We start from the raw sequence: 111,697 nt of genomic DNA, 5'->3' as shown, positions 1-111,697 counted from the left end.
CGCCGCAACCGCGCATGCGCAGGACGTTCCCGGCATCGAGATCTGCACCGTCGAGAAAACCATGGAGCGGCGCACGAGCTGTCTGCAGAGCAATATCGATTTCCTGCAGAAGACGATCAACAAGCTCACATCGGATCATCAGCAAAAGCTCGATGCCGCCAACCGGCAGATCGTGAGCTTGCAGAGTTCGGTCGCGAGCTTGCAGAAGCTCGTCACCGATCTGCAGGCCGCGCAGGTCAAGCTCACCGAGGACCTGAAGAAGAAAGCCGACGCGCCGCCGGCGAAGGATGCCGCGCCCGCCGCGAAGGACGGGACGAAGTAGAAAACCGTCATTGCGAGCGAAACGAAGCAATCCATCCCACCGCGCGTGCGGAACGATGGATTGCTTCGTCGCTTCGCTCCTCGCAATGACAGGAAGCGTGTCTCAGCTACGCCACCCGATACTTCTCCATCACGTCGCGATCCGGCTCGTAACCGAGTCCGGGGCCCTGCGGCACGGCGACATGGCCGTTGGCGTCGACGTCGATGCGGTCGCCCCACAGGCAGGCGGGACGCTTCATGAAGAACACCTCGATCAGCCCCGCGTCGCGGATCGCCATCAGATGCAGCGTGGCGAGAAAGCCCGGCCCGAAATAGGGCGAGTGCGGAATCACCTGGACGCCGAACTCGTCGGCGAGGACGGCCACCCTCAGGAATTCGGTGATGCCGCCGACTTTGATCACGGAGGGCTGCGCGTGACTGACCGCGCCCGCGGTCATCATCTGGCGGAATTGATGCACGGTGCAGGCGTTCTCGCCGGCCGCGATATCGAGCCGGCCTTCTCTGCGCACCTCGGCGAGCGTCGCAAAATCCTCCGGCGGCCAGACCGGCTCCTCCAGGAACAGCGGCGCGGCCTGCTTGCAGTCGCGCGCGAACTGGATCGCCGCGGGTCCGTCCAGCGGGCAGTTCATGTCGACCATCAGCGGCACGCCGGGGCCGATCGCCTCGCGCGCGGCGGCCACCGCAGGCACGGTGGTCTCGTGCAGCTTGATCGCGGAATAGCCCAGCTTGATCGCCTTCTTGCATTCGGCGGCGATATGCGCCGGATTGCCGATCCGCATCAGGCTCGCATAGGCCGGGATCGTGCTGCGCTTCGCGCCGCCGATCAGTTGATACAGCGGCACGCCCTTCACCTTGCCGGCGAGATCCCACAGCGCGATGTCGAGCGCCGAGATCGCAAACATCGTGATGCCGTAGCGGCCGAACAGATGCAGGTTGCGCTGGATCTGCTCCATCGCGGCGGGGATGCTGGCCGCGTCGGGCACCTCGAGGCCGCGCGCCTGCGGCGCGATCATCTCGGCCACCGCCGTGCAACTCGTCTTCGGGCAGACATAGGCGAAGGCGTCGCCCCAGCCGGTGAGGCCGGCATCGGTCGAAACCTCGACCAGCACCATGTCGAGCGCCGAGATCGCGGAAGCTCCCTGGCGGAAGCTCGCGGGCCCGGCGTCGTAGGGAATGCGGATATGGTGGGCGCGGACGTCGGTGATTTTCATTGTTGTTGTCCTTCCGATCGCAGGATGTGCCTGGAATTCGTGGTGGCCGGACATTTGAGCCTGAAGAACGGCGTCGCTTCGGCTGGTCTGGGTTCCGGCCATCGCAAATCTTGCTCGTAACGAGTCTTGCTTGCGACAAGTCTTGCTCGTGAATCATGTCGAAGACGTGGATGCCCGGCGCACGGCCGGGCATCACGAACCGCAAAGCTGTGGAGGAAAGCCCTCAACTGCTCTTCTCGCCGCTCATGATGGGGCCGAACCGCTCCCAGCTCTCGCCCTTGAAGCGCATCATCTGCAACTGCTCGATCGGCGCATAGTCGTCCGGCCCGGTCTTGATCTTGGTGCCGGGCAGATAGATGCCGATCTCGAAGTTGAGGCTGGCCGCCTGCTTCATCAGATTCTCGCGGGTAAGATTGTCGCCGCACTGCCGCAACACCTGCTCGAGCCCCTTGGCGACACCATAGCCGAATACGGTCGCGGCGTCGTCGAGGTCGCCTTCGGGATACCATTTGGTCATGAAGGCGCGCCACTCGGTCATCGCCGGATCGTTCTTCCACTCGGTATCCTTGGGGTCCTTGAGATACGCCGTGGACAGCACGCCCTGGCTCGCTTCATAGCCAGCCGGCTTCATCACGCCGCCGATCGAGCCGGAGACGTTGGTCAGGAACTGCACCGGATGCCAGTCGAGCTCGGCGGCTTTCTTGATCGCCTGCGCCGCGAATTTCGGCGTGGCGATGTTGACGAAGATGTCGGGGTTGGCGCCCTTGATCTGCACGATCTGCGAATCCACCGTCGGCGACGAGGTCTCGTAGGAGGATTCGACGATGATCAGCTTCTTGGCCTGTTCGCCGAGCCCGTCGTGCAGGCCGATCAGGTAGTCCTTGCCGAAATCGTCGTTCTGGTAGAGCACGCCGATGGTCTTGCCCGGATAGTTCTGCAAAATGTACTTGGCATAGATGCGCGCTTCGACCTGGTAGCTCGGCTGCCAGCCCATGGTCCACGGGAAGTTCTTCGGATCATTCCACTTGGCCGCGCCGGTGGAGACGAACAGCTGCGGCACCTTCTTGGCGTTCATGTATTTCTGGATCGCGGTGTTGCCCGGCGTGCCCAGCGGATTGAAGATCAGGAGCACCTCGTCGCTCTCGACCAGCTTGCGGGCCTGCTCGACCATTTTCGGCGGTGAGTAGGCGTCATCGTAGGAGATGAAGTTGACCTTGCGGCCGTTGATGCCGCCTTCGCTGTTGAGCTTGTTGAAATAGGCGGCTTCGGTCTTGCCGATCGTGGCGTAGGCGGACGCCGGACCGGAATAGGGCATGATGTTGCCGACCTTGATTTCGGTGTCGGTTGCGCCCGGATCGTATTTCTTCTGCGCGTTGGCTGCGCTTGCGAAGGCGATCGTCAAAAGCCCCGCAAGCGCCGCGGACTTGACGCAGTTGGCATAGCTCAAGCGTTGGTGGTGCATCATTGTCCTCCCTGACATGCTGGCCGCGGCTCTTGCAGTCTTGATTATCGGGCAGCTTGATGAGCCGTCGGATCGATGCGTCGGCGAGTATGCACGATTGCAACATTGTTGCCAGCGACGGCTTTGCGGGTAAATTTCCGTGGAGCGGAACCACGGTTTCACCGCCGGGCAGCAAGGACTGTCAAATGCCGCGCGCGGCAGCCGTGCATGATGCCCGAGCTTTGCAGGAAGGCCGTCGTCCATGAATCCAGCCCAGAAGGCGCTCTGGTACATCGAAAGCCATCTCGGCGCGCCGCTGACGCTCGACGAGATTGCCGCCGTTGCGGGCGTCTCGCGCTTCCATCTGGTACGGGCGTTCGCGGAAGCGACCGGGTTCTCGGTGATGCGTTATGTGCGGGCGCGCCGCCTCAGCGAAGCCGCGCGCCAACTCGCGGCCGGTGCACCCGATATTCTCAGCCTCGCGCTGGATGCGGATTACGGCTCCCACGAAGCATTCACCCGCGCGTTTCGCGACCATTTCGGCGTCACGCCCGAGACGGTGCGCGCGACAACGTGCCTGACGAAGCTCAATCTCCAGGAGCCGATCACCATGATCTCGACAGCTCTCGACCACATCGATCCGCCGCGCATTGCCACCGGAAAGGCGTTCCTCGTCGCCGGCATCGGCGAGCGTTACAATCACGACAATGGCAGCGATGCCGGCATTCCGAAGCAATGGCAGGGCTTCCACCAGCAATGCGCGCACATCCCCCGCCAGGTCGGCAACGTCGCTTATGGCGTCTGCTGCAACGGTGACGATGCCGGCAATTTCGACTACATCGCCGGCGTCGAGGTCGCTGATTTCTCCGACCTGCCGCGCGAGTTCGCGCGCGTCCGCATTCCCGAGCAGAAATACGTCGTGTTCACGCACACCGACCACATCTCGACGATCCGCCGCACCGTCAACACGATCTGGAACCGCTGGCTGCCGCAATCCGGCATGAAGGTCGCCGACGCGCCGAACTTCGAGCGCTACGACGAGAAGTTCGACGCGAGCACCGGCAATGGCGGGCTGGAGATCTGGGTGCCGGTGAAGGAGTAGCGGGCGCCGGTGCAGCAAACCCTGGTGTCGTCCCTGCGAAAGCAGGGACCTATAACCACCGATGCTTGTTATTTGCGTGACGCTGGAATGACGAGTCCCGCCTACAACTCTCGCCGCGGAGTATGGGTCCCTGCTTCGCAGGGACGACAGCGTCTTGTTGCTCGCGGGTGCCTAGATCAATGAGAGCGCGCCAGGCAGAATGCGACGACCTCTTCCAGCGCCGTCTTCATCGGTGAGGGCGGGAACAGCGCCAGCGCGTCGACGGCCATCGCGCCGTAGTGCTGGGCGCGGCTGATGGTGTCTTCGAGGGCGCGGTGCTTGGTCATCAGGCCGATGGCGTGGTCGAGGTCGGCCGATCCGATCTCGCCGCGCTCCAGCGCGCGGATCCAGAATTTGCGCTCGGTGTCGTTGCCACGGCGGAAGGCGAGCACCACCGGGAGCGTGATCTTGCCCTCGCGGAAATCGTCGCCGACATTCTTGCCGAGTTTTGCGGATTTGCCGCCATAGTCGAGCACGTCGTCGACGAGCTGGAAGGCGATGCCGAGATTCATGCCGACCGAGCGGCACGCGGTCTGCTCGGCCTTCGGGCGGTTGGCGATCACCGGGCCGACCTCGCAGGCCGCGGCGAACAGCTCCGCCGTCTTGCCGCGGATCACGGCGAGATATTCGTCCTCGGTGGTCGCGGTGTTCTTGGCGGCGGCAAGCTGCATCACCTCGCCCTCGGCGATGGTGGCGGCGGCGGCGGACAGGATGTCGAGCGCGCGGAGCGAGCCGACCTCGACCATCATCCGGAACGCCTGGCCGAGCAGGAAGTCGCCGACCAGCACGCTGGCCTCGTTGCCCCACAGCATCCGCGCGGACAATTTGCCGCGGCGCAGCTCGCTCTCGTCGACCACGTCGTCATGCAGCAGGGTCGCGGTGTGCATGAATTCGACCGCGGCGGCGAGCTTGATATGGCCGTCGCCGGAATAGTCGGCGAGCTGGGCCATCGCCAGCGTCAGCATCGGACGCAACCGCTTGCCCCCGGAGGAGATCAGGTGATTGGCGACCTCGGGGATCATGGTGACCTCGGAACCGGTCCGCGAAAGGATCGTCGCGTTGACGCGCTCCATGTCGGCGGCGACAAGTCCCACCAGCCCGTCGATCGAAGCATTGGACGGGCTTTCGAAGGGTACAATAACCGCCACGCTGGTCTCCAATTTTGCCGAATACGCACTATGCTCAGCTATAACAATAGAAACTGCGCGGTGCAGCGGCAAGGCCATCAAGTTATTGACATGTGGCGCAAGTGCCGCACAGCCGGGGCGACAGGAGAGCGTATTTTGCGGGAATTGGTACGGACCAATGACATGGTGCTGGTCTCCGCCATTGGCGCGCTGCTCGACAGCGCTAACATCCATCATCTGGTGCTGGACCAGAACATGAGCATCATCGAGGGCTCGCTCGGCGTGCTGCCGCGGCGGATCCTGGTGCATGAGGACGACAGCCACGAGGCCCGCCAGCTCCTGACCGAGGCCGGCCTCGGCCACGAATTGCGGGCCGATGATTAGAACGTTTTCAAGCGAAGTGGACCCCGGTTCGCGTGAAGAAAACGCGTCAAAAAAGGAGTCTCCGGCGGCCGGGATCACCGAAGACGGATTTCTCGGTGGCCAATTGCGCCTGCGGCAACCCCGCAGCGGCCACCGTGCCGGCCATGACGCGATCCTGCTCGCCGCGGCGACGCCGGCTCGATCAGGTGACCGCGTCGTCGATCTCGGCTCCGGTGTCGGCGCGGCCGGGCTGGCGGTGGCGCGGCGGGTGAGGGGGATCGATCTCGTTCTGGTCGAAATCGACCCGGCCCTGGCCGAGCTTGCGCGGAATAACGCCGGCACCAACGCGATCCTGGCAAAGGTGATCGTGCTTGATGTCGAAGCCGGCGCCGCGGCCTTCGATGATTCCGGCCTCGGGCCCAATAGCGCTGACGTCGTGCTGATGAACCCGCCGTTCAACGATCCGTCGCGGCATCGCGCCTCGCCGGACGGTGTACGCGAGCGCGCCCATGTCGCGACCGCGACCACGCTGGCCGGCTGGGTCCACGCGGCGCGGCGAATTCTCAAGTCGAACGGGCAGCTTGCGCTGATCTGGCGGGCCGACGGCATTGCCGAGGTGCTGGCCGCGCTGGATCGCGGTTTTGGCAGTGTCGAGATCCTGCCGGTTCACGGCGACGGGACGTCGCCGGCGATCCGAATCCTGGTGCGGGCGACCAAGGGCGGCCGGGCGCCGACGCGGCTCCATGCCGCACTGCTGCTCAATGAAGAGTCAGGCGTGCCCAATAAATGGGTGCAGGAGGTGTTGGCTGGGAAGGGGGAATTGCCGCTGGCGCGGCGCTAGCGGGCAGGGCGCTGCCCACGTTGTCAGAGGCACTAAATCACCGCGAAGCCGTTTCCGACTGGCGGTCCGGCGTGGACGTGAAGTGGATCGCCGCCAGGAGTGTACCGATCAGCAAAATCAGCAGATAGATTTTCATGAGTCCCTCTCCGCTCGCGCATTGCAGCCCCAATGACAAAATGCAAAACGCGTTCCACGGATTCCAATGACAGTGGCGTGATAAAAAGTGGTTAATTCGAGGTAACGGCATGAGTGAACAAAGAAGTGATCACGCTGGACGTTCGGGACTGCTCGAACGCGTGCAGGCAATGTTGCCGGCGCGCTTCAGGCGCGGTGCGGCCGTCGTGCCGGTGGTGCGTCTGGCAGGCGTGATCGGTGCGGTGACGCCGCTGCGGCCCGGCATGACACTCTCCGGCGTCGCCAAGATGCTGGAGCGCGCCTTTGGTACGCGGAATGCCAAGGCGGTGGCGCTGGTGATCAATTCGCCGGGCGGCTCGCCGGTGCAGTCGCGGCAGATCTATTTGCGCATCCGGCAACTCGCCGCCGAGAAGAAGCTCCCGGTACTGGTGTTCGTCGAGGACGTCGCGGCCTCCGGCGGCTACATGATCGCCTGCGCGGGCGATGAGATCTATTGCGATCCGTCCTCGATCCTCGGCTCGATCGGCGTGGTCGGCGGCAGCTTTGGCCTGGAGGGGCTGATCAAGAAGATCGGGGTCGAGCGCCGGCTCTATACCGCGGGCAGCCACAAGGCGATGCTCGACCCCTTCCTTCCCGAGAACCCCGATGACGTCGCCCGGCTGAAGGCGATCCAGCGCGAGATCCATGCGATCTTCATCGCGCTGGTCAGGCAGAGCCGCGGCGGCCGGCTCAAGGGCACCGACGACGTGCTGTTCACCGGTGAGTACTGGGCCGGCGATACCGCGATCGGTCTCGGGCTCGCCGATGGCATCGGCGACATCCGCTCCACGCTGCGGGCCCGCTATGGCGACAAGGTGCTGACCCCGGTGATTGCGCCGGCCAGCGGCTTGCTGTCCGGCCTGCTGGGCCGGCGGGCGCCAGGGGCAGGGTCGCTGGCGGCGCTGGATGGGCTGGCCGCGCTGCCGGACGAGGTGATCTCGGCGCTGGAAACCCGTGCGATTTGGGCCAGATTCGGGCTGTGAACACAGGGATGTGAGCGCGCCATTTAGTCCCAAAACCGCGATTGCGGCGCAGGCCACCTTGCGCGAGAATGCTCGGCATTGGGGGCCTGACAGACGTGAACGACAAGGATCGACCGATGCCGCCGCTGATTGCATTCGCAGGCGTCTTGGGAAGCTTGGCCGTGGTCCGCTGGGCGTACAAGACGGCCGTCCGGATCAACCAGGAACTCGAAGAGGCGCGATTGTCCCGCGTGGCCGAGGCCACCCGCGCGGGCGAAATCAAGACCCTTCGCCGCGACCCCGTGACCGGGGCCTATCGCCCGGGCTAACATCGTGGTCATTCCGGGGCGATGCGTCAGCATCGAACCCGGAATCTCGAGATTCCGGGTCTGGTCCTTCGGACCATCCCGGAATGACGCTAAACATCTCCCATCGCCTTGATTCCATTGGCTGCCGCCGATACGGTCCCGCGCGCCTCACACCCCCTCGCGAGATCGATTCCAACGATGGACGCCCTGCCTGACCACATGCGCCCGGAACGTTCGTTCCAGGGCTTCATCCTGGCCCTCCAGCGGTTCTGGGCCGAGCAGGGTTGCGTCATCCTGCAGCCCTACGACATGGAAATGGGCGCCGGCACCTTCCATCCCGCGACCACGCTGCGCGCGCTGGGGCCAAAGCCCTGGAACGCCGCCTATGTGCAGCCCTCGCGGCGGCCCAAGGACGGCCGCTACGGCGAAAACCCCAACCGCCTCCAGCACTACTACCAGTTCCAGGTGATCATGAAGCCGTCGCCGGCGAACCTTCAGGAACTGTACCTGAAGTCGCTGGCCGCGATCGGCATCGACGCCGCCGTCCATGACATCCGCTTCGTCGAGGACGACTGGGAGAGCCCGACGCTCGGCGCCTGGGGTCTCGGCTGGGAGTGCTGGTGCGACGGCATGGAGGTGTCGCAGTTCACCTACTTCCAGCAGGTCGCCGGCGTCGAATGCGCGCCGGTCGCGGGCGAGCTCACCTACGGGCTCGAGCGGCTCGCGATGTATGTGCAGGGCGTCGACCGCGTCTACGATCTCAACTTCAACGGCCGCGAGGGCGCCGAGAAGGTCACCTATGGCGACGTCTTCCTGCAGGCCGAGCAGGAATACTCACGGCACAATTTCGAAGTTGCCGACACCGCGATGCTGTTCGAGCAATTCAGGATGGCGGAAGAGGCCTGCCGCAAATATCTCGCCGCCGGCTGGCGCGAAGGTGGCAACAGTAAGGAACATCTGATGGCCTTGCCGGCCTACGACCAGTGCATCAAGGCGAGCCACGTGTTCAACCTGCTCGACGCCCGCGGCGTCATCTCGGTGACGGAGCGGCAGAGCTATATCGGGCGCGTGCGCGACCTGGCGAAGGCCTGCGGCGAGGCATGGATCCACACTGAAACGGGCAGGGCGGCCTGATGCCCGATCTTCTCCTCGAGCTGTTCTCCGAAGAAATTCCCGCGCGCATGCAGGCCAAGGCGGCCGACGATCTGCGCCGCATGGTGACCGACAAGCTGGTCGCCGAAGGCCTGGTCTATGAAGGCGCCAAGGCGTTCGCGACCCCGCGCCGTCTGGCGCTCACCGTGCACGGGATTCCGGCGCGCCAGCCTGATCTGAAGACTGAACGTCGCGGCCCGAAGATGGGCGCCCCGGATGCGGCGGTGCAGGGCTTTCTGAAAGCGACTGGTCTCAAATCGCTGGATGAAGCGAAGATCCAGAAAGATCCGAAGGGCGACTTCTACATCGCGCTGATCGAAAAGCCCGGCCGCGCCGCGATCGACGTGATCGCGGAAATGCTGCCGGTGATCATCCGCACCTTCCCCTGGCCGAAGTCGATGCGCTGGGGCGCGCGCTCGGCCAAATCAGGCTCGCTCACCTGGGTGCGCCCGCTGCACGCCATCACCGCGACCTTCGGTCTGGAGACCGAGGAGCCCGACATCGTCAAGTTCTCGGTCGACGGCATCGAGGCCGGGCAGACCACCTATGGCCATCGCTTCATGGCGCCGGGTGCGATCTCCGTGCGCCGCTTCGAGGATTACGAGGCCAAGCTGAAGGCCGCGAAGGTGATCCTCGATCCGCAGGCGCGCAAGGACATCATCCTCGAGGACGCCAAGGAGCTGGCGTTCGCGCAGGGCCTCGAACTGGTCGAGGATCAGGTGCTGCTCGACGAGGTCTCCGGCCTCGTCGAATGGCCGGTCGTGATGATGGGATCGTTCGAGAAGGAATTTCTGTCGATTCCGGATGAGGTGATCCGCGCCACCATCCGCAACAACCAGAAGTGCTTCGTGGTCAGGGATACCAAGACCGGCAAGCTGACCAACAAGTTCGTGCTGACCGCGAACATCGAGGCGCCCGACGGCGGCAAGACCATCGTCGCCGGCAATGAGCGCGTGATCCGTCCGCGGCTGTCGGACGCGAAGTTCTTCTACGAGACGGACCTCAAGACCAAGCTCGAGGACCGGCTGCCGAAGTTCGAGCAGATCGTGTTCCATGAGAAGCTCGGCACCCAGGCGGAGCGGATCAAGCGGATCGAGCGGCTCGCCGCCGAGATCGCGCCGCTGGTCGGCGCCGATGTCGCGAAAACCAGGCGCGCCGCTTGCCTCGCCAAGGCGGATTTGCTGACCGAAGTGGTCGGCGAATTCCCGGAGTTGCAGGGCTTGATGGGCAAGTACTACGCGCTGGCGCAGGGCGAGGATGCCTCCGTCGCCGCCGCCAGCGAGGAGCACTGGAAACCGCAGGGGCCGACCGATCGCGTGCCGACCGATCCGGTCAGCGTCGCGGTGGCACTGGCGGACAAGCTGGATACGCTCGCGGGGTTCTGGGCGATCGATGAGAAGCCGACCGGATCGAAGGACCCGTACGCGCTGCGCCGGGCGGCGCTCGGCGCGATCAGGCTGATCGTCGAGAATACGCTGCGCCTGCCGATCCTGAAGACGGCCAAATCCGCGTTGCTCGGATTGTCGCTCAAGGCCGATGCCGAAACGCTGCCGAACGATCTGCTCGCCTTCTTCGCCGACCGCCTGAAGGTTCAGCTCCGCGATCAGGGCGCGCGTCACGATCTCGTCGATGCCGTGTTCTCGCTTGGTGGCCAGGACGATCTGTTGCTCGTCGTCCGGCGCGTCGAGGCGCTCGGCAAATTCCTCGACAGCGACGACGGCAAAAACCTGCTCGCTGGCACGAAACGCGCCAGCAACATTCTCGCGATCGAGGAGAAGAAGGACAAGCGGACCTTCGACGGCGCGCCTGACGCCGCGCTCTACAAGCTCGATGAAGAGAAGACGCTGGCCAAGGCGATCGACCAGGTGAAGGCCGAGGCCTCCGCCGCCGTCGCCAAGGAAGACTTTGCCGGCGCGATGAGCGCGATGGCCAAGCTGCGTCCGGCGGTCGATGCGTTCTTCGACAAGGTCAAGGTCAACGACGACGATCCGAAGGTGCGCGAAAACCGCCTGAAGCTCCTCAACGAGATCCGCGCCGCGACGCGTGCGGTGGCGGATTTCTCCCGGATCGAGGGCTGATCGATGGACCGCGCGACGCTCGCCGCTTACGACAAGGATGCGGCGGCGTTTGCGCAGGACTGGCACGAACAGCCGGCGCCGGTCGATCTGCAGGAGATCGTCGGGCAATTCTTCATCGAGGGCGGCGCGACCGCCGATATCGGCTGCGGCAGCGGCCGCGAGGTGGCCTGGCTGAATGCCCACGGCTTTCCGGCCGAAGGCTATGACGCCTCCGAGGGCCTGCTCGCGGAGGCCCGCGCCCGCTATCCGACGTTGCGCTTCACCCGCGCCGAATTGCCTGACCTGTCCGGCATCGCCGCCAACAGCTTCGACAATGTGCTGTGCGAGACCGTGATCATGCATCTCGATCACGCGCTGATCGCGCCATCAGTCCGCCGCATGCTCGAACTCGTGAAGCCCGGCGGCGTGTTCTATCTGAGCTGGCGCGTCACCAGAGGTGACGATGCGCGCGATGCGCATGGCCGGCTCTATGCGGCGTTCGATACCGCACTGGTGCGGGCTGAGCTGGCCGCGGCCGAATTGCTGCTCGACGCGGAAGTCGTCAGTGCCTCGTCTGGCAAGGTCATTCACCGGCTGGTCGCCGGCAAGGGCGGGGGATGATGACGCGGGTCGCGACATGTGCCTGCGGACAGCTCCGCGTCACCTGTCAGGGCGAGCCCCTCAACGTATCGCTGTGTCATTGCCTGGAGTGCCAGAAGCGCACCGGCAGCACCTATGGCGTCGCGGCGTTCTTTGCGCGCGCCGATGTCGCGGCGCAGGGCGAGGCGTGCGAATACAGCCGGATCGGCGGCATCGGGTCTACCGTGGTGTTTCACTTCTGCCCGAATTGCGGATCGTCGGTCTATTGGGAGCCGGGCCGCGCGCCGGATCTGATCGGCGTTGCGGTCGGCGCCTTCGCGGATCCCGATTTTCCCGCGCCGTCGCAATCGGTCTTTACCCAGCGCCGCCACGCCTGGGTCGTGGACAAATGACCGGCCGCCGCTAACGGGTGTGTCCCGGCGGAATATTTCGACACAATTTGCAATTTGTTAACCATGCCCTGCGAAGGTCCTGACGAAGCAACGATTTCTTAAGACATCGCCCCTCGCGCCAATGCAGGGACCGCCCGTTGACCTCGATCGGCACCACGCCCAATCCCTACGCCCAATATGGTTCGGCCTATGCGCGGGCAGCAGCGACGCCGTCACTGGCAGCGACCTTGTCGGGCGATGGCACCGCCGGCGATCTGTCGGCGTCCTCGACATCCAACGCCGCAACCAACCTCACGCTGTCGGACGCCGCCCGCGCGCAGCTCGCCAAGGTGCCGCTGCCGGATTTTGCCACCGTCACCAGTGATGCGCGCATCACGCTCGACCGGCTCTACACGGTCGCCGGCGTCAAGGCGCCGATTGTCGACGGCAAGACCACCATCGATCTCTCGACGCTGGACCGTCGCTCGCTGTTTGCGATCTCGACCAACAATGGCGGCAAGTTCACGCCGGACGAGCAGGCGGTTGCGGCCACCGAGCTGAAGCAGCGCTTCGACAAGGCGTTGGAACCGTCGCTGGCGACCACGCGCCTGGCCGGCGACTACAGCGTCAGCTACAAGGCCGCGCTCGATTATCTCGATGGGGCGAGCGATGAGGAGAAGGCCACCGCGACCTGGGCCAGCCAGCGCGCCGCGGTGCTGAAGGGCTATCAGGCGACGCAGCAGGATCCCAACACGGCGCCATCTGGAATTTCCGGCGATCCGATCGCGGCCGCGCTGGCGGGGACGGCGCCTCCCACGAAGAGTACCGCGCGCGACTTCAGCAGCATCGCCGGCGACGTGCGCGCCTTCCTCGATCGGCAGAAGAGCGAGGCGGCGAAGACCGGCAAGGAGTTGGTCTACGATTCCCGCCGCAAGACCGGACAGCTCGCCGACCTTTCCTCGCTCGACAACCGCTCGCTCTCGGCGATCTCGCTGAACCAGGACAAGAAGTTCTCCACCGAGGAGATCTTCGCGGCCAAGCAGGAACTCAATACGCGGACGCGTCTCGCCGTGCTCGACGCGCTGAAGCAGAGCCAGACCGCCGGCGATCCGCGCCAGTTCAGCCTCGGCATCCTCAAGCAATATTCCTCGATGAGCGCGGAGGAGCGCCAAGCGACCAACTGGACGCAGGATTTCCAGGACGCTGCGATCAAGAGCTACAAGTCGACCTCGACGTTGCTCTCGATCCTCAAATCGTAACCCACTCGACACTCAAGCGAAGCGCGCAGCGGGTTGCGTGAAGAACGTGAAGAAAGCGCGTCAAGGACAGGCGCTGGAATTCATCACAACACGACGATCACAACACACGGAAGAGCCCCGCCCGGAGGGGAGGCCGGACGGGGCTTTCTGGTCCGGTCGATCCTCGCGCACATCCGCTTGCGCGGCGCCCGGACTGTCGTTCAGGCGATCGTGCTGACGTTGATCTAGTCGACCACCTGAACGATCCGTCGCGAACGCGGCTCGACCAGAACGGTCTCACCGTTCACGACGGTGTAACGATAGGGCGTCGCGCCGAACCGCTGCGGCACGTCGTAAGTGGTCACGCCGGCGTCCGGCAGCACGGTGCCGACCACGATGCGATCCGGAACCGTGTAGTTCGGCACGCGCTCGCGCACGATGTACTCGCGGAAGGCCGGACGCTGCTCGACAGTAATGCCCTCGTCATCATCGACTGCAACCGGCGGGCCACCGCGGACGACGCCAACGGTCTGGGCCTGTGCGGCAACAGCCGGCACCGTGATCGCAGCAGCGACCGCTGCAACGGCAAGTATTCTGTTTCGCATGGCTCGCTCCATTCTTTTATGGCGCGCGCCGGCCTTCGCCGATGCGCACGGCGAGCCAATGCATCGGCTGCGGTGATGTTCCGGAAAACCGCCGCCATATACGCGGCAATTTGGAGCAATTTTCGTGAGTTACCGGAACTCTCAGGCCGCGCGGGCGTCTTGATGTGGGAACCGCCGCAGCGGATAAACTGCCGCTCGATTCGCTCTTCCAAGAAACCCCCGGAGAAAACTTCAATGACCATCACCGCTGGGCATCTGCCTGCTATCGTGGCTCTGATCGCAGGCGTCCTGATCCTGATCATGCCGCGGCTCCTCAATTACATCGTCGCGATCTATCTGATCTTCGTCGGGTTCGTGGGGATGGGTCTGCTGCGCTGGCTGCACCTCTAGCGGGAAAGCGGGGTTTCGCGGCTTGCGCGGAACCCCTCAAAATGGTGTAAGGCGCGCATCTTCGACCCCTCTTTTCGGATTGTTGTCTGACATGGCCAAAGCCGTCGCGAAGTCCAAGAAAACTGCCGAGAAAACAGCAGCGAAATCAAAGCCCTCCGCCGCGGCCCGCAAGGCCGCACCAGTGCGCAAGGCGCTGAAGAAGAGCGCCCCGAAGGCGGCGCCGAAAGCCGCCCCCAAATCGGCTGCAAAGCCGGCCGGCAAGGCGCCGGCGAAGGCCGTTGCGAAGAAGGCGGCCCCGGCTGCGATCAAGGCCGGCAAGTGGGTCTATACGTTCGGCGACGGCAAGGCCGAGGGCCAGGCGACCTTGCGCAATCTGCTCGGCGGCAAGGGCGCCAACCTCGCGGAAATGGCCAATCTCGGTCTGCCGGTGCCTCCCGGCTTCACCATTCCGACCTCGGTCTGCACCTATTTCTACGAACACGACAAGACGTATCCGAAGGAACTGAAAGCACAGGTTGAGAAGGCGCTCGACTATGTCGGCAAGCTGACCGGCAAGACGTTCGGCGACGCCAAGAACCCGCTGCTGGTCTCGGTCCGCTCGGGCGCGCGCGCCTCGATGCCGGGCATGATGGATACCGTGCTCAACCTCGGCCTCAACGACCGCACCGTCGAGGCGCTCGCCGAACTCTCCGGCGACCGCCGCTTCGCCTATGACAGCTATCGCCGCTTCATCACGATGTATTCGGACGTCGTGCTCGGCTTCGAGCATCATCACTTCGAGGACATCCTCGACACCTTCAAGGACGGCCAGGGCTATTCGCTCGACACCGACCTCACCGGCGACGACTGGGTCGAGCTGGTCGGCAAGTACAAGGAGGCGGTCGCCAAGGAGACCGGTCACGACTTCCCGCAGGATCCGCACGATCAGCTGTGGGGCGCGATCGGCGCGGTGTTCTCATCCTGGATGAACGCCCGCGCGGTGACCTATCGCAAGCTGCACGACATTCCGGAATCCTGGGGCACCGCCGTCAATGTGCAGGCGATGGTGTTCGGCAACATGGGCGAGACCTCGGCGACCGGCGTCGCGTTCACCCGCAATCCCTCGACCGGCGAGAGCAAGCTTTACGGCGAGTTCCTCATCAACGCGCAGGGCGAGGACGTCGTCGCCGGCATCCGTACGCCGCAGGACATCACCGAGGAGGCGCGCCAGGAATCCGGCTCCGACAAGCTGTCGATGGAAGCCGCGATGCCGGTCGCGTTCAAGGAGCTGACGCGGATCTACACGCTGCTCGAGAAGCATTACCGCGACATGCAGGACATGGAGTTCACGGTCGAGCAGGGCAAGCTGTGGATGCTGCAGACCCGCGGCGGCAAGCGCACCGCGAAGGCGGCGCTGCGCATCGCGGTCGAGCTCGCCAATGAAGGCCTGATCTCGCGCAAGGACGCGGTGACGCGGATCGATCCGGCCTCGCTCGACCAGCTGCTGCACCCGACCATCGATCCGGCCGCCAAGCGCGACGTGATCGCGACCGGCCTGCCGGCGTCGCCAGGCGCCGCCTCCGGCGAGATCGTGTTCTCGTCGGACGAAGCGGCCAAGCTGCAGGCCGACGGACGCAAGGTCATCCTGGTCCGCATCGAGACCAGCCCGGAAGACATCCACGGCATGCACGCCGCGGAAGGCATCCTCACCACCCGCGGCGGCATGACCTCGCACGCGGCGGTGGTTGCGCGCGGCATGGGCAAGCCCTGCGTCTCCGGCTGCGGCACCATCCGCGTCGATTACGGCCGCGGCACCATGAGCGTGGGCTCGCGCACCTTCAAGACCGGCGACGTCATCACCATCGACGGCTCGGTCGGCCAGGTGCTGGCCGGCCGCATGCCGATGATCGAGCCGGAGCTGTCCGGCGAGTTCGGCACGCTGATGGGCTGGGCCGACGCGGTCCGCAAGCTCGGCGTCCGCGTCAACGGCGATACGCCCGATGACGCGCGCACCGCGGTGAAGTTCGGCGCCGAGGGCATCGGCCTCTGCCGCACCGAGCACATGTTCTTCGAGGAGACCCGCATCCGCACCGTGCGCGAGATGATCCTCTCCGAGGACGAGCAGTCGCGCCGCGCCGCGCTGTCGAAGCTGTTGCCGATGCAGCGCGCCGACTTCGTCGAGCTGTTCGAGATCATGCAGGGCATGCCTGTCACGATCCGCCTGCTTGACCCGCCGCTGCACGAGTTCCTGCCGCACACCCAGGCCGAGATCGAGGAAGTGGCGCGCGCCATGAACACCGATCCGCGCAAGCTCGCCGACCGTGCCCGCGAACTCTCCGAGTTCAACCCGATGCTCGGCTTCCGCGGCTGCCGTCTCGCGATCGCCTATCCGGAAATCGCCGAGATGCAGGCGCGCGCGATCTTCGAGGCCGCCGTCGAGGCCGGCAAGCGCACCGGCAAGCCGGTCGGTCTCGAGGTGATGGTGCCGCTGATCGCGACCAAGGCCGAGTTCGATCTGGTCAAGGCGCGGATCGATGCGACCGCCAACGCGGTGATGAAGGAAACCGGCGTCAAGCTGAGCTACCAGGTCGGCACCATGATCGAGCTGCCGCGCGCCTGCCTGATGGCGGGCGAGGTGGCCGAGACCGCGGAGTTCTTCTCCTTCGGCACCAACGACCTGACGCAGACCACCTACGGCATCAGCCGCGACGACGCCGCGAGCTTCCTCGGTACCTATGTCGCCAAGGGCATCCTCGAGATCGATCCGTTCATCTCGGTCGATCGCGACGGCGTCGGCGAACTCGTCAGGATCGGCGTCACCCGCGGCCGCAAGACGCGGCCGAGCCTCAAGGTCGGCATCTGCGGCGAGCACGGCGGCGATCCCGCGTCGGTCGCGTTCTGCCACGAGGTCGGGCTCGACTACGTCTCGTGCTCGCCCTATCGCGTGCCGATCGCGCGTCTCGCCGCAGCGCAGGCCGCGCTCGGCAAGGAGATTGCCAGCCAGGCGTGAGCGACTGCGTAGTTCAGAGAAGTGCAATGGCCGGGACCAAGTCCCGGCCATTTTTGCTTGTTGCGTGCGCTGTCGTCAGCACGCAGCGACGGTGCCGCGTAACACCTTGTTCACCATCTTCGTTGACCGGTTGTTTACGACCTTCGTGCGCCGCGCATTTACCAAGGCGCGCAATGCAACATGCGAAACATCTACGATCGCTTGAGTGTAGCGCGCGAGCAACGCCGATTAACTCCGCGGCAACCTAAACGGTTTAGCAACGAGAAAGGTCGAATTGCGCGGATGTACCGCGTTCGATTGCACTCAGTAAGCGTTGCGTGAGCGTACGATGTTTGTGTCGCGTAACCAGCCGAAGGGCGCACGTCTTGCGCTCTTCGGTCTCGGTCTTGGCATCTTCGCACTTATGCCGACCGAGATCGGATATCAGGATATTGCCTCGCTCCTGGCCCGGCAGCCCGGCGTCGCCGAGCGCTGGCAGAAGCGCGTCTTCGCCTCCGCCGTCGGCTCCATCCAGGTCGCGACCTACAGTTTCGGCCGTCCGATCGGCACGTCCGCGCCGCAAGCCCCGCAAATCCTGCTCGCAAGACTGGACAGTTCGAACCTCGACATCACCGGAACGGTGACGCGCAATCCGATCGCAGCCCCGCCGCCGCGCTACCAGGCATCTGATTTTCCCAAGGTCGATCGCACCCTGAAGGGCGATCGCCTCGTCGTCCGGCGGCCTGATCAGGTCGAACCTGCGGAGCCTGCAAATACGGCGCCGGCGAACGAAGATCCCGCGACATCGAATTCGTCGGTCAAAGGCATGAAGACCGCGACCGCGCCGGCCGATAGCGCGCCGCTCGATCCTGAATTGCAGGAGGCGCTGCGCGCGCCGCCCTTGCTGCAATATGCCAAGCCGTCGCCGCAGCAAAACGACGTGTCGCTCTCGCTCGAGGCCAACCCGCTCGACGATCTGAAGCCCGCGCCCGCGAAGCCCGCGGCTGCGCCTGCCGATGCGGCGCGGGAGCGCGACCCGTTCGCATTCCAGACCGCCAACCTGTTCTTCGGCGCGTCGCTCGGCACGCCGGAGAACCTCGAACGCTGGCAGCCCGGCGAGGCGCCGGTTGTCGTGACGCCGGCAGCAACGCCCGATCCCGACATGAAGGTGATGGCATCACTGCCGGTCGATGCCGATGGTCCGGTCAAGGCCGGCGAGATGGGCGAGAGCATCGCGCCGAAGGGCGAGGTCAATGCCGACGACCAGCACACCAAGACGCCGGCCGAGCGGCTCGGCCTGTTCGACGAGAAGTCACGCGCCAAGTCGGAGAAGTGCCTCGCCGAGGCGGTCTATTTCGAAGCCCGCGGCGAAGCGGTGCGTGGCCAGATCGCGGTCGCCCAGGTGGTGCTGAACCGCGCCTTCTCCGGCAAATATCCGGAGACGGTGTGCGGCGTGGTCTACCAGAACAAGAACCGCCACTACGCCTGTCAGTTCACCTTCGCCTGCGACAATATCGCTGACGTCGTCCGCGAGCCCGACATGTGGGATCGCGCCAGGAAGATCGCGAAGGCGATGCTCGACGGCGAATTGTGGCTGCCGGAAGTCGACCGCTCGACCCACTACCACGCCTATTGGGTGCGGCCGTCCTGGGTCAGCGAGATGAAGAAGATGTACAAGTTCGGCGTCCACACCTTCTATCGCCCGCGCGCCTGGGGCGACGGCAGCGACGCGCCGAGCTGGGGCAACCCGGCCGAGACCGCCAAGATCTCGGCGCAACTTGCCGAGGCCGCCCAGAGCTCGGCCGAGCAGGCCAGCGCCAGGCGATAGGGCTGCCAACCTAACCTCCCCTTGAAATGGGGAGGTCGCTTTGCTCGTCAGAGCAAAGCGGTGGGGATCTGGTCCCTCCACGAGCAGCGATGCTTGACCCCCATCCCAACCTTCCCCCTTTCAGGGGGAGGAGACGGCAACGTTCCCCGCCATTCGGGCCTGAGCCGTCGCGATTTCGGGGCAGACGCGTCGCAACCTAACGACGTCGTTCCGGGATGGCCGGCAGGGCCTGCCCCGGAATGACGGTCATCATCCTCTCCGATTCTGCAGAGCAGCCCTGCAGGCGAATATTTTTCTCCGGCCCCTCTTGGGGTTTTCATGCACCTGCATTAATTCCCCGTAATGTTCGGCGGGGCTGCTCCCCGCGCAGCAGTTGCTGGGGAAGACAAGATGGCCGTTACCACCGGGGATCTTCGACCGACGTCGGGCACGTGGCGCACGCCGCTTGTCATCATCGTCTGCGGCTGCGCGATTGCGCTGCTGAGCTTCGGCCCGCGCTCCAGCCTCGGCTTCTTCGTCCAGCCGATGAGTCATGAATTCACCTGGGGCCGCGACGTGTTCGGCCTCGCGCTGGCGCTGCAGAACCTGCTGTGGGGGCTCGGCCAGCCGATCGCCGGTGCGATTGCCGACCGCTTCGGCCTGCTGCGTGTGATGGTCGTCGGCGCACTGCTTTACGCCGCGGGCCTGCTCCTGATGCGTTACTCGGCGACGCCGCTCTCGCTCAACCTTGGCGCCGGCGTCTTGATCGGCTTCGGCCTGTCGGGCTCCTCGTTCAACCTGGTGCTGTCAGCGTTCAGCAAGCTGCTGCCGCCCGCGCAGCGCGGCATTGCGCTCGGCGCCGGCACCGCCGCGGGCTCGTTCGGCCAATTCCTGTTCGCGCCGTTCGGCGTCGCGATGATCGACAATTTCGGCTGGCAGACCGCGCTCCTCGTATTCGGCGCGCTGATGCTGCTGATCCTGCCGTTGTCGCTGGCGCTCTCGACGCCGCCGGCGGAGACGAATGACGCTGCGCCCGCCGATCAGCAGTCGTTCAAGACCGCGCTGGCGGAGGCGTTCGGCCATCGCTCCTACGTGCTGCTGGTGCTCGGCTTCTTCACCTGCGGCTTCCAGCTCGCCTTCATCACCGTGCATTTGCCGGCCTATCTCGCCGATCGCGGCATTCCGGCATCGACCGGCGGCTGGGTGATCGCGGCGATCGGCCTGTTCAACATCGTGGGCTCGCTCAGCGTCGGCTGGCTGCAGAACGTCTTCCCGAAGCGCTACATCCTGTCGGTGATCTACTTCACCCGCGCGCTGTCGATCATCGCCTTCATTTCGTTCCCGATCACGACCTTCTCGGCGATCGCGTTCGGCGCGATCTCTGGCTTGACCTGGCTCTCCACAGTGCCGCCGACTTCGGCGCTGGTGGCGCTGATGTTCGGCACGCGCTGGTTTGCGACGCTGTACGGCTTCGCCTTCGTCAGCCATCAGGTTGGCGGCTTCCTCGGAGTCTGGCTCGGCGGCATCGTGTTCGAGCAGTATGGCTCCTACACCCCGATCTGGTGGCTGTCGGTGCTGTTTGGCGTGCTGTCGGCGCTGATCAATCTGCCGATCGTCGAAAAGCCCGTCGTCCGCCCGGTTGCGCAGCCTGCCTGATGCTCTTTGTAGTGAGCATGATCTCCGCGCAAACGCGTTCCGCGTTTGTCGCGAGGGAAAACCGGTTTCCACTTTCCCGGATCATGTTCTAAACCATTCCCCGAAACCAAGATTACGGGGAGTGCACATCGTGGCAACGTTCAAGGCAATCAGGATCGACAAGGCGGACAAGGGTACCACCGCCGCACTCACCCAATTCGATGAAGCCGAGCTGATGGACGGCGACGTCACCGTCCGCGTCGAATGGTCGACGCTGAACTACAAGGACGGTCTCGCACTGACCGGCAAGGCGCCGGTGGTGCGCCGGTTCCCGATGATCGCCGGCATCGATTTCGCCGGCACGGTCGAGCAATCCAGCCATCCGGACTGGAAGGCGGGCGACAAGGTCGTCTGCAACGGCTGGGGCATGGGCGAGACCCATCTCGGCGCCTATGCGGAAAAGGCCCGGGTCAAGGGCGACTGGCTGGTGCGGCTGCCCGACGGCATCTCGGCCCGCGATGCGATGGCGGTCGGTACCGCCGGCTATACCGCGATGCTCTCGGTGCTGGCGCTGGAGAAGCACGGCCTGACCCCGAAGAGCGGCCCGGTGGTGGTCACGGGTGCCGCCGGCGGCGTCGGCTCGGTGGCGATCGCCGTGCTGTCGAAGCTCGGCTACCACGTCATCGCGTCGACCGGGCGGATGTCGGAGACCGACTATCTCAAGGGTCTCGGCGCCGCCGAGGTGATCGACCGCGCCGAACTGTCAGGTGCGCCAAAGGCGCTGGCGAAGGAGCGCTGGGCCGGCGGCGTCGACAGCGTCGGGTCGACCACGCTCGCCAACCTGCTGTCGATGACCAAGTACGGCGGAGCCATCGCAGCCTGCGGTCTGGCGGCCGGTATGGACCTGCCGTCGTCGGTCGCGCCCTTCATTTTGCGGGGTGTGTGCCTTCTCGGTATCGATTCAGTGATGTGTCCGATCGAACTGCGCAGGACCGCCTGGCGCCGTCTTGCCAGCGACCTGGATAAGGCGAAACTGGCTGATATCACTCACGAAATTGCCTTGGACGAAGTCATGGACTTTGGCGCGAAAATCCTTGGTGGCCAGGTCCGCGGCCGCATCGTGGTAAAAATAGTCTGAGGACGTTCAGACTTTACCAACCAAGCTGCTCCAATGTTGCCACTGTTGGTATGGTAAGCAGCGGGTAAAGAGACTTGCGGCATGATCCCGGGGGGCCGGGTTTCCTCGCGCAGACGCCGAGAAGCGTTGGTGCGGGGATCATGCGCAACAAGGAGCGGGTGCCCGCGCTCGTCAGTGGAGTAGCTCATGCTTGCGCGTTTGGTGTTGGGGGCCGTCACGGCCGGAGCGATGGTCGTGCCGGCATTCGCGGGCCAGATGAACGCCGATGAGGCCCGCAGGTTCGTCGCCGGCAAGGTGTTCGCGTTCACCTGTTTCGATGGCACCCGTGGCGCCGGCCGCATCCTCGACGATCTGGGTGCGACAGGCTCGATCCAGTTCTCCGGCTCGGGGCCGATCCGTCACGTGCGCCTGCCCGGCAACACGCTGCAGATCCGCGGTCAGAGCGTTTGCGCGTCCCTGAAGGGCATTCCGTTCGAACCGTGCTTCAATCTCGACAAGCAGGATGACCGCACGTTCCGCGGTTCGGTCTCCGGCATGGGCTTTGCCTATTGCGATTTCCATCACCAGGGCGGCCAGCAGATGCTGATGGCGCGCGCGGCGGCGCGTCCGCGCTCGCTGCATCCGCGCACCCGATCCGCGGATGCCTCGCAGACCGAAGTGTCGCGCGTTGAGACGCCGCAGGTCGGAAGCGCGAAGCTCGAGCCGGTCAAGGCCGAGCCCGCCAAGGTCGAGAGCGCGCCGGAATTGCGTCGCTCCACTGACTAACCTTTCATCTGCGCGCTAACGGGAATAGCGCTGCCAAGCCGTAGTCATACGGATGGCGGTCGCCACGCCTTGCTCGCTACTCAATACCTGGCGTTCGCCGCGAGGCGGGACATTGGGGACTCTGATTTTGAGTAGTCATATGGCGCAATATTTTTTTCGAATCAGTGACGGCGATTACGCTGGTGCATCCGACCACGCGACGGAGTTTGAAAGCCGCGACGTGGCCTGGGCCGAGATGACCAAGGTCTGCGGAAATTTCCTCGGCAGCATTTCGCGTAATCTGAAGCAGAACAGCGAATGGCACATGGAGCTGCTCGACGAGGGCAGAAAACCCGTGTTCAGGATTCGACTGGTCGCCGAGTCCGTCGACTAAAGACTGTCTTTCGAGACGGCAGGTTCTAACCCTCGGCCTGCGCGAGCGGCGGAGCGGCCCGCCTGCGAAACAGAATCCGCTGATACAGCCAGCCGATCGCGACCAGCACGACGCCAAGGCACATGAACGACAGCGCCCGGTAGACACCAGTGAGCGTCGACATGTCGATCAGGAACGCCTTCAGGATCGTCAGCCCGATCACCGCAGCAGACGCGAGCCGCGCCCGCTGCGAGTTGACCATGATGCCGACGCCGAGCAGCGCGACGCCGAACATCAGCCAGGCGATCGAATAGGTGTATTGCTCCGCGCCCGTGGTCTCGCCGCGTGTCAGCACCGGTCCATGGTAGAGCCTGCGGACTTCGAACGTGACATAGGCGAGCGCAAGGACCAGCGCGCCGGCGGCGATCGTGTTGGCGTAGCCGGCAGGACGATGGCCCGCCACCGCATAGGACAGCAGCAGCGCCAGCACCGCCGGCAGCGCATAGCCGAGCAGCAGCAGGTTGATGAAGCTGCCGCCGACGTCCTGCCACCACAGCATCGGGTTCTCCAGCGCCAGCAGCCCGAACAGGCTGGCAAGCCCGGCGAACGCGGTCAGCAGGATCGCGCCGACATTATGCACGATGCTGCCGCTGCGCAGGCGCAGCCGCTCCAGTCCGATCGCCATCGCAAGTGTCACGCCGACCTGCAGTGCGACCTCGGTCAGCCCGGCGCTGGCGTAGTAGACATCGCCGCTATTGACCGCGTGGCGGATCTCCATGAAGGCGAGCAGCACCGTGAACAGGATCGCGGCGGACTCGACGATGCGCAGCGGGACGTCGTCGCCGTTGCGGCGCAGGAAATGGCTTGCCGCCCAGAATGACAGCGCCGGAACGCCATAACCCCACAGCAGCCAGTTGAAGATCGGCGTGCTGCCGACGGCGTCGCCCGCGATCCGCGGCTCATAGCCGACGCGCAGCACGACGATGCCGGCCAGGATCGCGGCAAGCCAGCGCAGGAACGGGATCGGCCGCCGCACCGACAGCCACGCCGTACCCATCGAGACCAGCGCGAGCGCGATGGTGAGCCAGCCCTTGTCGAGCGCGAAGGTCAGCGCCAGCGCCAGCGAGGCGAGCGCGCCGGTGGCGGACAACGCAATCGAGGGCGACAGCTCCGGCCGCTCGCCGCGCCGGGTCAGCGCCTCGGTCGCGGCTGCGTAGGCCGCCGCCAGCAGCACGGCTGATATCGCGAACGGGATCGAACGGTCGAGATGCGCGATGCGTGCATAGAGCGCGACCAGCAGCGCGACCGGCGTGAACACCGCCGCTGCAGCCCAGGTCACCGTCACCTTCGTGGTGACAAAACGGAATTGCGCGAGGAAGCCGGCGATGCCGAAGGCGGCTGCGAAAAGCGCCGCGGTGACGAGATGCAGCGAGACCGAGCCATCGGTCGCGGACGGGCCGATGCCGGGGATCGCACCGCCCGGCAGCACCAGCATGTCGACGTTGCGGCGGACGGCCCATTCGCCGAACACGATGAAGACGAACACCGATGCAGCGCCGATCGCTCCGGCGGCGGCAGGCGCGCGCCAGGCGACAAAGAGGCTTGCGGCTGTCAGCAGCGCAAAGCCGATCATCGCCGTGTCGGCGTGCGCGCTGTTGAGCACGATCAGCATCGCGCCAAGCAGATAGGCGGCGAGCGAGCCCGAGGAGATCGGCTCGATCTCCTCGCCATCGCCGTCGGGACCGAACATGAAGCCGCAGACCACGAGCAGCGCCGCCAGCACGAAGCCTGCGATCACATGGAAGACGTGCGGCGCGATCATCTCGGGCCCGCATGCCAGGCACGGAAAGGTCCACAGCAGCGCGAAGGCGATCGTCGTGACCGCGAGCCAGCGCCACAGCCGGATGCGGGCAAGTGCGAAGGCTGCCGCCGTGACGATGGCGAGGTAGATGTAGAGCGACCAGAAGTCGGGCTTGTCTGACGACACCAGGAGCGGCGTGACGAAGGCGCCGACGATGCCGAGCCCGGCCAGCGCGGGTCCGTGCAGCAGCGCGGCCGCCAGCGCGCCGAGCGCGACCATGCCGAGCAGGATGAAAGCGGTTGCCGGCGCGAGGAAGTCGTACAGCGCATAGGCGGCGTAGACGGTGGCAAACGCCACCGCGGTGCCGGCGGCGGTGAGGATCGCCGGGATGTTGGCGATCGGCAGCGCGGCGATGTTGGAGATGCTTTCCTGGCGCCTGGTCCATTCACCGGCGCCGAGCAGCGCCAGCGCAAACAATCCGCCGAGCATCGTGCGAACGCCGGGGCCGAGCAATCCGGCCTCGATCGAATAGCGCACCATAAAGAAGCCGCCGAGCGCGAGCGTCAGGCCGCCGATCCAAACCACCCAGCGCGTGCCGAGCGTCTCCTCGAAGCCGGGAGCCGGCTGCGGCGGAGCTGGCGGCTCCGGCAGGGGCGGCGGTGCGGCGCCGGGCGCGTCCGCGGCTGGCTCGCTCTGCGCGGCTGGCTCGCCGGGAGCCGCCTCCGGGAGCGGTGGCGGCGCGGCGGAAGGCACCGTCGGCAGCGGTTGCTCGAACTCCTGCAGCGGGGCCAGCGGCGGCGGCACGGCCGTCCGCACGGCGGCGCCGCCCGCTGCCTCGATCGCATCCAGCCGTCGCTGCAGCAGGTCGATCCGGCCCAGCGCCTTGCGCGCGAAAATGATAGCGACGATGGCAAGGACCAGCGTCAGGAAGTCGAACGGCGAATCGAACATTGGGCCTCCGGCAGGACGCGCCGGACTTGGCCAGCCGGCGGCCCGTCGCAACCTAGTAGTGCAGTGAGGAGGACCGGAAGTTCAAGCGATCGGGCGTGACCGGCCGCGCTTAGTCCAGATCGATGTGGAAAGGCCGGCCTTCGACGCTCATGCTGCCGGGACCCATCGCGTCGAGTGCGCGCAGCATCCGGCCCTCGCGTCCCAGCGCCTTGTCGGCGAGGCTGACGATCAGCCGGTTGGGGGCCGCGATCGGCGAGGCCTCGCGGATCATCCGGGCGATGGACATTTCGTCGCGGTGCGGGTTGAGCGCGCAGACCGTGGCAAATGCGCTCGCGGTCGAGCGGCTGATGCCGGCGTAGCAATGCACCACCATCGGTGCTTGGCGATCCCAGCCGCGCACGAAGCTCAGCACCTTCTCGATATGCGTCTCGTTGGGCGCAACGAACCCGTCCATCCGTTCGATGATGTCGTCCATCGACACTTTCAGGTGGTTGGCCGGCAGCACGGAGGGCGGCCGCTGAACCTGGTCGACATTGGCCATCACGGTCAGCACATGGCTGGCGCCGGTGGCGCGAACCGTGTCGGAGAGTGCGGCAAGCGAGCAGACGTGAAGCATGATGGTCCTTCTATCGGGTGTACCGGATTATAACGGCTGCTCCCGAGTGGGCAAAGGCGGGGGTGCCATGCCGATTCTTCGTTTTGCGGCGCAACCGGCGGCACGTGTGCCGCTCCTATGACGAGTGCAATGCCTTGAAGCGCTCGAGGAACTGCTTTTCGGCCCGCGCTGCGGTCCACGGCGTCAGATAGTCGCGTTCGGTCGCTTCCGGCAGTTCCGGATCGCGGCCGAACAGCCGCTTGGCCTCGGCTTGCGAAAATCCCGCCAGATGCGTCGCCTCCAGATACGCGGCGCCGCGATCGGCGGCCTTGATCTGCTGGGTGATCTCGTCCGCCAGCACGGCGGGCAGGCCGAAGCGGACATGGATCGCCGACAACAGCCGCTTCTCCACCACTTTGTATTCGCCGGCCAGCACCGCCTTGAACGGCGAGATCATGTCGCCAATGACATATTCGGGTGCGTCATGCAGCAGGGCGGCGAGACGATGGCTGATATCGACGCGCGGCATCTGCTGGCGCATCACCGCCTCGACCAGCAACGTATGCTGCGCCACCGAGAAGATGTGCGCGCCGCTGGTCTGGCCATTCCAGCGCGCGACCCGCGCCAACCCGTGCGCGATGTCGACGATCTCGATATCGAGCGGTGACGGATCGAGCAGGTCCAGCCGGCGCCCCGACAACATCCGCTGCCAGGCGCGGGTTGCCTCCGTCGATTTGCGCGCCGTCATTTCTTCTTGAGTCGCGGCGTGCGGAGCTTGCCGCTGCAGGCTTCGTGGCAGAAGCAGGTGACGAGGTGGTCGTTGACCATGCCGGTCGCCTGCATGAAGGCGTAGACGATGGTGGGGCCGACGAACTTGAAGCCGCGCGCGCCGAGCTCCTTGGAGACCTTGATCGAGACCGGCGTCGACGCCGGCACGCTCGCGGTGGTCTTGAACTGGTTGACCTTCGGCTTGCCGTCGACGAAATCCCACAGGAATTTCGAGAAGCCGGGGCCTTTCTCCATGATCTCGAGATAGGACTTGGCGCTCGCCACCGTGCCTTCGATCTTGGCGCGGTTGCGGACGATGCCGGCGTCGTTCATCAGCGCATGCACCTTCTTGTCGGTGTAGCGCGCGATCTTCTCGGGCTGGAAATCGTCGAAGGCTTTGCGGAAGTTCTCGCGCTTGCGCAGGATCGTGATCCAGGACAGGCCGGCCTGGAAGCCGTCGAGGATCAGCTTTTCATAGAGCGCGCGGTCGTCATATTCCGGCACGCCCCATTCATTGTCGTGATAGGCGACGTAGAACGCATCCTCGCCCGGCCAGGGGCAGCGCGTCTTGCCGTCGGGATGCAGTTGCGCGGTACGGCTCATGCGACGGTGTGCTTGGATGTGATGCGGACGGCGTCAGGTTCGGCGAGGTGAAGCGACAGCCCGCCCGCGGTCAGCGCTAGCCCGGCGTCGAGCGCGTCGGCGACGCGGTCGATGCGGACCAGCGCGAGACCTTTCTCGCCAGCGGTCGAACCGATGGTGCCCACCTGCTTGTCGCCGGCCAGGATCGTTGCGCCAGCCTCTGGCGCGGGACCATCGAGAATGATCTTCACCGTGCGGGTGCGCGCCGTGCCGCGGTGCTGCATGCGCGACACCACCTCCTGGCCGACATAGCAGCCCTTGTCGAAATCGACGCCGTTGAGGCGGTCCATGTTGGTCTCGTGCGGGAAGGCGTCGCCATACATGAAGTCGAGCCCGCCGCGCGGCACGCCGGTGGCGATCCGATGCGCCTCGTAGGCGCTGGAGTCGACGAGATCGGCTCCGATCAGCTCAGCGAGCTTCTGCTTCAAATCTTCCGGGATCAGGATGCGCCAGCCAAGCGCCGCGTTGCGCGGATCGGCGAACGCGAGATCCGGTGTCGCCGCCGGCTCGCCATCCCAGGCGGCCAGCACGCCGAGGCTGTCCGTGAGGTTCTCGACCACGACCTTGGCGCGCAGCTTGTAGAAGCCGAGCTTGTCGGCAAGGCCCTTGGCGAGCGCGCGCGGCGCGTCGATCAAAAAGCCGCCGCCATGGCCGGCAGGTATCTCGGTGATCAGGAAATCGACGATGATCTTGCCCTGCGGCGTCAGCAGCGCGCCAAACCGGGCCTGTCCCGCGCGCAACTCGGCGATGTCGGCGGTGATGAGGCCGTTGAGGAAGTTGCGGGCGTCCTCGCCAGAGACCTTGACCACGCCCCGATCTGGAAGAAACGCTGCTTTCATTCGCAAAATTGGCTCTTTTCCAAGTTCCTTGGGAAACGCGCAGGCCGCGATATCCCCTGCCAAGCTAAGGCGCTAGAGTGCGCCGAACAAGGCCCGCGCGACAGCCGAAAGCGGGCGTCGAGGACCGATGAATCAGCATTTTGACACCATTCTAAAATCCGGCACCGTGGTCAATCAGGACGGCGAGGGCGTGCGCGATATCGGTATCGCGGGTGGCTGTATCGCCGCGATCGGCTCGCTCAGTCAGGCCTCAGCCGGCGAGGTGATCGACTGCAAGGGCTTGCACATCCTGCCCGGCGTGATGGACACCCAGGTGCATTTCCGCGAGCCCGGGCTGACCCAGAAGGAAGACCTCGAGACCGGCTCGCGCAGCGCCGTGATGGGCGGGGTCACCGCCGTGTTCGAGATGCCGAATACCAATCCGCTGACGGTCACGGAAGAGGCGTTCACCGACAAGATCAAGCGCGGCCGCCATCGCATGCATTGCGATTTCGCGTTCTTCATCGGCGGCACCCGCGAGAACGTGCAGGATCTGCCGGAGCTCGAGCGCGCGCCGGGCTGTGCCGGCGTCAAGGTGTTCATCGGCTCCTCCACCGGCGCGCTCTTGGTCGAGGACGACGAGAGCCTGCGACGGATCTTCCAGGTGATCCGGCGCCGCGCCGCGTTCCACGCCGAGGACGAATACCGCCTCAACGAGCGCAAGCCGCTGCGGATCGAGGGCGATGCTCGCTCGCATCCGGTGTGGCGCGACGAGACCGCCGCGCTGATGGCGACCGAGCGCCTGGTCAATCTGGCGCGCGAGACCGGCAAGCGCATCCACGTGCTGCACATCTCGACCAAGGAAGAGATTCTGTACCTGCGCGACCACAAGGATGTCGCGTCCTGCGAGGCGACGCCGCACCATCTCACCATGGCCGCGCCCGAGTGCTACGAGCGGCTCGGCACGCTGGCCCAGATGAATCCACCGGTGCGCTCGGCCGATCACCGCGCCGGCATCTGGTACGGCATCGAGCAGGGCATTATCGACGTGCTCGGCTCGGACCACGCGCCGCATACGCTGGAGGAGAAGGCCAAGACCTATCCGGCCTCGCCGTCGGGCATGACCGGCGTGCAGACGCTGGTGCCGCTGATGCTCGATCACGTCAATGCCGGGCGGCTGTCGCTACAGCGGTTCGTCGATCTCACCAGCGCGGGGCCCGCGCGCCTGTTCAACATCGCCTGCAAGGGCCGCATCGCGGCGGGTTACGATGCCGACTTCACCATCGTCGACCTGAAGCGCAGCGAGACCATCACCAACAAGTGGATCGCCTCGCGCGCCGCCTGGACGCCCTATGACGGCGTGCGGGTGCAGGGCTGGCCGGTCGGCACCTTCGTGCGCGGCCGGCGGGTGATGTGGCAGGGTGAAGTCACGACGCCGTCCACCGGCGAGCCGGTTCGGTTCCTCGAGACTCTGAGGCAGTAGGTTCGCGTTTGACGCGTTATCTTGGCGCGAACCGGCGGCCCACTTCGCTCGAAAACGCTATCGTTTTACTGTCTGGCCAATGCCAGCGAGAACTCGCCGTTGCGCACGCGCGCGGCGAGGCCCTCGGCGAATTTCGCCACCGCGTCCTCGCCATAGGTGCCGACCAGCTCGGCCAGCGCCGCGAACAGGCTCGCCTGCGCGAGGCAGTCGCCATCGACGCCGTCGTGACGCGCTTCAGCCCAGGCCTCGTTCAGGTAGCCCAGCGCTGCCTGTTTCTGCTCGTGGTCGGGCCGCGGGTCTTGATGATGGGGGAAGGACGCTGGATGGCGCATGAAACTCTGCAAAATGGATGCGCGCGGTCCGAGGAGCGAACCACTGCGACGTGCGAGATGTATCACGCATGCGGGTACCGCCTAGCCCACATCTTTCGAAAAGGTTAACGGCGGCCCCGGCATTTAAAGGGGAATTCCGGATATCCGGGCCTCGATCAGCCGAATGAGCTGTGGATATGGTCCAGCACCGCGCGCGGCGTGGCGCACAGATGGCTGGCGCCGGCCTCGGTCAGCTCCTCCGGCGTGCCGTAGCCATAGGTGACGCCGACCGCCCGGATGCCGTTTCGATTCGCCCCGATCACGTCGTGGCTGCGATCGCCGATCATCAGGGATTTGGCCGGATCGGCCCCGGTCTGCGCCAGCGCATAGCCGAGCAGGTCGACCTTGTTGACCCGGGTTCCGTCGAACTCCGAGCCGAACACGTGGTCGAAATAGCCGCCGAGGCCGAAATGCGCGACGATCCGCGTCGCGAACACATGCGGCTTCGATGTCGCCACGAACATCCGGCCCGGCCGCCGGCGCAGCTCGGCCAGCACATCCGCGATATCGGGGTAGACCGCGTTCTCGAACAGTCCGACATCGCCGAATCTTTCGCGGTAGAGCTCGACCGCGCGGTCGGCGAGTTCCTCGCCGCCGAGCAGCATCGCAAAGCTCGCCCTGAGCGGCGGCCCGATGCACCAGGTCAGTTCATCCTGCGAGGGAACCGGCCGGCCGAGCTTTTCCAGCGCGTACTGGATCGAGCCGGTGATACCGGGCTTCGGGTCGGTCAGGGTGCCGTCGAGGTCGAAGAAGATCGCCCGTTCAGTTGGCATAGCGGGCCGTCAGGTCGCGGGAGATTTTCGAGCCCTCCTCAATGTAGCGGCGGATCGCAACCGTGGCCGCGGGCGTGCAGGTCCGGTAGGTCTGCTGGAAGCCGTTATAGCCGCGGTTGAAGCCCGCGATCATGCGGGCGCGGCGGTCGCCGGAGGGCGTCTCGGCATCGATCAGCGCCTGCATCTCGTTGCGCCATTTGGCGCCCTCGTTGGAGCCGCAGATGCCGCGCAGATAGTGCAGGGCGCCGAGGATCTCGGCCAGCCGCTGCAGATCGCCGTCGAACGGCGCAGCCGCGTCCTGCGCCCGGGCGGGCGTCGCAAGGCATGCCGACATCAGGATCACAACGGCTAGAAAGGTTCTGATCATCAGGGGTTCCGGAATGGCGGTGGTATGCCCCCTCAATGCGCCCGAGGCAAGGCTGCAGGGCCCGCCAAAGCCGCCAAAACGGGCCTCAAACCAGCCGCCGGGCGGCCGCAATGACCTCATGCAGCCCGCCAGTGACCTTGAGGTCGCCGATCTCCTCCGGCGCCAGCCATTTGAAATCGTCGTGCTCGTCGTTCAGCACGGGCTCGCGGGATGCCCAGCGCGCGGCGAAGGTCATGATCAGGTAATGCCCGCCTCCGGGGCCGGTCGGCAGCACCTCGCGCCAGCCGGCGAGGCCGAGGATCTCGACCTTGAGGCCGGTCTCCTCGTCGATCTCCCGGTGCAGGGCGGTGTGCAGCGTTTCGCCGAACTCGACCCGGCCGCCCGGCAGCGAATAGAAGCCCTTGCCCGGCGAGCGGGCGCGGCGCACCAGCAGCACCTTGCCGTCGCGGAAAATCACGCCGGACACGGCGAGCTGCGGGCGGATCGGAGGTTCGGGAGAGGTCAAGGTGATTGGCAGCCAGTTGTGAAGGCCATCATGCCCGATATCTCAGGCGCCCGCCATGATGCTGTCGACATCGGCCTCTGCGGCGCCGTTGATGACGCCGGCGGTCTGCATCACTAGCGGCTTGACCCAGACGATCGCCTGCTCGGCGAGCGCGACCCGGCTCTTGTCCTGCTGCAATTGCCGCATCGCCGCCCCAACCTCGGTCAGGATCTTCGTCATGCTGTCGGTGAGCTGGTCGAATTCGACCCGGATTGCGGCATCCGCGGTCTCATAGGCCTCGATCGCGAGATCGCGCGCCCGGAAATTGGACGCGGTGAAATGCTCGGCATAGGACAGGGGCTGCCATTCGAGGAAATCGCTGGCGCATTCCGGCAGGTCCGGGACCATCTCCAGCAGCATGATGGCTTCGTTGAAGTGATTGAGGTAGTCGGTGGCAAGCCCGGTGCGGGGATTGATGTTGGCGGCGCGCAACAGCGCCGCCCGCGCCTCGTCGGGGTACGTCGGTCGCGGGGAAGAGCCCGCTATGGCGGCCGTTGAGGTCATTGATCGCAGTCTTTAACGGTCCAAGTTAAGGCAGAATAAACGGATACCACTCTGGACGGCAAATGTGCGGACGCTTTGTCATTACCTCGCCGCCGGCGGCCTTGCGCGAAATGTTCGGCTATATCGAGCAGCCGAATTTTCCGCCACGGTATAATGTTGCGCCGACCCAGCCGATCCCGGTGGTGCTGCTGCAGAATGGCGGCCGGCATTTTCAGTTGATGCGCTGGGGCCTGATCCCGTCCTGGGTCAAGGACCCCAGGACCTTCTCGCTCCTGATCAACGCGCGCTCCGAGACGGTGCGCGAGAAGCCCGCCTTCAAGAACGCGATCAAGCGGCGCCGCGCGCTGATCCCGGCCGACGGCTACTACGAATGGCAGGATGCCGGCGGCCGCAAGCGGCCGTTCTTCATCCATCGCCGCGACGGCCACCCGCTCGCCTTCGCCGCGCTTGCCGAGACCTGGATGGGGCCGAACGGCGAGGAGCAGGATACGGTCGCGATCGTCACCGCGCCGGCCAGTCCCGACCTCGCGCAGCTGCATCACCGCGTGCCGGTCACGATCAGGCCCGAGCAATTCACGCGCTGGCTCGACTGCCTGCCGAACGATGTCGACGACGTGATGCCGATGCTGAAGGGCCCCGAGGTCGGCGAGTTCGCCTGGCACCAGGTGACGATGCGCGTCAACGCCGTCGCCAACGACGATGCGCAATTGCTGCTGCCGATGACCGCGGAGGAAATCGCCGCGGAGGACGCGCCGCAGCCGAAGAAGGCCGCGCCAAGAAAGACGACTATGCGCGAGGACGACGGGCAGGGATCGTTGTTTTAGCCGCTGGCTGAAGCCGCGCGGTGAGTGGACGCATGCATAGCATCTCCACATCGTCGTCCTGGCGAAAGCCAGGACCCATAACCACCGAATTTGATTGTGAACGGGATCGCGGCCCTAGCGTCGTGCAACAACCGGCATCTGGGGTAATGGGTCCTGGCTTTCGCCAGGACGACGGCGAGGATAGTTCTCGATTAAGACGCCAGCAACGCGGCGTCATCACCCGCGAAAGCGGGTGATGAAGTATTCCAGAGACGCGAGTGCCAGAGCCGAGGGCCGCGGCGTGCTCGATCGCCCGATCTCTTCGGGTTGTTGTGTCGCACGGATGACAATCCGATTACTCTTGCGGCCGGAGGTCATGCCCATGGTTCAGGATCGGCGCGGCGGCAATTGGTTGATCTGGGGCTCCATCGCCTGCGCGCTTGTTCATCCAGCGCCCGCTGCCAGGGCAGCCGAGCATTTTGCGCCTCAATCGTTCTGGGGGGCGGATGCAAAGCTGCTGGGAGTTGTGAAGCTGCGAGACCTGCTGCAATCGCCGTCGGTCGACCGCCATCGTCAACATCCGCAACGCCCTGTCCGGCGCCACCGCTCTCCGTGCTGATAAGCGACGGCGCCCTTTTGCGCTGTCACCCCTTCACCGACGCCACGCCCTCGATCTCGATCAGCATCTTCGGATTGGGCAGCGCCACCACCACGCAGGTGGTGCGCGCGGGGTAGGGCGCGGGGCCGAACGCGCCGGCATACAACGCGTTCATCGTCGCGACGTCGCTGGCGCGCGTCAGCAGCACGTTGACCTTGACGAGATCGCGCATCGTCGCGCCCGCTTCATTCAGCACGCGCTTGAAATTGATCACGACATTGGCGAACTGCGCCTCGAAGCCGTCGGGCAGCTCGCGATTGGCGTCGAAGCCGGGAATGCCGGAAATGAACAACAAATCGCCGACGCGGGCGCCGAACGAGAGTGGCGGCGCCTGGACGCCGGGCGGAGGAGGGAAGTGCTTGATGGCTGTCTTTTCAGTCATTGGGTCACCCGTCTGCGTGAGATGGAAGGGGAGAAGTTTCGATGGCGCGCGGCGACGCCGCACGCCGGCGCCAAAGATTCCTGCCGAATAGATTCTGGCCGATCATGCCTGCGAGCATCGCGACGACGAAGACCACGACCGGCAGCGAGAGGCCGGCGAGATTGACCAGTGCCGGCCCGGGGCAGATGCCGACGAGGCCCCAGCCGATGCCGAACAGCACCGCGCCGGCAACCAGCGGCGCATCGATGTCACGGCGGTCGGGCCAGAGGAAGCGCGCCGAGAAGGCGGGCGCGGCGCGCCGCCGCGCGATCGCAAAGCCGGTTGCCGCGACCGCAACCGCGCCCGCCATCACGAAGGCGAGCGTCGCGTCCCACGCGCCGAACAGATCGAGGAAGCCGAGCACCTTCTGCGGATCGGTCATGCCGGAGAACAGAAGCCCCGCGCCGAAGATCAGGCCGCAGACAAAACTGGCAAGCACAGGCATCGCTAGCCTCCAATCCCGTGCCTGACGATTGCGACCGTCGCGATCGCCGTCAGCATGAAGATGCACGTTGCTGCAATCGAACGGCCGGAGAGCCGCGCAAAGCCGCAGACGCCGTGGCCCGAGGTGCAGCCATTGCCCATCCTTGTGCCGAACCCGACCAGCGCGCCCGCGATCGCGACCACCACAAGGCTCGCGTTCATCGCCGGCCGCGGCAGCGGCGCGCCGAACAGCGCCGCAATCAGGGGCGCTGCGATCAGTCCCGCGATGAACGCGATGCGCCAGGAACGATCGGCGCTACGGTCGGCGGTATCGGCCTGCAGCGCGCCACCGACGATGCCGGTGACCCCGGCGATTCGCCCGGTCAGCAGCATCAAGAGCGCCGCGGCAAGCCCGATCAGCGCGCCGCCGACGAGGCCGGAAAGTGGGGTGAAATCGTGCATCGATGCAGATCCCTGTTGCGCAAACTCCTCAGCGGTCCGGCAAAGCGGTGGGCGCGCATGCGCCAGTGGTCGCGCGGCTGCGGAGGCGATGATAGACTCCGCACCATCAGGAACAAGCGCAATCCCGCATGTTTCGCGGCATTTCAGCGATGCCGCCGGTCGGCTGGATTGCCGCGATTCGCTCTCACTTCGTCCGGAGAATCCCCCATGAAATTGCCATCCGTCGCCCGCGCCGCGCTGCTCGCGCTGGCGCTGCTCACCGGAACGTCCGCCGCCCTGGCTGACGAGGGCGCGGTGACGCTCGTGATCTTCAAGGGCGGCTGGGTGTTCGGCGGCTCCGCCGGCAAGGGTGTCATGACGTTCCACGGCCAGACCTATGGGCTCACCGCCGGCGGGCTGGACTATGGCCTCGTGTTCGGCGGCTCGCAGACCACGTTGCAGGGGCGGGTGCGCAATATCCGCCGTCCGCAGGACATCAACGGCGTCTATGCCGCGGCGGGCATGGGCGTTGCGCTCGGCGCCGGCGTGCGCGGCATCCTGTTGACCAACCCGAACGGCGCGGTGCTCGAACTGAGCGGCAAGCAGGTCGGCCTGATGGCCAATGTCGACCTCAGCGGGCTTGCGATCACGTTGAAGGAATAAGGGGCGGTTCGTTCTACCCATCCTACAGTTCGGCGATCCACTCGGCGAGCTCACGCCACGGCTGTAAGGTCCAATGCCCGGACGCCGCGCCTGATGGCGACGGCAGCACGAACACCTCGGGAAGACCGCTCATGCGCGGCTGCCGGCCGAGCACGAGCGCGCTGGTCGGCCTGTCGTAAAACAGGCTCGCCGCCTTCCTGCTGGTGAAGGCGACGGTCCTCGGCCGATAGGTCTCGATCTTCGCCCGGAAGCCCACCACATCGAACGACTGCCTGCTGATTTCGTGATCCATCCCGGCGCCGGTCTTGGAGAGGTCGGTGAAGCCGATGCCGAGCGCGAGCAGCGCGGCGAACTCATCCGGCCGATAGCGCCGCGGCGTGATGCCGGCCTCATGCAGCGCGCGCCAGAACCGGTTGCCGGGATGCGCGTAATAATGCCCGACGGCGGCTGACCGCGTGCTCGCTGCGGTGCCGACGAACACCAGGCGCAGATTGGCGCGGAGCTGGTCGGGGAGGCGGTGGAGGTTGTGATCGGGCATCTCGGAAGGGTCAATAGAGCATTGATGAGACAGAGTTGCGTAGCAGCCGCGAAGGAGCTGCGCTCCCTCTCCCGCTTGCAGGGAAGGGCTGGGGTGGAGGCTCTCTCCGCGAGTCGCATCGTGGAGAGAGCCCCCACCCGGCGCCCCGCGCCGACCTAAGAGCGAGCTTCGCTCGTCTCGACCCCGCAAGCGGGCGAGGTGGAACGAGTTTGTCTCGCCAGACCCATTCAAGCAAACTTCATCGCGCGCTAGCGCACCGGCTCCTTGATCTCTTCTTCCGTCGTGACCGCTTGCGACGGTCCGGTCGCGCGCACCATCAGGAACGTGCCCGAGAACGCCGTGCCGCGAATGCTCCAGCGGCCGTCGATCTCGGTCGCGTCGGCGTTGACCGCGCCTTCATAGTGCACGGTGTCGTAGCCGTAGCCCGGCGGCTGGTAGCGTTTGACGAACGTAACAGCGCTGCCGGAGCGCTGACCCGCGAGCGAGGCATTGTGCGTGCTGACCGGACAGCCCGGCATCACGCAGGGCTCGGTCACGCTGCCGCCGAGCGCGCCGCCGGCGTCGATCAGCGTCGCCAGGAACGTGACCATGCCGCTCGGCTGAACATAGCTGCCGTCCCAGACGCCGGTGAGATTGTCGGTCATGTCGCTTGCCCGGACTGCGCTCGGTGAATTCCAGTGATCGATGTGGTGAAGGCAGCGCCTCAACGCAAGTCGTGCGCTGCGGCGCGGTTGCCTGACCGGGCAAAACGGTCTGTAATCCAGCCCAACAGATCAAGAAGAATTTTGGAGCAAGCCATGACGGGAGAGGCGAAAACCAACTTTGAGGTGATCGTGGTCGGTGCCGGCGTCGCGGGCATTTACCAGATCAAGCGGCTGGCCGATCTCGGCATCGATGCCACCGTGCTCGAAGCCGCGCCCGATCTCGGCGGCACCTGGTACTGGAACCGTTATCCGGGCTGCCGCTTCGATTCCGAGAGCTACACCTACGGTTTTTCGTTCTCGCGCGAGTTGCTCGACGAGTGGCACTGGAAGGAGCGATTTTCCGGCCAGCCCGAGAATCTGCGCTACCTCAACTACGTCGCCGACAAGTTCGACCTGCGCAAGCACATGCAGTTCAATTGCAAGGTCGAGACCATGCAGTTCGACGAGACGCGCGATCTCTGGCAATTGAGGATCAGTGACGGCCGCGAACTGACCTGCCGCTTCGTGGTGCTCGCGATCGGGTTGTTGTCGGCGCCGACCATGCCGCGCGTGCCAGGCATTGACGACTTCAAGGGCCGCTCGTTCCACACCTATTACTGGCCGCATGAGCCGGTCGATCTCGCGGGCAAGAGGGTAGCCGTGATCGGCACCGGCGCGACCGGCATCCAATTGATCGGCGAGATCGCCGACAAGGTCGGCGAGCTCACGGTGTTTCAGCGCCGGCCGAACTGGAGCGCGCCGCTCAACAACTCTGCGATCTCCGCTGAGGAGATGGCCGACATCCGCGCGCGTTACGACGAGATTTTTGCTGCCTGCGCGCTGACGCCGGGCAGCTTTGTGCACGGGCCCGACAAGCGCGGCTTCTACGAGGTGAGCCGCGAGGAGCGGCTCAAGCTGTGGGACAAGCTCTACGACGAGCCCGGCTTCGGCATCTGGCTTGCGAACTTCCGCGAGATTTTCATGGATGAAGCCGCCAATGCGGAGCTCTCGGGATATATCGCGGGCCGCATCCGCCAGCGCGTGAACGATCCTGACGTCGCCGAGAGGCTGATCCCGCGGGATCACGGCTTTGGCGTTCAGCGCCTGCCGCTGGAGACGCGGTATTTCGAAGCCTATAACCGCGACAATGTGCAGCTCGTCGATCTCTCCGAGACGCCGCTGGTGCGCGTCACCGAGAAAGGCCTGCGCACCACGGCGCGCGACTACGATTTCGACATCATCGTCTACGCCACCGGCTTCGACGCCATCACCGGCGCCTACGACCTGATCGACATCCGCGGCATCGGCGGCGAGCGGCTCGCCGACAAATGGAAGCACGCGCCGTCGACCTTCCTCGGCATGCTCGTGCACGGCTTCCCGAACCTGTTGATGCCGACCGGCCCGCAAAGCGCCTCCGCCTCGACCAACTTCCCGCGCGGCATCGAGAACGGCGTCAACTGGTGCACGAATCTGCTGCAATACATGTGGGATCGCGGCCTGACCCGCGCCGACGCTACGCTGGAGGCGCAGCAGCGCTGGACCGCGCATGTCGTCAAGATGTACGAGATCATGTTGATGCGCAAAGCCAAGTCGTGGTTCACCGGCTACAACTCCAACGTCGCCGGCCACGAGGAGGGCACCGTCCGCTACTTCGTCTACAACGGCGGCACGCCGAAGTTCTTGGGGATCATCAACGGCGTCGCGGCGGAGGGGTATCGGGAGATTGAGTTTGGTGCGATCGCCGGTGGCGCCGTGCAGGAGGCGGCCACTGGCGCGTCGGCGTAGCGTAGCCCGCATGAGCGCAGCGATATGCGGGTCAGATAGAAACCCCGGATATCGCTTCGCTCATCCGGGCTACTAGCTTTGTTTTCAGGCCATCGCCACCACTATCACATCGAGCAGCGAACATACGGCGTCTCCACGGGCACCGGTTCCTTGGAGCTGAGTATGATCTTGTTCTCGCCGGAGAGCTTTATGTCGAATGACACGTCCGAAACCGCGACGCCGTCCGAGCACGATGCAATCACGCGAACATTCTGCCCGTCATCATGCAGCGATTTGACGGTGCATTTTTGAAACGTGCCGGTGATTTGCTTGCCCTGGACGATCAGGCCACCCGCGTTGAAATCGGCATCTTTCCTGAACGCGAGCTTGTTGTTCTCCTTGGTGAAGACCTGGTTGCAAGCCGAGGCGTCGATCGTCCAGGCTCCGCTCAAATCCGCAGCCTGTGCCGAGGCCGCTTGCGCAACGAGAAGTATGAATAGCACCGCATTGAAGGTTCTCATGAAACTCTCCAATCAAATGGTCATTAGGCTATTGGACTCTCTGCGAGACGAACGTGGAATTGGCGCTCAATCGTCTATTTGAGGGCAAGGGTAATATCCCCGACGCAACCTTCATCGCTTTTGAGCGTCATAGCAAGCCATGAGATGGCGGATTTTTCGTTGATCCAGGTCAAGGGTTCTGCGGAGCGCCTGGTGTGGCCCTGGGCCGGTTGCTGTCGTGACCGGCCCTGTACGAGCCGCACACACGCACTAAATCATAAGTGAATGATCCAGACGCAAAAAGGCCGGGCTTTCACCCGGCCTTTCGTATTTCGATGGATGCGCGGGTCATCTCGCGCGAGGACGCGCTTCGCGCTGTTGCCCGGCACGACGAGCGGTGAGGGCGAGCCCTCACAACACCCGATTGCTCTCCTTCACCTTGTCCGCATCGAGATATACGCTAGATCCCATCTCCTTGAACTTGGCGCTCATCGTCGCCATGCCGTCCTCGATGGTGGCTGACACCGACATCCCGACGCCCGTCGGATCGTTGAGCGTCGCGGCGTAGTCGCGGACGTCCTGGGTGATCTTCATCGAGCAGAATTTCGGGCCGCACATCGAGCAGAAATGCGCGACCTTGTGGGCTTCCTTCGGCAGGGTCTCGTCGTGGAAGTTCTTCGCGGTGTCGGGATCGAGGCCGAGGTTGAACTGGTCCTCCCAGCGGAAGTCGAACCGGGCACGACTGAGCGCATCGTCGCGGAGCTGCGCGGCGGGGTGGCCCTTGGCCAGATCCGACGCGTGGGCCGCGATCTTGTAGGTGATGACGCCGACCTTGACGTCGTTGCGGTCGGGCAGGCCGAGATGCTCCTTCGGCGTGACGTAGCAGAGCATCGCGCAGCCGAACCAGCCGATCATCGCGGCACCAATGCCCGAGGTGATGTGGTCGTAGCCCGGCGCGATGTCGGTCGTCAGCGGCCCGAGGGTGTAGAACGGCGCCTCGCCGCATTCCTTGAGCTGCTTGTCCATGTTGATCTTGATCTTGTGCATCGGCACGTGGCCGGGGCCCTCGATCATGACCTGGCAGCCCTTGTCCCACGCGATCTTCGTCAACTCGCCGAGCGTTTCCAGCTCCGCGAACTGCGCGCGGTCGTTGGCGTCCGCGATCGAACCCGGGCGCAGACCGTCGCCGAGCGAGAACGAGACGTCGTACTTGCGCATCAGATCGCAGATCTCGTCGAAATGGGTGTACAGAAAACTCTCCTTGTGATGCGCGAGGCACCACTTCGCCATGATCGAGCCGCCGCGCGATACGATGCCGGTGACGCGGTTGGCGGTGAGGTGGATGTAAGGGAGGCGCACGCCGGCGTGGATCGTGAAATAGTCGACGCCCTGTTCGCATTGCTCGATCAGCGTGTCCTTGTAGAGTTCCCAGGTCAGCTTGACGGGATCGCCGTCGCACTTCTCCAGCGCCTGGTAGATCGGCACGGTGCCGATCGGCACCGGCGAGTTGCGCAAAATCCATTCGCGGGTGGTGTGGATGTTGCGCCCCGTCGAGAGGTCCATCACGGTGTCGGCGCCCCAGCGGATCGCCCACACCATCTTGTCGACCTCTTCCTCGACCGACGAGGTCACCGCCGAGTTGCCGATATTGGCGTTGATCTTGGTCAGGAAGTTGCGGCCGATGATCATCGGCTCGAGCTCGGCATGGTTGATGTTGGAAGGAATGATGGCGCGGCCGCGCGCGATCTCGCTGCGGACGAATTCCGGGGTGATGAAGGCCGGCACCGCAGCGCCGAAGCTTTCGCCGTCGGCAAGTGCGGCCTCGGCGCGCTCGAGCTGCTGCTTGCGGCCGAGATTCTCTCGCTCGGCGACGTAGATCATCTCCTTGGTGATGATGCCGGCGCGGGCGAACTCGAGCTGCGTGATCTTGTGGCCGACGAGGCCGCGCAGCGGCGTGTGGTGCGCGGTGAACGCCTTGGCCGCGTGGGAGGCGCCGACATTGCCGTTGTCCTCCGGCTTGATGGTGCGGCCCTCATATTCCTCGACGCCGCCGCGCTCCTTGACCCAGGCGAGCCGATTGCGCGGCAGGCCGGCATTGACGTCGATCGTGACGTTCGGGTCGGTGTAGGGGCCCGAGGTGTCGTAGACCGGCAGGTTCGGCTCGCCGGCGCCCTCCGACAGCATGATCTCGCGCAGCGGCACGCGCAGATCGGGCGCGGCCTCCGGCGTCGCAAAGATCTTGCGCGAGGCGGGCAGCGCGCCGGTGGTGACGGCGGGACGGGTGGTGTCGGGATTGGAGCGGATGTTCATGAGGGATCCTCCGTTTTAATTCGTGTGCGTAGCGGTGATGTTGGTTCTCGTCATCCTGAGGTGCTCGCGAAGCGAGCCTCGAAGGATGAACGAGCCGGGCCGTCGCCCTTCGAGGGCCGCTGAAGAAGCGGCCACCTCAGGGTGACGGGATGAACAGTGTGTGCTGACCGCCGTCACGCGGCCTCCGCGCTGAGGCCGAGCCATTGTCTGACGCGCGCGTCGGGGTCGGGGTTCTGGGTGACGTCACTGACGACGGCGATCGAATCGGCGCCGGCGGCGAAGATCTCGGCCGCTTGCTCGAACTTGATGCCGCCGATCGCGACAAGGGGGATGGAGCCGATCCGCTTCTTCCACTCAGTGATCTTCGGAATGCCCTGCGGCTCGAACCGCATCGATTTGAGCGTGGTGAAGAAGATCGGGCCGAGCGCGACATAGTCGGGCTTGGCCGCGAGCGCGGTGGCGAGCTCGGCGTCGTCATGGGTGGAGATGCCGAGCGTCAATTTCGCTTTCCGGATCTCGGCAAGGTCGGCCTCCGCGAGGTCTTCCTGGCCGAGATGCAGATGCTCGGCGCCGGCGACGATCGCCGCGCGCCAATAGTCGTTGACCACGAGCTTGGTCGGCGTGCCCTTGGTCACTGCCAGCGCATCGCTGACGATCTGCAGCGCCCCGGCATCGTCGAGCTCCTTGGCGCGCAGCTGGATGGTGCCGACGCCGAGTTTGGTCAGTCGCTCGACCCATTTGATGCTGTCGACGACGGGATAGAACGGATCAGGATACGGCATGCCAGAACGGGGTCCCAACGACAGGGGTGGAGGGGGAGGCGAAGTCGCGGGCTTCCATCAGCCCGGCTTCGTAAGCGGTGCGGCCGGCCTCGACGCCGAGGCGGAAGGCATTGGCCATCGCAACGGGATCGGCGGCTTTGGCAACCGCGGTGTTGAGCAGCACGGCGTCATAGCCGAGCTCGAGCGCCTCGGCGGCATGCGATGGCGCCCCCAAGCCGGCGTCGACCACCAGCGTGATGTCGGGCAGGCGGTCGCGCAGCAGCTTCAGCGCGTCGCGGTTGGTGATGCCCTTCGCGCTGCCGATTGGAGCTGCCCACGGCATCACCACCTTGCAGCCGGCGTCGACCAGCCGCGAGGCGACCGAGAAATCCTCGGTGCAATAGGGGAACACCTCAAAACCGTCCTTGATCAGGATCCCGGCCGCCTCGACCAGGCCGACCACGTCGGGCTGCAGCGTGTCGTTGTCGGCGATCACCTCGAGCTTGATCCACGGCGTGCCGAACAATTCGCGCGCGAGCTTGGCGGTGGTCACCGCCTCCTTCACGCTGCGGCAGCCCGCGGTGTTCGGCAGCACGGTGACGCCGAGCTCGCGGATCAGCGACCAGAACGCATCGCCGGTCTTGCCGCCCGCCGCCTCGCGCCGCAGCGACACCGTAACGATGCTGGCGCCCGAGGCGCGGATCGCGTTCTGCATGATCGCAGGCGAGGGATATAGCGCCGTGCCGATCAGCAGGCGGGATGGGAAGGATTTGCCGTAGAAGGTGACCATGATCCGTGGTGTCTCCTCAAATCACGCCGTCGTCCCGGCGAAGGCCGGGACCCATACGCCGCGGCCCTTCAAGAGGGCACGCGGGGCGTCGTTCGTTCCGCCAATAGCTGGTCGTGGTTATGGGTCCCGGCTTTCGCCGGGACGACATGGGGAGAGTGTGTGCGCCAGCCATCATCACCCTCCCTGCCGCGGCGTGATGATCTCGATCTCGTCGCCGGCTTTCAGCGCGGTGTCGGACCAGCGGCTCTTCGGCACCACGTCGTAGTTCAGCGCGATCGCGAAATGCGTGCCCTCGTAGGCGAGCTCGGCGAGCAGCGCGTCGACGCTGCCCGCACTGATCTCCCGCTGCTCGCCGTTGACGATCACGCGCATTGCATCACCTCATTGTCGATTTCGCCGCGCGCGAGATAGGCGAGCGTCAGCTCGGCCAGCGCCGGCGCCAGCAGGAAGCCGTGACGGTAGAGTCCGTTCACCGTGATGCGTTCCTGCTCGATCCTGATTTTCGGCAGATTGTCGGGAAATGCCGGGCGCAGGCCGGCGCCGAATTCGACGATGCGCGCCTCGGCGAACGCCGGATGCACGACATAGGCCGCGCCTAACAGCTCCAGCGCCGAGCGCACGCTGACGCCGTTGTCCTCGGCCTCGAGCGAGGTCGCGCCCAGCATGAAGCGGCCATCGCCGCGCGGGATCACGTAAAGCGGCCAGCGCGGATGGATCAGCCGCACCGGGCGCGCCAATTCGACCTCGGAGGTCTCGATGATGATCATCTCGCCCTTGACGCCACGCAAGCTCGGCTCGCGGTCGCGCGCGGCAAGGCCGCGGCAGTCGATCACGAGGCCGTCGAGATCGGTTGCATCGGCGTCGCTGCCGAACTTGATGGCGCCGCCGGCCTTGGCGATCGCGGCATGCAGCCGCGGCAGCACGCGGCGCGGCTCGACATGGCCCTCGTCGGGATAGAACAGGGCGTCACGGAAACGGCCCTCGAGCGACGGCTCGAGCGCGCGAACGCCCTCGGCGTCGATCCGGCGATGGCCGGTGGTAAGGCGGGCAAAGCGCTCGAAATCGGCGCGGTCGCGCGGATGCGCCACCACCAACGAGCCGTTGAACGGGGTTTCCGGGACGTGCTGCCGCCACAGCTCGAGCGAGCGGATGCCGAGCCGGGAGATCACGGGCTCGGAGGCTTCCGCCTCGCACCAGGGCGCCAGCATCCCGCCGGCCCAATGGCTTGTGGATTCCGTCATCGCGGCGTCACTGCGCTCATGCAGGGTGACGGCACGTCCGGCCTCTGCGAGCAACAGCGCATGCCAAGCGCCGGCTATGCCTGCGCCGATGATGGTGACGGGAGAATCCCCCCGCGGTCTTGACGTCTGATACATCCCTGTCCCTTCGCCGGCATGACCCGGATCAGGTTCAAAGGGTCACCGCGGTCTCGGACTATTTGCCTACTGGCTAGTCCAAGCTTGCGGTATCTCAGCTCCTCCTTCGGAGCACCCCTCGGAACGCCCCTAATGTAGGCGGATAGGCTTGTGTGTCAACTTGTATGCCAGACGCGGGCGCGCTGCGGTGCCGCACCTCTTCACACCAGTTTGCTAGCGGAACGATCGCGTGATTAGCGGTGTGAACGGTGCGCGTCGCGGACGGCACGACCCACCAGCGCGATCCGGACGCGATCGGCGCTATTTTTCGGCCTGTTCCGGCCTCGGCTCGGCGGTATCGGCCGTCATTTGCTCCGACTTGGCGAGCTCCTTCGGCGATGCACCCGCGCCGCCATGCTTCGCTTCCTTCAGGTGATCCCCGCGCTGGCGCTTTGCGGCGTAGTAATACCCGCCCGCGAAATAACGCACGGCTCGATCGTGATTGCCATTGGCGGCGCGATAGGCGCCGGCGAGGTACTTGATGCCGTATTTGAGGTTGGTCTGGGGATCGCGCAGACCCTCGGCGGTACCGGTGTAGCCGAGGCCGCGTGCCGTGCCGAGCTTGATCTGCATCAGCCCGATGGTGCCGCCGCGTCCGATCAGCTGCGGATGGTACTTGCTCTCGCGCACGATGACGCGATGCACCAGCTCTTCCGGCACGAGGTTCGCCTGGGCCTCGGCCGCCACCATCGCCTCATATTGCGCGCGCGATTGCGCCTGCGCGCTCGCGCAGGACGCCAGCACCGCGATCGCGGCAAGGCAGCCAAGGGCTTGTATGGTCTTCATCTCAGTCGCTCGGGGCTTTTAGATGCGCGTCGGTTCTGCGGTCTCATTGGTACGGCGAGCGGGCAGGAATGTGGCAAAACCTTCGCATCAGCGAACGTTATGCGTCCGTGATTGTCCGGATGCCGGTGGGCCGGCCGACGATTGCGCGAATGATGCTTCAAATTGTTCGCTTCAACCGTCTCAGCCAAAAATTGTCTTGGCCTGCAATTTCCTTGTAATTTTTCTGACTAATTTTGCCGCACGCTATCCACAGCAGTTTGTCGTGCAAACGAATCAATGAAGGTCTAGACTTCATCCACGACAGGGTGCGCGATCGTTCAGTCAGCAGCTCTGTCCAAGCACGCAAGAAACAACATTCGGGAGATGCGCCATGGTCCGTCAGGACACCGGCTATATGCCTCGCGAAAATCCCTGCGCGCAATGCGGTAAGCCGATCGCTCGCCCCGATTGGGTGGAGCACAGCGAAGGCCGTTCCTCGTTCTTGTGGAATTGCCGCGCCTGCAATTACCGCTTCGAGGCCATCGCGATCTACGAGGAAGCGGAGCTAATTACGCCGCTCGCCGCCTGACGTCTCATCACATCGGCTTGCGCTGATCAGGCCGCGGATTTCTGCCGCGGCCGCAATTGCTGTTGCCGCGCCGGCAATTCGATCCGGACCACGAGCCCGTGCGGCTTGCGATCGTGCAGCGACAACGTGCCGGCATGCGCGAGCACGATGGCGTTGGCGATCGACAGGCCAAGGCCGAAGCCTTCGGCCTCATCCATGTTGCGCGCCTGGTCGCCGCGCACGAACGGCTCCAGCACGCTCGCCTTGTGCGCATCCGAGATGCCGGGCCCATCATCTTCGATGTCGACGACGAGGCGGTCGGGCTTGACGTCGAGGCGGACGGCCACTTCGCCGCCGAACCGCACGGCATTCTCCACCAGATTGGTGATGCAGCGGTGCAGGTCGGCCGGCCGCGCGGTCGCCATCGCATGCTGCGGGCCGGCGTAGCTGACCTTGTGTCCCATGTCGGCGAACTGATCGGTGACGAGGTGCAGCGTGCTCGCGATGTCGACCAGCGTCATCTCCTCGAGCTTGCGGTCGTTGCGCAGGAACGACAGCACCGATTCCAGCATCGAGCGCATCTGGTCGAGGTCGCGCAGCATGCGGTGGCGATGGGTCTCGTCCTCGATGAATTCGGCGCGCAGCCGCATCCGCGTGATCGGCGTGCGCAGGTCATGGCTGATCGCGGCCAGCATCTTGGTGCGATCGTCGATCAATGCGGTGATGCGCTCGCGCATCCGGTTCAGCGCCCGGGCCAGCGAACGGATCTCCTCCGGACCGCGCTCGGGCAGCGGCGCGGCGGCGCCGTTCAGGCTGAAGGTCTCGGCGGCCTTGACGAAGGACGACAGCGGCGCGGTCAGCGCCCATGCTGCCCACAGGCCGAGCAGGGTGACGCTGATGACGGCGAACAGCACCGTCATCATCCACGGTCCGCCCCAGAACGGCCGCATGTGCTGATCCGGCGTCAGGTTGGCGGCGAACATGGCGCCGTCGGGCAGGCGGATCGCGACGCGGCGAATTTCGCCGTCATGCGGCGTGCCGCCAGCCTCGCGCGGCAGCAGGAAGATGCGATAGCCGGCGCCGAGCCGGCGCAGCGCGTGCAGGCTCGGCGTATCGGTTTCGGTGAGCGCGCCGGCATCGGCCGGCAGGTCGCCGATCGCAAGTTGCGGGAAGGCACGGGCGACGTCGGCCACGAGCCGCGGCCGCTCCGACGCCGGGGCATGCCCGAGCAGTTGCGCGGCGGCGGCGAGCTGGGTGTGCCAGCGATCCGAAGGCTCCAGCCGATCAGGACGATGGATCAGGAAGGTGGCGGTGATGATCAAATGCAGCGCGACGATCGAAACGACGACCAGCGCCGCCATCTGGGCGCCGATCCCCCGCAGACTCAGCACGCGCAGCAGCTTCATGGTCAGTTGTTCGTGGCGGCAACCGCCTCCACCCTCGGCGTGAACACATAGCCGCCGGAACGCACCGTCTTGATCATGGTGGCTTCCTGCGGATCGGGCTCGATCTTGCGGCGGATGCGGCTGACCAGCACGTCGATCGAACGTTCGAACGAGCCGGCGCTGCGGCCCTGGGTCAGGTCGAGCAGGCTGTCGCGCGACAGCACGCGGCCGGGCCGCTCGCAGAAGGTGCGCAGCAAGTCGAACTCGGCGCTGGTCATGGCGACGCGCGCGCCTTCGGGGTTGCGCAGTTCGCGCAGGCGGATGTCGATACGCCAGCCGAGGAAGGTCAGCGTGGTCGCGCCCTCGATCGCGCTGGCGTTGCGCGCGGCAGCCTGCCGGCGCAGCACCGCGTTGATCCGCGCCAGCAGCTCGCGCGGGTTGAACGGCTTTGCCAGGTAGTCGTCGGCGCCCATCTCGAGGCCGAGGATGCGGTCGACGTCCTCGCCGCGCGCGGTCAGCATGATGATCGGCGTCTGCGATTCCGCCCGCACCTTGCGACACAGGCTGAGGCCGTCCTCGCCGGGCAGCATGACGTCGAGCACCAAGAGGTCCACTCGGTGATCGGTCATCGCCTTGGCCATCTCGCGGCCGTCGGAGGCGGTCGTGACATGACAGGAATTGGTGCGGAGATATTTTGCGATCAGGGACCGCGTCTCGCGGTCGTCCTCGACGACAAGGATATTGGGCGCAGCCTGGGTCATACCGATCTTTTGTCCGTGATTCGGGGAAAGCGGCTCAGGAATTTTGTTTCAGTATGTGTCTGAAATCTTGCCCGGCTATCCGGGTTAACAGGTCGGCGGCAGGGAGAAAAGTTATCGTTCTGTCATCAATCCTGGTCCCTGAATTGCGGGCAGAACTCTCCAGGGACAGCACATTGGCCGCCATGGCAGCAGGAGAAAGGGAAGGGCGGCTGTCATATCCGGGGGCGGAACCCGTCCCCCGTGCGACGCGTTATTTCCCTTTCAGGTCAGGGAGGGTGAGATGGCTGTCGAGGTCGAGACCAGGCCGCATCAGCTCATTGCAAGCGACCGGGTCGAGGGGACGGCGGTGCGCCGGGCCAATGGCGACATGATCGGCCATATCGAGCGGCTGATGATCGACAAGATCTCGGGCAAGGTATCGTACGCGGTGTTGAGCTTCGGTGGCTTCCTGGGCATTGGAACCAATTTGATCCCGCTGCCCTGGGGCCGGCTGCACTACAACCCGAAGTTCGAGGCCTATGAGCTCGACATCGAGGACGAGGAGCTGAAGCGCGCGCCGTCGTTCCGTGCCGACAAGGATTTCGATTGGGGCGATCGCTCGCAGGAAGTCGAGTTGCATCGCTTCTACGGCGTGCCGCCCTATTGGGGCGGCTTCTGATCGCGCGGCAACATGCGCGCATGCCGACGCTCGTCGATCGATGATGCGGTCGCGGGGCGAGCGCGCGGCTTGTGCAGCGCGGTTCGCCGGGACGACTTAGTGAGCCAAACATCGTCACATCATGGACTGCGCGTCCGGCGCAGTCGTGAGGCTCAACCGCAAGCTTAGTTGAGAGATCACGATCGCTTTCGTCAAGCGGCGCAGCGTTCCATGCGCTGAAAGGTCCTCACCCTGTTCCTCGGCATCCAAGCGGCTTTTGATCGCAGGTCCGTTAGGAACGGTTGCGAAGATGACGGGTTTTCCCAGCATCGATTTTGGAAGAGGAGAGCCATCAATGTTGGTCAAATCCATCGTCGCCGGCCTCGCCGGCACCGCGCTGCTTGCGACCGTCGCCGTTGCGCAGACGCCAACCGACAAGGGCGACAAGATGTCTCCTGCGGCCACGTCGCCGGCTCCAGCGGCATCGACGTCAGCGACGTCGCCGACCGAGTTCAAGGGCAACTGGCGTGCGTCGAAGGTCGCCGGACTCAGCGTCTATAACGACAAGAACGAGAGCGTCGGGTCGATCAACGATCTGCTGATGGACAAGAGCGGTACGATCAAGGCGGTCGTGATCGGTGTCGGCGGCTTCCTTGGCGTCGGCGAGCATCTGGTCGCCGTGCCGCTCGACAAGGTGAAGTTCGTCAGCGAGCCGATCGCCTATACCGGCGCGTCCAACAGCACCGGCGGCACCGCCAAGACGAACACCACCACGGGTGCAGCCCCGGCGGCGGCGGCGTCGAAGCCGAATCCCTGGTATCCGGATCACGCCGTGTTCAACGCGTCCAAGGATGAGCTGAAGGCGATGCCTGAGTTCAAGTACTCGACCGACTAAGGCATATCGCGACCTGCAAGAAAAAGCGCGTCCGGCTGCTGCCGGGCGCGCTTTTTGTTGGCCGATGGATAAAATCCGGGAAGAATGTAAGGATTAGGTCAGGCAATCCAATTCGGACAACGCGTCTCCAGGGCATCGGAAAGGTGAGGTCCGCGAAGCGACCCGTTTCAATCATCATCAACCGATTGAGCTTACGTAATCCTTCTTTGAATGGCTGAACCTGATGAATGACAAGGACCGCGAGAGCGGCGATCCCGCGGTAGCCCGGATTCGCGGCCGCTACCCGCAATACACGCGGCGCCGGTTGCAAGGCTTTGCGGAGCGCCTGCAACAGAAGATTCATGCCGGCAGCGTGCCGGTCACTTCGCTCGCGCTTGCCGGTCCCACCGAACGGATCAGCCTCGAGGACGCGCTCAAGCTCGATTATCGGGTGGTCCCGTTGGGCGAGACGCTGGGACCGCTGTGGGCGACCTATTGGGTGCACGTCGTGGCCGAGGTGCCGCAGGCCTGGGCCGGCTCGCGCGTGGATCTGTATTGGGACAGCCGCTCGGAAGCGCTGCTGTGGCTCAACGGACGTTCCTCGCAGGGTCTCAATCCCGGCCGCCACATCGCGCCGCTCGTTCAGTCGGCCCGCGGCGGGGAGACCGTCAGCTTCCATGTGGAGGTGGCCTGCAACGGCCTGTTCGGCGCGTTCTGGAGCGATCCGCAGGCCTACGCGCTGGTCGCCTGCGAGCTGCGCCGCTTCGATCCCGAGGCCTCGGCATTCTATTTCGACTACGAAGTGCTGCGCCAGCTCGAGGCTGACCGCGATCCCACGACAAGGTCGAGGTCATACGGAGCTGTCGGAGAGACGGCGCAGCCGGCGCTGGATCGGACCTGGGCGGGGCGCCTGCTGCACGATCTCAACCGCATCTGCAACATCACCGATCCCGACGATCGCGCGACATGGCCGGCGGCGCGGGCGATCCTCGATGGTCTGCTGGCGGCACGAAACGGCAGCATCACCCACGAGATGTCGGCGATCGGCCACGCCCATCTCGACACGGCATGGCTGTGGCCGCTGGCGGAAACCCGGCGCAAGGCGCAACGCAGCTTCTCCACGGCGGTGGCGCTGATGGAACGCTATCCCGATTTCAAGTTCGCCTGCTCGCAGGCCTATCAGTATGCCGTCATCGAGCAGAATGACCCTGACCTGTTCGCCCGAATTCGCGCCAAGGCCGCCGCGGGCCAATGGATTCCGGTCGGCGGCAGCTGGATCGAGCCGGACTGCAATCTGCCGTGGGGCGAGTCGATCTGCCGTCAGTTCCTCTATGGTCAGCGCTATTTCGAGCAAACGTTCGGCGCGCGCTCCAGCGTGTTCTGGAATCCCGACGTGTTCGGCTACGACGCCCAGCTGCCGCAGCTGATGCAGTCGGCGGGGATGTCGCGCTTCCTGACCCAGAAGCTGTCGTGGAACAAATTCACCTCACCGCCGCATCACAGCTTCCATTGGCGCGGACTGGACGGCAGCACAGTGCTGGCGCACTTCCCCCCGGCGGACACCTACAACGGATCGGCGCAGGTCGCGGAGCTCCGCTATCACGCCGCCAATTACAAGGACGCCGACCGTTCGTCCGACGCACTCTATCTGTTCGGCTATGGCGACGGTGGTGGCGGTGCCGACGAGGCGATGCTCGAGACGTTGCAGCGCGCAACGGACTTGCAGGGGCTGCCGCGGATCCAGATTCGCTCCGTCGACGAGTTCTTCGACCGCCTGGCGATATCAGCGCCGGATCTGGCGACGATCGAGGGCGAGCTCTATCTCGAATATCATCGTGGCACCTACACCACGCAGGCCGAGACCAAGCGCCTCAACCGTGCTTGTGAGGCCGGCCTTCAGGCACTCGAATTCGTGACCACTGTCGCGGCTGCCTGCCGGCAACCGGCGCCATCCGCACAGGAGATCGAAGCGCTGTGGCGCACGCTGCTGGTCAACCAGTTCCACGACATCATTCCCGGCAGCAGCATCCGCGAGGTCTATGAACGTGCCGAGGTCGAACTCGCCGGCGTGGCGGAGGAGGCCGGGCGTCGCACGCAAGCCGTGCTGGCGACACTGTGCGATCCCGAAGACGGCACTTGGACACCCATCAACACGCTGGGCTGCGCGCGTGCCGAGGTCGCGTCCGACCCCGACGGCGACCTTCGTTACATCGTCGCCGCGCCGTTTGCGGCGGGCGAAACGACGACGACCGACGATCGAGTTGTGGTCGCCGCCGATGCGGACGGCTTCGTGCTGTCGAACGCGCGGCTCGAAGCGCGCATTGATCGCAGCGGGCTTGTTCGGTCGCTGCTGCACGTTGCGACGGGTCGCGAGACCTTCGCATCACCGGCAGCCCGGCTGCTGCTGCTCGATGACCGGCCGCTCGATTTCGAGGCATGGGATATCGATCCGTTCGCGCTGGAGACCGCGCGCGAGGCGGCAGGGGAGGTGAGCTGCGCCGTGCTGTCGGATGGCGGACTGCGCGGCGAGGTCCGTTTCGAGCGCGGGCTCGGACGCGCGAGCCGGCTCGCGCAGGTGATCCGCCTCGATGCCGGCGCCGATCATCTCGAATTCGAAACCACGGTCGACTGGCAGGAGCGCAAGACGGCGCTGAAGGTCATGTTTCCGGTGGCCTGCCGTGCATCGAACGCAACCTATGAAACCATGTTCGGCGCAACCGAGCGGCCGACGCATGCCAACACGGATGCCGATGCGGCCAAGTACGAGGTGCCCGGCCATCGCTGGGCCGATCTCGCCGAGCCGGATTTCGGCGTGTCGCTGTTCAGCGACTGCCGTCACGGCTATTCGGCGTTCGGCAACCAGCTCGCGCTGACGCTGCTGCGCGGCTCCGAATTGCCTGATCCGCAGGCCGATATCGGGCGGCACCGGATGCGCTATGCGATCTATCCCCATCACGGCGACTGGCGCAGCGCGGACACGGTCGGACGCGCCTTGCGGTTCGAACGTCCGGTGCTGTGGACGAAAGGAAAACCGCGCGCGCCGTTGCGACATTCGCTTTTGGCCGCGTCCCCGGCCAACGTGATCATCGATACGATCAAGCCCGCCGAGGATGGCGACGGCTGGGTGGTGCGGCTCTACGAGAGCGCAGGCATTCGCGCCGCCGCGGCGCTCGATTTCGGCGTCGACATCGCGTCGGTGTGGATGAGCAACACCCTGGAAGACCGCATCGAGGCCCTGCCGATCGAGGATCGCGGGTGCCGCCTGGCGCTGCGTCCGTTCCAGATCGCAACGCTGCGGGTCTTCCAGGCGTAGTGCTTGCGGTGAACTTTCACCCGCCCGGCTTGCGCGGAGAGGCCGGATCGCATCGCTCGACGCGATCCGGTGTGGACTAGCCGTCAGTTCGACTTCACCAGCGGACAGCCGCCCTTGTCGAGCGGGCGGAACGCCTCGTCGCCGGGCACGGTGGCGATCAGCTTGTAGAGGTCCCACTCGCCCTTGGATTCCTCGGGCTTCTTGACCTCGAACAGATACATGTCGTGCACCATGCGGCCGTCGATCCGGATATGACCGTTCTTGGCGAAGAAGTCGTTGACCGGCGTGGCGCGCATCTGGGCCATCACCTTCGGCGCCTCGTCGGTGCCGATGGCCTCGATCGCCTTCAGGTAATGCATGGTCGCCGAGTAGAGGCCGGCCTGGATCATGGTCGGCATGTGGCCGACCTTCTCGTTGAAGCGCTTCGAGAAGGCGCGGGTCTCGTCGTTCATGTCCCAGTAGAAGGCGTCGGTGACGATCAGGCCCTGGGTGGCTTTGATGCCGAGCGAATGCGTGTCGGTGATCTCCTGCAGCAGCGCGATCATCTTCTGGCCGCCCTGGGTCAGGCCGAACTCGGAAGCCTGCTTCAGCGCGTTGGTGGTGTCGCCGCCGGCGTTCGCCAGCGCCACGACCTTGGCCTTGGAGGCCTGCGCTTGCAGCAGGAAGGACGAGAAGTCCGACGAGTTGAGCGGATGACGCACGTCGCCCAGCACCTTGCCGCCGCTCTCCTTGACGACATTGGCGGCATCGCGCTCCAGCGCCATGCCGAAGGCGTAGTCGGCGGTGACGAAGAACCAGGTGTCCTCGCCGCGCTTGACCATCGCCTTGCCGGCGACGTTCGACAGCGCATAGGTGTCGTAGGTCCAGTGCACCGTGTTGGGCGAGCAGGCGGTGCCGGTGATATCGGAGGAGCCGCCGCCGGAATTGATGTGGATCTTGTTCTTGTCGCGCGTCAGCGCCGAGATCGGCAATGCGACCGACGAGGTCGGCACGTCGAGGATCGCGTCGACCTTGTCGTTGTCGTACCAGTTGCGTGCGATGTTGACGCCGACGTCGGGCTTGTTCTGGTGATCGGCTGCGATCACCTGCACCGGCTTGCCTTTCACCTTGCCGCCGTAATCGGCGACCGCCATCTCGACGGCGGCGACCGAGCCCTTGCCGGTGGCGTCCGCATAGAGGCTCGACATGTCGGTGAGCACACCGATCTTGACGACGTCGTCGGAGATCTGGGCGTTCGCCGCGGTCGCGGAGACCGCGAGCGCGAGGCCGGCCGCCGCTGCGGCCAAGAGTGTTTTCATCGTGTTTTTCTCCCTGACTTTTTCGTTGAGGGTTGCTTCCACCGGGGCGTTCTAGCCGCTGCGACAAGCTGTCGCAAAGACGACTTTTTGAGCATGGGCAGGACAGGGGCGGATGGAGGCCTTGTTACCTCCCCCCGCTCGAGACGGCTCGGTTACAGCGCCGGTAACGCGGTGACGGCGGCCTTGATGGTGCCGTCGGTTTCCACGATCACCCGCAACGTCTTGGAATCGAAGTCGATGCCGGCCAGCCGGATGCTGTTGACCTCGGCGTCGACGCGGATGCCTTCCTCGTTCTTCTGCAGGTCGGCGATGGCCGCGGCGACCTTGCGCTGCGCGTTGGTCGCGAATGGCTTCAGGTCGACCACCAGCCGGTCGTTAAGGGTCTGCTGCATGTGCGGGATCGCGGCGCGCGCGGCGGCGCCGAGCAGGCCGAACGCGGCCTCGGATTCCACCGCCAGCTCGACGTCGGTCAGCCGCAGCGTCTGCGACGGCTGGTCGAGCCGCGGCCGGCCCCAGATGTGCACGGTCGCCTCGGCGCCCAGGCCGAACCAGCTGGCCTTCTCCTTGGCGTGCACCAGCAGCGAGATCAGAAGCCGGTCGCCGGAGGCGGCGATGCTCGCGCTCTTGACGGTCACGTCGACCGGCCCGGAGCCGTCCTCGGGGAAGGTCTTGCCCTTGAGCTGCGCCTCGACCAGCTGGCTCAGCGTGGTGAAGGACAGGTCGACCGGCAGGCCGATCGCGACCTGGCTCGCCATCGGCGGCACGATCGAGAGTTTTTCCGGGAATGGGCAGTTCGGGGTGGTCTGCGCCTCCGTGATCCGCGTTTCGGCCTCGATCCCCATCGTCAGGATCAGCGAGGACGCGTCGACCTTCGGCTGCGCGGCGATCGCGCGGGTCGGTCGCAGTTCGAGCCACATCGGCGGCATCGAGGTGGTGCCGCCGGTGCCTTGCAGCGGGATCGAGCGGCAGGCCTTGGCCCATTGCGCGCGGGCGTTGTTCTGGAACACCGGGTCGTTGTGCAATCGGGCCTCGACCACGGAAATCTGGTCGGCGACCGCCTTGTCGATGACAGGCTTGACCTGGGCCGGCACGCTGATGCGGACGCCGGCCGTCGACAGGCTGGTGTCGCCGAGATTGACCTGTGCCTGCAGGTTCGGCTCGATCCGCCAGGACGCGCCGAGCTTCGGCCGCGCGGTGAGGGTGACGTTGCCCTTGATCTCGGCGTTGGCGTTGACGTTCTTGATGTTCACGGCGCCGATCTGCTTGGCGACATTGCCGCCGAGCAGGCTGCCGAGCGCGTCGCTGACCGCGCCGGTTGCCTTGGCGGACAGCGCGCCGGTGACCTTGAGCGTGCCGTTGATCGGGGTGGTCAGCGTCAGCACGTCCTGCGCACCGGTGGCCGCGATCGGCCCGCGCGATGCGGTCCAGCCGATGTCGGCATTTTGCAGGATTTGCTGGACCGGGTTGTCGGCCTTGCCGCCGAAGGTCTTCGGCGCGCCGCGTTCGGCGGCGTCGCGGATTGCCGACAGCGCGACCGAGACCTGCGCCACGATCGTCGAGGAACGCGGCGCCTGCGGCAGCGGCGGCAGCTCTGCGAGCTTCGGCTTCTGCACGGTGACGCTCGGCGCGAGCCAGTCCATTGCCTTGAGGCTGATCACGAACGAGACCAGCACCACCGCGATCCCGAGCGCTATCGTCCTTGGATGCATCGGTAGACGCATCATTCCCCCGGATGAAAATCAACTTGACGGCTTGTACAGGCCCCCCGACGAGGGCGCCAGTGTGGCGGGATCAAGCTGCTTCAGGGGCGGAAGGCGTTAAGGTTGATGAACGCGGCAACGGCCCCGGCACGAGGTGCCGGAGCCGTCGTCGAGGACGCCTTTAATAAGGCACGCCTTGGAGGGGAGGGACTTAGCGGACGGCCGAGCCGAGATCGGCGCGGCGGTCGGTCATCGGCAGCACGATCACCTTGGTGCCGACGCTGACCCGCGAATAGAGGTCGGAGACATCTGCATTGGTCAGGCGCAGGCAACCGGAGGACACGCGGGTGCCTATCGTCTCCGGCGCGTTGGTGCCGTGGATGCGGTAGATGGTGCCGCCGAGATACATGGCGCGGGCGCCGAGCGGATTGCCGGGGCCGCCGGCCATGTGGCGCGGCAGATAGGGCTGGCGGGCGATCATTTCCGGCGGGGGCGTCCAATCCGGCCACTCCGCCTTCTTGGTGATGGTCTGGGTGCCCGACCAGGTGAAGCCGTCGCGGCCGATGCCGATGCCGTAGCGCATGGCCTGGCCGTTGCCGAGCACGAGATAGAGATAGGTGTGCGGGGTGTCGATGATGATGGTGCCGGGCGCCTCGCGCGTCGGATAGGCGACGACCTGGCGGCGCAGGCGGGCGGGCAACTCGACGGAACGGTCTTCCTCCTGCGCCTGCGGCATCGACTGCACCGGCGGCTGCACGGCCTCGGTCGGCGGCGTCAGGATGAAGGGGAACATCGGCAGCGGAGCGGCCACTGCGGTATTTGCGAATGCGACGGTGCCAATCGCCAGCGCACCGAAGGCGGCGGCAGCGAGACGCGAGTTCAGCTTGATGGAATTGAACATTGTCGACCCCTGTTGTTTGCGCCCTGCGCGCCAGTTCCGGCGCGTCGTTGGGTCAAAGCAGTACAGGTGAGGCGTTTCAGGACGTTTGCACGAAATCGCCAAAATGGTTTCGTGCCGTTAGGGAATTGTTTCGTGCGTGTTTCGTCGCACGGTTAAGGCGAGGTTGCCGGGAAGGGGGTGTACCGCCGCAAGACAGTCTTCCTGGCACGGCGCTTGCTGTCCCAGCGCATTGTTTCGGAATGGAGTGGAAATGATGCTGGGGCACACGATCGGCAGCATGCTGGATCGGCAGAAGGGCTTCGGCCCGGGGTTCGATTTTCTCCGTATCGCACTGGCGATTTCCGTCGTCGCCGCCCACGCGCCCTATGTCGCGAGCGGCAGTGGCGACGGCGAGCAGGCGTGGATCGCCTGGTTTCCGCACTACGCCATTCTCGTGATGTTCTTCGCGCTGAGCGGGTTTCTCATCGCGGCGAGCGGGCTGCGGCTTTCCCTGAAGGAATTTCTCACCAATCGCGGCATGCGGATCATTCCGGCGCTTGCGGTCGAGATCGTGCTGTCGGCACTCATCCTCGGACCGATCTTCACCGCGCTGCCGCTGCACGACTACTTCACCAATTTCGGCACCTACAAATACTTCACCAACATCATCGGCCTCGTGAACTACGTTCTGCCCGGCGTGTTCAGCGGCAATCCCGCGCCGGAGGTCAACAGCTCGCTGTGGACGGTGCCGTTCGAATATGGCTGTTACGCGCTGATGACGATGTTCATCCTGTTCGGCCTGTTGCGCGAGCCGCCGCTCATCGTGCTCGGTGCGCTCGTGCTGGTCGGCATCGGCCTTGCGCTTGCACTCACCGGGCATAGCGCGCAATCGTCGCAACTGCCCGCCGGCGTCGCCGGCACGCTGCATGACAGGATCTTCAGCACGGCGCCGTTCCTCGGACGCGGCGCGAAGCTGCCGGTCGCGTTCATGCTCGGCATCGCGATCTATCTCTATCGTGACCGCGTTCCCTACAACGGATGGCTTCTCGCCGCGTGCTGCGCGCTCTGCGCGGGCGCCGCGCTGCTCGGTCCGGCGGACTGGATGAGCCAGCCGGTGCTCAATCTTCTGATCGCCCCGGCGCTGGTCTATATCACCGCGTATCTCGGCGTCTCGAAGCTGCCGCGGCTGCCGCTGGTCTCGCGCGGCGACTATTCCTACGGCATCTATCTCTACGGATTTCCGGTGCAGCAGGTGGTGCGGGTATGGCTGCCGCACGCGCCCGTGATCGTTCAGTTCGCGATCGCGCTGCTGCTGATCACGCTGTTCGCCGCGTTCTCCTGGCACTGGATCGAGAAGCCGATCCTGAAACTGCGCAGCCGCTTCTCGTTCGTGGCGCGCCAGCGCCTTGCGCCGGACGACGCGGTCGCGACGCGTCCAGACATTGCGCCGCTTGCCGTTGCCGCGAACGCCGTCCGCAGCAGGCAGTCCTCCTGACGAGGAGCCAGCACTTTCGCTGTTCAGGAGCTGAGATATCCGGCCAATCCGTCCCACAGCAGCTTGGCGGCGGTGATGACCAGAATGGCGTAGCAGGCGCGGTACAGCGCGCGCTGGTCGAGACGTTCGTGCAGCCGCCATCCGGCCCAGACGCCGACCGGCACCGCCGGCACGCAAAGCGCCATCAGCATCCACAGGCTGTGCGACGGCGTGGCGAGCACGAGCCACGGGCCTGCCTTCAAGAGGTTGCCGACCGTGAAGAACAGGCTGGTGGTGCCGGCGTAAAGCGCCTTCGGCATGCCGAGCGGCAGCAGACAGATCGCAAGCGGCGGCCCGCCCGAATGCGCCACCATCGTGGTGACGCCGGAGGACAGGCCGGCGAACGTCGCCTTGAACGTCGAGCGCGGACGCGGCTTGATCTCGCCGCCGCCGAGAAACCACAGCGCGGTGAACACCAGCGTCACCACGCCCATCACGATCTCGACGGCATGCCGGTCGAGATCGCGCAGCACGAAGTAGCCGATGCCGATGCCGACGACGAGCGCCGGCAGCAGCATCGCGAGGTCGATGCGCGACCATGTGCTCGGGCGCCAGAACCGAAGCGCGGTGACGTCCATGACGACGAACAACGGCGCCAGCAGCGCGCCCGCCGCGATCGGGTCCATCGCCAGCGACAGCAGCGGGATGCCGACGATCGCAAAGCCGCCGCCGAACGCGCCCTTCATGAAGGCAATCAGGAAGACGCCGGCCAGGGCGACCGCGAGCACGAACGGCGCGGGCAGGTCAGCGACGATGGACGTGATCATGGTGTCGTGCGAAGCGTTGTGGTGGTACTCAACATGGCCACGCGCGCCTGCACGCGCAATCCAAACATTGCTCTCGGTGCAATTGATATCAGCCTGCCGCTTGCGGTGTGAGGCTTCGGTTCACGCGAGCCGGCGCGCAATTCGCTCGAAGGCACTCTAGGGGGGGCTTATTTACTTTGCGCGCAACCGCAGCCTGATCGACACAAGTTGAACGAAGGTCAGGTCGTTGGCGGCAAGTTTGGTGTTAGCCCCATTATCTACACGTTGAATTTTGTCGTTCATGACCCAGCTCGGGCACGGTCGAATAGCATAGGTTCATTCGGGAGCTGGCGATGATTTGCCTCTTCGCCATGAACCCGGTGGTACGCCAACATGTTTCTTGAAGGCGCGGTTGAAGGCTGCCTCGGATTCGTAACCGACCTCCGCTCCCACCTGTGCAACGCTGATGCCTGGGATGGCCAGATGTCGGACTGCGAGTTGCATGCGCCAGCGGCCGAGATAATGCATCGGCGAAACACCAACATAGTGCGCGAAGCGATCGGCAAAGACTGATCGCGAAAGGCCGACTTCGCGAGCAAGTTCAGCGAGCGTCCACGGCCTTTCCGGATTCCCGTGGATGAGCCGTAGCGCATGTCCAACCTGTCGGTGCTTTAGCCCGGACAGCCAACCCTTCGAATCTTCAGGGAGATGGATGATGTACTGGCGGACGACCTCGACGAACATCAGCTCGGCAAGCCTGGCGAGCAAACTTTCGCTACCGGCGCCGCCGCGACCGGCCTCTTCGGCTGCGAGCCGAAGCAGGTTGGATAACCAGCCCCGCGCTGCAGCAGACATTTGGCTGAGCAGCATGCGGGGCAGCGCTTCGAGCAACGGATTGAATGGCCGCGCATCGCAGCCGAAATAGCCGCAAACCAGGTGGCAGTAGTCGGCGCTGTCGTTGTCGAGACGGGTCACGATCGGCAAGGGCCGATCTTTCGGCCGCGCGTAATCCTGGAGGTCAGGAAGACCGCGCATGCCCGGCGCGGAGCTCAGGACGTTGGCATCACCCATCGGGTAGATGACGATATCCCCCGCATTGAAGCGCATGGACGAATCAGAATTCCCCGCCAATCCGGCCCAGCAAGAGCCCGACAGGATGGCGTGGAAGCTGATCACATGTTCGGCCTCCGGCATGACCATCGATGCGATGGCGGCCGAGGGCGGTGACTCACCGACCCAAGGCGCGTGAAGATGGCGTTCGAAGAAGACAGCGCCGGTCAGACGCACTGTCTTCAGCACATCTGAGAGAACATCCATTGCGGCGCCTCCTCGTCTCGGACGATCGAGCAAGAAAAGCAGACAGGGGAGCATACCAGTACAGTCGCGCACGGGGTACAAATTGCAGCACCAGAAGCCTTTTCAGGCCCGAAAAACGCCAGGGAAACGCTGCAATGGAATCAGCGGAGACAGCAAGCGAGCGGCCGGCTGCGCCGGTTAGCGTGAACCACATCGCGCTCAACGTTCGCAACATGGACGAGAGCCATCAGTTCTGGACCGAGGTCGTCGGATTACGGCAAGTTGGTGAATTCCGACCGCGGCCTGGCCGGCCGCCAACCCCGAGAATGTGGTTCTATAGCGGCACGGACATCGGCGGCGTCCATCACCATGATCTTGCGCTCGTGGAGAATCCGAACCTGCCGCCGCCACCCGCGGAATGGAAGATGTGGGACTTGCCAATCGCGATCAATCATATCGCGATTACATTTCCGACCCGCGAGGCTTGGCTGAGCCGGCTCTCGTATCTTCAGGCCAAGGGCGTGAAGTTCGACCGGCGCATCGACCACGGGATGACGCACAGCCTCTATATTCATGATCCCAACGGCTACGGTGTGGAGCTGGTGTACGATCTCCCGCGCGAAGTCTGGGAGAACGACATTGATGCTGCACTGAACTTCGCCGAGCTCCGGCCGAGCGAAGGCGCAGAGGCGTTGATAGATCGCACTGACGTTCCAGTGTTTGGTGTATAGGCGAGAGCTTCGTCCTACCCGCGGTAGGCAAAAAACCTTGTCCGCGAAGGTCTGCTGTTGCCCTTTTGCGACCTCCGGCGAAGTCCGCTATTTGGCCGCTACTGTGGACAAGCGGACATCAGGCGCGCCTGACCCAAGCACCCCGATTTACGAGTCAGTGCTCTAGCCGGCGCGCATCCGCGGCAGGCCCGGCTTGTCGCCGTTGATCACGGCGCGGCGGTCGGAGACGGCGTGATGGAATTGCTCGAGCGTTAGCCCGATCACCGAGAGGTCGCCTTCCTCGATCGCGCCGTCGTCGTAGCAGTCGAGCGCCTCGCGCAACAGGGCATCCGCGTCGCCCTGCATGGCCGCGAGCTGCTCCGGCGTCTCGGCGCCGCGCACCTGCGAGATCAGGGTCAGCAGATTGTCGCGATGGGTGATGTAGTGCTCGCGCTCGTCGCGCTTCACGTAGTGGCGCAGCCAGGCGCCGGCCGAGCCGAGGCCGGAGAGCAGCAGGATGCCGCCCCAGATGTAATCGGAGTATTTTTCGAGGAAGGTGCGCTCGGTGCCGTCGATATAGGCGGCCGCGCCCTGATGCGCCGGCAGCGCGGCGTCCTTGTCGGTGTCGGGCTTCTCGATCTTTGCCGCCGCCGGCAGATCGCGCGCGACCTGGAGGCGCAGCGTGAACAGCTGCCGGTCGAGCGCGCCGACGGTCGCCTCGCTCAGCGCATGTTGCGCGATGATGAGGTGATTGACGCTGACGGTCTCGACCTTGTCCTCGGGCCGCGCCGGCGACGAGGAGAAGATGCTGCCGGCGATCTCCTCGGACTCATAGCGCGGATGCTTCTGCGCGATCGCTTCCGAGACGTCGATCGGGAGGAAGACCGGCTCGCCGCGCGCGGCCGCCGTCGCCGTAATCGCTTCCGCCGTTATCTTGCTGTCGAGCGGGCCGACGGTCATGTAGGCATCAAGCGAGGGGTCGCGCGCGAGGTCGGCGATCTTGTTGACGGCGAACTGGCTGACCGCGACCTTGTCGGGGTTGACGCCGGACTCGGTCAGGATCACACGCAGCAGCGTGACGTTGGCTTGGGTGCTGCCGACCACACCGACCTTGTGGCCGGCGAGGTCGTCGATGCTCTTGATCTTCGCGGACCGCCGCTTGCCCTTGGCGCCCGAGGGCGCCCACAGCACGACGACATTCTTGCGCAGGATCGCAACCGACTCGGCGCTCGCGGGCAGATCGAGGTCGCCGCGCACCACCGCGAGGTCGACCTTGTTCGCCATGAACAGCGCGATGCTCTCGGCGGAGCCCTGCGTCGTGACCGGCTTCAGCCGCACCGAGCTGCCGTCGTGCGCAAAGGCCTGGGCGAAACCCTGGATCAGCTTGACGTCCTCGCTGCCGGTCGGGCCGACCGCGATCGCGAGCGTCACCGGACGCAGCGCGTAATACAGCGCGCCGGCGGCGAGACCGAACACAAGCATGCCGGCCGCAAGGATCAGCAGCGACGAGTTTCGTCGCCTGAGCCTGCGGCGCTTGGCGCCGGGATTTTCACTCTGCTCTGACATCTGACTGTCACGTTACACGAAAAACCGGCCGTTTGCCGGGAAAAACAACCTAACATTTCGATGACGTCATACGTTTGAAACATCCATGTCAGAACGTCGTGCGAGCAGAATCAAGATTAACGATTTGGATCTCCTGCAATGCGCATACTCGTTGCGACCGATGCCTGGCATCCGCAAGTCAACGGCGTGGTCCGGACGCTGACGTCGCTTGCGCGCAGCGCAGCCGGGCTCGGCGCCGAGATCGAATTCCTCACTCCCGACGGTTTCCGCTCGGTCGGCGTGCCGACCTATCCGGGCCTGCGCGTGGCGTTGCCGAACCGCCGCGAGATCGCGCGCCGCATCGAGGAGGCCGCGCCCGAGGCGATCCACATCGCGACCGAAGGGCCGATCGGCTGGGCGGTGCGCGGCTATTGCCGGCGCAACAAGCTCGCCTTCACCACATCCTATACAACGCGCTTCCCGGAATATGTTTCGGTTCGTACCGGCATTCCCGACAGCGTCGGCTATGCGGTGCTGCGCCACTTCCACGCCGCCGGCTCGATGACGATGGTCGCAACCGACTCGCTGCGGTCAGAGCTCGCCGAGCGCGGCTTCCGCAGGCTCGGCTTCTGGACCCGCGGCGTCGACACCAGGATCTTCAATCCGGACCAGCCGGCGGTGCTCGATCTGCCGCGGCCGATCTTCATGACCATGGGCCGCGTCGCGGTGGAGAAGAACCTCGACGCCTTCCTGTCACTGGACCTGCCGGGCTCCAAGGTCGTGGTCGGCGATGGCCCGCAAAGGACGGCATTGGAACAGAAATATCCCGACGCGATTTTCCTTGGCGAGAAGAAGGGGCAGGATTTGACCTCGCACCTCGCCGCCGCCGACGTCTTCGTGTTCCCGAGCCTGACCGACACCTTCGGCGTCGTGCAGCTCGAGGCGCTGGCCTGCGGCACGCCGGTCGCGGCATTCCCGGTCACCGGCCCGAAGGACGTCATTGCCAACCATCCGATCGGCGCGATCGACAACGACCTGCGCAGCGCCTGCCTGCGCGCGCTGACGATGTCGCGCGCGGTCTGCCGCAATTTTGCGCTGGAGCGTTCCTGGGAAAACAGTGCGCGTCAGTTCATCGGCAATCTGGCCACGCTGCAGCCGAGCCGCGCGCCGCGGCCCGCCCGCCGCGTTGCCGGCCGCAGTGCGGTTCCGAATTAACAGCTCAATCGAACGAGAGACGAGAGACGATCTATGGCTGAAATCATCAAGCTGGGTGCCGACCGTTCCCTGGACTTCGACCGCGAGACGGTCGAGCAGGCCTATGACCGCTGGGCGCCGATCTACGACCTCGTGTTTGGCGGTGTGTTCAGCAAGGGCCGGCAGGCCGCGATCCAGGCCACCAACAAGATCGGCGGCCGGGTGCTCGAGGTCGGCGTCGGCACCGGCATCTCGCTGCCGCTCTACAGCCCGAACGTCCGCATCTTCGGCACCGACATCTCCGAGGCGATGCTCGAGAAGGCCAAGAAGCGGGTCACCGAGCAGGGCCTGAAGAATGTCGAGGGCCTTGCGGTGATGGACGCCGAGAAGCTCGAATTCCCCGACAATTCGTTCGACGTGGTGATGGCGCAGTATGTGCTGTCGGCGGTGCCGAACCCCGAAGCCGCGCTCGACGAGTTCGCCCGCGTGGTGCGTCCGGGCGGCGAACTGATCATCCTAACCCGCGTCAGCGCCGATGCCGGCGTCCGCCGCTTCATCGAGCAGAAGCTGCAGCCGGTGGTGCGCCCGCTCGGGTTCCGGACCGCCGAATTCGCCTGGTCGCGCTACACCAAATGGCTCGCCGGCGCGCGCGGCATGGAGCTCGCGGAGCGCCGCCTGATTCCGCCGCTCGGCCATTTCTCGCTGGTCCGCTTCCGCAAGGCGGATGTTGCCAAAGCCGCCTGAGGCGGCGTAGTCGCCCTTGATCCTCATGGTGAGGAGGCGCACTGCGCCGTCTCGAACCATGAGGCCACGGTGTCGATCCTCGGCCTCATCCTTCGAGACGCTTGCTGCGCAAGCTCCTCAGGATGAGGGGAGAGGTTGAAGTTGCGTCAAGGCGTCGCTCCGCATTGTCATATGTCATTATGATGATGTCACACGCGATACATCGAATCCCTGTAAATCCTGTCCCGAAAGATGTTGGGGGAACCAATGATCAAGAATTTCCTGCAAGAGCTGCGTACCCAGCGCTGGGATGACCATCGCTTCTACCATCACAGCCGGATCAACCAGAGCCTGCACTTCGTCAGCGCGCTGAGCTTCCTGTTCGCCTATGTGATGCTGTTCTTCGATCCGGTCGTGTCGGCACTGGTCGGCTGGCTGGTCTCGATGACCTCGCGCCAGGCCGGTCACTTCTTCTTCGAGCCGAAGGGCTACGACCACGTCAACCAGGCGACCCACGAGCACAAGGAAGACATCAAGGTCGGCTACAATCTGCAGCGCAAGGTCGTGCTGATGGCGATTTGGGCGCTGTCGCCGATGGTGCTGTACTTCGATCCGACGCTGTTCGGCCTGTTCAAGCCCTGGGTCACGATGGGCGACTTCACCCGCCAGGTGGCCAAGATCTGGCTCGTGGTCGGCATTGGCGGCTTGCTGTTCCGCACCATCCATTTGTTCTTCATCCGCGACGTCGAAACCGGCCTCGTCTGGATGACCAAGATCATCACCGACCCGTTCAACGACCTGAAGCTCTATCACAAGGCGCCGTTGTTCCTGATGAAGGGCGAACTGATCGATCCGGGTCTCGAGAAGCACGTCAAGCACGCCTGATCGTTGCTCCCAGCGTCATCAATCTGCGTCATGCCCGGGCTCGTCCCGGGCATCTACGTTCCTAGGGTTACGGCGGATATTCACTTGTTGAGCGCTTTCGGCCGCGCACGCACTTCACCTCGCCCCGCTTGCGGGGAGAGGTCGGATTGCATCGATAGATGCAATCCGGGTGAGGGGGGCTTACCGCGAGTTCGTCTGTCACCGATTTTGTGGATGCAGCCCCTCACCCCAACCCTCTCCCCGCAAGGGCGGGGCGAGGGAGTAGGAGGGCCGCGCGTTGCCTCAGCGCCTGAACTTCACGGTGACGACCTAAACGCCGTCATTCCGGGGCGATCGCGCCAGCGAGCGAACCCGGAATCTCGAGATTCCGGGTTCGATGCTGTGCATCGCCCCGGAATGACGGTGTGCTCAGCGGCCGAACCTCACGGCGACCATCTCCTTCAGGATCTGGCGCTTGATGTTCTTGTTGGTCAGGCCGGGCTTATGCCACCACCAGCCGTCGCGCTTCATCTTCTCGGCTGCCGCGATGAAGCGGTCGCTGACCTCGGCGAAGTCGGCGTCGGTGTAGTTGAGGGTGAAGATCAGGCGGCCGGTGCCGACCCAGCTCAGCGCCAGTCCCTCGGCCCGCAGATAGTATTGCAGCATCCAGTTGTAGCGGGACGGCTCGGTGTAATAGACGGTCCAGATCGACGAGATGTTGCCGACGCGAACCGGAAGGCCCGCGGCTTTGAGCCGGTCGTTGAGCGCCTTGGCACGGCCGTTCCAGGTCTCGTCCAGCCCGTTGTAGATCGAGCGGAAGTTCGGGCTGGCGAGCCGGCTCAGGAACTCGTCCATCGCCGTCATCACATAGGGATGCGAGTTGAAGGTGCCGCGAGCAAAGCAGATGTCGGCCGGGCGGTCGTCGCGGAAGCGCCGCATCAAATCCTTGCGGCCGCACACCACGCCGACCGGAAGCCCGCCGGCGAGGCTCTTGCCGTAGGTCGCCATGTCGGCCTTGACGCCGAAATATTCCTGGGCGCCGCCGGCGGCGAGGCGGAAGCCGACGAACACCTCGTCGAAGATCAGGACGATGCCGCGTTCGGTGCACACCTCGCGCAGCTTCTTCAGCCATTCGGTGTAGGCGGCGCGGTCGTATTTGGAGGAGCGCGAGCTATCGACCAGCGCGGAATCGCCGGGCGCGTTGGAATTCGGATGCAGCGCCTGCAGCGGGTTGACCAGCACACAGGCGATGTCGTTGCGCGTCCGCAGCACGTGCAGCGTCTTCTCCGACATATCGGCGAGCGTGAAGGTTTCGTGCGGCGACACCGGATTGCCGACGCCGGGCTGCACGTCGCCCCACCAGCCATGATAGGCGCCGGCGAAGCGCACGAGGCGCTTGCGCCTGGTGTGGTAGCGCGCGAGCCGCACCGCCTGCATCACGGCCTCGGTGCCGGACATGTGGAACGAGACCTCGTCGAGGCCGGACAGCTCGCAGAGCCGCTTGACGTTGTCGGCAATGACCGGGTGGTAGGGGCCGAGCACGGGGCCGAGCGCGTGCGCGCGCTTCTCACCCTCGGCGATGCACTCCTTGTAGAAGTCGTTGCCGAAGATGTTGACGCCGTAGGAGCCGGTCAGGTCGTAGAACACATTGCCGTCGACGTCGGTGACAGTGACGCCGCTGGAGGCCTCGACGAACGCCGAGGTGCCGAGATGTTCGCGCACCAGGCGGCTGTACTGGAACGGCACGCGGTAGGTTTCGGTGAACTGCAGGTCGGAGATGCGCTCCGTCACCTCGGCGGTCAGCGCGCGGCCCTTGGGGTAGCGATCCCCGTAGAGGCCGGCGAGGCGGAAGAAGCCGTCCTGGCGCTGCATCGCGATGTCCTTCGGCGCGCCGTCGGAGCGGAAGAAGTCGTCGATGTCGAATTCGTAGTGCGGGACCATGCGCGCGACCATCTTGGACATCTTGGAATGTCCGGTCAGCGAGCGGTGCTTGGCACGCGACAGCGCGATGCGGGCCTGAATTTTGGGGAAAGCTGCGGCGGCGCCGGCAAGCGCGGCGGCGGACAGCGAGAGAATCGGAAGGGATGTTTCCATGACAGAAGCGCTAGCCTCAGCACCTAACAGATTCATGACAGTCAAGGGCCTGATCTCGGTATTCACCCAGCAGGAAGACCTCAATTTCCTGCTAACCAACCGGATTCCGCGCGCCGCGCTGACCCGCTTCATGGGCTGGTTCTCCAAGGTCGAGAACCCCCTGGTGCGCGACGCCTCGATCGCCTGCTGGAAGCTGTTCTCCGACCTCGATCTGTCGGAGGCGAAAAAGACCGAGTTCAGGAGCCTGCATGATTGCTTCACCCGCGAGCTCAAGCCCGGCCTGCGTCCGGCCGCAGCCGATCCCGCCATCATCGCGAGCCCGTCGGATGCGATCATCGGCGCGCATGGGCGGATCGAGCACGGGCAATTGTTCCAGGTCAAGGGCGCGCCTTATTCGCTGCTCGATCTGGTCGGCGATCCGGCGCTGGTGGAGCAGCACCGGAACGGCTGCTTCGTCACGCTGCGGCTGACCTCGAGCATGTATCACCGTTTCCACGCGCCCTATGATCTTGCCATCGACAAGGTGACGTTCATTCATGGCGACGTCTGGAACGTCAATCCGATCGCGCTGAAGCGGATCGAGCGGCTGTTCTGCAAGAACGAGCGCGCGGTGCTGCGCGCGAAGCTTCCAACCGGCGAGGCACTGACGCTGGTTCCGGTCGCCGCCATCCTGGTGGCGAGCCTCCGCCTTCATTTCCTCGACATCACGCTGAACGCGCAGTCGCGGGGCCCGGTGGATTTCTCCTGTGACGCGCATGTGAAGAAGGGCGATGAGCTCGGCTGGTTCGAGCACGGCTCGACGATTATCGTGCTGGCGCCCGGCAATTTCGAATTCTCTGAAAATGTCGCGGAGGGAACGCGGATCAAATGCGGCGAGCCGCTGCTGCGCAAGCCATTGTAGCCTTGTTTCCATCGCGCTCATCGTTTGAGCATGAAAACCGGCTTCCACTTTTCGAGATCATGCTTAGAATAGTCGGGATCGTCGTGCGACGATCCTAAATCGCAAACCTGATGGACACGAGATGGCGCGGACGCCTGTTCTGGCGGCGGGAGGCATTGTGCTGCGGCGGGAGACACCGCCGCGCTTTGCCGTCGTGCGCCTGCGCAAGCGCAATGAGTGGGTGTTGCCGAAAGGCAAGCTCGACGACGGCGAGACGCCGCGCGCCGCCGCCGAGCGCGAGGTGCTTGAGGAAACCGGCCACGACGTCGACGTGCACGAATTCCTCGGCACGCTGGTCTATGATTCAGGTGGCCGTTCCAAGGTGGTGCACTACTGGCGCATGGATGCCGGCGGCAAGCCGGTGCGGGCGCTGATGAGCGACATCCGCGAGGTGGACTGGCTGCCGCTCGATGCGGCGCTCGAGCGTCTGTCGCGCGGCTATGAGCGCGCGTTCCTGGAAAATGTCGGACCGATCGCTTTGCAGGCCGCGGCGCTCGCCGAGCGCGAGCGGCGCGCGCGGGCAAGGGCCGTGGCCGCAGAGCGCCGGCGGAGTCGCGAAGCCGCAGTGCCACAGGTCATCGACGAGCAGGAGGTCGCCGATGCGCCTGATGTTGCCGATGCGGCTGCCCCGGCGGAGACGCCGGCCATCGATCAGCCGCCGCTGGCGCAAAGCGAACCCGATCCGCCGGCCATGGCGCCGCAAGACGTTCCGGCGGCCGCACCCGATGCAGCTGCCGAGACCGAGCGGGGCGCCGAGACGGTGATCCCTGAACAAGCGCCGCCATTGGTGCACGAGGTCGTGCCAGCCGGCGCGGCACCTCAGCCCGCGCCGCGCAAGAATCTGATCGAACGCGTGCGCGACTGGCTGCGTCGCGCGGCGTGATCATCCGCACATCTGACGACGTGCCGTTGGCTGCCAGGCGTCAATGTCGCGCTGCAAGGCAAGACACTCGGCAAGACGCTTGGGCGAACCCAGGTCACGCGCCAGAAGCTGTGCCGCATGAACTTCGGCCATGGCACCGCGAACGTCTCCATGCTCCAGCTGGAGGCTGGAGATCTGAAGCCTCAGCCGCACGATCTGAACCCGCCCTTCGATGCTGGACCACAACTGGCGAGCGAGATGGAGATGCCGCATGGCTGTTTCATGATCCTGCCGGGAAAGCGCGAGGATCGCCTGCGCTTCGTTGGTGAGGGCGCGGATCGAGGGCATCGGCCAGCGATCCGGACTTCCCGAAAGTTCGCAGATCAATGCCTTCGCTCGAGCGGTCCGATGCGTGTGCGCGGCAACCAGCGCCAAATGCGCGAGCAGGATTCCGCGCCGCTGCAGCGTCCACCAGGTCTTGCCGATCAGGCTCCGCTCGAGGCTGGCATAGGCGGCTTCCGCTTCGCCTCTTGCGAGCAGCAGCATGGCGCGGCCCGGTTCCGGGCACCAGCCCAGCGTGTAAGCCCTGTCATAGGCTTCGAGCGCTGCGTCGTCATTGCCGATCGCCGCCTGAATATCGCCCAGCACCCGGTTGGCATCGCCCAGCGACCAGGGCGCATCGCTGGTCAGGCGCGCGAGCGCGTCCCGAATGCGCGCCAGCGCTTCGTCGAGCGAGCCTCGGATGCCGAGCACCTCGGAGCGGTGCAACTGGCATGAGCCCGTCAGTTCCATGCCGCTGCCCGAGCAGAAATTCTGGTAGCTCCGCGTCCACTGGTCGGCGCGTGCCCAATCTCCGAACATCCGGGCGGCCCAGAGGATGTTGCAGTAGAGGTTGCCGCCCATGATCGGGTCCAGATTGTTGCTGGACAGCGCAACTGCGGCGGCATGGTCCTGATCGGCCAGTCCTCCGTGTGTGTCGCCGAGGCACAGCCGATAGAAGCCGCGATAGGCCAGGCTCAGCGCTTCGATATTGATCGCATCCTTGTATCTGACGGCGGTGTAGGCGGCATCGGCCAACGCGAGCGCCTGTTCCGGCTCGCCATCGAAAGCAGCCAGTTTCGACTTCATCCATAACACCAGGGCCGTCGTCGGGGGATCGTCGAGCGTTGAAGCCCAATCCTCCGCCCGCGCGAGCCAGCCCTTTCCGATCGCGGCCTGGCCGCTTTCGAAATGCAAAGCCGAGAGTGCTATCGCGTCGACCGTGGCGCCTGCCGCGTCACCGGCCTGGCTGCGTGCGGCGACCGCGCGAACCAGAATCGGAATCGCTGCCGTGGCCCTGCCGAGGCACTGCAGGGCAAGAGCCCAATCGTGGAAATCTTCAGCGTTGAGCTGGCCGCTTTCATCCGCGCTCGCGAACAGGGTCGCTGCCTGCAACCACAATTGTCCGGCCGCCGCGCGTCGGGCGAGACCGATTGCACCGACGGTGCCATCGACTTGCTTGGGGTCGATGCGTTCCGGCTGTCTGATCTCCGACTCGAGGAAAAAGCGATAGCCTTTGCCCGGCAGATTTCGGATCGCGCCGTCCATGCCGCCGTTGCGGAGCGCGGCGCGCAACGCACTCACCGCCCGCTGCAGCGAGTTGTCGGTGACCGTCACATCCGGCCAGACGGCTTCGAGGAGTTCTTCCTTGGAGATGACCCGCTCGCGGTGTCGAACCAGATAGATCAGCAGATCGAACACACGCGGCTGCAATGGGACCTCTTGGCGCGCGCACAGCAGCACGCGTCCAGCTTCATCAAGCTCGAACAGTCCAAATGAGAATGCCATGTGTATGAGTTGGGGCTCGGCGGAAAAGGTTCAGGCAAAGATCAGACAAAGATCAGGCAATGATCAGTCCGCGGTAAGGACATTCGGCATCGACGGCGTCTATAGCTCATCATGGCTCGCCATGAGCGCCTGCCGTTCAATAATTGCAACCGAGGAGATTTCGATGGAACTCTATGTCATTCGCCGTCCGAGCGCCTGGGCGAACATGAGCGAGCTGGAACTCGCCGGCGCAACGTCCGCCAGGATCGGCGACGAGCAGATGCCGGACCGCGTCCGCTGGATCCGCAGCTATGTGGTGCATGAGGCGGATGGTCGCATCGGCACATTCTGCATATACGAGGCGCGGGACGGTGACTCGATCCGGGAGCATGCGCGCTGCGTCGGCATGCCGGGCGAGGAATTCTACAAGGTGGCGGCAACCGTGGTCGTGCGTGGTGATCCGGTCCAACCGCCCATTGCAGCCGAATGACGCCTGCGCGGCGTCGCATGGCGTATCCCGGCCAAACCTGATCCGGGACGCCATCACACTTCGATCAAGGAAACGATTATGTCGATTTCATTCATGGAATCCATTTCAAGTCCGGTACGAAGGCATTTTTCCTTCCTGCTTTTGCGGATCCGCCGGATCGTCAATCAATCGGTCGCAGGCATGCTCGCACATCGCGAGCGGCAGGCCAGTCGCCTGATGCCGCGCGAGGCCGGCGGCCGTCAGCCGAAGGGCGCCGGCAGCCGCTGCTCGGGGCCGGTCGTGCGAAGCGTACTGCTCGGGCTGGTGATCGCGGGTTTGTCCTCGCCCTTGTTCACCAGAGCGGAGGAGCCTGTCGTTCGGGAGCATCGTGCAGCTCCGGCGCAGCAGGCTGCTTCGACTCAGCGTAGCAGCCACGGCTGCAGGCATCGCTCGGATTGGAGCATAGTTGCCGCATCGACCATCCCGGTTCTGCTCGACCGCCGCACGTAGCGCGCAGCACATTTGAAGTCATTGCACTGCTCGACGCCTTTTTGGCGCAACTCGCGGACTCTCGGCGAGGCCGGCGGCCTCGCCACGAGCCGCATCACATTTTCAAAGGAGATGCACATGAACGTTCAGACCGAAATGCCGGCCATCGATCTCGCCGCCGTCAAGGCGCGCCAGCAAGCCACCTGGAGTTCGGGCGACTACGCGATCGTCGGCACCACGCTCCAGATCGTCGGCGAGATGCTCTGCGAGGCGGTCGACCTGCGCAGCAATCAAATGGTGCTCGACGTCGCCGCCGGCAACGGCAATGCGACGCTGGCCGCGGCACGGTGCTTTGCCGACGTGGTCTCGACCGACTACGTCGCGGCGTTGCTCGAGCGCGGCCGCGAGCGGGCGGCCGCGGAGCGTCTGCCCGTCACGTTCCAGGAAGCAGACGCGGAGAAGCTGCCGTTTGCCGACGCCAGCTTCGACGTCGTGCTGTCGACCTTCGGTGTCATGTTCACCGCCGATCAACAGCAGGCCGCGAACGAATTGCGCCGCGTCTGCCGCATCGGCGGCAAGATCGGACTTGCGAGCTGGACGCCGGAAGGGTTCATCGGCCAGGTATTCAAGACCATCGGCAAATATGTGCCGCCGGCGCCGGGCGTGAAATCTCCCGCGCTGTGGGGCACCGAGGCGCATCTTGGCGCCTTGTTCGGCGCGCAGGCGACGCTCGATGCCAAGCGCAGGCACTTCAATTTCCGTTACAGGTCGCGCGAGCATTTCCTCGAGATCTTCCGCACCTATTACGGTCCGGTGCTGAAGGCATTCGGGGCGATCGATCCGGTCAAGCAGCAATTGCTCGCTGCCGACATGTTCGGCCTGATGGACCAGTTCAATATCGCCAGGGACGGCACGCTGGTGATCCCGGGCGAATATCTGGAGGCTGTGATCACCAGACGCGGCTGATCTGCCGCTCGCCATTGGTCGATCTGCGCGTGGCGCCGGCGTTCTCGCCGGCGCCATTCGCACGTTTGATCGACATTGATGCGATCGCTCGGTTACTGACGCTTGTCCCTGGGCGGAGGCTTCGCGCCGCGCGGCGGAGGCGGCGCGCGCCGTTGCTGGAAGCCTGGACGCGCCTGCACCGCGGGCCGTTGCATGCCCGGACGCACGCCCGGTACGGCCTGCTGGATGCCGGGTCGCGTCTGGCCGGGCGCTTGCGGCACAGGCTGCGCGGTGCCTTGGCGCGGCGCGCCCGATGGACCCGGTTGGGCCGCTGGTGGTCCTGGCTGGCGCACGCCGCCCGGGGCCTGCGTGCGGCCGGGCTGCAGGCCGCCTTGCCGTGCCGGCGATTGTTGTCCGCCGGGTTGCGTCGCGCCGCCTTGGCGCGCGGGCTCCTGCGTGGGGGCTTGGCGCGTTGGCTGTTGTCCGGCTGGCGTTTGGACGCCGGGCGCGTGCGGCAGCGTCGCGCCGCCGGGTTGGCCGGGCAGCGCATGCTGTGCGCCGCGTTGCTGCTGCGTGCCGGGCTGCTGCGAGCCTTGCCGGCCAGGCGTGCCCGGTTGCTGGCCGGGACGGTTCTGCTGACCCGGCTGCTGCGGGGCGTTGCGGTTCTGGCCCGGCAGGCCGTTCTGCCGCTGCGGGTTCGGCTGCACCGGCTGGCCGCGGTTCGGATAGGGCGCGGCCGGATTGGCCCTGCGGAAATCGGGATTGGCGCGGCGGAAGTCGCGCTGCTCGGTCACGACCTGACGGCCGAGCGTCTGCGCGCTATGGACCTGGCGCACAAAGCCCTGGTCGCGTGTGATCTGTTGCGGCGAGATCGTCAGCGGCACCGCGGCGAAGCGGGCGCCGCCGGTGCCCGGACGAATCGCAAAGCCGCTCGCGCCGCGCGTCAGCACGCCGAGCGAAGCGCCGCTGTGGTCGTTGACCTCGATGCGGCCGACATGTCCGTCGGCGTCGGGATAGAGCTTGATGCCGACATTCCTGCTGGTCGCGGTGGCGCCTTCGGGCACCTCGACGAGGCCGGTGGTGCCGCGGATGCCGAGCGTCGCGGTCGGGGTCGAGATCTTCATGTCGCCGGTCTTGGCGACCGCGGCGGCGACGAAGGCCGCCGTTCCCTTGGTAACGTTGAACAGCGCACTGTTCTGCTGGCCGCCGTCCTCATAGACATAATTGTCGATCGTGATCCTGGCATTGGCGCGCAGGTTGAAGGTGGTGCCGTCGTTGAAGGTGATGCCGAGCGAGGAGGTCGCTGATGTCGCGACCTCGTCATTGGCAAAGATGTCGTCGCGGATCTGCAGCGGCGTCGCCGTGTTGTTGCGCGTGACGGTCGCGGCTCCTGTCAGTGTTGCCACGTTGCCGATTGGCTCCGGCGCCGCGGGCTGCGCATTCGCGGCCGGCGCCGGCGTTGCAGGCGCGGGTGTTGCAGGAGCAGGCGTAGCTGGCGTCGGACTCGGCGCCGGGGCGGGCGCCTGTGCAGGCTGCGCCTGTGCGAGCTGCGGCAGGTCCGGCGCGGCATTGGCCGTTGGTTGCCAACCGATCGTGACGCCGGCGCCAAGCAGAAGCGCAAAGAGAAAGCTGCGGCGCATCACCATCGATTCCCGGGGAGGCAGTGGGCACGGCAATTGAGCCGCGTCAGGCTGAATGCCGGATGAACGGTCCCGCCTTGTTGTCATGACGAACCGAAACGATCAAGCACCGCGCTCCGTTGCCGGAAGCGCGGTGCCTGGTCGCTGTTGGGGTTTTGTTTAGCCGCGCTTGTGAGGAGTGATATTGAGCGGTTTCGCCGGCTTGGTCGCGGGCGCGTAGCTCGCGGGTTGCGCAGCCGCCGGCGGCACGTAGTGGAACACCGCCTTGCAGCCGTCGCTGAGCAGCGCGCGCTGGCGGATCATGCAGGCGGTGACGCGATCGACATCGGGAATTTCCGAGCTGCACAGCCGCATGGCGTCGCTGGTGCACATCTGCTGCTGCTCGTCGGTGTAGGCATAGGACGCCGAGCTCAGCAGACCGAGCGTGAACGCGGTCGCCGCCAGCAGTTTGCCGTGACGAAGTGCGGAAGCGGTGAAAGCCATCATGTCCCCCTTGTGATCGCGCCGAAGCAGCGCGTTGTCGAGGCCATCACTAGGCAGGCTTGGTTTCGGCAATTCTTCGTCGCCAGGGCAAAATGGTTTCGTCGCGCGGGCCGTTTGTTTCGTCAACCGCATCCCGATCGGGGGTTACGGCGCCGCGGGCGCCGGTGCCCCTTCGAGCGCGAGCACGGCCTCGCGCTGGGCCTCCGGCATGGCGCGGATGCGGCGCCTTGCGGTGAGGCGGAGCGCGGCAAAGCCGCCGAGGAACACCACGATCTTGCTCACGATGCCGAAGATCGGCATCACGACGGCCCATGTCGTGATCTCGCAGGTCAGCGCGACGATGGCGTTCACCGCGGCGGAGGCGAACATCAGGGCGGCCCAGGCATAGCCGACCTTGACGGCGACATCGGGCACGACCTTCTGTGCGATCTCGGGCAGGTAGCGGTTGAGCCAGCCGGGCTTCAGCATCACGACGCCGACGATCGCGTAGATCACGCTCGGCTTGAACAGCACGAAGCGCGGGTCATGGGTCAGCAGCGTGGCGGTGCCGGCGGCGACGACCAGGAACAGGCTGAGCCACTCCATGGTGTCGATCCGCTTGCCGCGCACCATCTGGACGCCGATCTGCACGACGCCGAACGCGATGCCGAGGCCGACCGCAAGCGCGGTGTTGTGCGTCAGCAGGAACAGAACCAGAAAGACAAGGGTCGAGGCGAGATCGAGGGCCAATAGCCTTGCCGCGGTAAGGAAGTGCTTCATCCTTGGTTAAGCTCCGCTTTTGTTCGCTGCCGCATGACGATCAAGAGAAAATGCCGGGATGTATTGCAGGTGCGATCCGTTTGATCAGCGGCAGGATCAGGACTGGCTGTGCGTTGAACAGGAAGTGGGTGAGCCACGCCGGAGTGAGGGAGCTGTATCGCAGGCGGATCGCGAAAAGGATCGCGCCGAACCCAACCATGACGGTGCCCCAGACGAGACCGAGCGGGAGGATGTGATTGGCTCCGAACAGCAGGCTGCCTGTCAGCCAGATCGTCGGATCGCCGAAGCCTGCGCGACGAAGCCAGGCGACCAGCAGCCCGCGATAGAGGATCTCCTCGCATAGTGGAGCAGTCATCACAAACAGCAGGATGTAAATTGCGGTTGCATGCGCACCATGGAAGTCGATCCGCGCTTTCCCCAGACCATCGCCACCGGCGATATCCGACAACCAGTGTGTCGCAATGGGCGCGCTGTACATCGCGATCACGAACCCCGCCAGGCTCGCGGCCAGGGCAGGCCAAGTCAGTCCGCGAAAGATGAATACGTTACGGCGCAATCCCCGGCGCGACGACCAGAGCCACGCCGCTGTCACGCTAATCCAACTTCCGGCGACATAGAAGGCCATGCCAAGGAGCTGAAACTCGGCTCGTGTCGGCATGTCAACGGGCAGGCCACGGACGATCTGCCAGCCTGCGAGCGCGAATCCGGCTGCTGTGGTCAGGATGATCGCCAATCCGACGGGCGCCAGGACCATTGCGAGAACAACAATTCCCTCGCGCCAACCGGGCGTGGCCGCACCGACTTGGAAGGCGGTGGATTCGATCGGCGCGGGTGGGCGGTCGGACATGATCTCGTTCATCTGCGATGCCCGGAAAAGCCAAGCGTCGTGGCCCAGCTAGCGCGATTCAGCTGCCGCTAGCCTATCGATTTTCAAAATCGAGGAGCGAAAAGTCAGTTCGAACGGAAGATTTCCGCGTTGCCATCCACGTTTTGCCCGCCCGCCGCCCGTCGGCGAAACTCGCTCGGCGTCAGCCCGGTGTCCGCCTTGAAGGCGCGGTTGAACGGCGCCAGCGACTGGAATCCGGCGTCGAGCGCGATTGTCAGCACCGGCACCTCGGCTTGGCCGGCATTGGCGAGCGCCGCCTTGGCCTCGTCGAGCCGATAGCGGTTGAGGAAGGCATTGAAGTTGCGGTGGCCGAGTCCGTCATTGATCAATGTACGCAGCCGGTATTCCGGCATGCCGAGCCGCGCCGCCAACAGGCCGATGGTCAGCCCTTCCTGCCGATAGGCGCGTTCGGTCGTCATCAGATGGTTGAGGCGATTGAGCGACGCGCGGTCCTGAGGCGATGGGCCGTTGGGTTCTGACGATCCGGACGCCCGGCCGGCCGGGCCGCCGGAGCTCGCGTCGGCAATCGCCGGCTGGCTCTCGGGCGGATCGAACAGCATCGTCCAGATCGACATCAGCGCGAATGCACCAAGGCCGAGTGCGCCGCTCAGGCCGATGGACCGGGTCGGAATTGCGGCCAGCCCTGCCATGGCTGCAAGGGTCATCTGGAGGCCGATGCCGATCACCAGTGCGATCAGGATCCGGCCGCGCGCCGTGGTCACGGCGATACGCCATCCCTTCGCAATTTGCGCGATCCCGAGCCCGGCGAAGGCGATCGTCGCCAGCGCTAGCACGCGGCCGCAGGTCCGGGCGAGATCGGGCCAGATCGTCCAGCAATTGTGGCTCACAACGCCAAGGACGGCGAGCAGCGTCCATACGGCCGCATGCCAGGGCCGCAGGGTAAACCGCTCGTCGAACATCGCACGCGCCCATAGCCAGAAAATCACCGGCGAGCCCATCGCGAAGGCGACGAACGGAGAGCTCCAGCCGAATGTCGACGTGGGAAAGAACGGTGCGGTCGAAACCGCATAGGCTGCGCCGGCGACGCCCATCGCGGCACCAAGATACGCGGCGCGATGCACCGCTGCGTAACGCAGCAGCAGCACCGCGCAAACCACCAGGAACAGCGCGACCACCGCGCCGCGGAGGCCGAGTTCAAGAGCCGTCATCGCCATCGCAAGCCGCCCGCAGGTTCAATTCCACCTCGACACAGCTCTTATAGCGCGCCCGGCGATCCACATGAAGCGACCGCCGGTGGGTAAAAATCTTATGTCCGCTTGCCGTTGGCGCGGCCGGCGGACCTCAGAGCAATCCGGAAATGTCAGACCTAGCTGACCCGCTTCCAGGTCTGGCCGCCGCAGAACATGCCGAAGGCACAGCCCTGCACGCGCATCGCATTCGGGCCCTTCATCGCGATCGTCGAGTCATAGTTGCGGCCGGAATCGGGATCGTGGATGCGGCCGCTCCACTTGCTGCCGTCGGGCTTCATGTTGATCAGGATGCGCTCGTTGCTTTTGACCGAATAGCCGCAGAGATTGGCGCCGCAGATGGCCGACGCAAACAGCAAAGCGCCCGGCGGGGGCGGCCGCCGGGCGCCAAACACTCATGGCCTGTCGAATGGTCTAGAACACGCCGAGAATAATGGCGCCGACGAAGGCTAACGCGATGTACGCGGCCACAATGCTCAGCTTGCTCAGCAGAGGACTCGCGAAATCCATTGGGGAAGCTCCCTCGGTTCACAACGCTGCCCGCATTAACGCCGAGGCTAGCAACTGGTTCCCGGCCGAAAAAGTCAGCCGTGCTGTCGGGCCTTCAGTTCCGGGGCGATGCCGCATTGCGGTGTGCGGCAAACGGACGCCAAATCAAGTGGTTGAAGTGCGCGCAAATATATTCTGAAGCATCGCGAGTGTCGACGTGTCACCGGTCCCGATGTTGTCCACCGCCCCGGGTTGGATGCTACTTTGCATGGGGTTGCTTTCGATATTTCGGTTGGGGCGGATCATCGCGCACTATGTTTGGTCACTACCTTGAGCTGATGGAGATTGCCGGCACGCGATGTCGAAGCGCCGACGCATCCTCAATCGCCAAGGGGAACGAAGGCCTTCATCCCACTCCGCAGCGGTATGCTGCGAAGCGCCGCTGGAGGACGCGCGCGACGCGACACGATCGCAGTCCCTCGGGTTCCGCCGCATGGTTAAGGACAGCTGAAAACAACGCATCGAAATGCGTTGAAGAGTCTTTAATCAAATTCGCAGAACCTCCGCGCCATGACGCGTGGAGTTCGTTTGTATCTCGTCGGCTCCCTTGTCCTTGTGTCGCTTGCTGGTTGCGGTCGCGGTCTGTTTCAGACCGCCGAGCGCGAACCGTGGCGGGCCGAGGCCGAGGCCGCATGCCTGAAGTCGGGCGCGGTCAAGGAGAGCGCCGACCTCGTCCGCATTGATCCAATCTCCGGTCCCGGCGTCTGCGGCGCCGAGTTCCCGCTCAAGGTCGCCGCGCTCGGTGAAGCCAGTTCAGCTTACGGATTTGCCGACGACAGCCTGCGGCCGCCGGCATCAGTCGGCAATCAGCCGCGCTGGCCGATCAACCGCCAGCCGTCTCCGCCGCCCGCGCAGGCGCCGTATTCCAATCAGGCCGTCGGCCAGCCGAGCTATGGTAATGAGCCGAGCTATGGCAGCCGTCAGAATGGGCCGGTCTCGCTGTCGGCGCCCGGCGTTCCGCAGCAGCAGGACGAGATCGATTTGCCGCCGGATGGCTCGCCCGACGCCAGAGGCGAGCGACCTTATTATCCGGGCCTGCCCTCCAATCCGCAGCGCGACAGCGCCGCCGCGCCCTATTCACCGGCACCGTATTCCCAGCAGCCGCCCGGCGCGCCAGCGCCGCCGCGGCTCGGTCCCTCGAGCGGCAATTCGGTGGTGACGGTCGGCCCGGTCGCAGTGAAGCCGGCGGCAACGCTGGCGTGTCCGATTGTCTCGGTGCTCGAGCGCTGGCTCGCCGATTCCGTGCAGCCGGCGGCGCAGCGCTGGTTCGGCGCGCGCGTCGTCGAGATCAAGCAGATCTCGGCCTATTCCTGCCGCGGCATGAACGGCAATTCGCACGCGCATATTTCCGAGCACGCCTTCGGCAATGCGCTCGACATCGCAGCCTTCACGCTGGCCGACGGGCGCCGCATCACCGTGAAGGATGGCTGGAAGGGCCTGCCGGAAGAGCAGGGCTTTCTGCGCGACGTCCAGGCCGCCGCCTGCCAGCAATTCACCACGGTGCTGGCGCCGGGGTCCAACGTCTATCACTACGACCACATCCATGTGGATCTGATGCGCCGGGCCAGCCGGCGCCTGATCTGCCAGCCCGCCGCCGTCTCCGGTGAGGAGGTCGCGGCGCGTGCCGGCGGACGTAACCCCTATGCAACGCGCGAGCCGTATGTCACAGGATCGCTCGGCGGCAGAAAGCCGGCCCCGCGGGGTAAGGCGGGGGTCAACGAAGAAGACGAATTCGCCGACGAATAGGGGCGCGTCTGATACCCGTATTTTTACTGGGTGACACCGTGCAAACGGTAGCCACTTTTGTTGCATATGCTCGCTGAGTCGGGCGCACCCGGCCGATTGTTTGGGGGATAACTTTGCAAGACGCGCCGATCATTCTCGTCATCGAAGACGATCGTGATCTTCAGATGATGGTGGAGGACGCCCTGAGGGACGGCGGCTATGAGCCGGCGATCGCAGGTTCGGGCGAGGAAGCCCTGACGCTGCTGAAGGCGTTCCGCACCAAATACTCAGCACTGGTCACCGACATTCGCCTGCTCGGCCGGCTCGACGGCTGGCGTGTGGCGCGCGGCGCCCGCGAGATCGACCCGTCATTCCCGGTGCTCTACATCACCGGCGGCGGCGGCGACGAGTGGCCGACCAGGGGCGTGCCGGACAGCGTGCTGCTGAACAAGCCGTTCTCGCCCGATGAACTGGTTGCGGCCGTGGCGAAGCTGCTCGAGAATGCCGCGTAGGCCTCAGCGATTGATCGCCCCCGCGAAATCGGCGATGCGGAGGTTGTACGGGGCAAACGTGTCTTCCAGGCCGGCATGAATGACTTCGCACAGTCGATCACGGCGGCAGCTTCCCTGATAGCCGGTCGCGATCCGGTCCTGCTTGGGATCGTCGCATTGTCGTTGCGTGTCAGCCTGCTGGCGAGCTTGCTCGCGCTGCTGATCGGCGCGCCGGTCGGCGGCTGGCTTGCGATATCGAGATTTCGCGGACGGCAGGTGGTGATCGTGCTCGCCAATGCCTGTCTCGGCCTGCCGCCGGTCGTGGTCGGCCTCGGGCTTTACCTTCTGCTGTCGCGATCCGGACCGCTGGGTTTCGCCGGGCTGTTGTTCACGCCGACGGCGATGGTGGTGGCGCAGGTCATCCTGGCGACGCCGATCGTGGTTGCGCTGGTGCATCGTCCGGTCGCGCTGCTGTGGGCGGAATATGCCGACCTGATCCGCACCGACGGCCTGTCCCGTCTGCGCAGCCTTGCGCTGGTGTTCTCGCTCGGCCGCGCCTCGCTGCTCACCGCATTCCTCGCCGCGTTCGGCCGCGCCATCGCGGAGGTCGGCGCCATCATCATCGTGGGCGGCAATATCAGCGGCTATACGCGAACGATGACGACCGCGATCGCGCTCGAGACCAGCAAGGGCGAGCTGGCGCTCGGCCTCGGGCTCGGCGTGATCCTGCTTGCGCTGAGCGTCAGCGTCAGCACGATCGCGTTTCTGCTAGTGCGCGGCGTTGGGGAAAAATAGCTGCTCGCCGCCGACCTTGTAGCCGGCGATGGCCGACTGCCCGGCCTGCGAGACCAGCCAGTCGATGAAGGCCTGGCCGTCCGCGGCCTTCACCGTCGGATGCTTCGCCGGATTGACCAGCATCACGCCGTATTGATTGAACAGCCGCCGGTCGCCTTCGGTCAGCACGGCGAGCTCGCCGCGATTCTTGAACGACAGCCAGGTGCCGCGGTCGGACAGCACATAGGCATTCGACGCCGACGCCATGTTGAGCGCCGGACCCATGCCCTGGCCGATCTCGCGATACCACTCGCCCTTTGCTGAGCCGAGATCGACGCCGGCCGCTTTCCAGAGTCGCAGCTCGGCCTCGTGCGTGCCGGAGTGGTCGCCACGCGAGATGAAGGCCGATTTGGTCGCGGCGATCTTGCGCAGGGCGTCCGCGACATCCTTGTCGCCGGCGATATGCGCCGGATCGGCCTTCGGGCCGACGATGACGAAATCGTTGTACATGACGTCATATCGCCTGGTCGCAAAGCCCTCGGCCAGGAATTTCTCCTCGGCCACGCGATCATGCACGAACACGACGTCGGCGTCGCCGCGCCGTCCGATGTCGAGCGCCTGTCCGGTGCCGACGGCGACCACCTTCACGGCAATGCCCGAGGCCTCCGAGAAGCGCGGCAGCAGATAGCCGAACAAGCCGGACTGCTCGGTCGATGTCGTCGAGGCCACGATGATGGACCGGGGCTGCGCGAGCGTGGGACCGGCGAACAACAGCGCGGCGGCGATGAGGAGGTTTCGAACGAACGATATCATGTGAATACTGCGTACCGGAGAATGATGTCGGTCACCTTGCCGCATTTCGTCCGGTGACGCAAAGCAGGCGCGATGTCGCGCGCTGCGATCGGCGGTGCTAGGGTCGCCCCGAACGAAGCATGAAGAAAGGATATCGGATCATGGCAGCAGAGAAGGTCGCGCTCGTTACCGCAGGCGGCAGCGGCATGGGAGCGGCGGCGGCGCGGCGCCTCGCGGCCGATGGCTTCCGCGTTGCGATCCTGTCGTCGTCGGGCAAGGGCGAAGCCCTGGCGGCCGAACTCGGCGGCCTCGGCTTCACCGGTTCGAACCGTTCCAACGATGATCTGATGCGCGCCGTCGACGGCGTGATGGCGCGCTGGGGCCGCATCGATGCGCTGGTCAACAGCGCCGGCCACGGCCCGCGCGCGGGTGTGCTCGAGCTGACCGACGAGCAGTGGCACACCGGTCTCGACGTCTATCTGATGAACGTGATCCGCCCGACGCGTCTCGTCGCGCCTCACATGCAGGCGCAGAAGTCGGGCGCGATCGTCAACATCTCCACCGCCTGGGCGTTCGAGCCGAGCGCGATGTTTCCGACCTCGGCGGTGTTCCGCGCCGGGCTCGCCGCGTTCACAAAACTGTTCACCGACAGCTACGCGGCCAGCAATGTGCGCATGAACAATGTGCTGCCGGGCTGGATCGACAGCCTGCCGGCAACCGACGAGCGCCGCGACAGCGTGCCGATGAAGCGCTACGGCAAGGCGGAAGAGATTGCCGCAACCATCAGCTTCCTCGTCTCCGACGGCGCGGGCTACATCACCGGCCAGAACATCCGCGTCGATGGCGGATTGATGCGGTCGATTTGAGGACTTGCCGAGCGACCGGAACGTGAAGCTAGCCGGCGTCGCGCTGAAATCGCCGCCCAGGGTGTAGAAGATGATGGCCCGGAAGGGTGTTGCGGCGCAATCCAAGAAACGGCGCAAGATCGCTAAGTGCGCGACGTCGCGCGCTTTCGCCATACCCGCAAGTCAGCCATGACCTTTATGCTCGCGCCCAGCACCAGTGCGCACAGCGCAGCCTTCGACACCGTCTCCATCGTCCCCTCGACCAGAATGGCATGGATCGCGCTGCCGGCGACGATGACCACCGCCAGCGACATATGGGCAAGGCGCCATGTTCGCGGTCGCAGTCGCAATCGCCGGCGCAGTGCCGCCAACAGCGCGACGGCGAAGATGGCCCACATGGCGATCACACCCCACGGGGAGAACGGCGTCGGCGATGAGAAGAGCAGGGCGTCGATCATGTCCGGCGGACTGGTGATCCAAAGGCCGGCGACATGGATCACCACCGCCGCGACCAGCGCGCCTCCAATCCAGTGGTGTGCTCGCCGTCCGCGATAAGCGGCCAGTCCCGGCAAGTATCCGCCAATCAGCAAGGGCTGAACGAGCGCAAGACCCAGCGCGATAATCCCTGCGAATCCCGCCAGGATGTAGACCGGACCGCGCCATGCGAGCAGTGGGCTCGCTGCTGCCGCGGCGATCGGCACGCAAACGGCGGCCACAAGGGCGGCCCAGATCAGGGTCGCCCGGGCCAATCTCATCCTGTTTGATCCCAACCCGGTCAGGCCGGTTGAAGCACGAAATGCGCCTCAAGGCTGGTATCTTTTGCGCTCCGCATCACGGGACGCAGAAAGACGGTTTTGAATTCACCGCTGTCATAGGCGAGGTGACCATGCGGTTGGCCGAAGATCGGAATGATCTGCGGGATCTCGAGACGGAACACCCCGTCCTTGTCGGTAAGCGTGGCGCCGTGGCTCTGCGGCTCGTGCTCCTGCCCTTCGGTCGTGTGCGCCCAAATCTGGATGCGCTGCCCGGCGAGCGGAGCCCCGTCGCCGGCGCGGCGTACGGTGCCGCTCATCCAGAAGCCGCCTTTGCCGATCCGATCCACGATCGGCGCACCCTTGCGGTAGTTGTTCGACCCGCCCGCCATCGAGTCAGTCGGTGCGAGGCCTTCAGCGCGGACGGGTAGCAGGAGCCCGGCAACCCCGGTTGCCAGGGCGGAGCCGCCAGCGGCGAGCAGGATGCGACGGTTGAACACGACGGTGGTCATGTGGATTCTTCCTCCTGGCGACCGTGCAATTGCTCCGTCCAAGCTACAACAACAGCCGCGAGGTGCCCAGCTGAGGGACGCGAAGGGCGCGACAGGTCGCAGAGTTGTGAATGGGCGTGCCGGCCGCTCGACCCGCGTCATTGGCGAGGCAAATTGATGCCTCCGCATATGCGGTGCGGTGGGATTGCGTCGGTTCGCGCGCGGTGATGGAATGCGGCGTCGACCTTCCGCCATGTGCCCGGGCCCGCAGCAACACCACTTGCGTCTACGCGCTGCGCGGCGCGCTCCAGGCCGCGCGCGTCATAATTGCGGCGACCTCTGATTGCGTTTGTCGTGATGACAAACTGAAAACGCAGGGCTAGCCTTCCGTCAAATCAAAACATACGGGAGGAATGGCATGCCAGACGCAGCAGTTGCAGCACGCGCTTCAGACTCCACGCAGAGCGGAACCACGCAGCAGGTCGACGTTGCGGTGGTCGGCGCCGGCTTCGCCGGACTTTACCTGCTGCATCGGTTGCGCAAGGCGGGCTTCTCGGCGGTCGCGCTCGAAGAGGGTGCCGATGTCGGCGGCACCTGGTACTGGAATCGTTATCCCGGCGCGCGCTGCGACATCCAGACCATCGACTACAGCTACACCTTCGATCCCGAGCTCGATCAGGCCTGGACCTGGTCGGAGAAATACGCCACCCAGCCGGAAATCCTGCGCTATCTCGGCTTCGTCGCCGACCGCTACGATCTGCGTCGCGACATCAGGTTCGGTACCAAGGTCACGAAGGCGACCTGGGATGATGCGACTTCACGCTGGCTGATCTCGACCAACAACGGCGCCAACGTCTCGTGCCGCTACTACATCATGGCGACCGGCTGCCTGTCGTCGCCGAAGCCGCCGGAGATCGACGGCGTCAAGGATTTCAAGGGTGAGATCTATTTCACCGGCCGCTGGCCGCATCAGGGCGTCGATCTCAAGGGCAAGCGCGTTGCCGTGATCGGTACCGGATCGTCGGGCATTCAGTCGATTCCCTTGATCGCCGAGCAGGCCGCGCAACTCACCGTGTTCCAGCGCACGCCGAACTTCGCATTGCCTGCGGGCAACGGCCCGGCGCCGGAGGATCGCAAGACGTATTTCGAGAGCGACCGCGCCGCCTATCGCGAGCAGGCGCGCCAGTCGATGGCCGGCGTGCCCTATCCGCAGCAGACCGTGGTGAGCTGGCAATTGAGCGACGCCGAACGCCGCGAGCGGTTCGAGAAGGCGTGGGCGGCGGGCGACCTCGTCCACATCCTGACCCAGCTCTGGGCCGACCAGGCGGTCGATGTCGATGGTAACAGACTGGTTGCCGATCTGATCCGCGAGAAGATCGGCGCCGTGGTTAAGGATCCGGAGACGGCGGCGGCGCTCGCCCCGCACGATCATCCGTTCGGCGCCAAGCGTCCCTGCCTCGATACCAACTACTACGCGACCTACAACCGTCCGAACGTGACGCTGGTGAACCTGCGGCAGGAGCCGATCGAGGCGATCACCACCAGCGGCATCTTCACCAACGGACGCAAGTTCGACGTCGACGTCATCGTGTTCGCCACCGGCTTCGACGCCATGACCGGCGCGATCATGGCGGTGCATCCGATCTCCGGCCGTGGCGGCAAGTCGTTGTCGGATGTCTGGGCGCACGGACCGCAGACCTATCTCGGCGTCACCGTCGCGGGCTTCCCCAATCTGTTCATGATCACCGGTCCCGGCAGCCCGTCGGTGCTCTCGAACATGGCGGTCTCGATCGAGCAGCATGTCGACTGGGTGGTCGACCGCATCGCCGCGCTGCGCGACGCCGGCTTCACCACGATGGAAGCAACCGACACCGCGCAGGCCGGCTGGGAACGCCACATGGCCGATTGCGCGACGCTGACGCTGCATCGGCTCGCCAACACCTGGTACACAGGCGCCAACGTGCCCGGCAAGCCGCAGGGCGTGATGCCTTATACCGGCGGCGTCGGCCCGTATCGCAGCATCTGCAACGAGGTGGTCGGCCGCGGCATGCTCGGCTTCAAGCTCTCGGGTCCCGGCGTTGCCGAGCAATGCAATGACGGCGAGATCGTGCGCCTGCAGCCGGACGTGCGGCTGGTGCTGAATCTACTCGGCGAGATGAACCTGCCGCCGCTCGAGACGATGGGGGCGCAGGGCGCGCGCGACTTCCTCACCGAGTTCAACAAGGGCCGTCCTGCCGGCCGCCCGGTCGGCGAGGTCGGCAGCGGCATGCTGCAAGGCGCGGATGGTCCGCTGCCGTACAAGCTCTACCGGCCGGCGACGCCGGGGCCGCATCCGATCGTGGTGTATTTCCACGGCGGCGGCTGGGTGCTCGGCGACGAGATGTCGGACGATCCGTTCTGCCGCGACCTGTGCCGGCGCACCGGCATGATCATCGTCAGCGTCGGCTATCGCCATGCGCCCGAGCATCGCTTCCCGGCCGCGGCCGAGGACGGTTTTGCAGCGACGCGCTGGATCGCGGCCCACACCGCCGAGCTCGGCGGCAGGGCAGGGCCGCTGCTGGTCGCCGGCTGGAGCGCCGGCGGCAACATCGCGGCCGTCACCTGCCAGCTCGCGCGTGATCGCGGCGGGCCCGAGATCGCGGGCCAGCTCCTGATCTGTCCGGTCACCGACTCCACATTCGACCGGCCGTCCTATGTCGACAACGCGGCCGGTTACTTCCTGACCCGCGGGCTGATGTACTGGTTCTGGGACCTGTACTGCTCGCCGGCCGATCGCACCGACCCGCGCGTCGCGCCGCTGCGCGGCAAGCTCGAAGGCCTGCCGCCGGCATTCATCGCGACCAGCGAGTTCGACCCGCTGCGCGACGAGGGCATCGCCTATGGCGACGCGCTCGCCAAGGCCGGCGTCAAGGTCGAGCAGCTCAAGGCGCAGGGCCACTTCCACTCGTCGTTCGTGATGGTCGACGTCATCATCACCGGCGTTGCCGGCCGCGTGAAGATGGCGAAGGCGCTGCGGCGCTTCGCCGGCCTGCCCGAGGAGGTCGAGCAGGACAACGTCGCCGCGCCGGAGGTCAACGCGGCGGCGAACTAGATCGAGTTTGAATTGCAGCCGCGCTCCCTCTCCCGCTTGCAGGCACTTGCGGGGGAGGCGCGTTGCGAAAATATCGAAAACAACCCCATGCAAAGGAGCCGGCGGTGGCAGGCGTTCGACCAAGCCACTTGACACGTCGGGCAACTCACGGATATATTTCTAATATCCCGAAATCGTGCAGACGCACGCTCGCCCCAGCGTGCATATGGCATTTGCGTGCTTCTGTAACCGAGGTTTCCACGTCGTTATGGCCAATAGCCATATGCGATAGCCCTGCGCTTGCGGGGGAGGTGCAACAGTCTGCCGCGAGACCTTTCAACCTGGCGACATCTCGCTCTAGAGCTTCGGTTCTGATTGAATCAGAACCGAAGCTCTAGATTCTTGTTTTGACGCGTTTTCTTCACGCGAACCGGTGTCCACTTCGCTCGAAAACGCTCTAACCGAGCTCGAACGTCGTGACGCCGAACACGCGATCAATCCGCAATGGCGGGATCGCGCCGGTATACATCCGCGCGGTCTCGAACACCGGTGACAGCCCGAGGTCTTGCGCCAAGGCGACGGCGTCGCGGTTGATCGCGGGGACGTCGAGGAAGATCTCGCCGCCGCCTGCGCTCGCGAGCAAGGCCGACAGGATGGTCTTGGCACCGGTGCGGTCGTCGGCCACCAGCGGGCCGATCTTGCGGCCGGTCCGGCACGGGCGGATCACGCCCCAGCCGGCCAGCCTGCCGTCGCGTATCAGCGCGCGCCCGACATGTCCCGACGTGTTGATCCAGGCACGCAGGAATGCCGGCCGCGGTGCGGGAAACACCGTGGCATCATCCGCCTCGATCAGCGCCATCGGCAGATCGGTCAGCGCGACGGTGCCGTCGCTCGGCGCGGATGGTGCGGCGACAGTGCCGCCATAGCGCACATTGGCGTAAGCGAGCGCGAAGCCGGACTTCTGGTAGTTCGCCTGCTGCGCCACCACGCCATCGAGCCCGATCACGCGCGGGCGCGCATGCGCGATGGCCGCGTTCCAGATCTTCAGGCCGTGGCCGCGGCCGCGCAGATCCGGGCGCACGATGTAGAAGCCCAGAAAGGAAAATTGCGCGCCGTAATTGACGCAGGAGATCACCGCGGCAGGCTCGCCATCGAGCTCGCCGATGAAGAAGCCCTGCGGGTCTTCGGCGGCAAAGCAGGGCGCATCGGCGAGACCGGGATTCCATCCCTCCGCGGCGGCCCAGTCGATCGCGAGCGCGATCTCGTCGGGCTGCATCGTGCGTATGATGATCTCGTTCATGGCCCATGATCTCTTCGCGCCGGTGTTATTGATCGTGCACATCGACGGCGGGAGAACAATCCCCCTTGGGGGCCTAAAGAGTGTGGGTCCTTCAAGCTGATGAGGCCGCAGGGACCGCGCAAGGTGCGGCGCCATGCTCAGGCGATCTGCAGGACGAGGCTGACCAGTTCGGGCTGGCGGTGCGTGCCGGTTTTGGCGAAGGCCGACTTCAACTGGTTGCGTGCCGTGTCACGAACGATCCCGAGCCGTTCGGCCGCGTCGGCGATCGAGAGGCCGCCCGCGAGCAGCGCCACCAGCCGCGCTTCTGCCGGCGTGAGGTCGAATGCCTGCGCGATCAAGCCGGGCTCGGGCATCGCGCGTGGCGTCAGATTGACGAAGACCAGCATCGCCCGCGCGCCGAGGAAGACGTTGCGTGCCGCACCGTCGACCGGCAACACGCGCAAGACCACCGGACCCTTGTGCGTACGGCGGATCAGGATTGGCTCGATTGGCAGCGCCGCGCGCTCGGGTGCGGCGCGGATCAGATCGACGACTTGATCAAACCGCGCCTGTGCCGCTCTGTCGCGCACGATCAGCCGGCGATCCCTGATCCTGATGTCCGCATCGAAGCCGGCATCGGCGGCTGCGTTGTGATCGATCACGAGGCCGGCGCGGTCGAGTACGGCGGCCGGCTGCCGCACCCGATCGAGGATACCGGTCATGGAGGCGAGCGCGATGCGGCCGACCACGGTCGACAGTGTCGCTGTCTCTGTCAGGCGCGGCCCCAGCTGCGCCAGTAGCCGCGTCTCGCGTGTCTCGAAAAGTCCCTCCTGTCCGGTGCGCTGCAACGTCAGCACCCACGGTGCGCTGTCGGCCCAGAAGCCGATGCCGGCGAACCATTTGAAGCCGAACGGATACAGCACCTCATTGTACATCGGATCCGACCGGATCTGCTCGGGCGTCAGCAAGTCCTGATCGGTGATCACTTCGCCGGCCATTGCTCGCGGAACGCCTGGAGCGCGCGAATCCTGCTCATGCCAGTTGTGTGCGAAGTAGAGCTGCACCATCTCTTCGGTCGACGCCGTGCGCGGCACGTCCGGTGTCCGCACGTCGCTTTGCAGTAGCACGGCGCCGGTTGCGCCCACCACTTCGCAGATCGACGTCATGATGTCGGTCCACGCCGTCGGGTCGACCACTGCGTCCCCCAGCCGCGCCATCACGCTGGACATTTGGTCTGGGTCGATATCCCCGTTCATGCAGGGAATTGTCGCGCGAGGTGGCGTCGCGCGACAAGCGCCAAGTTGCGGTCCTTCCAAAAGAAATAGTCGGATTGGATCGTCACTCGCCGGTCTTGCGACGGCCGGGGATCAATCCGCCTGCTTCGGCCGGTACGCCGCGAAGAACACGCGCGTCGCGCTGTCGACGACGGTTGCGATCCGCTCCGGCGAGGGCGACGGCCTGGCCTGGAAGATGAACGCCTGGAACAGCGTCGCCTGGCACATCTGCATGAACTGCCAGGCCGCGAGCTGGTAGTCGTCGATCACGAGCTCGCCGAGCGCGGCGCGCGCCTCGAGATAGGCGGCGAAGCGGTCGACGGTGTGGGCGATGACGTGGGTGTAGAACCGGCTGCCGAGCTCGGGCATCCGCTCGGCGATCGCCATCACGGTGCGGATCGCCGAGCCGCCGCCGGGCCGGCACAACACCGCGACATAGGCGCGGCCGAATTCGGGAAGGGTGGTGTCGACGTCGCGCGCCGGATCGAAATTGAAGACGACCTTGCCCTGCTCGAGCTTTTCCTCCTCGACGATCGCCGCGAACAGCCCGGCCTTGTCGGGGAAATAGACGTAGAGTGTGCCTTTGGAGACGCCGGCGGCGCGCGCGATCTCGCCCATGCTCGCGCCGTCAAAGCCGAGCTCCAGGAACACCTTGCGGGCGCCGTCCAGGATCTGGCGGCGTTTCGACGATTCCTCCTCGCCGACGGACTGGAGGGAGGTTCGGGGCGCTGCAACCATTGATTTAGCTTCTCGGGAAAGAACTCAACCCAGAGTAGGAAAGGGAAGAATCGAAGCTTTATAATCTAACAGGCGGAATATAGATTGACCGAACCGTTCGGTCAATGGTATCTCAGGAGTGACGATGCGCCGCACGGCCCTTATTCCGCCATCGCGCGCGTCAAGAATTTTTGTGGGGAGCCTCGGCTATGGCCGCAGCACGGGACCAGGCTGCACGCATTGTTCGTTCCGAGCCTGAGATGGCCGAGGACGCGATCGCGCGCGATGCATCCGCCGATATCGGCGAGCAGAGCCGTGCTGATGAAGCCAAGCGTCCCGCGGAGGCGCCGCCCGCGTCTGCGCCCGAGCAGCCGGCGGCTTCGCCCGCTGCGGCGCCCGCGCCGAAATCCGGCAAGCGCAAATTCGTGATGATGGGCGTGGTCGGCCTGCTCGCGCTCGCCGCAGCAAGCTATGCCGCCTATTACCTGATGGTCGGGCGCTTCTACGTCTCGACCGACGATGCCTATGTCCGCGCCAACAACACAATGCTCGGCGCGCGCGTCGCGGGGCATATCGCGGCGATCCTGCCCGGCGACAACGCGCTGGTGCGCGCGGGCGACGTGATCTTCCGGATCGATGACGGCGACTACCGTATCGCGGTCGACGCCGCGCGTACCCGGATCGCGACCCAGCAGGCGACGATCGAGCGCATCGGCCGCCAGGTTGCGGCGGCGGTGAGTTCGGTCGAGCAGGCGCAGGCGCAACTCGTGTCGGCGCAAGCCGGCCTGAAGCGCGCCGATCTCGATTTCGATCGCCAGCAGGCGCTCAGCACCAAGGGTTTTGCCTCGCGCGCCACCTTCGAAGTCTCGGAGGCCGGCCGCGACCAGGGCGCGGCCAGCGTGCGATCCGCGCAGGCGGCCTATGATGCCGCCAAGGACAATGTCGAGGTGACCAAGGCGCAGCAGGCCGAGGCCCGCGCCCAGCTCGCCGAACTGCAGACCCAGCTCGCCAAGGCCGAGCGCGATCTCGAATTCACCAATGTCCGCGCGCCGGTCGACGGCACTTTCTCCAACCGTCTGGTCAACGCCGGCGACTATATCAATGTCGGCCAGCGGCTCGGCAACGTGGTGCCGCTCGAAGGCGTCTTCATCGACGCCAACTATAAAGAGACCCAGCTCAAGCGCATCCGCACCGGACAGCGGGTGACGATCAAGGTCGACGCCTACGGCTTCCGCAAGTTCACCGGCCTCGTCGACAGCATTTCGCCGGCGGCGGGCTCGGTGTTCACGCTGCTGCCGCCCGACAACGCCACCGGCAACTTCACCAAGATCGTGCAGCGCCTGCCGGTCCGCATCCGCGTGCCTGCCAGCGTCGCCAAGCAGGGCCTCTTGCGCGCCGGCATGTCGGTCTACACCACCGTCGACACCCGCGAGGGCGCGGCGGACGCCGACGCCGAAACCGATCTCGACGCGCCGATGATGATCCATCCGCAGTGATGTCTTGAGAGCAGGCGGCATATGACGTCTGATCGGAGAATTGCCGCATCAACTGTCCACCTCGCCCCTTGTGGGAGAGGTCGGATTGCATCGCCAGATGCAATCCGGGTGAGGGGTTCCGGCCTCTCGTGGGACCTGCGGCCCCTCACCCGCGCCTTCGGCGCGACCTCTCCCCAACGGGGAGAGGTGTTAGGAAGCAGCGAGCTCATAGCCCATGGCTGATACGACCACTGCTTCGCCCTCGATGATGACCGGCGCCTCGGAGTCGGAGCGCCTCCAGCCGAAACGGGTGGTTGCCTTCATCATCATGGTGTTCGGCATGTTCATGTCGATCCTGGACATCCAGATCGTCTCGGCCTCGCTGTCCGAGATCCAGGCCGGCCTGTCGGCCTCTTCGACCGAAGTGTCGTGGGTGCAGACCGCCTATCTGATCGCCGAAGTGATCGCGATTCCCTTGTCCGGATTCCTGTCGCGCGCGCTCGGCACAAGGCTGTTGTTTGCGATCTCGGCGTTCGGCTTCACCGCCTCGAGCCTGCTGTGCGGCTTCGCCTCCTCGATCGAGCAGATGATCCTGTGGCGCGCGCTGCAGGGCTTTCTTGGCGCCGGCATGATCCCGACGGTGTTCGCCTCGGCCTACACGATCTTCCCGCGCACCAAGTTCCACATCGTGGCGCCGATCATCGGCCTCGTCGCGACGCTGGCGCCGACGGTTGGACCGACGGTCGGCGGCTACATCACCGATCTGATGTCGTGGCACTGGCTGTTCTTCATCAACATCGTGCCTGGCGTCATCATCACGGCAGGCGTGCTGGCACTGGTCGATTTCGACCAGCCGAACTTCGCGCTGCTCGAGCGCTTCGACTGGTGGGGCCTGATCTTCATGGCCGGCTTCCTCGGCTCGCTCGAATATGTGCTGGAGGAAGGTCCGCAATATGAGTGGCTGCAGGACACCTCGGTCGCGGTCTGCGCCGCGATTGGCTTCGTCTCGGCGGTCGCGTTCTTCTGGCGCGTCTTGACCGCGGAGGAGCCGATCGTCGATCTCTACGCCTTCTCCAACCGCAACTTCGCGGTCGGCTGCGTGCTGCAGTTCTGCATCGGCATCGGGCTCTATGGCCTGACTTACGTCTATCCGCGCTATCTCGCCGAGATCCGCGGCTACAGCGCGCTGATGATCGGCGAGACCATGTTCGTCTCCGGCGTCACCATGTTCTTCATGGCGCCGGTGGTCGGGCGGCTGATGCAGAAGGTCGATTTGCGCTACATCATCGCCTTCGGCCTCGTGACCTTCGCGCTCGGCTCCTGGCAGATGACCTGGATCACCCGCGACTATGATTTCTACGAGCTGCTGCTGCCGCAGATCCTGCGCGGCATCGGCATGATGTGTGCGATGGTGCCGACCAACAACATCGCGCTCGCGACATTGCCGCAGGATCGCGTCAAGAACGCCTCCGGCCTGTTCAACCTGATGCGCAACCTCGGCGGCGCGGTCGGGCTCGCCGTCATCAACCAGGTGCTCAACGACCGCACCGATCTGCACATCTCGCGGCTGCATGACCGCGTAACCTGGGGTAACACCACCGCGGTCGAGACCCTCAACATGTTCACCCAGCGCATGCAGGGCATGGGCGATTCCGCCATCATGGCGATGAAGCAGCTTTCTCAGATCGTGCACCGCCAGGCCGCGGTGATGGGCTATGGCGACGCTTTCTTCATGCTGTCGCTGTTCTATGTCGCGCTCAGCCTTCTGGTGCTGTTCGTCAACAAGCCGCCGTCGATGACCGCGAGCGGCGGCGACGCGCATTAGGTGGTGTCATTTGTTTTTCGTAGCCCGCATGAGCGAAGCGACATGCGGGACCGATCTCAGCAGTTCATCACTGAGCGTGACGCGCCCCCGGATATCGCTTCGCTCATCCGGGCTACGAAGCTTCGAGATCCCAGGCGCTAATCTGTATTGACGCAGGCGTCTGCTCGTCTGCAATATTCTGACATCGTAGCCCGCATGAGCGAAGCGACATGCGGGGCCGATCTCAGCAGTTCATCACTGAACGTGACGCAGCCCCGGATATCGCTTCGCTCATCCGGGCTACGAAGCTTCGAGATCCCAGCCGCTGATCTGTATTGACGCGAGCGTCTGCTAATCTGCAATATTCTGACATCGTAGCCCGCATGAGCGAAGCGACATGCGGGACCGATCTCAGCAGTTCATCACTGAGTGATGACTGGCGTCCCCGGATATCGCTTCGCTCATCCGGCCTACGAAGCTTCGAGATCCCAGGCGCCGATCTGTATTGACGCAAGCGTCTGTCAATCTGCAATATTCTGGCATCGTAGCCCGCATGAGCGAAGCGACATGCGGGACCGATCTCAGCAGTTCATCACCGAACGTGACGCGGCCCCGGATATCGCTTCGCTCATCCGGGCTACGAAGCTTCGAGATCCCAGCCGCTGATCTGTATTGACGCAAGCGGCTGCTAATCAGCAATATTCTGGCATTATAGCCCGCACGAGCGAAGCGATATGCGGGAATGCTGCGGGAGCTGGGGCATGGTCAGATACCGACGCAACTTCATCTCAGGCGGTACGTTCTTCTTTACGGTCACGCTCGATGACCGGCGATCCAGCCTACTCGTGGATCATATCACGGCGTTGCGGGATGCGTTCGGCATCACCCGTCGCGAACGTCCGTTCTCGGTCGACGCGGTGGTGGTGCTCCCCGATCACCTCCACGCGATCCTTACACTGCCGCAAGGCGATTCCGATTTTGCAGGTCGTTGGCGTCGGATCAAAGGACACTTCAGCAGCCGGCTGCTTGCTGCCTCGATAGAGCTGGCGCGTCGATCGAATGGTGATCTGGCGCTTTGGCAGCGGCGGTTTTGGGAGCACACAATCCGCGATGAAGATGACTTCGCGCGGCACGTCGATTACATTCATTTCAACCCCGTCAAACATGGCTTGGTCCGGCGCGTGTGCGACTGGCCACATTCCTCGTTTCATCGCTATGTGAGGGAGGGTGTGCTGCCAGTCGATTGGGCGGGTGACGTGGGAGAAGGCGGAAGTTTTGGCGAACGTCCTGAGTGAGGAGAGTTGGTCGATCGTCATTCGTAGCCCGCATGAGCGAAGCGACATGCGGGACCGATCTCAGCAGTTCATCACCGAACGTGATGCGGCCCCGGATATCGCTTCGCTCATCCGGGCTACGAAAGTGTGCCGATGTCGCGCGCTGAGCGCATCGAATTCGCGCGCGGGCTGCGCCCGGTCGCGGGAATAGCTGATGTCGTCGACACATTGACGCACTCACGCCGATGTTACCTTGCCAATCGCGCGTGATGCATTTATAAGCAGCGCTTCCTTACTCGAACCGGGGAGATGCGCATGAAGTCGCTTATTTCGCAGATCGCGCGCCCGCGTTCGACGGTGGTGGACGCCTTTACGCGTTAGCTCCCGGCGCTGATCGGGCCTGATCCCCGATCATCAAAACTTCCCAACGATTTATCGACAATTTCCAGCGGCGCTCGCGGTCGGATTCCGCCCGCACGTCGCCTCAGATGGAGCCGGCACGCGCTGCAAAAGCGTGGCCGGAATGTGCCATGACCTCTCTGACGACCAAGCGGCCGGCTGCGATCCGGATCGTGCTTCCCTTTGTCTTCCGCCATTGGCTGGAACAGCCGCTCCGTGCCTCCGCGGTGACGGCGGGATTCCTCGGCGCAACCGCGGCCGACCTGTTCATGCCGGTGTTTTCCGGCCATCTGGTCGACGCGCTGACCGCGGGCGCCACCGATGCCGCCGCGCGCCATGCGGCGATGCTGGCGTTCGGCGCCATCGTCGGCCTCGGCGCGCTGTCGCTGGTGCTGCGACTGGTCGGCATCCAGACCATCGTGCCGTTCACGCTGAAGACGATGTCCGATGTCGGGCAGCAGGCCTTCATGCGGGTGCAGCGCTTCTCGACCGACTGGCACGCCAATTCGTTCGCCGGCTCCACCGTGCGCAAGATCACGCGCGGCATGTGGGCGCTCGATTTGCTGAACGACACCATCCTGATGGCGCTGCTGCCGTCGGCCGTGGTGCTGGTCGGCTCGATGATCCTGCTCGGCGTGCATTGGCCGCAGCTCGGCGCGGTGATCGCGGTCGGCTCGGTGATCTATGTCGCGATGACCATGGTGTTCCAGGTGCGCTACGTGGCGCCTGCCGCGCGCGTTTCCAATGCGTGGGACACCAAGGTCGGCGGCACGCTGGCCGACGCCTTGACCTGCAACGCGGTGGTGAAGTCGTTCGGTGCGGAGACGCGCGAGGACATGCGGCTCGATGGCGTCATCAGCCGCTGGCGCCGGCGGGTGCGGCGGACCTGGTTCCGCTACAACCACACCTCGACGGCGCAGCTCGTGGTGCTGCTGTGCTTCCGCGCCTCGGTGATCGGCGGTGCGATCCTGCTGTGGGCGCAGGGCCGCGCCACGCCGGGCGACGTCACCTATGTGCTGACCAGCTACTACATCATCCACGCGTACTTGCGGGATGTCGGCATGCACATCAACAATTTGCAGCGTTCGGTGAACGACATGGAGGAACTGGTGCAGATCCATGGCGAGCCGCTCGGCATTGTCGATGCGGATGACGCTGGGACGATCGACATCCAGGGCGGCCGCATCGTGTTCGACGACGTCACGTTCCACTATGGCGGCCATCGCCGGCCGCTCTATGACGGGCTGTCGGTCGACATCGACGCCGGCGAGCGGGTCGGCCTGGTCGGGCGCTCCGGCTCCGGCAAGACGACCTTCGTCAAGCTGGTGCAGCGGCTCTACGACGTCTCCGCTGGCCGGATCCTGATCGACGGTCAGGACATCGCCAGGGCGACGCAGCAATCGCTGCGCAGCCAGATCGCGATCGTGCAGCAGGAGCCGATCCTGTTCCACCGCACGCTGGCGGAGAACATCGCCTATGGCCGGCCGGGCGCCGGCATGGAGGCGATCGAGCAGGCGGCGCGGCTTGCCAATGCGCACGACTTCATCATACGGCTGCCGAAGGGCTACGGCACGCTGGTGGGCGAGCGCGGCGTCAAGCTGTCGGGCGGCGAGCGGCAGCGCGTGGCGCTGGCGCGCGCCTTCCTGGCGGATGCGCCGATCCTGATCCTGGACGAGGCGACCTCGAGCCTCGATTCGGAATCCGAGGCGCTGATCCAGCAGGCGATGGAACGGCTGATGAAGGGGCGGACCTCGATCGTGATCGCGCACCGTCTCTCAACGGTGCGCAGCATGGATCGCATCCTGGTGTTCGACCGCGGCGAGATCGTCGAGCAGGGCACGCACGAGGTGCTGGCCGCGCGTCCCGGCGGCATCTATCGCGGCCTGTTCGAGCGCCAGGCGACCGAGTTCGGCCAGGCCGCGGCTGAGTGAGCGATGACGCGTGGCTGGAGCGTCGGTTCTGATTGGATCAGAACCGACGCTCTCGCATCGCCCGCGCTATTTCTGCGCCAGTCCGTTCCACACCAGCGCGACGCCGGACAGGAACAACAGCAGCAGCACGACGTCGGAGAAATTGCGGTCGCTGAGCGCGTGATAGAGCCGCGCGCCGAGCCAGGCGCCGAGCAGCGTCCCCGGAAACGCGCACGCCACCAGCCAGATCAGCTCGGGCTTCACAAGGCCGCTTGCGATCTGCACGCAAAGCGCGGCCGCCAGGATCGTGAAGTTGAAGATCTGGAACACGCCGCGGCGCTGCTGCTTGCCCCAGCCGCGCACGCTGGCCCACAGGATCGGCAGCGGGCCGGACAGTCCCGCGAGGCCGCCGAGGATGCCGCCGGCAAAGCCGATCGCGCCGTCGGCCCATTTGCCGCCGAAGGCGATCGACATCGGCTTGCGTTGCAGGAACAGCGCGGTCGGAAACACCAGCAGGAAGACGCCGATCGTCAGCTTGAAGACCTCGGGGTCTGCCTGCGCGATCAGCAGGATGCCGATCGGCACGCCCGCGAGGCCTGCGATGACGAACGGCCAGACCAGGCGAAAATCGATGCTCTTCCAGATCGACGGCAGCGTCGAGAGCTGCGCGATGACCGAGCAGACCAGCACCAGCGGCACCGCGAGTGTCGGCGGCAGCACATAGAGCCAGATGCCGAGCGCCATCAGCGCCGTGCCGAATCCGGCAAGGCCGGAGACGAAACCGCCGGCAAGCGCGCCGAAGAACAGGATCGCATAGCTTGCCGGAGTCATCCTCATCTCGTTCTTATGATCGTTGCCGGGACGTTTACACGACGCAAGCTGTCGGTACACTTCAAAATCACGGCTCATCAACGATAATCGGAACGGAAGCATCCCATGACTGCGAACTCGCAAAAAACCTTTCTGGTCTGTCACGGCGCCTGGTCGGCGGGCTGGGCATGGAAGAAGATGCATCCCCTGATGCAAGCCGCCGGGCATCGGCTAGTCACGCCAAGCTACACCGGGCTCGGCGAGCGCGCGCACCTTGCGCATCAGGGACTTGACCTCGAAGCGCATATCCAGGATGTGCTCAGCGTCATCAGTTACGAAGACCTGCACGACATGGTGCTGATCGGGCACTCCTATGGCGGCATGGTCGCGACCGGCGTCGCCGACCGGGTGCGCGAGCGCGTCGCGCAGATGATCTATCTCGACGCCTTCGTGCCGCGCGACGGCCAATCACTGTTCGATCTCAACGAAGGGGCCATCGAGACCATGCGTGAGCTCGCGAGCGACGGCGACGGCTGGCGTATTCCGCCGATGCCGGTGCCGCCGGATACGTCCGCCGCCGACGTCGCATGGCTGAGCGCGCGGCGCGTCGACATGCCGCTCAAATGCTTCGAGCAGAAATTGCGATTGAAGCACGGCGAGACGAGCCTGCCGCGCAGCTACATCTACGCCACCCGCGCCACGCAGGCCGACACGTTCCGCCAGTTCGCCAGCCGCATCAAGAACGAAGCCGGCTGGCGTTATTTCGAGATCGACGCCAGCCATTCGCCGAACGTCACCGCGCCGGAGGCGCTGATGGCGATGCTGCAGGAGATCGTCTCGTGATGAGCCGTCGTACCGTACAACGCGCAGCATCGAGGCGTCGCGGGTAACGCGGCGATTTCCAGCTATCCTTCCGAAGGATCGCGCACTTCGCCGATCTTATGGACTGCGACATTGATCGACATGCCGAGGTAATCGGCGGGATCGCCGAACCACGAGCCGGCCAGCGGAACAGCCTGGCCCGGATGCCGCGCAATGGCCACCGGGATGAGGTCAAAGCCGCTGCTGAGGCAGTTGGTCGGGTCATAATCGAGCCAGCCGGCGCCGGGAAGGAACACCTGCACCCATGCGTGCGTCGCGCCGGAGCCGGTCATCCCCACGTCGCCGCCATCGAGCGCCGCGTCGTACAGATAACCGCTGACGAAGCGGGATGCGAAGCCGAGCCGGCGCAGCGTCTCGATCATCAGCCAGGCAAAGTCCCGGCAGGTGCCCGATTTGGTGCGTAGCGTCTCGTTCGGAGATTGGGTGCCTTCCGCATCTCTCCCGCGATAGCTGAACCCGCTGCGAAACGTCTCCAGCATCCGGTGCAGCACGTCGATGGTGCGATCCTGATCGCCGGCAACGAAGCTTTTGGTCCACGCCGCAAGGCTGCCGTCCGGATCTTCGGTGTGCGGACGCAGGTAACCGGAAAGGTCGGTCCACTCGTCCGGGGTATACTGCACGGGGACTTCGTCAGCCCGGGACTCCAGCGGAAACGCCTCGATCCCCTTGATGCCGAAATAGATGCCGCGAACCTTGAACGTGAATGTCAGCTCGCTGCCCGGTGCGTTGAATTCAATCACCGTGACGGCATTGGAGCGGGAGTCGGTGACCCAATGCACCTTCGACGGCACGCTCGTGCGCGCGGACCAGCTGAGCAGGCGGGTTGAGGCGCCACGCCGCGGCAGGAACATCGCCCGGTGCGTCCCGAACGTGACCGGCTTTGAATAGCGATAGGTCGTGGTGTGCGTGATTTCGCCAATGATCGCCATGCCCTGGTCCGCTTAGCGACGTGTGCAGCACGGCGGCCGCGCCATGCCAAGTCATGTCAAGTCCCGCCTTCGCTGCCGGATACAATGGGTTGGGCCGGGAGAACGTTGATCTATCTCAATGGTCGCGGGTTCGTTTTGGGCGTGGATGCGCGAATTAACCGAATGGAGCGATGGAAATGGGCATCCTCTGGACGATCATCATTGGATTTATCGTAGGAGTAATCGCGAAGTTCATCATGCCCGGCAACAAATCCGAGCCCACGGGATTCATTCTGACCACGGTCTTGGGAATCGTCGGCGCGTTCGTCGCGACCTATCTCGGTCAAGCGGTGGGATGGTATCGGTTCGGGGAGGGTGCAGGCTTCATCGGCAGTGTCGTCGGCGCAGTCATCCTGCTTTTTGCGTACGGGCTTTTCACTGGCCGCGAAGGGCGTGCTTGATTGCGACCAGCGTTGCCGACGGCGAGCGCGATTGCGCAAATGCACCCGATCGTTTTGTGATGAGCGAATTGGCGAAGCCTTCCGCACCGGCGGCGCTGTTCAGCGACCGTTGATGATGGGAGGCGACTTCTCGTTCGGTCAGATCCGCAGCCGCGCCACGGATCGCAGGTGCGGGCTCTCCGCCATGTGGCGCGGCCCGCACGCATGCCGTGCGATCAGTCGGCGCTGACCTTTTCCTGCATCGTCGCCTGCAGTTTCTTGATGTCCGCGGGCGTGAGTTGCGGACGATCGACCTTGATCGTCAACTTGTTGAGCTTGGCCGTCAACGGGAATGGAGGCTTGTAGTCTGCGTCGTTCACGCCGGTGAGCGTGTCGGAGCCGACGTCGAAGCTCTCATCCCATTGCAGGATCATCGGCAGGGTCTTCTGCATTCGCTTCGTGGCGACTTCCTTGCCGTCTACCCTCAGCGTGCCGGTGCCGGGCTGTGCCAGGCCGCTGAAGTTGTTGTACTGCAGCGTGCCAGCACCGATGCCTTCGTATTTGAAATCAAACTCGACCGTGTGTCGGCCTGGCGACAGTGCGTCCGGACCTTCCCATTTGATGCGTTCGAGGTCGACCATGTTCCATAGGAATACAGGCCTGCCCTGCAGCAGGTAGAAGCCATAGCCGGCGAAGCGGCCTCCGGAGGTCAGGATCATGCCCTCGGCGCCGCCTTGCGGCACGTCGATGTCGGCGGTGATCGTGTAGGAGGCGTTGAGCAGCAGGGGCGAGTCACCCTGCGGCAATCCCGTCATCGGCCGCGTGTACACGAATTCCTTGCGGCCCGCTGTGATGTTCGGGCGCGGCGCGATCATGCGCGCCGCCACCGACGCATCCATCGGGAAGACCTGGTACTTCTTGGCTTCCGCAACGAACTTCTGCCGCATCTCCTTTACCTTTTGCGGGTTCTGCGCCGCGATGTCGTCGGTCTGGCTGAAGTCCTTGTTCAGGTTGTAGAGCTGGAAGACCTGGTTGTTGAGCGGATCCGGGTTCGCCGGACCGAACGCCTCCCACGGTGCACGGTTGACCTTGGTGGACAGCATCCAACCGTCGTCATAGAGCGCCCACTGGCCCATCATCTCGAAGTACTGGGTCTTGTGGCGGGACGCGATCTTGGCGTTCGCCTTGTCGAAGGTGTAGGCAAAGCTCGTGCCTTCGATCGGCGCCTGCTTGATGCCGTCCACCATTTCCGGCGGTCGGATACTGGCGGCTTCGAGGATCGTCGGCACGACGTCGATCATGTGGACAAACTGCTCGCGCAAGGCGCCCTTGTCCTTAATGCGGGCCGGCCATGACACCACCATGTTCTGGTTGATGCCGCCGAGCCGCGAGGCGTTCTGCTTGAACCAGTCGAATGGAGTATCAAACGCCCACGACCAGCCGGCAGACATGTGGTTGTACGTCTGCTCGGTGCCCCAGACATCGTAGTACTTCATCTGTACATCGACCGGGAGTTCATTGAGGCCGTTGAAGAATGCCACTTCGTTGGGCGTGCCGAGCGGTCCGCCCTCGGCACTGGTGCCGTTGTCGCCGTTGATGTAGATGACGAGCGTGTTGTCGAGCCGGCCAAGTTCCTGGAAGTGCTGGATCACGCGGCCAATCTCGTGGTCGTTGTAGGCCGCGTAGGCGGCGTAGACCTCGACCTGGCGGAGGAAGAGTTTCTTCTCATCGGCGCTAAGCTGGTCCCACGGCTTCAGCATTTCCTTGGGCCATGGTGCCAGCTTGGTGTCCTTCGGAACCACACCGAGCCGCTTCTGGTTCTCCAGGATGCGCTCGCGCACCTTCTCGTAGCCGTCGTCGAACAGGTGCATCGCGCTGATCTTGTCCACCCAGTCCTTGGTCGGGTGATGCGGCGCATGCGTCGCGCCCGGCGCATATTTGATGAAGAGCGGCTTCGACGGATCGGTCTGGTGCATCCGTGTCATCCAATCGATGGCGTCGTCGGCCATCGCGGTGACGAGGTTCCAGGTGCCGGGCGGCTTGCCCTGGAACGGATAGATCTGCGTCGTGTTGCGGAAGAGATTCGGCTCCCACTGGTTGGCGTCGCCTCCGACGAAGCCATAGAAATACTCGAAGCCCATGCCGATCGGCCATTGGTCGAACGGGCCGACCTGGCTCGCCGTGTAGACCGGCGTGTTGTGGTCCTTGCCGAACCAGGACGTGCCGTAGCCATTGTCGAGCAGGATCCGTCCGATCGTCGCCTTGTCCTTGCCAATGATGCTGTTGTAACCCGGGAAGCCAGTCGACTGCTCGGAGATTACGCCGAAGCCGGCGGAATGGTGATTGCGTCCGGTGATCAGAGCCGCGCGGGTCGGCGAGCAGAGCGCGGTGGAGAAGACGCGGTTGTAGCGCAGGCCCTCATTGGCGATGCGGTCCATCGTCGGCGTCGGGATGACGCCGCCAAAGGTGCTCGGCACGCCGAAACCGGCGTCGTCGGTGATGATCAGGAGCACGTTCGGTGCGTCCCTGGGCGGGACGACACGCGACGGCCACCACGGCTTCGACTGCAGGGCGCCGTCCTTGATAACGCCGCCGAACTTGGGATCGGGTGGCGGAAGCTGCCTTCCGTCGATTGCTGTCGTGGCGCTGGGTGAACCGGGCGCAGCGGTGCTTTGCTGGGCTAGCGCCGAAGTGGAGATGAGCAATCCAAGGGTAAGAGCCGACACAGCTTTCGGGCAATGCATGGTGACGCTCCCAATTCAAAAAATATGGGCAGCGTCACCTGTCATGGCCGTCGCAACATTGATGTACATCAAGCGCGGAAAGCGCGGGCGAGGACTGGAGCGATCCCGACCAGGTCAGCGGCATTGACCAATGCCGGTGAAACGCCGCGCCCTGTCCGCTTCAGCATGCGGCAGGCCGCGCGCAACCGCGACGGCTGGCGCATCCCGCCGATGCCGACGCCGCGTTGGAATCAATCAGGCGCGCTTGTTGCGCGGGTCATGCACCGCGCGCGTCGCGGACGGCCTGAGCGACCTTTGTCGCCTGCGACACTCGTCCGATCTTGGCGCCTGCAATGATCTTTCGCCGGCGTTCGCTTGGCTTCGGCGCCATGCCTTCGCCCGCGGCGCCTCCGGCCGAGGGACGCGTTGTGAAGTTCGCGGCCCGGTGCAGTGCGAGGGCCTTTCGCGCCGCTTCGACATGTGCGGTCCGGGCCGCCAAATTGTGCTGACGCCGGAGCTCCGTGTTGACCCGTTTTAGCGCCGCTGCGAAGACCTGTTTTCGCTCTGACGCATGCTTGGCGGTTCCCGGAAAGCTCGTGCCGCGAGCCTCGGCTTTTCCGCGGCTCTCTCGTTGCTTCTGTCGGCCGACCGTTCGCTCCTTGTCGCGCATCTTGCGCAAGCGGGGTCGCATGGCCTCGAGCTCAGCCACCTCGACGCTGTAGATGGCGGGATGATGCGTCAGGCGGATCGCCTCATATTCTTCATGGCTGAGGATGCTGCGTTCGAACTTGCAGGCGACCGACATTCCTATTCCTCCTTTGATCTTCTTGAATCTAGGGGCAGAAGGACACGTCCAGCTCTGGCGGATCATAGCTGCAATGCCGCCGGATGGCTAATCTGCCACTATGCAAACCCGGCCAGCGCTTCGATCGCAGTGATCGATTGCCTTGCTATGGCGTCAAGGCACAGTGGCTCCTACTTTGGGCTCCTACTTTTCTGCTTCGTCGTCCTTGAGACGAATTCCCTCAGTCCGCAGAGCCGCAAAGAGAGCCGCGATATCTTCAGGCTCCATATTGTTGGGGCACATCCCGTTCAGTTGCTCGGTTGTGATCGTGCCGCTTCTCCTGGCGATGTCCTTTGCCTTCGCCATGATCTTCTGAAGGTCCATCTGTGTTCCTCCGCGAGGGACACACTCTACGCCCGCCACCCATGCATGTCGCCTTCTAAGAAACGCGAGCCTGTGGCTGCACTGAAGGATCGCGGCTCGCTTCGCTTCGAGTTGAGACAATTTCGTTCGAAGTTCGCCATCGGAATTGGACAGCGACCGCAACTTTGTCTCGCATGTTCGGTTAAACTGCGACATAATCAGCGTCTCGCGTGCTGGTGAGCATGGATTCATGAACCGCAGCCCCGTGCTCGTAGACCTGGCGCTTCAAGGTGGGGGATCGCACGGTGCGTTCACGTGGGGTGTCCTGGATCGCCTTCTCGAAGAGCCATGGTTTCAGATTGCGGGCATATCCGGGACATCGGCCGGAGCGATGAACGCAGCCGTGCTGGCGGATGGTTGGACCGCGGGCGGCGCTGCCGGTGCACGCGAAGCGCTTGAAAAATATTGGCGAAGCGTCTCGCGCGCCGCCGCATTCAGTCCGTTGCAACGGTCGCCGCTCGACCGCCTGATGGGACGCTGGTCGCTTGACAGCTCCCCGGCCTATCTCTTCACCGATTTGATGTCGCGGATGCTTTCACCCTACGACCTCAATCCGCTTGGCTTCAATCCGCTCCGCGACATACTGAATGACAGTATCGATTTCGAGCGTCTTGCACGCGCGCCGATCAAGCTCTTCATAACCGCCACGCGCGTGCGTACCGGCCGCGGACGGATTTTTCGCAACGCGGAGATTACCGCGGATGTCCTGCTTGCGTCGGCTTGCCTGCCAACGGTGTTTCGCGCGATCGAGATCGATGGCGAGCCCTATTGGGACGGCGGCTACGCGGGTAATCCCACCATTACGCCGCTCGTTCGCGAGACCGACGCGCGCGACACCGTCGTCGTCCAGATCAACCCGACCGAGCGTCTGGAGCAGCCGCGCACGGCCGCTGACATTCTCAACCGGCTTAACGAGATCTCATTCAACTCGCCGCTGGCAAAGGAGCTGCGGATGATCGCGTTGCTTCGCCAGGTCGCCGACCCAGGTACCGGGGAAGGCGCCCGCTGGGCGCAGATGAAGACGCACCGGATCAAGAGCGACATGCTTGCGACGTTCGGTTCGTCATCCAAGCTTAATGCCGAATGGGCGTTCGTGGCCAAGCTGCACGAGGAAGGGCGGCGAGCCGCCGGCGAATTCCTCGACGCGCATGGCGCCGATCTCGGTGAGCGTTCGACGGCGGATCTCGATATTCTGCTGGCGGAGTGCTGAGACGATGGGTCTTCTCGGCATTCTCGTCGGGCTTGGACTGCTGGTTTGTCTTGCTTTCCGCGGTTGGAGCGTGCTGCTGCTCGCGCCGCTCTGTGCGCTGGTGGCCGCAGCCTTCGGTGGCGAGCCGCTGCTTGCCAACTGGACGCAGACCTTCATGGGTAGTGCGTCGGAGTTTCTCGCGCAGTTCTTTCCTATTTTTCTGCTTGGCGCCGTGTTCGGAAAGCTGATGGATGACAGCGGCGCGGTCGCTGCGGTCGCGGGCTTCATCTCCCGGTGCCTGGGCGAACGCCGGATCATCCTCGCGGTCGTGCTCGCAGGCGCACTGGTCACCTACGGCGGCGTCAGCCTGTTCGTCGCCTTCTTCGTCATCGTTCCGATGGCGCAGTCGCTGTTTCGCACGGCGGGGATTCCACGTCGTCTGGTACCGGCGGCGGTCATTCTCGGGACTTCGACCTTCACCATGTCGGCGCTGCCGGGCACGCCGTCGATACAGAATGCGATACCGATGCCTTTCTTCGGCACGACCCCCTTTGCCGCACCGGGCCTCGGCGTTGTCGCATCGATCATCATGCTGGGCGTCGGGCTGTGGTGGCTTCTTCGCGCGGAGAAAGCGGCGCGTCGCGCAAAAGAGGGCTATGGCGACGAGCCGCCGGATCCGGCGGATGCCGCCGACGATGAGCTGTTGCGCGAGCGGGCTACGACGGCGCGGGAATTCGACCCGGCGGAGCTCCGCCACGGATATCACAGCAGCGCCGCCGTCCCGATTTTCAACGCGATCCTTCCGCTGATCGTCGTCGTCGCCGTCAATCTGGTGATGTCGCTCGTTGTGCTGCCTCGGCTTGATTTCTCGTTCCTGGCCGAACAGCGGTGGGGCAATACATCGCTGGCGGCCGTGGCCGGTGTCTGGTCGGTTGTCGTGGCGTTGGCGGGAGCGATCGTGACGGTCATCCTCTGCAACTGGACGCGGTTGCCCGCACTACGACGGACCATGGATGCGGGTGCCAACGCGTCGGTCTTGCCGGCCCTGAGCGTCGCAAGCCTTGTCGGATTCGGCGCCGTTATCGCCTCGCTTCCCGCTTTCGGCGTGGTGCGGGACTGGGTGTTGCAAATTGAGGGCGGTCCATTGGTGTCGCTCGCGGTCGCGACGAACATCCTTGCCGCGCTGACGGGGTCGGCTTCCGGCGGCTTGACGATCGCGCTCGATGCGTTGGGCCAGACTTATATGCGCCTTGCCGCGGAGGCGGGTATTGACCCCGGCCTTTTGCATCGCGTCGCGGTGATCGGCTCGGGAACACTGGACATTTTGCCTCACAACGGCGCGGTCGTTAGCCTGCTTGCGATCTGCGGGCTCAAGCATCGCGACAGCTATCTCGACATTGTCATGGTCGGCATTGCGAGTTCCGTTATCGCGCTCGTAGCGGTGATTGCGATCGGCACCGCTTTCGGGTCGTTCTGACGCAAGGGTGATGGTCGGCGCTGCCGGCCGCAAGGCGAGCCTGGCTGGAATGACGGTCATCTGAAAATGGCGAGGGGCCCGGCGCATCACGCCGAGCCCCTCATTGGTAGAAGCATCAGCCGGCCTGTAAGCCGGGTTCTGTAGGGCACCATTCTTGCGAATGATGCGCGACGGCCATTCCTCTGGGACAAGGTTTGCACCTTGCCTCGGGCAACCTACCCGGACAGCGGGCCTGACATCGCCCTGCGGTGTTATCGCGCATGCGCGAACTAACCGCGTTGCCGTCCCTATTCGGTTTTGCTCCCGGTGTGGTTTGCCATGCCGTCTCCGTTGCCGGAAACGCGGTGCGCTCTTACCGCACCTTTTCACCCTTACTTCCTCCGAGGAGGGAGCGGTTCGTTCTCTGTGGCACTTTCCCTGGGGTCGCCCCCGCCGGATGTTATCCGGCACCGCATGTCGATGGAGCCCGGACTTTCCTCCCCCGCGGCCTTTCGGCGCTTGCGGGAGCGGCCGTCCGGCCGACTGACGGCGTACGCATGCGGGCTTTGGCCGTCCGCGTCAAGCGATTGCGATGGTTAACCCCTGGCCCGGCGCCCGGTCGGTCCTCGATTTTGACATTCGCGGAGGAGGGGCCTTTGATATCGATTTGATCGATCCAAAGGTCGAGGTGCCATGGATACCGAACTGGCCCGGACGTTCCTGACGGTGGTGAGCGCCGGCAACTTCATCACCGCGGCGGAGCGGCTGCATGTCAGCCAGTCGACCGTCAGCACCCGCATCCACACGCTCGAGCAGCAGCTCGGCTGCGTGCTGTTCGTGCGCAACAAGGCCGGCACCACGCTGACGCCGGCGGGCCGGCAGTTTCAGCGCCACGCCTCGGTGCTGGTCCGCACCGTCGAGCAGGCGCGCCATGACGTCGGAATTCCCAAGGGATTTTCCGCGACGCTGGTGGTCGGCGGCCGCATCGGCCTTTGGGAAGAGTATCTGCTGCGCTGGCTGCCGCTGATGACGCGGGCGCATCCCGACATCTCGATCCGCGCAGAGAGCGCGCTCGAGCCCGAGCTGATGCAGGGGCTGGTCGAGGGACGCATCGACATCGGCGTGATGTACACGCCGCAGAGCCGCCCCGGCCTCAAGGTCGAGCAACTGTTCGAGGAGCAGCTCATCCTGGTGTCGACCGATCCGAAGAGCGCGCCGGAGCCGGGGCCGGGCTATGTCTATGTCGATTGGGGACCCGAATTCTACGCGCGCCACGCCACGCTGTTTCCGAATTTCGCCGGCCCCGCGCTGACGGTGAACATCGGCTGGCTCGGCTTGCAGCATCTCTTGGAGAATGGCGGCTCCGGATTCTTTGCGCGCCGTATCGTGGAGCCGCTCTTGAAGGCGCGGCGGCTGCACGCCGTCGCCGGCGCACCTGGCTTTGCGATGCCGGCCTATGTCGCCTATCCGGCTGACAGCCAGGACGATCACCTGGCGCGCGCGGTCGAGACCATGCATCGGCTCGCCGCGTACCAGGTTAACACGAGCGCGGACCTCCCGCGGGCCAAGCCCGCCACGCGGCGGCGGCGCTGACCGCGATTGCTATCGGCATCGTCGATCAGTTCCATCGGCTTTCTTCGCTTGTCAGCGCAAACGTCCGCGTTCACAGCAGGATCGGGATCAGCAGGAGGTCAAACGATGGATATTGCGGCTGCGGTGGGAGATGCATTGTTCAATGGCGCATCCGACGCGATCGTTGCGACCGATGCCGAAGGCCGCATCACGCTGTGGAATCCCGGCGCGGTCAGGATGTTCGGCTTCAGCGCCGAGGAGGCGATCGGACAATCGCTCGATTTGATCATTCCGGAGAATCTGCGCGCGCGTCACTGGGCCGGCTTCCGGCACACGATGGCGACCGGGACGAGCCGCTACGGTCAGGGCGATCTGCTGTCAGTGCCGGCGCTGACTAGGCACGGCACGCGCATCTCAGTCGAGTTCACCATCGTGATGCTGCACGATGCGGCGCACAAGGTCGCCGGCACCGTCGCCGTGATGCGTGACGTGACCAAGCGTTTCGAGGAGCTCAAGGAGTTGCGGCGCCGCGCCGCGCAGCAGGCCGGGACATCGTCGTAAAGGCTGTGAAGCCATGCCGTCATTGCGAGGAGCGGTAGCGACGAAGCAATCCATCGCTCCGCATATGCGGACAGATGGATTGCTTCGCTTCGCTCGCAATGACGCGGATAAGGCCACAAGCTCTAGGTCATCCCCTTCGGGAGCCGGTCACGGCAGCTGGAGCTACTTTCCAGATCGCAGGCGGGTTTCCGCGAGTGCGGTCACGAGGCCGATGACCAGCATCGAGGCGACGATGTCGGCTTCCGCACCGAAACCAAATGCGATCACCGTCGCTGCGGCAACCGCCGCAAGGATCGCGATGGTCAGCCCTTCGTCGGCGATCAGCTGACGCAGCGCCTTCAGGCGCGTGGTGCCCCGTTGCATTGCCTGCTCACACGCCGAGCGGATGGCCGCCCGCAGCGATGGTCGAGGCGACCTGACTGGCGTGGTGGCGCGGTTTTGCGGCGATCCGGCTGCGCAGGATCCGGTACAGCATCGACTGCAGCAGCCGGGAAAGGCGCGTTGCTGTCTGCGGCAGTGGTGTCATGGCGAAGTCCTCCGGGCATCCCGACCTAAGGCTACGCGCCGCCATGAATTTAACAAACGAATAATACTGGCGGTTACTATCGGATTATCCGATATAAGTCTGCTCCGTGGCCTGCCGCGCAGGCGAGGCATTCACGCGGGGCGGCCAAAATAATTTATCCTGACGATGTCGTCCTGCGTGTCGCCCGTTCGACTGGGTGTCGGCGATCCAGCCGATCAAGAGGAGTTCTCAAGATGCAATACCTGTTGCTGATCTACCGGAGCGACGCGGAATATGGCGGCATGAATGCCGACGACCGCAAGGCCCTATCGGCGGAGTATGCGGTCTACACCCAGTCCATCATCCAGAGCGGACACTTCAAGGCGGGAGACGGGTTGCAGCCGGTATCGACCGCGACCACCGTGCGGGTGCGCGACGGCAAGACGCTGACGACCGACGGGCCGTTTGCGGAAACCCGCGAACAGCTCGGCGGCTACTATCTCGTCGATGCCAAGGATCTCGACACGGCGCTCGGCCTTGCGGCGCGGATTCCCGGCGCCAAGACTGGCTCGATCGAAGTCAGGCCGGTGATGATCTACGACAAGTGATGGTTTCGTCGTTCCGGGGCGCGCGAAGCGCGAACCCCAATGCGCAATTGCGCATTGGGGAACCTCGAGATTCCGGGTTCGATGCTTCGCATCGCCCCGGAATGACGGTGAGACCATGACCCCCAGCCAGATCGAAAAAGTGTTTCGCGACGAGGCGGGCCGGGCGCTCGCAACGCTGATCCGGCTCGTCGGCGATTTCGATCTGGCCGAGGATTCGCTTCAGGATGCCTTTGCGGTGGCGCTGCAGCGCTGGCCGATCGGCGAATTCCCCTCCAATCCGCGTGCCTGGCTGGTCAATGTCGGCCGCAACAAGGCGATCGACCGCGTCCGTCGCGCGGCGACGTTTCGCGGCAAGCAGCAGGAGCTGACGCATCAGATCCTGCTCGATGCGGAGTCCTCGCCCGAGCCGGCCGATGCAACGCTCGACGACGACATGCTGCGGCTGATCTTCACCTGCTGCCATCCGTCCTTTGCCGCCGAGGTCCAGGTCGCGCTGACCTTGCGCACGGTGTGCGGGCTGACGACGGTCGAGGTCGCGCGCGCCTTCCTGGTGAGCGAGGACGCCATGGCGCAGCGCCTCTTGCGCGCCAAGCAAAAGATAAAACTCGCCGGCATTCCCTATGAGGTGCCGGAGCGCGAGGCGCTGGAGCCGCGCCTCACCGGCGTGCTCGCCGTGATCTACCTCGTCTTCACCGAAGGTTACGCGGCGACCGCCGGCGAGGATCTGATGCGGCCCGATCTTGCGCGCGAGGCGATCCGGCTGGCGCGGCTGATCGATGCGCTGATACCGGCGCGTGGCGAGATCAAGGGGCTGTTGGCGCTGATGCTGCTGCATGATGCGCGGCGCGCCGGCCGCCAGACCGCCGGCGGCGATATCGTGCTGCTCGAGGAGCAGGACCGTTCGCTGTGGGATTTCCAGCAGATCGCCGAAGGCCTCGAATTGGTCGAGGAGGCGCTGCGGATGCCGGGCCGGCCGCAGTCCTACGCCGTGCAGGCCGCGATCGCCGCGCTGCACGCGCGGGCGCCGAGTTACAAGGACACCGACTGGCCGCAGATCGCCGGTCTCTATGAGGTGCTGCTGCGCATC

Annotated in this window: 108 protein-coding genes, 1 other RNA gene, 1 pseudogene and 1 riboswitch (2 of these 111 cut by a window edge); of the genes and pseudogenes, 53 read left to right on the top strand and 57 right to left on the bottom strand. The window is 64.9% G+C overall.

What is annotated here, in order from left to right; translation table 11 throughout:
* Positions 1 to 322, top strand: partial view of a hypothetical protein gene (locus IF803_RS10815; protein ID WP_461192137.1) — the 3' portion only. The gene continues 50 nt to the left of window position 1, outside the view; 322 of the gene's 372 nt are visible here — the last part of the coding sequence; the start codon falls outside the window, past its left edge; the stop codon is at positions 320 to 322.
* Between the two features lie 106 nt (positions 323 to 428).
* Here IF803_RS10815 and IF803_RS10810 read toward each other — a convergent pair whose 3' ends face one another.
* Both IF803_RS10810 and IF803_RS10805 read right to left on the bottom strand, forming a co-directional pair.
* Positions 429 to 1,532 (bottom strand): mandelate racemase/muconate lactonizing enzyme family protein, encoded by a 1,104-nt coding sequence (locus IF803_RS10810; RefSeq protein WP_411782003.1) that lies wholly within the window; start codon positions 1,530 to 1,532, stop codon positions 429 to 431.
* Positions 1,533 to 1,755: 223 nt separating this feature from the next.
* The gene (locus IF803_RS10805) at positions 1,756 to 2,997 is read right to left on the bottom strand and encodes an ABC transporter substrate-binding protein (RefSeq protein ID WP_461192136.1); all 1,242 of its coding nucleotides are present in this window, start codon (positions 2,995 to 2,997) and stop codon (positions 1,756 to 1,758) included.
* Positions 2,998 to 3,235: 238 nt separating this feature from the next.
* On the opposite strand from IF803_RS10805, the gene IF803_RS10800 reads away from it, so the two are divergent.
* Positions 3,236 to 4,075, top strand: a complete 840-nt coding sequence (locus tag IF803_RS10800) for an AraC family transcriptional regulator (protein ID WP_461192135.1) — start codon at positions 3,236 to 3,238, stop codon at positions 4,073 to 4,075.
* 176 nt (positions 4,076 to 4,251) lie between these two features.
* Here IF803_RS10800 and IF803_RS10795 read toward each other — a convergent pair whose 3' ends face one another.
* A complete protein-coding gene (locus IF803_RS10795) occupies positions 4,252 to 5,262 on the bottom strand; it encodes a polyprenyl synthetase family protein (RefSeq protein ID WP_026193158.1) in 1,011 nt (336 codons plus the stop codon).
* Positions 5,263 to 5,397: 135 nt separating this feature from the next.
* On the opposite strand from IF803_RS10795, the gene IF803_RS10790 reads away from it, so the two are divergent.
* The 9 genes from IF803_RS10790 to IF803_RS10750 all read left to right on the top strand — a co-directional run bounded on the left by IF803_RS10790 (position 5,398) and on the right by IF803_RS10750 (position 13,328).
* On the top strand, positions 5,398 to 5,625 hold the full coding sequence (locus IF803_RS10790; RefSeq protein WP_461192134.1) for a putative signal transducing protein: 228 nt from the start codon (positions 5,398 to 5,400) through the stop codon (positions 5,623 to 5,625).
* A 16-nt stretch (positions 5,626 to 5,641) separates the two neighbouring features.
* Positions 5,642 to 6,445 (top strand): tRNA1(Val) (adenine(37)-N6)-methyltransferase, encoded by an 804-nt coding sequence (locus IF803_RS10785; protein ID WP_461192160.1) that lies wholly within the window; start codon positions 5,642 to 5,644, stop codon positions 6,443 to 6,445.
* A gap of 245 nt (positions 6,446 to 6,690) precedes the next feature.
* On the top strand, positions 6,691 to 7,602 hold the full coding sequence (locus IF803_RS10780; protein ID WP_461192133.1) for a S49 family peptidase: 912 nt from the start codon (positions 6,691 to 6,693) through the stop codon (positions 7,600 to 7,602).
* A gap of 116 nt (positions 7,603 to 7,718) precedes the next feature.
* Positions 7,719 to 7,910, top strand: a complete 192-nt coding sequence (locus IF803_RS10775; RefSeq protein ID WP_026193154.1) for a hypothetical protein — start codon at positions 7,719 to 7,721, stop codon at positions 7,908 to 7,910.
* 177 nt (positions 7,911 to 8,087) lie between these two features.
* On the top strand, positions 8,088 to 9,023 hold the full coding sequence (locus IF803_RS10770) for a glycine--tRNA ligase subunit alpha (RefSeq protein ID WP_461192132.1): 936 nt from the start codon (positions 8,088 to 8,090) through the stop codon (positions 9,021 to 9,023).
* Positions 9,023 to 11,119, top strand: a complete 2,097-nt coding sequence (gene glyS, locus IF803_RS10765; RefSeq protein ID WP_461192131.1) for a glycine--tRNA ligase subunit beta — start codon at positions 9,023 to 9,025, stop codon at positions 11,117 to 11,119. The genes IF803_RS10770 and glyS overlap by 1 nt, the downstream gene beginning before the upstream one ends.
* Positions 11,120 to 11,122: 3 nt before the next feature.
* Entirely contained in the window at positions 11,123 to 11,719 is a 597-nt protein-coding gene (locus tag IF803_RS10760; protein ID WP_461192130.1) for a class I SAM-dependent methyltransferase, read from the top strand.
* Positions 11,716 to 12,090, top strand: a complete 375-nt coding sequence (locus IF803_RS10755) for a GFA family protein (protein ID WP_461192129.1) — start codon at positions 11,716 to 11,718, stop codon at positions 12,088 to 12,090. Before IF803_RS10760 ends, IF803_RS10755 begins: the two co-directional genes overlap by 4 nt.
* Positions 12,091 to 12,227: 137 nt before the next feature.
* Positions 12,228 to 13,328, top strand: a complete 1,101-nt coding sequence (locus IF803_RS10750) for a hypothetical protein (protein WP_461192128.1) — start codon at positions 12,228 to 12,230, stop codon at positions 13,326 to 13,328.
* Between the two features lie 224 nt (positions 13,329 to 13,552).
* On the opposite strand, the gene IF803_RS10745 is transcribed toward IF803_RS10750, so the two are convergent.
* Positions 13,553 to 13,912, bottom strand: a complete 360-nt coding sequence (locus IF803_RS10745; RefSeq protein WP_028343713.1) for a DUF1236 domain-containing protein — start codon at positions 13,910 to 13,912, stop codon at positions 13,553 to 13,555.
* A 234-nt stretch (positions 13,913 to 14,146) separates the two neighbouring features.
* Here IF803_RS10745 and IF803_RS10740 point away from each other — a divergent pair, with 234 nt between their 5' ends.
* The 7 genes from IF803_RS10740 to IF803_RS10710 all read left to right on the top strand — a co-directional run bounded on the left by IF803_RS10740 (position 14,147) and on the right by IF803_RS10710 (position 22,988).
* Positions 14,147 to 14,302, top strand: a complete 156-nt coding sequence (locus tag IF803_RS10740) for a DUF3096 domain-containing protein (RefSeq protein WP_461192127.1) — start codon at positions 14,147 to 14,149, stop codon at positions 14,300 to 14,302.
* Between the two features lie 91 nt (positions 14,303 to 14,393).
* The gene (ppdK, locus tag IF803_RS10735) at positions 14,394 to 17,291 is read left to right on the top strand and encodes a pyruvate, phosphate dikinase (protein WP_461192126.1); all 2,898 of its coding nucleotides are present in this window, start codon (positions 14,394 to 14,396) and stop codon (positions 17,289 to 17,291) included.
* Positions 17,292 to 17,619: 328 nt separating this feature from the next.
* Positions 17,620 to 19,098 carry a cell wall hydrolase gene (locus IF803_RS10730; RefSeq protein WP_461192125.1) on the top strand — a complete coding sequence of 493 codons (1,479 nt, stop codon included), beginning with the start codon at positions 17,620 to 17,622 and terminating at the stop codon, positions 19,096 to 19,098.
* 390 nt (positions 19,099 to 19,488) lie between these two features.
* On the top strand, positions 19,489 to 20,733 hold the full coding sequence (locus IF803_RS10725; RefSeq protein ID WP_028343717.1) for an MFS transporter: 1,245 nt from the start codon (positions 19,489 to 19,491) through the stop codon (positions 20,731 to 20,733).
* A 130-nt stretch (positions 20,734 to 20,863) separates the two neighbouring features.
* Positions 20,864 to 21,850 carry an acrylyl-CoA reductase (NADPH) gene (gene acuI, locus IF803_RS10720; protein WP_461192124.1) on the top strand — a complete coding sequence of 329 codons (987 nt, stop codon included), beginning with the start codon at positions 20,864 to 20,866 and terminating at the stop codon, positions 21,848 to 21,850.
* A 186-nt stretch (positions 21,851 to 22,036) separates the two neighbouring features.
* Entirely contained in the window at positions 22,037 to 22,615 is a 579-nt protein-coding gene (locus IF803_RS10715) for a hypothetical protein (RefSeq protein ID WP_028343719.1), read from the top strand.
* A gap of 139 nt (positions 22,616 to 22,754) precedes the next feature.
* Positions 22,755 to 22,988: a DUF6894 family protein gene (locus IF803_RS10710; RefSeq protein ID WP_016844381.1), complete on the top strand. Its 234-nt coding sequence runs from the start codon at positions 22,755 to 22,757 to the stop codon at positions 22,986 to 22,988.
* A gap of 25 nt (positions 22,989 to 23,013) precedes the next feature.
* Here the strand turns inward: IF803_RS10710 and IF803_RS10705 are convergent, their stop codons facing one another.
* From IF803_RS10705 to ygfZ, 5 genes are all read right to left on the bottom strand, one after another.
* The gene (locus IF803_RS10705) at positions 23,014 to 25,719 is read right to left on the bottom strand and encodes a DUF2339 domain-containing protein (RefSeq protein ID WP_461192123.1); all 2,706 of its coding nucleotides are present in this window, start codon (positions 25,717 to 25,719) and stop codon (positions 23,014 to 23,016) included.
* A gap of 109 nt (positions 25,720 to 25,828) precedes the next feature.
* Positions 25,829 to 26,335 carry a tyrosine phosphatase family protein gene (locus IF803_RS10700; protein WP_461192122.1) on the bottom strand — a complete coding sequence of 169 codons (507 nt, stop codon included), beginning with the start codon at positions 26,333 to 26,335 and terminating at the stop codon, positions 25,829 to 25,831.
* Between the two features lie 115 nt (positions 26,336 to 26,450).
* On the bottom strand, positions 26,451 to 27,062 hold the full coding sequence (locus tag IF803_RS10695) for a YfbR-like 5'-deoxynucleotidase (protein WP_461192121.1): 612 nt from the start codon (positions 27,060 to 27,062) through the stop codon (positions 26,451 to 26,453).
* Positions 27,059 to 27,685 (bottom strand): DNA-3-methyladenine glycosylase I, encoded by a 627-nt coding sequence (locus tag IF803_RS10690; RefSeq protein ID WP_092116040.1) that lies wholly within the window; start codon positions 27,683 to 27,685, stop codon positions 27,059 to 27,061. The genes IF803_RS10695 and IF803_RS10690 overlap by 4 nt, the downstream gene beginning before the upstream one ends.
* Positions 27,682 to 28,563, bottom strand: coding sequence for a CAF17-like 4Fe-4S cluster assembly/insertion protein YgfZ (gene ygfZ / locus IF803_RS10685; RefSeq protein ID WP_461192120.1), 882 nt, complete (start codon positions 28,561 to 28,563; stop codon positions 27,682 to 27,684). The genes IF803_RS10690 and ygfZ overlap by 4 nt, the downstream gene beginning before the upstream one ends.
* 127 nt (positions 28,564 to 28,690) lie before the next feature.
* Here ygfZ and IF803_RS10680 point away from each other — a divergent pair, with 127 nt between their 5' ends.
* A complete protein-coding gene (locus tag IF803_RS10680; RefSeq protein ID WP_461192119.1) occupies positions 28,691 to 30,025 on the top strand; it encodes a dihydroorotase in 1,335 nt (444 codons plus the stop codon).
* Between the two features lie 65 nt (positions 30,026 to 30,090).
* Here IF803_RS10680 and IF803_RS10675 read toward each other — a convergent pair whose 3' ends face one another.
* From IF803_RS10675 to IF803_RS10655, 5 genes are all read right to left on the bottom strand, one after another.
* On the bottom strand, positions 30,091 to 30,357 hold the full coding sequence (locus IF803_RS10675) for a hypothetical protein (RefSeq protein WP_028332620.1): 267 nt from the start codon (positions 30,355 to 30,357) through the stop codon (positions 30,091 to 30,093).
* 155 nt (positions 30,358 to 30,512) lie between these two features.
* Positions 30,513 to 31,169, bottom strand: a complete 657-nt coding sequence (locus tag IF803_RS10670) for an HAD family hydrolase (protein ID WP_461192118.1) — start codon at positions 31,167 to 31,169, stop codon at positions 30,513 to 30,515.
* Positions 31,159 to 31,536 carry a TIGR02301 family protein gene (locus IF803_RS10665; protein WP_461192117.1) on the bottom strand — a complete coding sequence of 126 codons (378 nt, stop codon included), beginning with the start codon at positions 31,534 to 31,536 and terminating at the stop codon, positions 31,159 to 31,161. Before IF803_RS10665 ends, IF803_RS10670 begins: the two co-directional genes overlap by 11 nt.
* An 85-nt stretch (positions 31,537 to 31,621) precedes the next feature.
* Positions 31,622 to 32,041 carry an NUDIX hydrolase gene (locus IF803_RS10660; RefSeq protein ID WP_212053642.1) on the bottom strand — a complete coding sequence of 140 codons (420 nt, stop codon included), beginning with the start codon at positions 32,039 to 32,041 and terminating at the stop codon, positions 31,622 to 31,624.
* A gap of 42 nt (positions 32,042 to 32,083) precedes the next feature.
* The gene (locus IF803_RS10655) at positions 32,084 to 32,584 is read right to left on the bottom strand and encodes a hypothetical protein (RefSeq protein ID WP_461192116.1); all 501 of its coding nucleotides are present in this window, start codon (positions 32,582 to 32,584) and stop codon (positions 32,084 to 32,086) included.
* Positions 32,585 to 32,646: 62 nt separating this feature from the next.
* On the opposite strand from IF803_RS10655, the gene IF803_RS10650 reads away from it, so the two are divergent.
* Entirely contained in the window at positions 32,647 to 33,408 is a 762-nt protein-coding gene (locus IF803_RS10650; protein ID WP_461192115.1) for an SOS response-associated peptidase, read from the top strand.
* A 623-nt stretch (positions 33,409 to 34,031) separates the two neighbouring features.
* Here the strand turns inward: IF803_RS10650 and IF803_RS10645 are convergent.
* The 3 genes from IF803_RS10645 to IF803_RS10635 are packed head-to-tail and all read right to left on the bottom strand — an operon-like array spanning position 34,032 to position 35,351.
* Entirely contained in the window at positions 34,032 to 34,427 is a 396-nt protein-coding gene (locus IF803_RS10645; protein WP_461192114.1) for a RidA family protein, read from the bottom strand.
* A gap of 4 nt (positions 34,428 to 34,431) precedes the next feature.
* Positions 34,432 to 34,911: a DUF6691 family protein gene (locus IF803_RS10640; protein WP_461192113.1), complete on the bottom strand. Its 480-nt coding sequence runs from the start codon at positions 34,909 to 34,911 to the stop codon at positions 34,432 to 34,434.
* A gap of 2 nt (positions 34,912 to 34,913) precedes the next feature.
* The gene (locus IF803_RS10635) at positions 34,914 to 35,351 is read right to left on the bottom strand and encodes a YeeE/YedE family protein (RefSeq protein ID WP_461192112.1); all 438 of its coding nucleotides are present in this window, start codon (positions 35,349 to 35,351) and stop codon (positions 34,914 to 34,916) included.
* Between the two features lie 207 nt (positions 35,352 to 35,558).
* Here IF803_RS10635 and IF803_RS10630 point away from each other — a divergent pair, with 207 nt between their 5' ends.
* Positions 35,559 to 35,993, top strand: a complete 435-nt coding sequence (locus IF803_RS10630) for a lipid-binding SYLF domain-containing protein (RefSeq protein WP_461192111.1) — start codon at positions 35,559 to 35,561, stop codon at positions 35,991 to 35,993.
* 22 nt (positions 35,994 to 36,015) lie between these two features.
* Here the strand turns inward: IF803_RS10630 and IF803_RS10625 are convergent, their stop codons facing one another.
* Together IF803_RS10625 and IF803_RS10620 are read right to left on the bottom strand one after the other, a co-directional pair.
* On the bottom strand, positions 36,016 to 36,531 hold the full coding sequence (locus tag IF803_RS10625) for a mismatch-specific DNA-glycosylase (RefSeq protein WP_461192110.1): 516 nt from the start codon (positions 36,529 to 36,531) through the stop codon (positions 36,016 to 36,018).
* Positions 36,532 to 36,779: 248 nt separating this feature from the next.
* Entirely contained in the window at positions 36,780 to 37,175 is a 396-nt protein-coding gene (locus IF803_RS10620) for a hypothetical protein (RefSeq protein WP_461192109.1), read from the bottom strand.
* A gap of 153 nt (positions 37,176 to 37,328) precedes the next feature.
* Here IF803_RS10620 and IF803_RS10615 point away from each other — a divergent pair, with 153 nt between their 5' ends.
* On the top strand, positions 37,329 to 38,999 hold the full coding sequence (locus IF803_RS10615) for a flavin-containing monooxygenase (RefSeq protein ID WP_461192108.1): 1,671 nt from the start codon (positions 37,329 to 37,331) through the stop codon (positions 38,997 to 38,999).
* 104 nt (positions 39,000 to 39,103) lie between these two features.
* Here the strand turns inward: IF803_RS10615 and IF803_RS10610 are convergent, their stop codons facing one another.
* From IF803_RS10610 to IF803_RS10580, 7 genes are all read right to left on the bottom strand, one after another.
* Complete coding sequence (locus IF803_RS10610) at positions 39,104 to 39,511, bottom strand: hypothetical protein (protein ID WP_304496487.1); 408 nt, start codon at positions 39,509 to 39,511, stop codon at positions 39,104 to 39,106.
* 378 nt (positions 39,512 to 39,889) lie between these two features.
* Complete coding sequence (gene thiC, locus IF803_RS10605) at positions 39,890 to 41,788, bottom strand: phosphomethylpyrimidine synthase ThiC (protein ID WP_461192107.1); 1,899 nt, start codon at positions 41,786 to 41,788, stop codon at positions 39,890 to 39,892.
* A 173-nt stretch (positions 41,789 to 41,961) separates the two neighbouring features.
* The gene (locus IF803_RS10600) at positions 41,962 to 42,570 is read right to left on the bottom strand and encodes a thiamine phosphate synthase (protein WP_461192106.1); all 609 of its coding nucleotides are present in this window, start codon (positions 42,568 to 42,570) and stop codon (positions 41,962 to 41,964) included.
* Entirely contained in the window at positions 42,557 to 43,339 is a 783-nt protein-coding gene (locus IF803_RS10595; RefSeq protein WP_028332604.1) for a thiazole synthase, read from the bottom strand. Before IF803_RS10595 ends, IF803_RS10600 begins: the two co-directional genes overlap by 14 nt.
* A 174-nt stretch (positions 43,340 to 43,513) precedes the next feature.
* Positions 43,514 to 43,711, bottom strand: a complete 198-nt coding sequence (gene thiS, locus IF803_RS10590) for a sulfur carrier protein ThiS (RefSeq protein ID WP_461192105.1) — start codon at positions 43,709 to 43,711, stop codon at positions 43,514 to 43,516.
* Entirely contained in the window at positions 43,702 to 44,715 is a 1,014-nt protein-coding gene (locus IF803_RS10585) for an FAD-dependent oxidoreductase (RefSeq protein ID WP_461192104.1), read from the bottom strand. Before IF803_RS10585 ends, thiS begins: the two co-directional genes overlap by 10 nt.
* Positions 44,703 to 44,844, bottom strand: a riboswitch (TPP riboswitch). (Overlaps the previous gene by 13 nt.)
* A gap of 171 nt (positions 44,845 to 45,015) precedes the next feature.
* Entirely contained in the window at positions 45,016 to 45,540 is a 525-nt protein-coding gene (locus tag IF803_RS10580; protein ID WP_461192103.1) for a transglycosylase SLT domain-containing protein, read from the bottom strand.
* A 370-nt stretch (positions 45,541 to 45,910) separates the two neighbouring features.
* Between IF803_RS10580 and IF803_RS10575 the strand changes: the two genes are divergently transcribed.
* Positions 45,911 to 46,108 (top strand): hypothetical protein, encoded by a 198-nt coding sequence (locus tag IF803_RS10575; protein ID WP_028332600.1) that lies wholly within the window; start codon positions 45,911 to 45,913, stop codon positions 46,106 to 46,108.
* A 26-nt stretch (positions 46,109 to 46,134) separates the two neighbouring features.
* On the opposite strand, the gene IF803_RS10570 is transcribed toward IF803_RS10575, so the two are convergent.
* The gene (locus tag IF803_RS10570) at positions 46,135 to 47,493 is read right to left on the bottom strand and encodes an ATP-binding protein (RefSeq protein ID WP_461192102.1); all 1,359 of its coding nucleotides are present in this window, start codon (positions 47,491 to 47,493) and stop codon (positions 46,135 to 46,137) included.
* 2 nt (positions 47,494 to 47,495) lie between these two features.
* Positions 47,496 to 48,233, bottom strand: a complete 738-nt coding sequence (locus tag IF803_RS10565; protein ID WP_018273044.1) for a response regulator — start codon at positions 48,231 to 48,233, stop codon at positions 47,496 to 47,498.
* Positions 48,234 to 48,513: 280 nt separating this feature from the next.
* Here IF803_RS10565 and IF803_RS10560 point away from each other — a divergent pair, with 280 nt between their 5' ends.
* A complete protein-coding gene (locus IF803_RS10560) occupies positions 48,514 to 48,891 on the top strand; it encodes a PRC-barrel domain-containing protein (RefSeq protein ID WP_028344225.1) in 378 nt (125 codons plus the stop codon).
* A 114-nt stretch (positions 48,892 to 49,005) separates the two neighbouring features.
* Here IF803_RS10560 and IF803_RS10555 read toward each other — a convergent pair whose 3' ends face one another.
* Entirely contained in the window at positions 49,006 to 49,242 is a 237-nt protein-coding gene (locus IF803_RS10555) for a hypothetical protein (protein ID WP_411782059.1), read from the bottom strand.
* On the opposite strand from IF803_RS10555, the gene IF803_RS10550 reads away from it, so the two are divergent.
* Positions 49,226 to 49,765 carry a PRC-barrel domain-containing protein gene (locus IF803_RS10550; protein ID WP_028344227.1) on the top strand — a complete coding sequence of 180 codons (540 nt, stop codon included), beginning with the start codon at positions 49,226 to 49,228 and terminating at the stop codon, positions 49,763 to 49,765. The two genes, IF803_RS10555 and IF803_RS10550, sit on opposite strands and share 17 nt — an antisense overlap.
* Before the next feature lie 223 nt (positions 49,766 to 49,988).
* Positions 49,989 to 53,057, top strand: a complete 3,069-nt coding sequence (locus IF803_RS10545) for an alpha-mannosidase (protein ID WP_461192101.1) — start codon at positions 49,989 to 49,991, stop codon at positions 53,055 to 53,057.
* Between the two features lie 83 nt (positions 53,058 to 53,140).
* On the opposite strand, the gene IF803_RS10540 is transcribed toward IF803_RS10545, so the two are convergent.
* From IF803_RS10540 to IF803_RS10530, 3 genes are all read right to left on the bottom strand, one after another.
* Positions 53,141 to 54,355, bottom strand: coding sequence for an ABC transporter substrate-binding protein (locus IF803_RS10540; RefSeq protein ID WP_461192100.1), 1,215 nt, complete (start codon positions 54,353 to 54,355; stop codon positions 53,141 to 53,143).
* A gap of 152 nt (positions 54,356 to 54,507) precedes the next feature.
* Positions 54,508 to 56,076: a DUF4403 family protein gene (locus tag IF803_RS10535; protein ID WP_461192159.1), complete on the bottom strand. Its 1,569-nt coding sequence runs from the start codon at positions 56,074 to 56,076 to the stop codon at positions 54,508 to 54,510.
* A gap of 190 nt (positions 56,077 to 56,266) precedes the next feature.
* Positions 56,267 to 56,956 carry a L,D-transpeptidase gene (locus IF803_RS10530; RefSeq protein WP_461192099.1) on the bottom strand — a complete coding sequence of 230 codons (690 nt, stop codon included), beginning with the start codon at positions 56,954 to 56,956 and terminating at the stop codon, positions 56,267 to 56,269.
* A 250-nt stretch (positions 56,957 to 57,206) separates the two neighbouring features.
* On the opposite strand from IF803_RS10530, the gene IF803_RS10525 reads away from it, so the two are divergent.
* The gene (locus IF803_RS10525; RefSeq protein ID WP_461192098.1) at positions 57,207 to 58,430 is read left to right on the top strand and encodes an acyltransferase family protein; all 1,224 of its coding nucleotides are present in this window, start codon (positions 57,207 to 57,209) and stop codon (positions 58,428 to 58,430) included.
* Between the two features lie 23 nt (positions 58,431 to 58,453).
* On the opposite strand, the gene IF803_RS10520 is transcribed toward IF803_RS10525, so the two are convergent.
* Together IF803_RS10520 and IF803_RS10515 are read right to left on the bottom strand one after the other, a co-directional pair.
* On the bottom strand, positions 58,454 to 59,236 hold the full coding sequence (locus tag IF803_RS10520) for a sulfite exporter TauE/SafE family protein (protein WP_461192097.1): 783 nt from the start codon (positions 59,234 to 59,236) through the stop codon (positions 58,454 to 58,456).
* Positions 59,237 to 59,551: 315 nt separating this feature from the next.
* Positions 59,552 to 60,532, bottom strand: coding sequence for an AraC family transcriptional regulator (locus IF803_RS10515; protein WP_461192096.1), 981 nt, complete (start codon positions 60,530 to 60,532; stop codon positions 59,552 to 59,554).
* 134 nt (positions 60,533 to 60,666) lie between these two features.
* Here IF803_RS10515 and IF803_RS10510 point away from each other — a divergent pair, with 134 nt between their 5' ends.
* Positions 60,667 to 61,242 carry a VOC family protein gene (locus tag IF803_RS10510; RefSeq protein ID WP_080686824.1) on the top strand — a complete coding sequence of 192 codons (576 nt, stop codon included), beginning with the start codon at positions 60,667 to 60,669 and terminating at the stop codon, positions 61,240 to 61,242.
* A 162-nt stretch (positions 61,243 to 61,404) separates the two neighbouring features.
* Here the strand turns inward: IF803_RS10510 and IF803_RS10505 are convergent, their stop codons facing one another.
* Positions 61,405 to 62,787, bottom strand: coding sequence for a TAXI family TRAP transporter solute-binding subunit (locus tag IF803_RS10505; RefSeq protein ID WP_461192095.1), 1,383 nt, complete (start codon positions 62,785 to 62,787; stop codon positions 61,405 to 61,407).
* Between the two features lie 138 nt (positions 62,788 to 62,925).
* On the opposite strand from IF803_RS10505, the gene IF803_RS10500 reads away from it, so the two are divergent.
* The 3 genes from IF803_RS10500 (at position 62,926) to IF803_RS10490 (ending at position 65,568) form a co-directional block, all read left to right on the top strand.
* Complete coding sequence (locus IF803_RS10500; protein WP_461192094.1) at positions 62,926 to 63,981, top strand: glycosyltransferase family 4 protein; 1,056 nt, start codon at positions 62,926 to 62,928, stop codon at positions 63,979 to 63,981.
* 33 nt (positions 63,982 to 64,014) lie between these two features.
* Positions 64,015 to 64,704 (top strand): class I SAM-dependent methyltransferase, encoded by a 690-nt coding sequence (locus tag IF803_RS10495; RefSeq protein ID WP_461192093.1) that lies wholly within the window; start codon positions 64,015 to 64,017, stop codon positions 64,702 to 64,704.
* 246 nt (positions 64,705 to 64,950) lie between these two features.
* Positions 64,951 to 65,568, top strand: a complete 618-nt coding sequence (locus IF803_RS10490; RefSeq protein ID WP_461192092.1) for a hypothetical protein — start codon at positions 64,951 to 64,953, stop codon at positions 65,566 to 65,568.
* 408 nt (positions 65,569 to 65,976) lie between these two features.
* Here the strand turns inward: IF803_RS10490 and IF803_RS10485 are convergent, their stop codons facing one another.
* Positions 65,977 to 67,641, bottom strand: a complete 1,665-nt coding sequence (locus IF803_RS10485; RefSeq protein WP_461192091.1) for an aminotransferase class III-fold pyridoxal phosphate-dependent enzyme — start codon at positions 67,639 to 67,641, stop codon at positions 65,977 to 65,979.
* A 34-nt stretch (positions 67,642 to 67,675) separates the two neighbouring features.
* On the opposite strand from IF803_RS10485, the gene asd reads away from it, so the two are divergent.
* Both asd and IF803_RS10475 read left to right on the top strand, forming a co-directional pair.
* Positions 67,676 to 68,542 carry an archaetidylserine decarboxylase gene (gene asd, locus IF803_RS10480; protein WP_461192090.1) on the top strand — a complete coding sequence of 289 codons (867 nt, stop codon included), beginning with the start codon at positions 67,676 to 67,678 and terminating at the stop codon, positions 68,540 to 68,542.
* 193 nt (positions 68,543 to 68,735) lie between these two features.
* Entirely contained in the window at positions 68,736 to 69,464 is a 729-nt protein-coding gene (locus IF803_RS10475; RefSeq protein ID WP_461192089.1) for an NUDIX hydrolase, read from the top strand.
* On the opposite strand, the gene IF803_RS10470 is transcribed toward IF803_RS10475, so the two are convergent.
* Entirely contained in the window at positions 69,465 to 71,270 is a 1,806-nt protein-coding gene (locus IF803_RS10470; protein ID WP_461192088.1) for a winged helix-turn-helix domain-containing protein, read from the bottom strand.
* Between the two features lie 163 nt (positions 71,271 to 71,433).
* Between IF803_RS10470 and IF803_RS10465 the strand changes: the two genes are divergently transcribed.
* From IF803_RS10465 to IF803_RS10455, 3 genes are all read left to right on the top strand, one after another.
* On the top strand, positions 71,434 to 71,739 hold the full coding sequence (locus tag IF803_RS10465) for a nickel-binding protein (RefSeq protein ID WP_028332582.1): 306 nt from the start codon (positions 71,434 to 71,436) through the stop codon (positions 71,737 to 71,739).
* Between the two features lie 78 nt (positions 71,740 to 71,817).
* Positions 71,818 to 72,228, top strand: a complete 411-nt coding sequence (locus tag IF803_RS10460; RefSeq protein ID WP_461192087.1) for a hypothetical protein — start codon at positions 71,818 to 71,820, stop codon at positions 72,226 to 72,228.
* Positions 72,229 to 72,345: 117 nt separating this feature from the next.
* Positions 72,346 to 73,173, top strand: a complete 828-nt coding sequence (locus IF803_RS10455; RefSeq protein WP_461192086.1) for a class I SAM-dependent methyltransferase — start codon at positions 72,346 to 72,348, stop codon at positions 73,171 to 73,173.
* 92 nt (positions 73,174 to 73,265) lie between these two features.
* On the opposite strand, the gene IF803_RS10450 is transcribed toward IF803_RS10455, so the two are convergent.
* The 6 genes and pseudogenes from IF803_RS10450 to IF803_RS10425 all read right to left on the bottom strand — a co-directional run.
* Positions 73,266 to 74,792 carry a FecR family protein gene (locus IF803_RS10450; RefSeq protein WP_461192085.1) on the bottom strand — a complete coding sequence of 509 codons (1,527 nt, stop codon included), beginning with the start codon at positions 74,790 to 74,792 and terminating at the stop codon, positions 73,266 to 73,268.
* 159 nt (positions 74,793 to 74,951) lie between these two features.
* Positions 74,952 to 75,278, bottom strand: coding sequence for a hypothetical protein (locus tag IF803_RS10445; protein WP_304496465.1), 327 nt, complete (start codon positions 75,276 to 75,278; stop codon positions 74,952 to 74,954).
* 141 nt (positions 75,279 to 75,419) lie between these two features.
* Positions 75,420 to 76,034, bottom strand: coding sequence for an inner membrane-spanning protein YciB (locus IF803_RS10440; RefSeq protein ID WP_461192084.1), 615 nt, complete (start codon positions 76,032 to 76,034; stop codon positions 75,420 to 75,422).
* Positions 76,035 to 76,074: 40 nt separating this feature from the next.
* The gene (locus IF803_RS10435; protein WP_461192083.1) at positions 76,075 to 76,893 is read right to left on the bottom strand and encodes a CPBP family intramembrane glutamic endopeptidase; all 819 of its coding nucleotides are present in this window, start codon (positions 76,891 to 76,893) and stop codon (positions 76,075 to 76,077) included.
* Positions 76,894 to 76,985: 92 nt separating this feature from the next.
* Positions 76,986 to 78,095, bottom strand: coding sequence for a helix-turn-helix domain-containing protein (locus IF803_RS10430; RefSeq protein ID WP_461192082.1), 1,110 nt, complete (start codon positions 78,093 to 78,095; stop codon positions 76,986 to 76,988).
* A gap of 152 nt (positions 78,096 to 78,247) precedes the next feature.
* Positions 78,248 to 78,466: pseudogene (locus IF803_RS10425) on the bottom strand (DUF2147 domain-containing protein); the annotation flags it as partial.
* A gap of 721 nt (positions 78,467 to 79,187) precedes the next feature.
* On the opposite strand from IF803_RS10425, the gene IF803_RS10420 reads away from it, so the two are divergent.
* The 3 genes from IF803_RS10420 (at position 79,188) to IF803_RS10410 (ending at position 81,688) form a co-directional block, all read left to right on the top strand.
* Positions 79,188 to 80,423, top strand: a complete 1,236-nt coding sequence (locus IF803_RS10420; RefSeq protein ID WP_461192081.1) for an extensin-like domain-containing protein — start codon at positions 79,188 to 79,190, stop codon at positions 80,421 to 80,423.
* Between the two features lie 113 nt (positions 80,424 to 80,536).
* A complete protein-coding gene (locus tag IF803_RS10415) occupies positions 80,537 to 80,914 on the top strand; it encodes a response regulator (RefSeq protein ID WP_016845813.1) in 378 nt (125 codons plus the stop codon).
* A gap of 75 nt (positions 80,915 to 80,989) precedes the next feature.
* A complete protein-coding gene (locus IF803_RS10410; protein WP_461192080.1) occupies positions 80,990 to 81,688 on the top strand; it encodes an ABC transporter permease in 699 nt (232 codons plus the stop codon).
* On the opposite strand, the gene IF803_RS10405 is transcribed toward IF803_RS10410, so the two are convergent.
* Positions 81,662 to 82,480, bottom strand: a complete 819-nt coding sequence (locus tag IF803_RS10405; protein WP_461192079.1) for an ABC transporter substrate-binding protein — start codon at positions 82,478 to 82,480, stop codon at positions 81,662 to 81,664. The two genes, IF803_RS10410 and IF803_RS10405, sit on opposite strands and share 27 nt — an antisense overlap.
* Before the next feature lie 140 nt (positions 82,481 to 82,620).
* On the opposite strand from IF803_RS10405, the gene IF803_RS10400 reads away from it, so the two are divergent.
* The gene (locus IF803_RS10400; RefSeq protein ID WP_461192078.1) at positions 82,621 to 83,325 is read left to right on the top strand and encodes an SDR family oxidoreductase; all 705 of its coding nucleotides are present in this window, start codon (positions 82,621 to 82,623) and stop codon (positions 83,323 to 83,325) included.
* Positions 83,326 to 83,447: 122 nt separating this feature from the next.
* Here IF803_RS10400 and IF803_RS10395 read toward each other — a convergent pair whose 3' ends face one another.
* Positions 83,448 to 84,059: a ferric reductase-like transmembrane domain-containing protein gene (locus tag IF803_RS10395; protein ID WP_461192077.1), complete on the bottom strand. Its 612-nt coding sequence runs from the start codon at positions 84,057 to 84,059 to the stop codon at positions 83,448 to 83,450.
* Between the two features lie 20 nt (positions 84,060 to 84,079).
* Positions 84,080 to 84,568, bottom strand: coding sequence for a Twin-arginine translocation pathway signal (locus IF803_RS10390; RefSeq protein ID WP_461192076.1), 489 nt, complete (start codon positions 84,566 to 84,568; stop codon positions 84,080 to 84,082).
* A 397-nt stretch (positions 84,569 to 84,965) separates the two neighbouring features.
* On the opposite strand from IF803_RS10390, the gene IF803_RS10385 reads away from it, so the two are divergent.
* Entirely contained in the window at positions 84,966 to 87,638 is a 2,673-nt protein-coding gene (locus IF803_RS10385) for a flavin-containing monooxygenase (protein ID WP_461192075.1), read from the top strand.
* 436 nt (positions 87,639 to 88,074) lie between these two features.
* Here IF803_RS10385 and IF803_RS10380 read toward each other — a convergent pair whose 3' ends face one another.
* The 3 genes from IF803_RS10380 to IF803_RS10370 form a co-directional block, all read right to left on the bottom strand.
* The gene (locus tag IF803_RS10380; protein ID WP_461192074.1) at positions 88,075 to 88,917 is read right to left on the bottom strand and encodes a GNAT family N-acetyltransferase; all 843 of its coding nucleotides are present in this window, start codon (positions 88,915 to 88,917) and stop codon (positions 88,075 to 88,077) included.
* Between the two features lie 137 nt (positions 88,918 to 89,054).
* Positions 89,055 to 90,116, bottom strand: a complete 1,062-nt coding sequence (locus IF803_RS10375; protein ID WP_461192073.1) for a helix-turn-helix transcriptional regulator — start codon at positions 90,114 to 90,116, stop codon at positions 89,055 to 89,057.
* A 147-nt stretch (positions 90,117 to 90,263) separates the two neighbouring features.
* On the bottom strand, positions 90,264 to 90,908 hold the full coding sequence (locus tag IF803_RS10370) for a TetR/AcrR family transcriptional regulator (protein ID WP_028342209.1): 645 nt from the start codon (positions 90,906 to 90,908) through the stop codon (positions 90,264 to 90,266).
* Between the two features lie 188 nt (positions 90,909 to 91,096).
* Between IF803_RS10370 and IF803_RS10365 the strand changes: the two genes are divergently transcribed.
* The 4 genes from IF803_RS10365 to IF803_RS10350 all read left to right on the top strand — a co-directional run bounded on the left by IF803_RS10365 (position 91,097) and on the right by IF803_RS10350 (position 97,770).
* Entirely contained in the window at positions 91,097 to 92,383 is a 1,287-nt protein-coding gene (locus IF803_RS10365; protein WP_461192072.1) for an HlyD family secretion protein, read from the top strand.
* Positions 92,384 to 92,597: 214 nt separating this feature from the next.
* Positions 92,598 to 94,187: a DHA2 family efflux MFS transporter permease subunit gene (locus IF803_RS10360; protein ID WP_028342207.1), complete on the top strand. Its 1,590-nt coding sequence runs from the start codon at positions 92,598 to 92,600 to the stop codon at positions 94,185 to 94,187.
* A gap of 740 nt (positions 94,188 to 94,927) precedes the next feature.
* Positions 94,928 to 95,461 carry an REP-associated tyrosine transposase gene (locus IF803_RS10355; protein ID WP_461192071.1) on the top strand — a complete coding sequence of 178 codons (534 nt, stop codon included), beginning with the start codon at positions 94,928 to 94,930 and terminating at the stop codon, positions 95,459 to 95,461.
* Positions 95,462 to 95,970: 509 nt separating this feature from the next.
* On the top strand, positions 95,971 to 97,770 hold the full coding sequence (locus IF803_RS10350) for an ABC transporter ATP-binding protein (protein WP_461192070.1): 1,800 nt from the start codon (positions 95,971 to 95,973) through the stop codon (positions 97,768 to 97,770).
* Between the two features lie 66 nt (positions 97,771 to 97,836).
* On the opposite strand, the gene IF803_RS10345 is transcribed toward IF803_RS10350, so the two are convergent.
* Positions 97,837 to 98,580, bottom strand: coding sequence for a sulfite exporter TauE/SafE family protein (locus IF803_RS10345; RefSeq protein WP_304496451.1), 744 nt, complete (start codon positions 98,578 to 98,580; stop codon positions 97,837 to 97,839).
* A 105-nt stretch (positions 98,581 to 98,685) separates the two neighbouring features.
* Between IF803_RS10345 and IF803_RS10340 the strand changes: the two genes are divergently transcribed.
* Positions 98,686 to 99,402 carry an alpha/beta fold hydrolase gene (locus IF803_RS10340; protein ID WP_461192069.1) on the top strand — a complete coding sequence of 239 codons (717 nt, stop codon included), beginning with the start codon at positions 98,686 to 98,688 and terminating at the stop codon, positions 99,400 to 99,402.
* A gap of 62 nt (positions 99,403 to 99,464) precedes the next feature.
* On the opposite strand, the gene IF803_RS10335 is transcribed toward IF803_RS10340, so the two are convergent.
* Positions 99,465 to 100,370 (bottom strand): transglutaminase family protein, encoded by a 906-nt coding sequence (locus IF803_RS10335; protein WP_028342204.1) that lies wholly within the window; start codon positions 100,368 to 100,370, stop codon positions 99,465 to 99,467.
* Positions 100,371 to 100,546: 176 nt separating this feature from the next.
* On the opposite strand from IF803_RS10335, the gene IF803_RS10330 reads away from it, so the two are divergent.
* The gene (locus IF803_RS10330) at positions 100,547 to 100,810 is read left to right on the top strand and encodes a GlsB/YeaQ/YmgE family stress response membrane protein (RefSeq protein ID WP_461192068.1); all 264 of its coding nucleotides are present in this window, start codon (positions 100,547 to 100,549) and stop codon (positions 100,808 to 100,810) included.
* Positions 100,811 to 101,025: 215 nt separating this feature from the next.
* Here the strand turns inward: IF803_RS10330 and IF803_RS10325 are convergent, their stop codons facing one another.
* From IF803_RS10325 to IF803_RS10315, 3 genes are all read right to left on the bottom strand, one after another.
* On the bottom strand, positions 101,026 to 103,533 hold the full coding sequence (locus IF803_RS10325; protein WP_461192067.1) for an arylsulfatase: 2,508 nt from the start codon (positions 103,531 to 103,533) through the stop codon (positions 101,026 to 101,028).
* 256 nt (positions 103,534 to 103,789) lie between these two features.
* Positions 103,790 to 104,317 (bottom strand): hypothetical protein, encoded by a 528-nt coding sequence (locus IF803_RS10320; RefSeq protein ID WP_411782786.1) that lies wholly within the window; start codon positions 104,315 to 104,317, stop codon positions 103,790 to 103,792.
* A gap of 183 nt (positions 104,318 to 104,500) precedes the next feature.
* Positions 104,501 to 104,680, bottom strand: coding sequence for a hypothetical protein (locus tag IF803_RS10315; RefSeq protein WP_411782785.1), 180 nt, complete (start codon positions 104,678 to 104,680; stop codon positions 104,501 to 104,503).
* A 229-nt stretch (positions 104,681 to 104,909) separates the two neighbouring features.
* On the opposite strand from IF803_RS10315, the gene IF803_RS10310 reads away from it, so the two are divergent.
* Together IF803_RS10310 and IF803_RS10305 are read left to right on the top strand one after the other, a co-directional pair.
* Complete coding sequence (locus IF803_RS10310) at positions 104,910 to 105,929, top strand: patatin-like phospholipase family protein (RefSeq protein WP_461192066.1); 1,020 nt, start codon at positions 104,910 to 104,912, stop codon at positions 105,927 to 105,929.
* A 4-nt stretch (positions 105,930 to 105,933) separates the two neighbouring features.
* Positions 105,934 to 107,385: a GntP family permease gene (locus tag IF803_RS10305; RefSeq protein WP_461192065.1), complete on the top strand. Its 1,452-nt coding sequence runs from the start codon at positions 105,934 to 105,936 to the stop codon at positions 107,383 to 107,385.
* Between the two features lie 111 nt (positions 107,386 to 107,496).
* On the opposite strand, the gene rnpB is transcribed toward IF803_RS10305, so the two are convergent.
* An RNA gene (gene rnpB, locus IF803_RS10300) (RNase P RNA component class A) lies at positions 107,497 to 107,911 on the bottom strand.
* Between the two features lie 146 nt (positions 107,912 to 108,057).
* Between rnpB and IF803_RS10295 the strand changes: the two genes are divergently transcribed.
* Both IF803_RS10295 and IF803_RS10290 read left to right on the top strand, forming a co-directional pair.
* Positions 108,058 to 108,957 (top strand): LysR family transcriptional regulator, encoded by a 900-nt coding sequence (locus tag IF803_RS10295; RefSeq protein ID WP_461192064.1) that lies wholly within the window; start codon positions 108,058 to 108,060, stop codon positions 108,955 to 108,957.
* A 105-nt stretch (positions 108,958 to 109,062) separates the two neighbouring features.
* Positions 109,063 to 109,497: a PAS domain-containing protein gene (locus tag IF803_RS10290; protein WP_461192063.1), complete on the top strand. Its 435-nt coding sequence runs from the start codon at positions 109,063 to 109,065 to the stop codon at positions 109,495 to 109,497.
* Positions 109,498 to 109,659: 162 nt separating this feature from the next.
* On the opposite strand, the gene IF803_RS10285 is transcribed toward IF803_RS10290, so the two are convergent.
* Positions 109,660 to 109,860 carry a hypothetical protein gene (locus tag IF803_RS10285; protein WP_038383082.1) on the bottom strand — a complete coding sequence of 67 codons (201 nt, stop codon included), beginning with the start codon at positions 109,858 to 109,860 and terminating at the stop codon, positions 109,660 to 109,662.
* A gap of 7 nt (positions 109,861 to 109,867) precedes the next feature.
* Entirely contained in the window at positions 109,868 to 110,023 is a 156-nt protein-coding gene (locus tag IF803_RS10280) for a hypothetical protein (RefSeq protein ID WP_461192062.1), read from the bottom strand.
* A 233-nt stretch (positions 110,024 to 110,256) separates the two neighbouring features.
* Between IF803_RS10280 and IF803_RS10275 the strand changes: the two genes are divergently transcribed.
* Positions 110,257 to 110,610 carry a YciI family protein gene (locus IF803_RS10275; RefSeq protein WP_028342194.1) on the top strand — a complete coding sequence of 118 codons (354 nt, stop codon included), beginning with the start codon at positions 110,257 to 110,259 and terminating at the stop codon, positions 110,608 to 110,610.
* A 115-nt stretch (positions 110,611 to 110,725) separates the two neighbouring features.
* A protein-coding gene (locus IF803_RS10270) for an RNA polymerase sigma factor (RefSeq protein WP_461192061.1) crosses the window boundary here: on the top strand, positions 110,726 to 111,697 show its 5' portion. 264 nt of this gene lie beyond the right edge of the window; 972 of the gene's 1,236 nt are visible here — the first part of the coding sequence; it begins with the start codon at positions 110,726 to 110,728; its stop codon lies beyond the right edge, outside the window.

The organism is Bradyrhizobium sp. UFLA06-06 (genome assembly GCF_054820065.1).
Note: the sequence above shows the minus strand (reverse complement) of the source record. Positions and strands in the feature narration are given on the sequence as shown.

Bases quoted from the DNA above. Each gene is read 5' to 3' on its own strand.
- IF803_RS10810 (WP_411782003.1), bottom strand. From the start codon at position 1,532: ATGAAAATCACCGACGTCCGCGCCCACCATATCCGCATTCCCTACGAC.
- IF803_RS10805 (WP_461192136.1), bottom strand. From the start codon at position 2,997: ATGATGCACCACCAACGCTTGAGCTATGCCAACTGCGTCAAGTCCGCG.
- IF803_RS10800 (WP_461192135.1), top strand. From the start codon at position 3,236: ATGAATCCAGCCCAGAAGGCGCTCTGGTACATCGAAAGCCATCTCGGC.
- IF803_RS10780 (WP_461192133.1), top strand. From the start codon at position 6,691: ATGAGTGAACAAAGAAGTGATCACGCTGGACGTTCGGGACTGCTCGAA.
- IF803_RS10775 (WP_026193154.1), top strand. From the start codon at position 7,719: ATGCCGCCGCTGATTGCATTCGCAGGCGTCTTGGGAAGCTTGGCCGTG.
- IF803_RS10770 (WP_461192132.1), top strand. From the start codon at position 8,088: ATGGACGCCCTGCCTGACCACATGCGCCCGGAACGTTCGTTCCAGGGC.
- glyS (WP_461192131.1), top strand. From the start codon at position 9,023: ATGCCCGATCTTCTCCTCGAGCTGTTCTCCGAAGAAATTCCCGCGCGC.
- IF803_RS10760 (WP_461192130.1), top strand. From the start codon at position 11,123: ATGGACCGCGCGACGCTCGCCGCTTACGACAAGGATGCGGCGGCGTTT.
- IF803_RS10755 (WP_461192129.1), top strand. From the start codon at position 11,716: ATGATGACGCGGGTCGCGACATGTGCCTGCGGACAGCTCCGCGTCACC.
- IF803_RS10745 (WP_028343713.1), bottom strand. From the start codon at position 13,912: ATGCGAAACAGAATACTTGCCGTTGCAGCGGTCGCTGCTGCGATCACG.
- IF803_RS10740 (WP_461192127.1), top strand. From the start codon at position 14,147: ATGACCATCACCGCTGGGCATCTGCCTGCTATCGTGGCTCTGATCGCA.
- ppdK (WP_461192126.1), top strand. From the start codon at position 14,394: ATGGCCAAAGCCGTCGCGAAGTCCAAGAAAACTGCCGAGAAAACAGCA.
- IF803_RS10730 (WP_461192125.1), top strand. From the start codon at position 17,620: ATGTTTGTGTCGCGTAACCAGCCGAAGGGCGCACGTCTTGCGCTCTTC.
- IF803_RS10725 (WP_028343717.1), top strand. From the start codon at position 19,489: ATGGCCGTTACCACCGGGGATCTTCGACCGACGTCGGGCACGTGGCGC.
- IF803_RS10715 (WP_028343719.1), top strand. From the start codon at position 22,037: ATGCTTGCGCGTTTGGTGTTGGGGGCCGTCACGGCCGGAGCGATGGTC.
- IF803_RS10710 (WP_016844381.1), top strand. From the start codon at position 22,755: ATGGCGCAATATTTTTTTCGAATCAGTGACGGCGATTACGCTGGTGCA.
- IF803_RS10705 (WP_461192123.1), bottom strand. From the start codon at position 25,719: ATGTTCGATTCGCCGTTCGACTTCCTGACGCTGGTCCTTGCCATCGTC.
- IF803_RS10700 (WP_461192122.1), bottom strand. From the start codon at position 26,335: ATGCTTCACGTCTGCTCGCTTGCCGCACTCTCCGACACGGTTCGCGCC.
- IF803_RS10695 (WP_461192121.1), bottom strand. From the start codon at position 27,062: ATGACGGCGCGCAAATCGACGGAGGCAACCCGCGCCTGGCAGCGGATG.
- IF803_RS10690 (WP_092116040.1), bottom strand. From the start codon at position 27,685: ATGAGCCGTACCGCGCAACTGCATCCCGACGGCAAGACGCGCTGCCCC.
- ygfZ (WP_461192120.1), bottom strand. From the start codon at position 28,563: ATGAAAGCAGCGTTTCTTCCAGATCGGGGCGTGGTCAAGGTCTCTGGC.
- IF803_RS10680 (WP_461192119.1), top strand. From the start codon at position 28,691: ATGAATCAGCATTTTGACACCATTCTAAAATCCGGCACCGTGGTCAAT.
- IF803_RS10675 (WP_028332620.1), bottom strand. From the start codon at position 30,357: ATGCGCCATCCAGCGTCCTTCCCCCATCATCAAGACCCGCGGCCCGAC.
- IF803_RS10670 (WP_461192118.1), bottom strand. From the start codon at position 31,169: ATGCCAACTGAACGGGCGATCTTCTTCGACCTCGACGGCACCCTGACC.
- IF803_RS10665 (WP_461192117.1), bottom strand. From the start codon at position 31,536: ATGATCAGAACCTTTCTAGCCGTTGTGATCCTGATGTCGGCATGCCTT.
- IF803_RS10655 (WP_461192116.1), bottom strand. From the start codon at position 32,584: ATGACCTCAACGGCCGCCATAGCGGGCTCTTCCCCGCGACCGACGTAC.
- IF803_RS10650 (WP_461192115.1), top strand. From the start codon at position 32,647: ATGTGCGGACGCTTTGTCATTACCTCGCCGCCGGCGGCCTTGCGCGAA.
- IF803_RS10645 (WP_461192114.1), bottom strand. From the start codon at position 34,427: ATGACTGAAAAGACAGCCATCAAGCACTTCCCTCCTCCGCCCGGCGTC.
- IF803_RS10640 (WP_461192113.1), bottom strand. From the start codon at position 34,911: ATGCCTGTGCTTGCCAGTTTTGTCTGCGGCCTGATCTTCGGCGCGGGG.
- IF803_RS10635 (WP_461192112.1), bottom strand. From the start codon at position 35,351: ATGCACGATTTCACCCCACTTTCCGGCCTCGTCGGCGGCGCGCTGATC.
- IF803_RS10630 (WP_461192111.1), top strand. From the start codon at position 35,559: ATGAAATTGCCATCCGTCGCCCGCGCCGCGCTGCTCGCGCTGGCGCTG.
- IF803_RS10625 (WP_461192110.1), bottom strand. From the start codon at position 36,531: ATGCCCGATCACAACCTCCACCGCCTCCCCGACCAGCTCCGCGCCAAT.
- IF803_RS10620 (WP_461192109.1), bottom strand. From the start codon at position 37,175: ATGACCGACAATCTCACCGGCGTCTGGGACGGCAGCTATGTTCAGCCG.
- IF803_RS10615 (WP_461192108.1), top strand. From the start codon at position 37,329: ATGACGGGAGAGGCGAAAACCAACTTTGAGGTGATCGTGGTCGGTGCC.
- thiC (WP_461192107.1), bottom strand. From the start codon at position 41,788: ATGAACATCCGCTCCAATCCCGACACCACCCGTCCCGCCGTCACCACC.
- IF803_RS10600 (WP_461192106.1), bottom strand. From the start codon at position 42,570: ATGCCGTATCCTGATCCGTTCTATCCCGTCGTCGACAGCATCAAATGG.
- IF803_RS10595 (WP_028332604.1), bottom strand. From the start codon at position 43,339: ATGGTCACCTTCTACGGCAAATCCTTCCCATCCCGCCTGCTGATCGGC.
- thiS (WP_461192105.1), bottom strand. From the start codon at position 43,711: ATGCGCGTGATCGTCAACGGCGAGCAGCGGGAGATCAGTGCGGGCAGC.
- IF803_RS10585 (WP_461192104.1), bottom strand. From the start codon at position 44,715: ATGTATCAGACGTCAAGACCGCGGGGGGATTCTCCCGTCACCATCATC.
- IF803_RS10580 (WP_461192103.1), bottom strand. From the start codon at position 45,540: ATGAAGACCATACAAGCCCTTGGCTGCCTTGCCGCGATCGCGGTGCTG.
- IF803_RS10575 (WP_028332600.1), top strand. From the start codon at position 45,911: ATGGTCCGTCAGGACACCGGCTATATGCCTCGCGAAAATCCCTGCGCG.
- IF803_RS10570 (WP_461192102.1), bottom strand. From the start codon at position 47,493: ATGAAGCTGCTGCGCGTGCTGAGTCTGCGGGGGATCGGCGCCCAGATG.
- IF803_RS10565 (WP_018273044.1), bottom strand. From the start codon at position 48,233: ATGACCCAGGCTGCGCCCAATATCCTTGTCGTCGAGGACGACCGCGAG.
- IF803_RS10560 (WP_028344225.1), top strand. From the start codon at position 48,514: ATGGCTGTCGAGGTCGAGACCAGGCCGCATCAGCTCATTGCAAGCGAC.
- IF803_RS10550 (WP_028344227.1), top strand. From the start codon at position 49,226: ATGTTGGTCAAATCCATCGTCGCCGGCCTCGCCGGCACCGCGCTGCTT.
- IF803_RS10555 (WP_411782059.1), bottom strand. From the start codon at position 49,242: ATGGATTTGACCAACATTGATGGCTCTCCTCTTCCAAAATCGATGCTG.
- IF803_RS10545 (WP_461192101.1), top strand. From the start codon at position 49,989: ATGAATGACAAGGACCGCGAGAGCGGCGATCCCGCGGTAGCCCGGATT.
- IF803_RS10540 (WP_461192100.1), bottom strand. From the start codon at position 54,355: ATGAAAACACTCTTGGCCGCAGCGGCGGCCGGCCTCGCGCTCGCGGTC.
- IF803_RS10535 (WP_461192159.1), bottom strand. From the start codon at position 56,076: ATGCGTCTACCGATGCATCCAAGGACGATAGCGCTCGGGATCGCGGTG.
- IF803_RS10530 (WP_461192099.1), bottom strand. From the start codon at position 56,956: ATGTTCAATTCCATCAAGCTGAACTCGCGTCTCGCTGCCGCCGCCTTC.
- IF803_RS10525 (WP_461192098.1), top strand. From the start codon at position 57,207: ATGATGCTGGGGCACACGATCGGCAGCATGCTGGATCGGCAGAAGGGC.
- IF803_RS10520 (WP_461192097.1), bottom strand. From the start codon at position 59,236: ATGATCACGTCCATCGTCGCTGACCTGCCCGCGCCGTTCGTGCTCGCG.
- IF803_RS10515 (WP_461192096.1), bottom strand. From the start codon at position 60,532: ATGGATGTTCTCTCAGATGTGCTGAAGACAGTGCGTCTGACCGGCGCT.
- IF803_RS10510 (WP_080686824.1), top strand. From the start codon at position 60,667: ATGGAATCAGCGGAGACAGCAAGCGAGCGGCCGGCTGCGCCGGTTAGC.
- IF803_RS10505 (WP_461192095.1), bottom strand. From the start codon at position 62,787: ATGTCAGAGCAGAGTGAAAATCCCGGCGCCAAGCGCCGCAGGCTCAGG.
- IF803_RS10500 (WP_461192094.1), top strand. From the start codon at position 62,926: ATGCGCATACTCGTTGCGACCGATGCCTGGCATCCGCAAGTCAACGGC.
- IF803_RS10495 (WP_461192093.1), top strand. From the start codon at position 64,015: ATGGCTGAAATCATCAAGCTGGGTGCCGACCGTTCCCTGGACTTCGAC.
- IF803_RS10490 (WP_461192092.1), top strand. From the start codon at position 64,951: ATGATCAAGAATTTCCTGCAAGAGCTGCGTACCCAGCGCTGGGATGAC.
- IF803_RS10485 (WP_461192091.1), bottom strand. From the start codon at position 67,641: ATGGAAACATCCCTTCCGATTCTCTCGCTGTCCGCCGCCGCGCTTGCC.
- asd (WP_461192090.1), top strand. From the start codon at position 67,676: ATGACAGTCAAGGGCCTGATCTCGGTATTCACCCAGCAGGAAGACCTC.
- IF803_RS10470 (WP_461192088.1), bottom strand. From the start codon at position 71,270: ATGGCATTCTCATTTGGACTGTTCGAGCTTGATGAAGCTGGACGCGTG.
- IF803_RS10465 (WP_028332582.1), top strand. From the start codon at position 71,434: ATGGAACTCTATGTCATTCGCCGTCCGAGCGCCTGGGCGAACATGAGC.
- IF803_RS10460 (WP_461192087.1), top strand. From the start codon at position 71,818: ATGTCGATTTCATTCATGGAATCCATTTCAAGTCCGGTACGAAGGCAT.
- IF803_RS10455 (WP_461192086.1), top strand. From the start codon at position 72,346: ATGAACGTTCAGACCGAAATGCCGGCCATCGATCTCGCCGCCGTCAAG.
- IF803_RS10450 (WP_461192085.1), bottom strand. From the start codon at position 74,792: ATGCGCCGCAGCTTTCTCTTTGCGCTTCTGCTTGGCGCCGGCGTCACG.
- IF803_RS10445 (WP_304496465.1), bottom strand. From the start codon at position 75,278: ATGATGGCTTTCACCGCTTCCGCACTTCGTCACGGCAAACTGCTGGCG.
- IF803_RS10440 (WP_461192084.1), bottom strand. From the start codon at position 76,034: ATGAAGCACTTCCTTACCGCGGCAAGGCTATTGGCCCTCGATCTCGCC.
- IF803_RS10435 (WP_461192083.1), bottom strand. From the start codon at position 76,893: ATGAACGAGATCATGTCCGACCGCCCACCCGCGCCGATCGAATCCACC.
- IF803_RS10430 (WP_461192082.1), bottom strand. From the start codon at position 78,095: ATGGCGATGACGGCTCTTGAACTCGGCCTCCGCGGCGCGGTGGTCGCG.
- IF803_RS10420 (WP_461192081.1), top strand. From the start codon at position 79,188: ATGACGCGTGGAGTTCGTTTGTATCTCGTCGGCTCCCTTGTCCTTGTG.
- IF803_RS10410 (WP_461192080.1), top strand. From the start codon at position 80,990: ATGAATGACTTCGCACAGTCGATCACGGCGGCAGCTTCCCTGATAGCC.
- IF803_RS10405 (WP_461192079.1), bottom strand. From the start codon at position 82,480: ATGATATCGTTCGTTCGAAACCTCCTCATCGCCGCCGCGCTGTTGTTC.
- IF803_RS10400 (WP_461192078.1), top strand. From the start codon at position 82,621: ATGGCAGCAGAGAAGGTCGCGCTCGTTACCGCAGGCGGCAGCGGCATG.
- IF803_RS10395 (WP_461192077.1), bottom strand. From the start codon at position 84,059: ATGAGATTGGCCCGGGCGACCCTGATCTGGGCCGCCCTTGTGGCCGCC.
- IF803_RS10390 (WP_461192076.1), bottom strand. From the start codon at position 84,568: ATGACCACCGTCGTGTTCAACCGTCGCATCCTGCTCGCCGCTGGCGGC.
- IF803_RS10385 (WP_461192075.1), top strand. From the start codon at position 84,966: ATGCCAGACGCAGCAGTTGCAGCACGCGCTTCAGACTCCACGCAGAGC.
- IF803_RS10380 (WP_461192074.1), bottom strand. From the start codon at position 88,917: ATGAACGAGATCATCATACGCACGATGCAGCCCGACGAGATCGCGCTC.
- IF803_RS10370 (WP_028342209.1), bottom strand. From the start codon at position 90,908: ATGGTTGCAGCGCCCCGAACCTCCCTCCAGTCCGTCGGCGAGGAGGAA.
- IF803_RS10365 (WP_461192072.1), top strand. From the start codon at position 91,097: ATGGCCGCAGCACGGGACCAGGCTGCACGCATTGTTCGTTCCGAGCCT.
- IF803_RS10360 (WP_028342207.1), top strand. From the start codon at position 92,598: ATGGCTGATACGACCACTGCTTCGCCCTCGATGATGACCGGCGCCTCG.
- IF803_RS10355 (WP_461192071.1), top strand. From the start codon at position 94,928: ATGGTCAGATACCGACGCAACTTCATCTCAGGCGGTACGTTCTTCTTT.
- IF803_RS10350 (WP_461192070.1), top strand. From the start codon at position 95,971: ATGACCTCTCTGACGACCAAGCGGCCGGCTGCGATCCGGATCGTGCTT.
- IF803_RS10345 (WP_304496451.1), bottom strand. From the start codon at position 98,580: ATGACTCCGGCAAGCTATGCGATCCTGTTCTTCGGCGCGCTTGCCGGC.
- IF803_RS10340 (WP_461192069.1), top strand. From the start codon at position 98,686: ATGACTGCGAACTCGCAAAAAACCTTTCTGGTCTGTCACGGCGCCTGG.
- IF803_RS10335 (WP_028342204.1), bottom strand. From the start codon at position 100,370: ATGGCGATCATTGGCGAAATCACGCACACCACGACCTATCGCTATTCA.
- IF803_RS10330 (WP_461192068.1), top strand. From the start codon at position 100,547: ATGGGCATCCTCTGGACGATCATCATTGGATTTATCGTAGGAGTAATC.
- IF803_RS10325 (WP_461192067.1), bottom strand. From the start codon at position 103,533: ATGCATTGCCCGAAAGCTGTGTCGGCTCTTACCCTTGGATTGCTCATC.
- IF803_RS10320 (WP_411782786.1), bottom strand. From the start codon at position 104,317: ATGTCGGTCGCCTGCAAGTTCGAACGCAGCATCCTCAGCCATGAAGAA.
- IF803_RS10315 (WP_411782785.1), bottom strand. From the start codon at position 104,680: ATGGACCTTCAGAAGATCATGGCGAAGGCAAAGGACATCGCCAGGAGA.
- IF803_RS10310 (WP_461192066.1), top strand. From the start codon at position 104,910: ATGAACCGCAGCCCCGTGCTCGTAGACCTGGCGCTTCAAGGTGGGGGA.
- IF803_RS10305 (WP_461192065.1), top strand. From the start codon at position 105,934: ATGGGTCTTCTCGGCATTCTCGTCGGGCTTGGACTGCTGGTTTGTCTT.
- IF803_RS10295 (WP_461192064.1), top strand. From the start codon at position 108,058: ATGGATACCGAACTGGCCCGGACGTTCCTGACGGTGGTGAGCGCCGGC.
- IF803_RS10290 (WP_461192063.1), top strand. From the start codon at position 109,063: ATGGATATTGCGGCTGCGGTGGGAGATGCATTGTTCAATGGCGCATCC.
- IF803_RS10285 (WP_038383082.1), bottom strand. From the start codon at position 109,860: ATGCAACGGGGCACCACGCGCCTGAAGGCGCTGCGTCAGCTGATCGCC.
- IF803_RS10280 (WP_461192062.1), bottom strand. From the start codon at position 110,023: ATGACACCACTGCCGCAGACAGCAACGCGCCTTTCCCGGCTGCTGCAG.
- IF803_RS10275 (WP_028342194.1), top strand. From the start codon at position 110,257: ATGCAATACCTGTTGCTGATCTACCGGAGCGACGCGGAATATGGCGGC.